Here is a 112492-nt window from a genome sequence, read left to right as displayed (position 1 = left end):
CACGTTGCCGGCCAACCGGCCGAGCACCCATGGTCCAATAGCTGCAAGGCGTTGGTGGAAACTGGATTGTTGGCCTTTGATGGCGCGGCATCATCATCCTGACACGATTTGTCACCTGCGGAGCGCCCGCCGCTGGTAGGCGCGCAATCAGTCCCTACCTTGATGTCTGGTCCAAACTGGGAGGAAATCATGACCACTGCCGAAATTGCCAAAGATTTCACCGAGCTCCTCAAGCGGGGCGACAGCCACGGCGCTGCCGCGAAATACAATGCCGATGACATCGTCAGCTACGAGGCGATGGAAGGGCCGATGGCCGTCTGCAACGGCAAGGAGGCCGTCAAGGAAAAGGGCGCCTGGTGGGAAGCCAACCACGAGGTTCATGGCGGCTCGATCGAAGGGCCATATGTCAATGGCGACCAGTTCGCCTTGCGCTTCAGCTTCGACGTGACACCCAAATCCACCGGCGAGCGCGTCAAGATGGAGGAGGTCGGCCTCTACACGGTCAAGAACGGCAAGATCAGCGAAGAGCGGTTCTACTACTGAGCCTTGCTGGGCTCTGAATGCCCTTCGCGCCGCGATTTAAAGAATCAGGCATGGCGGCCTCGGATGATGCCCTGGCCGCCATGCCAGCTTCTCAAATCGTCTTCACATAGGCCGCCAACTGGTCGGCTACCGTGCCCCAGCCGTCGAAGAAACCCATCTCCTCGTGGCTGTTGCGGGTCGCCTCGTCGCGATGGATGGCGGTGGCGGTGTAGCGCGTGCCCTTGCCCTCGGGCGTCAGCGTGATGATCGCGGTGATGAAGGGCTCGCCGGACGGCCGGTAGCCCGGCAGCAGCGCGTCGGTCCACACCAGCCGCTCGTTCGGCACGATCTCGAGATAGCAGCAATGGCGGTCGTTGACCTCCTTGCCGTCGGGCGATTGCATGCGCGTGCGGAACAGGCCTCCGGGCCTGAGGTCGATCTCGCAATCGGTGATGACCCACGGCTTCGGCGTGAACCACTGCTTGACATGCTCCGGCCGCGTCCAGGCGCGCCACAGCAACTCGCGCGGCGCGTCGAGGAAGCGCTCCAGCGTCAGGTCCAGTTTCGGGTTCGGCTTGATCGGATAGCTCACGTTTCACTCTCCTTGAGGCTCATCACATAGGCGTCGAACTGGTCGAGGCGGCGCTCCCACAGCGCGCGCTGTTCGGCGAGCCAGTTTTCGGCAAGCCTCAGCGGCTCGGGCGAAAGGCTGTAAGTCCTGACGCGTCCGGCCTTTTGCGACTGCACCAGCCCGCAACCTTCCAGCACCTTCAGGTGCTCGACGAAGGAGGGCAGCGCCATGCCGAAGGGCTCGGCCAGCTCGCTGACCGAGGCAGGGCTCCTGTTCAGCCGCTCCACCACGCGCCGGCGTGTCGGATCGGCCAGCGCGCGAAAGATGCCGTCAATGGGCGGCGGGTTCTGGCTTGTTGTGTGCAGGCTCATAGCTGTTCCTTCCGCGACCGTCGGCGGTCGGGCAATCTTTACGAGAAAATACTTAGGAAAAAACCTTAGTATTGGCAAGAGCCAAAATCGCACCGGAGCAAGGCGCTGGCAAAGCTTGTGGGGCCGGCCTAGGCTTCCGCCGGATTCGAATGTCCATCCGAGAGAGGCCCGCCTTGACCATCACCATGTACGGCATCACCACCTGCGACACGATCAAGAAGGCGCGTGTCTGGCTGGAGAGCCATGACGTGCCCTATCGCTTTCATGATTACCGGGCCGAGGGGATCGAGGCTGGCAAGCTGAACGGCTGGGTCGGCAAGGTCGGTTGGGAAAAGCTGCTCAACAAGAGCAGCACCACCTTTCGCGAGCTGCCGGAGGCGGACAAGGAAGGGCTGGACGAGAAGAAGGCCAAGAAGCTGATGCTCGCCAGGCCGACGATGATCAAGCGGCCGGTGCTGGAGGTGGGGGATCGGGTGTTTGTGGGATTCAAGCCGGAGGTTTATGAAGAGGCGGTGAAATAGTGCGCGACCGCGAAGCTGCCAATCTCCCCTTGTGGGCTACGGCATGCATGGCAGCTTGGCGTATGCATCGTCTAATGTAGCGCTGGTCGACCCCCACTCCGTCTCGGCTTCGCCGAGCCACCTCTCCCCCGATCGATGGGGGAGAGGAAAGGCGCCAAGCTTTTTGCCGTCAACGCTCGTCCGCAAGGCTCCCTTCCTTTCCCTCCGGAGGGGGGAAAGGTGGCGCTGCAAAGCAGCGACGGATTGGGGGAACCACGTGGCAATCAAGCCTCGGCCTGATCCGTTACGCCTGTCACACAAGACGTGTGCATAGTCTAGCCATTTCATGGGGAGATGTCAGGCAGGACAGAGAGGGGGCGAAGGAACGCTACGTCTCGATAATTATGCGTGGGCTTCCAAATACCCCGCCAGCGCCACCGCATTGTGCGCCTCGTCATGCGCGCCGTAGAGCAGCGTCACCTTGCCCTCCCGCAACAGGCCACGCAGCTGGGCCACGGCGTCGCCATTGGCGTCGAGTTCGGCCCGGTACCGCTTCTGGAACTCGGCCCAGCGCTCCGGCTCGTGCCCGAACCATTTGCGCAGCGCGTCGCTCGGCGCGATCTCCTTCAGCCAAAGCGTCAGTTCGGCGTCCTTCTTGCTGACGCCGCGCGGCCAGATGCGGTCGACCAGCACCCGCTGGCCGTCGGCTTTCGCCGGCGGCTCATAGACACGCTTCACCGCAATGTCGAAGGCCATCCTATCTCTCGTTGGCGAGAGAGCTGTTACGCCCACTCGCCCTTGCGCATCACCGGCACGCGGCCGCCATCCTTGCTCACGCCGTCAATGTCGATCTTGTCGGAGCCGATCATCCAGTCGATGTGGATGAAGCTCTTGTTGCCCCCGCGCTCCGCGATCTCGTCCTGGCTCAGCGACGCGCCGTTGACGAAGCATTTCGAATAGCACTGCCCGAGCGCGATGTGGCAGGCGGCGTTCTCGTCGAACAGCGTGTTGAAGAACAACAGCCCGCTCTTCGCGATCGGCGAGGAATGCGGCACCAGCGCCACCTCGCCGAGACGCCGCGCGCCTACATCGGTGTCCAGCACCTTCTGCAGCACGTCCTCGCCCTTCGAGGCCTTGGCCTCGACGATCCGCCCACCCTCGAAGCGCACCGAGATCTCGTCGATCAGCGTACCCTGATAGGAGAGCGGCTTGGTCGAGGAGACATGGCCCTCGACACGCCTCGCATGCGGCGTAGTGAACACCTCCTCGGTCGGAATGTTCGGGTTGCAGGTGATGCCGTTCTTCGCCGTCGAAGCGCCGCCCATCCATTCATGGCCATCCGCCAGCCCGACGGTCAGGTCTGTGCCCGGTCCGGTGAAATGCAGCGCGTGGAAACGGTGCTCGTTGAGCCACTTCGTGCGCTCGGCCAAGGCGGCGTTATGCGCCTTCCAGTTGCCGATCGGGTCCTCGACGTCGACCCGCGAGGCCGAGAAGATGGCGTCGGCAAGCTTCACCACCGCGACGTCGTCCGGCTCACCCGGAAACACCTGTTTTGCCCAGGCAAGGTCGGGATAGGCGACGATGTTCCAGTTGATGTCGAAGCCGGTGATCTTCTCCAGCGCCGGCTGGTAGGCCATCGAGTTCGCTTTGTTGGCGCGCGCCACCTTGGCCGGATCCTGGGACGAGAGCAGCGACGGATCCTCGCCGCGCACGGCGAGCCGCGCCGCATTGTTGGAGAACGCCTTCGCCATGCCTTCATAGAGCCAGCCGGCGGCGCGATCGAAGCCGGCGTCCGCCCCATAGCGAAAACGCGCCAGCGTGATCTCGTCGTCGTTGAAGATCGGCGTCACCAGCCCGGCGCCGGCCTTATAGGCGTGCTCGACGATGCGGCGGGTCAGCGGCAGCGCCGCGATCGAGGAGGTCAGCACAAGGTCCTGTCCGGGCTGTAATTGCAGTCCGACCTTGACGGCGACTTCCGCCAGCCTGTCGAGCTTCACCGGGTCGATGCTTGCCGAAACGCCGCGCGAATGTGTGGTCATGATCCTGCCTGCTATTTGTTGGGGTTCTCATCCTTACATAGACCGCTGCGATTGACCTTTCCACCGCGATCGAATGGGCCTGCTTTCAAGCATGACGGACCGCATTATTGGAAAGTGCGGAGCGGTTAAGCGGCGCTGTCCAGCGCCTGGAACTGCGCCACGGTCGCCTCGATCTCCTCGCGGATCCAGGCCTTGAAGTCGCGTACCTTGCGGCTTTCGCTCTTGGTAGCCGAGGTCACCAGCCAGTAACCCAGCCCGCTCTCGGCCCTGATTCCGAAGGGCGCGACCAGCCGGCCGTCGGCCAGCGCGTCGGCGGTCAGCAACTGCCAGGCGAGCATCACGCCATGGCCGGCGATCGCCGATTCCAGGCAAAGCATCGGATCGGTGAAGCGCGCCCCTTTCTGGAAGGTGACCGGCTCGACGCCGGCCGCCTCGAACCAGCCGTCCCAGCTGAACATCGCCCGCTCGTCGGTGATGGCGCAGGTCTGCGCCAGATCGCCGATCGACTTCAGCCTGGCCGCGATCGAGGGCGCGCAGACCGGAAACACTTCCTGGGCAAGCAGGAGCTCGGCGCGCCCGCCCGGCCATTTGCCGTCGCCAAGCCGGATGGCGATATCGATGTCGGACCGGTCGAGATCGGCGACCCTGGCGGAGGCGTCGATGCGCAACAGCACATTCGGGTGGCGCGCGAAATGCCGCGACAGCCGGGGCAGCAGCCATTTCGAGGCGAAAGCCGGCGCCACCGAGACGACCAGCGTGCACTCGTTGGCCTCGTCAGCCAGCGCCACGGCTTGAGCAAGCTCGCGGAAACCGGCGCTGAGCCGCGCCGTGAAGGCGGCGCCGAATTCCGTCGGCACGAGACCGCCCGGCGTGCGTTCGAACAGCGCCTGTCCCAACTGTTTTTCTGTGCGCTTGACCTGCTGGCTGACGGCGCTGACCGAGACATTCAACTCCGCGGCCGCGCCCGCCAGCGATCCCAGGCGGGCGACGGTTTCCACGGCGCGCAGGCCGTTGAGATGGACGCGGTTCAGCATAGCCATCCAGTTTTTCTAAAGTGAACGGACCGAAATTTCAATTGAAGCCCGACAGGAAACGGCAGAATTTACCTGGAACAGCCTTGAGCCATGAGGTGGCCCCATGAAGATTTTATCTTTTCTGAAAGGGTTTGCGGCACCGAGGCGAGGCCGCCCGAGGACGGCGAAATCACGCGCTGGATCATCGATCCGCTGTCGCATCCGACACCATGTCGGAGCGCGAGCTCGGCGACATGCCCTTCCGGCTGACGGCCCGCCGAACAGCTTACGAGACCGGCTGCCGTTGAAGTCACGTTGCCGCAGCGGCGGAAACCAAAGACAAACTAATGTGACCATTGTGCATAGCGTTGCCGGCGTCAGCGCTGCCCCTCATTGCCCTGCCGGGCATTTCTCCCCGTATAGAGACGGGGAGAAAGACGCTGTCATCGCCGCTTTCGCTAATTTTCAACGCTGTAGGATAATCGCCAGGGTTGCGGCCGGTTTCCTTCTCCCCGTCACTATACGGGGAGAAGGTGCCCGAAGCGCGGATGAGGGGCAGCGCTGACGCAGAAAGTTTCGCACCAATCCGATGCGATCGGTCCTTTCTACGATCGTGACACTGGCCCAACGCAAGCGCATTGTTTCACCTGCACATGCAATTATTGTGCGCTGCAATGAACGCCACGCCATCTCCCTTGCAGCTCGCTCTCGCCGGCATGGTCGCGCTCGCGGTCGCCATGGGCATCGGCCGCTTCGTCTACACGCCGATCCTGCCGGGCATGATGGAGGAGCTGCATTTGACGCCGGCCGATGCCGGTTGGATAGCTTCCGCCAATTATGTCGGCTACCTCATCGGCGCGCTTGCCGCGGCCGGTGGCTGGGCGCATGGCCGCGAGCGCATGCTGATGTTCGCCGGCCTCGCCGCCAGCGCCGTGCTCGCGGTCCTCATGGGGTTCAACGAGACGATGGCCGCCTTCCTCGTCATCCGCTTCCTGGCCGGCCTCGCCAGTGCCTTCGTTATGGTGTTCATGGCCTCGATCGTCTTCAGCCATCTGGCAGAGGCCGGCCGCGGCGATTTGCAAGCGCTGCATTTCGGCGGCGTGGGCCTCGGCATTGCCGCGTCCTCGGCGCTGCTGGCGATCCTCGTCTCCGAACACGCGGGCTGGGCCGCCGGCTGGCTCTGGTCCGGAGCGCTTTCGGCGCTTGGCCTGCTTGTCGTCGCGCTGCTCGCCGGCTCGACCATGCCGGCCAATGTCGCCAGCGGGCGCGAGCCGGCGCTGCCGAAGGACGGGTCCCTGGTGAAGTTGATCGTCGCCTATGGGCTGTTCGGCTTCGGCTATGTGGTGACCGCCACTTTCCTGGTCGCCATCGTCCGCCAGGGCGGCGGCGGGCGCGTCTTCGAGGCGACTGTCTGGATGGTCGCCGGTCTCGCTGGCTTTCCCTCGACTTGGGCGTGGCAGAAGCTCGCCGGCCGGCTAGGGCTCTATGCCGCTTATGCCGCGAGTTGCCTGGTCGAGGTGGTCGGCGTCACCGCCAGCGTCGTCGTCAAGGGCGCCGCCGGACCGTTGATCGCCGGCGTCCTGCTCGGCGGCACCTTCATCGCCATCACGGCGCTGGGCCTACAGATGGGCAGGCAGCTCGCGCCGCGGGCGCCGCGCCGCATCTTCGCGGTGATGACAGCGGCCTTCGGCCTTGGCCAGATCGTCGGCCCGATCGCCGCCGGCCTGCTCGCCCAGGCTTCGGGCAATTACGTGCTTGCTTCGATCATGGCAGCGTCGGCGGTGCTCGCCTCCGGCGTCATTGCTTGGTCGGCTGCGCCAAAATCGCCATGATTTGCGGTTTGTTCGATGCCGGGCGTCGGGCACGGGCATTTTCTTTCCCCCTAATGTGTGACTTTATGCCCGCCGAACAGCAATGCCGCTGATTGCGGTCAGACCGAGGAAACCCGCCACAGTGTTCGTATCCTTCTTCCCGCAGCCGAAGCTCTTCTTCACATCGGCGGCCGTCTGGAGCCTTGCCGCGATCCTGTTCTGGTTCTTCGGCGGCGAGCAGTTGGGCGCCGTCTTCGGCCTGCCGCCCGTGGCGGCCGGTTCGCCGCCGATCATCGGCATCGCGGTGCTGTGGTCGAAGCCGTTTCTGTGGTTCTACATGTACTTCGTGGCCTGCGTTGCGATCTTCTACGCCTTCTGGAGCTGGTACGCCCCGCACCCGTGGCAGAACTGGTCGATCCTGATGACCGCCGTCATCCTGTTCTTCATCTACTTCAACGTTCAGGTCTCGGTTGCGGTCAACAACTGGTATGGCCCGTTCTTCGATTATGTTCAGGGCTTGATGTCGGGAACGACGGCCTCGACCGACATCGAATTCTACAAGGGGTTGGCCGATTTCTCCTGGCTCGCGCTGGTCGGCATGAACGTGCAGGTGGTCAACGCCTTCATCGTCAGCCATTGGATCTTCCGCTGGCGCACCGCGATGAACGATTACTTCATGGCCAACTGGGGCCGGCTGCGCCACATCGAGGGCGCCTCGCAGCGTATCCAGGAAGACACGATGCGCTTCTCGCAGATCATGGAAGATCTCGGCTCGACTTTCGTTCAGTCGATCATGACATTGATCGCCTTTCTGCCGGTCTTGATTCAACTGCAGGCCCACATCACCGAATTGCCGATCATCGGCACGGTCCCGCAGCCGCTGGTCGTTGCCGCATTGGGCTGGTGTCTGTTCGGAACGATTTCCGTCATGGTGGCGGGTCTCAAGCTGCCGGGCCTGCAGTTCCGCAATCAGCGTGTCGAGGCAGCCTATCGCAAGGAACTGGTCTACGGCGAGGATCATCCCGATCGGGCGCAGCCGGCGACGACGACACAATTATTCGCCAATGTTCGCCGCAATTATTTCAAGCTATATTTCCACTACATCTATTTCAACGTCGTTCGTTACACCTACCTGCAGGCCGACAACATTTTTTCGTTGCTCATCCTTGGGCCCTCGCTGGTTGCGCATAAGATCACGTTCGGCGCCCTGAATCAGATATCGAACGCATTCGGCAAGGTGACGAATTCGCTGCAGTTCCTGTTGAATTCCTGGTCGACGATTGTTGAACTGCAGTCGGTGCACAAACGTTTGCGAGCCTTCGAAGCGACGTTGCAGGGCGAGCAACTGCCGACTATCGATCAGCACTATCTAGAGCGCGAGCAAGCTGGCATGCGTCCCGAAGATCAGCCGGCAGGCTAGAGCGCGGCCGGTCCAGTTAGCCGCCCACCGCCGCCTGCGCCTGCCCGGGCCGCTGGCGCGCGAGATAGTCGCGGAAACTGATGCACTCGACTTGCGGCATCACGCAGACCTCGCCGGCGAAGCGCTCCAGCGCGTTCCAGTAGGCGCCGTCGTTCATCAGGGTGAAGTGGAAGCCGAGTTCCAGCGGCAGGCGCTTGCCGTTGTACTGAGCCTCGAAAGCGGCGCGGAACGCCTGATAGGCGCGCTCGGTGAATGCGTTCGCCATGGCCGGCTTCTCGGTGCCGCCCGAGTGGCGGACATAAAGATTGTAATCCATGGCGACGACCGGCTTGGCCTTGTCTCCCTCCGGGATAAGCGGCAGGGCGAAGCGGGTTGTGCCATTCAGGGTTGGCGGCACGACCGGGCCGCTCGAGACGCCGCTCGCATCGTATTCAAAGCCGGCCTCGGGCAAGGCTTCGTAAAGCGCCTTATCGGTGGATAGATAGGGCGCGCGAAAACCGGTTACGGTATGGCGGGCGAAATTGCGCCAGCCGGCCGGCTCGGGAGAAATGCCGTTGATCGCATAGGCATTCTCGAAAATGCGCCGCGCGGACGCGAATTCGGCCAGCCAGTCGGCCTTGCTCCAGGCCTTGCCGTCGAAATGGCCGCAGGCATGGCTGCCGATGTCGTGGCCCTCGGCCGCGGCCAGCCGGACCTGCTCCAGCCGGTCGGCGACATCCTGCTTTGAGGCGCCGAAGCCGACATTGGATTTGCCGGCGGCCTTGCCGGGGCCGGCATAGTGCAGCCGCGTCTCGGGAGAGAGCAGGAAGACGCAGGACAGGAAATAGGTGAAATGCGCGCCCGTGCGCTTTGCCAGCGCCCGGCTGCGCTGCCATTGCGAGATATCGCGGGCGGCGTCGAAAGAGATCAGCACGACCTGCTTGGCCGGCGAAACGGTTGGCGATTTCGGCGGATCGGCGAAGGCGGCATTGGCTGAGGCGAGCGAGGCAAGACTGATCGCAAGGACGCGGTACGAACGAAGCATTGACAACCTTCTGGCGGGGACGTCTCCGGCCGATCGGAAGCCGGCTATCGCGCAAATGTGGCGCGGTTGCGTTCAGGTATGGACTGTGGGCGCCCGGCATTCTCAGCCGATTTTCCGGTCCGCCCCCTTCCATGCCGACGAAATTTCGCTAAAACGCGGGCTCAAGAAGCGCCCCCTCCTGGGGCCGCAATGGTTTTGATTGATGTCGGACGACAGTTTTATCCGCGAAGTCAACGAAGAGATTCGTCGCGAGCAGGCGCAGAAGCTATGGGACCGTTTCGGCCCGGCCATTCTCGGCCTTGCCATCCTGATCGTGCTCGGCACCGCCGCTGTCGTCGGCTACCGCTATTGGGACGAAACCCGCGCCAACCGCTCGGGCGACGCCTTCTCGGCGGCCCTCAAGCTCGCCAATGATGGCAAGAACGACGAAGCGATCGCCGCTCTCGACCAGCTGGAGAAGGACGGCTACGGCGCCTATCCGCTGCTCGCCCGCATGCGCGCCGCGACCGTCAAGGCCAACAAGGGCGACGTCGACGGCGCGGTCAAGGATTTCGACGAGGTCGCCGCCGACAACGCCATTCCTGCCGGCATTCGCGATATTGCGCGGCTGAGGGCGGCGCTCCTGCTCGTCGACCACGGCTCCTACGCCGATGTCTCCAGCCGCATCGAGGCGCTCACCGCCGATACCAATCCGCTGCGCCATTCGGCGCGCGAGGCGCTCGGCCTTGCCGCCTGGAAGGACGGCAAGTCGGCGGACGCGCTCAAACTGTTCGACCAGATCTCTTCGGATGAAGCCGCCCCGCGCAATGTGCGCCAGCGCGCGCAGCTGATGTCCGAGTTGATCCGCGGGTCGGGCAACGTGTCGTGATCCTGGATGGGCTTCAAAGTCGCCATCATCGGCCGGCCTAACGTCGGCAAATCGACTCTTTTCAATCGGCTGGTCGGAAAGAAGCTGGCGCTTGTCGACGACACGCCTGGTGTAACGCGCGACCGCCGCGTTCATGCGGCAAAACTTTACGATCTTCATTTCGATGTCATCGACACCGCCGGCTTCGAGGACGCGGCGGCTTCGACGCTGCCCGGCCGCATGCGCCAGCAGACCGAAATCGCCATTCGCGAAGCCGACCTCATCTTCTTCACCGTCGATGCCAGGTCGGGCCTGATGCCCGACGACCGCACCTTCGCCGAAGTGGTGCGCAAATCGGGCAAGCCGGTGGTGCTCGTCGCCAACAAGGCAGAGGCGCGTGGCGCTCAGGGGGGCATGCTGGAAGCCTGGGAGCTCGGCCTCGGCGAGCCGATCCCGATCTCGGCCGAGCACGGCCAGGGCATGCCGGATCTGCGCGATGCGGTGATTGAAGCGCTCGGCCAGGAACGCGCTTTCGGCGAGGATGAGGAAGACGAAGCCGGCGAGATCGCCGCCAGCGAGGTTCTGATCGGCGAGGACATCGCCGACCCGGATGCTGAAGCGCCCTATGACGACACCAAGCCGCTGCGCATCGCCGTCGTCGGCCGCCCGAACGCCGGCAAGTCGACGCTGATCAATGCGCTGATCGGCGAGGAGCGGCTGCTCACCGGTCCGGAAGCCGGCATTACCCGCGATTCGATCTCGGTCGACTGGGACTGGCGTGGCCGCAGGATAAAGCTGTTCGACACGGCCGGCATGCGCCGCAAATCCAGGATCCATGAAAAGCTGGAAGTGCTCTCGGTGCAGGATGGCCTGCGCGCCATCCGCTTCGCCGAGATCGTCATCATCATGCTCGACGCCACCATCCCGTTCGAGAAGCAGGATCTGCAGATCGCCGATCTCATCATCCGCGAGGGCAGGGCGCCGGTGATCGCCTTCAACAAATGGGACCTGATCGACAATCCGCAGGAGCTGCTGGCCGAGCTGCGCGAAAAGACCGAGCGGCTCCTGCCGCAAGTGCGCGGCATCCAGGCGGTGACGGTCTCGGCCGAGACCGGGCGCGGCCTCGACCGGCTGATGGAAAGCGTCATCAAGACGCATAAGGTCTGGAACAGCCGTGTCTCTACCGGCAAGCTCAACCGCTGGCTGGAAGGCATCCTCGCGCATCACCCGCCGCCCGCCGTCGCCGGCCGCCGGCTGAAGATCAAATACGTCACGCAGGCCAAGACCCGCCCGCCGGGCTTCGTCGTCTCCTGCTCCCGCCCGGATGCCATGCCGCAATCCTATGTCCGCTATTTGACCAACAGCCTGCGCGAGGCCTTCGACATGCCAGGCGTGCCGATCCGCATGGCGCTGCGCACCTCGGACAATCCGTTTGCAGGCAGGGCGAAGAAGCGGTGACTTCTGGGAAAGCGCCGACGCTGATCCCTCGTCATCCACGGGCGAAGCAAGGAGCGAAGCGACGCGCGTAGACCCGAGGATCCATTCCGTGACTTAGAAGCGCCGCGACGATTCAGAATTCTGCTCCGCTGCATTCCTCGCGCGAAGTAACGGAATGGATTCTCGGGTCTGCGCTGCGTCGCTCCGCTCCTTGCTTCGCCCTAGAATGACGATGTCGAAAGGCGTCGGCTAAGACGCTAAGCGGCCTCCCGCAGTCCATCGCCGGTTCGCGTCCCCTCCGGCAGCGTCTCCAGCGCCGCCTGCAGCAATATCTCCGCCAGCCGCGCTGCCACCGGGTCGAGCTCGGCGTCCTTCCGGTGCAGGTGCAGCGCCATCGTCGGCAGGGCAGGAAGCCCGAGGACTCCCGGCGCGATCGCCCTGACATTGGCAGGCAGGCCGATATCGGTGCGGATCGTCAGGCCGAGGCCCGCCGCCACCGCCGCCCAGATGCCGCCGAGGGAAGGACTCGAGAAGGACATGCGCCAGGGCATGCCCGCGCGATCGAGTGTCTCGGTCGCCACGGTTCTGAGCAGGCACGGCGCCTCGAACACCACCAGCGGCAGCGGCTCGCCATTGCGCGGACCAGCCTCGATCGGCTTGGCCGGGCCTATCCAGCGCGCCGGCACGTCGGCGACATGGCGGCTATAGGGCAGGGCCATGCCGTCATGCCAGGCAAGCGCGATGTCGAGATTACCTGACAGGACACGCTCGGCAAGGTCGTGGCTGCGGCCGATCCGTGCTTCGATGCGGACCTTGGGATGGGCGCGGGCGAAGCGGCCGAGCACGTCGGGCAGCACGGCCTCGCCGAAATCCTCCTGCAGGCCGAGCCGTACCCAGCCTTCCAGCTCGACGTCGCGGATGGCGGAGGCCGCCTCGTCGTTGAGCTCGATCAGCCGCCGCGCATAGCCGAGCATCGTCTCGCCGGCTTCGGTGAGCGCCAGACCGCGCCCTGCCTTGCGGAAGACCGGCGTGTCCGCCTGCTCCTCCAGCTTCTTCAGTTGCGCGCTGACCGCGGATGTCGAGCGGCCAAGCCGTTCGGCCGCCTTGGCGAAGCTGCCCAGCTCCATGCCGGTGACGAAGGTTCTGAGGACATCGAGGTCGAAAGTGACGCGGCGCATCGGGATAGTCCTGATTTTCAGGATTGTTGGTGAAAAACTTCCTGATTTTATGGATGAAGCTACGGCGCTACATCCGGTCCGTCAAGCCGTCAGCCGGCCATCACAGGAATGGAGCCATGTCCGCCATCGTCACACGAAATGTCTGCCAGCCGCCCGCGGGAGACATTGCCAGCGCCTCAGCCCGCCGCGCCTTCGGCCCCAACCATCGCTGGAAGGTGCTGGGCATCGGCGTCGCCGCCAATGCCGGCTTCTCCGCCACCTTCTCCGGCATTCCGGCAACCGCGGTGGTGATGCGCCAGGGCTACCACCTCGACAATGCCTCGCTGGGCTTGGCATTGGGTCTACTCGGTCTGGGCGTGGCGCTGAGCGAGCTGCCCTGGGGCGTGCTCACGGACCGCTGGGGCGACCGCCGCGTGCTCCTGACCGGGCTCGGGGCGACGGCCGCATGGCTTTTCATCATGGCGCTGCTTGTCGTGCCGACGAAAATGGCCGTTCCCGGCGTCGCGCTGCTGTCGGCAAGCCTGCTCGTCGTCGGCCTGCTCGGCGGCAGCGTCAACGGTTCCAGCGGCCGCGCCATCATGGGCTGGTTCGGCGAGGGCGAGCGCGGCTTCGCCATGAGCATCAGGCAGACGGCGGTGCCGCTCGGCGGCGGGCTGGGCGCGCTTGTCCTGCCGTCGCTGGCGTTGAGTTTGGGCTTTACGGCGGTCTTCGGCCTGCTTGCTGTCGTCTCCGCGCTTTCGGCCTGGTTTGCTTGGCGCTGGCTGCACGAGCCGCCAGTGGAAAGCGGCGCTCACCCCGCCACGGCGACACTTGGCCCGGCGCCGTTGCGCAACATCGAGGTATGGCGCATCTCGACCGCCATCGGCCTGCTCTGCTTCCCGCAGGTCGCGGTGCTGACCTTCGCCTCGGTCTTCCTGCATGACTTCGCCGGCATGGGCACCTTTGTGACCAGCGCCAGCCTTGCCGCTGTGCAGGCCGGCGCCATGGCGATGCGTGTCTGGAGCGGGCGCTTCACCGACCGCCACCGCAACCGTCGCCCGTTCCTGAAACTCTGCAGCGCGCTGAGCGCATTTGCCTTCCTGGCTCTGTGGCTGCTGGTGATCGGCGCTGCCGGCGCGCCGTGGCTGCTGGCGCTGCTTCCACTGATGGTCATCGTCGCCGGCATATCCGTCTCGGCCTGGCACGGCGTCGCCTATACCGAGCTTGCCACCCTTGCCGGCGCCGGCCATGTCGGCACCGCGCTCAGCCTGGCCAACAGTTTTGTGTTCATCGGCTTCTGCCTGGTGCCGATCGCCATTCCATGGCTGCTGGTGGTCTTCGCATGGCCCGGCGTGTGGCTCGCGGCCGCGATCTGCGCGGCGCTCGCGTGGCCCATCTTCCTGCGCCCCGCCTGATTCGCCCAAACTGATGCACCCACCCAGGCCTGATTCTTCATCGGCCCGCTGTGGAAATTGCAAGCCGGCTTGCCTCAAACATGAAAAGAACATGATCGATGTCGTTAACCCCGCATCAAGGTTAATGCTTCATTTTGACTCTCCGGGGTCAGTAGCGTTCTGGAGAGTTCCGTGCATCGACGCGTTTCATTGCGGCTTGCCGCCGCCGCCGTTGCGAAAAAACGTTCCTTTCTTCCTCCTTTGGTACTCGGGCTCGGTATTTGGATCGGCTTCCCGTCGGCCGTCGCCTATCAGGATATGGCAAGCCTGATCTCCGGCCTGGAATCGTCCGACACCCGCTGGAACGCCTATATCGAGAAATCCGCAGCTGGCTCAGTGCACGCGGCCGAAATGCCGTTTGTCGATTCCGTCACCACCGGCTCGCTCTCCGGTTCCGGCGTGAATTTGCCGGGGGTGGGCACCGTCGCCTTCCGCGGCAAGGGCAGCGTCGTGGGCGTGACGCCCGATGAGGATCGTGTCGTGCGCGCCGACAAGAAAGGCCGCATCGTCAAGGTGTCGCCGGTCGCGCCGCCCAAGAATTTCAGCGCCGGCTCGATTTTCGAGCGCACCTCCTCGCTGCTGCGTCCCGCGATGGACAGCGGCCTGAAGCTCACCTTCGCCAAGCCGGGCATCAAGGGCAAGGAAGTCCAGATCGCCCAGGCCTTCCATCTGCGCGAGGACAAGAGGCCTGATCCGGCGCTGCCGGCGGCACTTGTCGCCCTCGTCAACAACGACAAGCCGGACATACTTGCCACGGCCTATGCCCAGTCCGCGCCCGACTACGCCAAGGCTTCGCCCTTCGAGGCGCTGCTGCAGGACGATCCCAACGATGGCCGCTTCATTCCGCCGATGGGCAAGGGCGACCATGCCTGGCTGCAGACTCCCCTGCCGGCGAGTGTCTTTTCCAAGCCCGAGCAGGCCTGCCTTGCCAAGGGCATCTATTTCGAGGCGCGCAGCGAGCCGGTCCGCGGCCAGGCGGCGGTGGCGCAGGTGATCCTCAACCGCGTCCGCAACCCGACCTATCCGAAGACGATCTGCGGCGTCGTCTACCAGAACGACAAGTGGTTCAACCGCTGTCAGTTCTCCTTTGCCTGTGACGGCAGGAAGAAGACAATCACCGACCTGGCCTCGTACAAGACCGCCCAGGAGGTTGCCATGGCGGTGACCGCCGGCAAGATATTCATTCCCGAGGTCGGCTCTTCGACGCATTACTACGCCAATTACGTCCATCCGGGCTGGGCGCGGGCCATGCACAAGATGACCAGGATCGGCCTGCATATCTTCTACCGCACCTATGGTGGCGGCTGGAGCTGAGCTGTTAAAGCATGTCTCCCGAAAGTGGTAAGCGGTTTCGGGAAAAGACATGCGCGAAATCAAAACTTGAAGCGCATGGAGCGAATCTGAAGGATCGCGACGCGCTTTAGGTGGCTCGAGCTGAGCCGCTTAAATACCACCCCGGCCAACCTTCCTCCGACGCCCGGCAATGCCTCGGCGGACGCGCCTTGTCGCGCGGATTCGCGCCGTTACCTCACGCAGGCGTGAAGGGCACGATGTCGCACCTCGATAAGCCGTTGATTTAACTGTTAAAAATACATCGCTTGGAAGTTCGGCCCGTGGCTTGACGGGGGCGGACCCTCTAACTATGTTGCCGGCGACTTTAGAAGCGGACGGACGGCAATCGTCTGCCCGGGCAGGGGGGTTGCGATGGCCGACAAAACCGGGCCAGACGGAACCGGAGAAACCGGCCGCGGCAGGCAGCCAGAAGCCACCATCCGCGACGACGAACTTGAGCGCCGCCGGCGCGACCTCGAAGCATCGCTTGCGACGAGACGCACGGACCGGTCCGAGGGGAAAGACGAAGCGAAAGCTGCGACCGGTTACGGTCAGGCGCTGAAGCTGTCCAGCGAGTTCATCGCCGGAGTGGTGGTCGGTGTCGGCTTGGGCTGGATCATCGACCGTCTGGCGGGAATAGCGCCCTGGGGTCTGATCGTCGGCCTGTTGCTGGGCTTTGGCGCAGGCATACTCAATGTCCTGCGCTCGGCGGGACTGGCATCGGAATTCGGCCAGGGCGGCAAGCCGCGCGAGCCGAAAGAATGAAGTGAGGCGCCGCAGGGCGCTAAAGTGAACTTAAAAGCCGTTTGTGGCTTTGACGGGGATTTAAAGTGGCTGCTGACAAGGTCGATCCGATCCACCAGTTCCAGATCCATCCGATCATCCCGCTGCATATCGGCGGCTACGACGTATCTTTCACCAACTCCTCTTTGTTCATGGTCGTGACGATCGTCCTGGCGTCCGCCTTCCTCTATATGAGCACCGCCAGCCGGGCCTTGATTCCCGGTCGCCTGCAGTCGGTGTCCGAAATGGCCTACGAATTCGTCGGCAACATGCTGCGCGATGCCGCGGGCAAGCAGGGCATGCAGTTCTTTCCGCTGGTGTTCTCGCTGTTCATGTTCGTGCTGGTCGCCAACCTGATCGGCCTGTTCCCTTATTTCTTCACCGTCACCAGCCACATCATCGTCACCTTCACGCTGGCGATCCTGGTCATCGGCACGGTCCTCGTCTACGGCTTCGCCAAGCACGGCTTCGGCTTCCTCAAGCTGTTCGTGCCGCATGGCGTGCCGGGCTACCTTCTGCCGCTGGTGGTGGCGATCGAAATCATCTCCTTCGTCTCGCGGCCCGTCAGCCTCTCGGTTCGTCTTTTCGCCAATATGCTGGCCGGCCACATCACGCTGAAAGTGTTCTCGGGCTTCGTCGTCAGCCTGAGCGCGTTTGGCGCCGTCGGTATCGCCGGCTCGGTGCTGCCGCTTGCCATGGCGGTCGCGCTCTCGGCGCTCGAGCTGCTGGTCGCCTTCCTGCAGGCCTATGTGTTCGCGGTGCTGACCTGCATGTATCTGAACGACGCCCTGCACCCGAGCCACTGATTTTCACCGGCGCCCCGGCGCCAGCTTACCCAACGTACCAACTTCAACGAACAGAGAAACCACAGGAGTTTTGAAATGGACGCAACTGCAGCAGCTGCTATCGGCGCTGGTATCGCCTGCATCGGCATGGGCGGCGCGGGCATCGGCCTCGGCAACATCTTCGGCAGCTACCTCTCGGGTGCGCTCCGCAACCCGTCGGCTGCCGACGGCCAGTTCGGCCGCCTGATCTTCGGCTTCGCCGTGACCGAAGCTCTGGGCATCTTCTCGCTCCTGATCGCTCTGCTCCTGGTCTTCAAGTAAGAGCCGGAGCTGACGAAAGGGGCCGCATGGTGCGGCCCGTTCTAGGGACAGGGGAATGAGATGTTCGTGACATCTGCCTATGCGCAAGAAGCAGCGCCGGCCGCGGCCGAGGGCGATACGCATGCCGGCACTGCCGTGCCTGCCGCGGAGCATGAAGCGTTCCCGCCGTTCGACGCCAAGACCTTCCCGTCGCAGATCCTGTGGCTGGTCATCACCTTCGGGCTCTTCTATCTGTTCCTGAAGCGGGTTGTGATGCCGCGTCTTGGCGGCATCATCGATGTCCGCAACGACCGCATCACCCAGGACCTCGACCATGCCGCAAGGCTGAAGGGCGAGGCGGACGCCGCGGTTGCTGCCTATGAGCAGGAACTGGCGGAAGCCAAGGTCAACGCCAACAAGATCGGCCAGCAGGCGAACGACGCCGCCAAGGCGCAAGCCGAGGGCACGCGCAAGAAGCTCGAGGCCGAGCTTGAGAAGAAACTTGGCGAGGCCGAGGCGAGCATCGCCTCGATCAAGGCCAAGGCGATGAAGGAAGTCGGCACTATCGCCGAGGACACGACCTCGGCCATCGTCGAGGCGCTTGTCGGCGGCAAGGCCGACAAGGCCGAAATCGCGGCCGCGGTCAAATCCGCGAGCCGGTGAGGAGCGGGATCATGGACGCCACATCACTCGCCACGCTCTGGGCCACCATCGCCCTGATCATCTTCCTCGGCGCCGTCGTCTATCTGAGGGTGCCGGGCATGCTTGCCAAGTCGCTCGACGCCCGCGCGGCCAAGATCAGCAGCGAGCTCGAAGAGGCACGGCGCCTGCGCGAGGAGGCCCAGCAGCTGCTGCGCCAGTATCAGCAGAAGCGCAAGGAAGCCGAGAAGGAGGCCGCCGACATCGTCGCTGCCGCCAAACGCGAGGCTGACTTGCTTGCCTCCGAGGCGGCCAAGAAGACCGAGGACTATGTCGCCCGGCGCACAGCGCTTGCCGAGCAGAAGATCAGCCAGGCCGAGCGCGAGGCGGTCAGCGAAGTGCGCGCCACCGCCGTCGACATCGCCGTCGAAGCCGCCCGCACGCTGCTCGCCGCCAAGGTCGACGTAAAGACCGGCGCGGATCTGTTCAAGTCGGCGCTCAATGATGTGAAGGCCAAGCTGAACTGAGCTGACTTCGAAACTTCGAAATCAAAAGCCGCCTGGGCAACCCGGCGGCTTTTTTGTTTGGAAGGAGCGCGGCGCCGAAGCTGCCAATCTTCCCCACAAGGGGCTACGCTATGCACACATTTCCGAGCAGCTGGTCTTGGCGATAGCGTGCATGGCAGCTTGGCGCATGCATTGTTTGATGTAGCGCTGGTCGACCCCCACTCCGTCTCGGCTTCGCCGAGCCACCTCTCCCCCGATCGACGGGGTAGAGGAAAGGCGCCAAGCCTTTTGCCGTCAATGCTCGTCCAGCAACGCTCCCTTCCTTTCCCTCCGGAGGGGGGAAAGGTGGCGCTGCGAAGCAGCGACGGATTGGGGGAACCACCCGGCAATCAAGCCTCAGGTCGATCAGTCACGCCAGTGACAGAGGATGTCCGCAAGCCGTAACCACATTGGGGGAGATCAGCTAATCACTCCAGCCCGGCGAGGCTCTCTTCCTCTTCCGCCATCTCAACCCCACCCAACCGGAACGGCGCGAACGAGGCCCGGTGGAGCCGTGCCACCGGCCCATGCGCCTCGATCGCGGTGCGGTGCCGGACCGTCGCGTAGCCCATATGCACTTCGAAGCCGTAACGCTCGTGATGTCCGCCGCAGCCGCACATCATGCGGTCGCGCATCACCTTGGCGATGATCGAGGCGGCGGCGATCGACTGCGAGCGCTGGTCGCCCTTGATGAGCGCGCGGCCTTCGCAGGCGAGACCTGGCGGTATGTCGCGGCCGTCGGCCAGGGCGAGCTTCGGCCGCAAGGACAGGCCGGCGGCAGCGCGGCGCATCGCTTCGAGACTGGCTTTCAAAATGTTGCTGTTGTCGATGCCTTCGGCACTGATCGAAGCCATCGAGATGCTGAGCGCCGAGCCGAGAATCTTGAGGAACAGCGCCTCGCGCTGCAAATGGGTGAGTCGCTTGGAATCGTCGAGCCCTTCGGGAATGTTGGCGGGGTTGAGCACCACCGCGGCGGCCACCACCGGACCTGCGAGCGGACCGCGGCCGGCCTCGTCCATGCCGGCGACCGGCCACAGCCCGTCTGCTATCGCTTTCGTCTCGATCGAGAAGTCGGGCTTCTCGACCATTTCAAAGAGAAGCGGAGAATCGGAACGCGCGCGAGCCATGGTGCGGCGAGGTTCGCATCGGCTCCGATTCTCCGCAAGTCCTTCCGGGTCGGATGGGGCGTCGGACCGGGAAGGCACCGTCTCACAGCCGGGGGACAGGGGCCGGACGGGATTTCGAAACAAATGGCAATTCCAGACCGAAAATCGCTTTGCCTGGAAGTGCTTAGCGCCGGCCGTCATGGCCGGCGCTGGCGTCAAAGCAGCATCAGCTGCTCGCCGGCACTGGCGCCTGCGACGAATTGGTCGGTGCGAAGCTGCCGCCGCTCGACATTGAGGCCGAGCCGCTTGGCGGCGATCTCGAAGCGCCGGCCGATCTGCCAGGCATAGGGACCGGCGCCCTTCATGCGCTTGCCCCATTCGGAATCGTAATCCTTGCCGTCGCGCATCGAGCGGATAAGCGACATCACATGCCGGTAGCGGTCGGGATAATGGCGCAACAGCCAGTCCTTGAAGATCGGCGCCACTTCGAGCGGCAGGCGCAGGATGACGTAGCCGGCCTCCCGCGCGCCGGCGGCTCTAGCCGAATCGAGGATGCGCTCCATCTCCGGATCGGTAAGCCCCGGAATAATCGGCGCCACCATGACCGACGCCGGGATGCCGGCGTCCGAAAGCTGCCTGATCGCCTCCAGCCGCTTCGTCGGCGTCGAGGCGCGTGGCTCCATCGTTCTCGCCAGCATGCGGTCGAGCGTCGTCACCGACAGCGCCACCTTGGCAAGGCCGCGCTCGGCCATGCGCGACAGGATGTCGATGTCGCGTGTCACCAACGCCGACTTGGTGACAATGCCGACCGGATGGCCGCGCGCTTCCAGCACTTCCAGGATCTCGCGCATGATGCGGTATTGCTTCTCGATCGGCTGGTAGGGATCGGTGTTGGTGCCGATGGCGATCGTGCGCGGCTGGTAGCCCGGTTTTGACAATTCCCTGTCCAGCATGCGCGCGGCATCCGGCTTGGCGAACAGCTTTGATTCGAAATCGAGCCCCGGCGACAGGCCCATGAAGGCATGCGTCGGCCTGGCGAAGCAGTAGACGCAGCCATGCTCGCAGCCGCGATAGGGGTTGATCGAACGGTCGAAGGAGATGTCAGGCGACTCGTTGCGCGTGATGATGGTGCGCGGCTTTTCGACCTGCACTTCCGTCTTGAACGGCGGCAGTTCCTCCAGCGAGTTCCAGCCGTCGTCGAAGACATGACGGCTGACCGGCTCGAACCGGCCGGACGGATTGATGCCGGCCGAGCGGCCGCGATTGCGATCGGGCCGCACGCGCATGCCGCTCTGCTCGATCATCGCGTTTGCCATCTCGGCTCGGCCTGCTCCGAAAGCGGCAATGTCGGCGCGCACGATCTGTTCCATTTTCGCCCTCTCCCAGGGACTGTCGGCAGGCTGTCGAATCGCTCTGTTCATGAAACTATTCCTATTTCGCCGAAGAGAACAAAGCAAGAACTTTTTCGCTTGAAGCGCACAACTGGCGCATCGCCGCACTTTCCGCTATTCGGCTAAAATGCTCAGCGTCCTTATCGAAACCCGCAACGACGAAGAGGGGCTTGCCCGTACGCTCGCCTCGCTGGTCGGCGGCGCGGTCGAAGGCGTCGTGCGCGACGTGATCGTCTGCGATCAAGGCTCGACCGATCAGACGCACCGGGTGGCCGAGCATGCCGGCTGCCACTATGCGACCGGCGGGATCGGCGCCGGTATCGGCCAGGCCAAGGGCGACTGGCTGCTCCTGCTCGAGCCAGGGGCGCGGCTCGCCGAGGGCTGGATCGACGAAGTCGTGGCGCACACGGCGAAACAGACCATGCCGGCGCGCTTTTCACGCGCCCGCGCCAACCGTGCGCCTTTCCTGGCCAGGGTGTTCTCGAGCAATCGTGCACTGGCCGAGGGGCTTGTCATCAGCAAGCGTCAGGCCTCGGCTCTGGCAAAGAGCGCGCGCAGCGCCGAAGCCCTGGCGCGCGGCCTGGCGACCAGAAGGCTGAACGCCGAAATCTGGATCGCGCCGCCGAAATGATGCCCCGCCGTGCCGGCCGGGCGCCTTAACTGAGCTTTACGAGGTGGGCTTGCCGCCGCGCCTGAGATGCTCGTCCAGCCGCGGCATGATCTCGACGAAGTTGCAGGGCATGTGCCGGTAGTCGAGCTGCGCCTTGATGATGCCATCCCAGGCGTCCTTGCAGGCGCCGGGCGAGCCCGGCAGCACGAAGACGAAGGTGGCGTTGACGACGCCGCCTGTTGCCCGGCTCTGGATCGTCGAGGTTCCGATCTTGTCGTAGGAGATGCGGTGGAAGACTTCCGAAAAGCCGTCCATGCGCTTTTCGAAGATCGGCTCCAGCGCCTCCGGCGTCACGTCGCGGCCGGTGAAGCCGGTGCCGCCGGTGGTGATCACGACATCGATGTTTTCGTCCTTCGACCAGCCAAGCACCTTGTCGCGGATCTTGTCGCGGTCGTCGGTCACGATATCGCGCGCGGCAAGGCTGTGGCCGGCTTCCGCGATGCGGTCGGCCAGCGTCTGTCCGGATTTGTCGTCGGCGAGGCCGCGCGTGTCGGAGACGGTAAGCACGGCGATGCGCACCGGAATGAAGGGCCGGCTTTCGTCAAGCTTCGCCATCGCTCACCTCCATGCTGCGCGTCGCGGCAACGAACCAGTCGGGGTGGCGGGCGCGGATCTCGATCGCCGCGCGCTTTGCGACATTGCCGGTCTCGAACAGGCCGAAGCATGTGGCGCCCGAGCCGGACATGCGCGCGAAGGCGGCGTCGGCTTTTTTCAATGCCTTGAGCGCCTCGCCGATCGCAGGTTCGATCGAACGCGCGGCAGGCTCAAGATCGTTGCGCGTCGTCTCCAGCCAGTTGCGGATCGTGTGGAAATCAAGGCGCTTCGGCAGCGGCGGCAGCGCCTCGTTATCGCGGCTGGAGAGCGCCTTGAACACGTCCGGCGTCGAGACTGCGATGCCCGGATTGACCAGCACCAGGCCAAGCGCAGGAAAGGCGGATAGCGGCGAGACTTCATCGCCGATACCGCGTGCGATCAGCGGCTTTGATTTGAGGCACATCGGCAGGTCGGCACCGAGCGAAAGCCCGATCCGGGCCAGCGAATTGTCGTCGATATCGAGCTTCCAGAGCCGCGCCAGGCCATTAAGCGCGGCCGCCGCGTCGCTCGAACCGCCGCCGACTCCGGAGGCGATGGGCAGGTTCTTCTCCAGCCGGATGGCGACCGGCGATCCCTGTTGCATGCCGGCTTCCCGGCGCAAGGCATCGCGCACCTTCACCACCAGATTGTCGCCGTCGAGCGGCAGCCCGGCGGCATAACGGCCGGATACCGAGAATTCATCGAGCTCGGCCCGCTCGATCTCGAGCCGGTCGCCGAAGCGGGTGAAGACGGCAAGGCTGTCGATGAGATGGTAGCCGTCGGCGCGCTGTCCGATGACATGCAGCGCCAGGTTGATCTTGGCAGGCGCAAGCCACGTCCGGACCTCTGTGCCGGGCTCCAGGATGTCGGCTGCTGGCGAGATGGGATCAGTCCTTGGCGAGACGATATTCGCCGGTCTTGGGGTCCTTGACCAGCGTGCCCGTCGTGCCGTTCGCCGCCTGTCTTTCGGTACGCCGGATCTTGGCCGTCACGCGTTCGGCCTCGCGCACGAAAGCGCGGTAGCCAAAGTAAGCGGCGGCGCCGACAACGGCGAAGAAAATGATCTGCGGCATCTCTAAAACTCCTCCCGCGTCCTCGCGGCAAGGCCGGCCGGACAGGCTCGGTCAAGCGGCCATGCTAGCCGCATTCATGGCTTTTTCAAAGCCCGAAGCGCGCCCACAGCGCGCGCTCTTCCGCCGCATCGAGGACGCCGCTGGCGGCGGCCGCCGCGATATCCGGCGCCGAAACGCGCGAGCCGAACAGGCCGAAACGGCCGAACAGACCACGCGGCGCGGTGATCAGCTTGAGCTGCGTCTTTTCGCCGAAACGGGTCTTGAGCACGCTGCGCATATCGCCCAGCGCATCGACAAGGCCGAGCTCGAGGCCGCGCTTGGCGGTCCAGAACAGGCCGGTGAACAGGTCCGGGTCGTCCTTGAGCTTGCTGCCGCGCCGCTCCTTGACGAGGTCGATGAACGTTTCGTGCACTTCGAGCTGCAGCGCCTTCAGCCGTTCGACGTCCTCCTCCTTCTCGGGCTTGAACGGATCGAGCACGGCCTTGTTCTGGCCGGCGGTGTGGACGCGCCGCTCGACGCCGATCTTCTTCATCAGCTCCGGGAAGCCGAACGAGGCCGAGACCACGCCGATCGAGCCGACGATCGAGGACGGGTCGGCGAAGATCTCGTCGCCGGCAACCGCGATCATGTAGCCGCCCGAGGCCGCCACGTCCTCGACGAAGACCAGCACCTTCTTGTTCTTTTCCGCCGCCAGGTCGCGGATGCGCTTGAAGATCAGACGCGACTGCACCGCTGAGCCGCCCGGCGAATTGATCGAGATGGCGACCGCCGGCGCGTCGAAGCCGAACGCCTTTTCGATCAGGCCGGCCGTCGAGGCGAGCGACAGGCTCGGCCGGAACTGGCCTCCGCCGGCCATGATGGGGCCTTGCAGCCGGATGACCGGAATGGTGACGACTGTCGAGCGCCAGGATTTCGGCAGCAGGCGGTTGAAAAGGCGTTTCACGAACGATTGTCTCCGGACAAAAGGCAAAGGAGCAAGATGAGATCAGGTCGGTTGGTCTGTTTCACGGGCGCAGCGTCATCCTGCTTGGGCATGTAAGGAACTCGCCGGCCAACGGCAATGCCGCATCGCCAGCCAGTGCATGTCGCGCAAAAGTGTGCAGCGGTTTTGCGAAAAAGACATACATAAAACAAAAACTTGAAGCGCGTCGCTAGAATCCATTTCAATGCGACGCGCTTCAAGGATCAATCGCCGAACAGCGATGCCAGGCCGTTATTGATCATTTCCGTCCGCTCCGCCGGCCCGTTGCCGGACGGCCCGTGCAAGATGAGCGGCGGGCGGATCGACAATTTTCCGCGCGCGCCGAGCACCGCCCTGACGACGATGCGGATTGCCGCCGCATCCGGCCGCGGATGCACGCACAGCAACTCGGCATCGCCGAAGCGTCCTTCGATCGCATCCAGGATGGCAACCAACTGCTCGGGCCGCGCGATGACGGCCAGCCCGCCGCGCGGCCTGGCGACGGCGGCGGCGCTCCTGATCCAGCGCTCGAACAGGCCGTCCTCCGCCACATGCGCCTCTCTGCGCAACGCGTCGGGCGTCGAGCGATCCTCGGCCGCGTTGAACGGCGGGTTCATGATGACGAAGTCGAAGGAGTTGTCGGCAAGCCCGGCCTCGGTCCGCGCTCGACCGGTCAGCGTCACGTCGGCGGTCAGCACCGAGGCGCGGTCGCCGAGATGGCCATTGCCGGGATGCGAAAGCGTGGCAGTGGCGAACCCGGCCATTTCGGCGGAGCGCTCGACGAGCACGGCCTGCGCCGCCGGACAGCGCGACAACACGGCAAGGGCGGCGGCGCCGGCGCCCGCGCCGAAATCGGCGAGCCGGCCGGAAAAGCCGGATGGCACGGCGGCCGCCAGCATCATGGCGTCCATGCCGGCGCGATGACCGCCGCGGCTCGGCTGCACCAGCCAGAAGCGCCCGCGATGGAAGGCATCGATCGTGTGCGCCGGCGTATCCGGGACGGGGGCGGTGCTGGCTCCCATTATTTTTTGCGGATCTCGTTCTCGATGCCGGCATCCTTGAGGATGCGCCGTGCAGCATCGACCTTTTCGGCATCGACCATCACGCGCCGCGGCAGGATGCCGAGCGAACCGTCGAGCACGCTCATATTCTGGTCGGCGACGAAACAGGCGATGCCGGCATCGCGCATCAGCGATTCGACAAAGGAGATGACGACGGCGTCGTTGGTGCGGACAAGCTCGATCATGAAACGAAAATCGCAGGTTGTGGCGTTCGTGTAAACGTGCGCGTGGACACTCCGTCGGCGGAGCCGCGCTAATTCGCCTCTTGCCGTGCCCGGTTGCGCCGCCCTAGAGTCGGCGAGGGACCAAGGGTGCGTCAGATTGACGGGAGTTGTCGTGGTGGGTGTCGTTCTCAACATCGAAGGCAAGCGGGAACCCGCTTCCATCAAGGATTTGATCGATCTGACAGCCGCCGATATGGGGCGGGTCAACGAGCTGATCCTGTCCAAGGCTGGCTCCGACGTCGAGATGATCCCGGAGATCGCCAATCATCTGATCTCCTCCGGCGGCAAGCGGCTCAGGCCCATGCTCACGCTCGCCGCCGCGCAGATGTTCGGCTATTCCGGCGAAGGCCATGTCAAGCTCGCCACGGCGGTCGAGTTCATGCACACGGCGACGCTGCTGCATGACGACGTGGTCGACGAGAGCGCGCTGCGCCGCGGCAAGAAGACGGCGCGCATGATCTGGGGCAACCAGGCGAGCGTGCTCGTCGGCGATTTCCTGCTCGGCCAGGCTTTCCGCATGATGGTCGAGGTCGGCTCGCTGGAAGCGCTGGACATCCTGTCGGCGGCAGCCTCCATCATCGCCGAGGGCGAGGTCATGCAGCTTGCCGCCGCCAAGAACCTCGAGACCACCGAGGACGAGCATTTCGCCGTCATCAAGGCCAAGACGGCGGCGCTGTTCTCGGCCGCCGCCGAAGTCGGGCCGGTCATCGCCCAGGCCTCGCGCACCGATCGCGCGGCGCTTCGCTCCTACGGCATGAATCTCGGCCTTGCCTTCCAGCTCATTGACGACGCGCTGGACTATGGCGGCTCGAGCAAGGATCTGGGCAAGAATGTCGGCGACGATTTCCGCGAGGGCAAGGTGACGCTGCCGGTGATCCTAGCCTACCGGCGCGGCACCAAGGCCGAGCGCACCTTCTGGAAGCGCGCCATCGAGGACAACGTCGCCGACGATGCCGGGCTTGAAAAGGCCATCGGCCTGATGGCCCGCCACGGCGCCATCGCCGATACGATCGGCCGCGCCCGCCATTTCGGTGAGATCGCCCGCGACGCGCTAGCCCCGCTGGAGGCGACGCCGCAGAAGTCGGCTTTGATCGACGTCATCGATTTCTGCATCAGCCGCGTCAACTGAGCCCGCGGATCCGGCTCATTTGCGTCCGCCGGGCAGGGCGCCTGTGAATCCCGCGCCGGCCGTCTCGACAAGGAGCGGTCCGGCAAATTATCTATAAAATATGGCCAGCAAAGAAGACACGATCGCCGTCCGCATCAGCAAGGAACTGGCGGACCGCATCATTTCGGGCGCCATTGAACCGGGATCGCGGCTGCGCCAGGACCATGTCGCCGAGGAATTCAACACCAGTCATGTCCCGGTGCGCGAGGCCTTCCGGCGCCTGGAGGCGCAAGGGCTGGCGATTAGCGAGCCGCGCCGCGGCGTGCGCGTCGCCTCTTTCGATCTCGGCGAGGTCAGGGAGGTGGCCGAGATGCGGGCGGCGCTCGAAGTGCTGGCGCTGCGCCATGCCGTGCCGCATCTCACGGCGTCGATCCTTGATCAAGCCGAGGAGGCGACCAAGGCCGGCGACAAATCCCGCGACGTGCGCTCCTGGGAAGAGGCCAATCGCACCTTCCATCGGCTGATCCTGGCGCCCTGCAACATGCCGCGCCTGCTCTCCACCATCGACGACCTGCACGCCGCAAGCGCGCGCTTCCTGTTCGCGGCCTGGCGCTCGGAGTGGGAAATCCGCACCGACCAGGATCACCGCGCGATCCTGAGCGCCCTGAGACAAGGCAACACCGAATCGGCCGCCGCGACACTCGGGCGGCACGTGCAATGGATCGGCCAGAAGCCGGTCAAGACCGCTTCCGGCAAGACCCGCGACGCCTTCGCCATCGTGGGGTAGGTTTGGCGATTGGCGATTGGCCGAGGCTTCTCAGCCTCGTCATTCCAGGGCGGAGCAAGGAGCGAAGCGACGTCGCTTCGCTCCTTGCTCCGCCCTGGAATGACGAATTCGAGGGCAGGCGCTTGCCATTCGTTTCAAAATATGGATTCGATAATAGATGAAGTCGAAAAATTATCTATAATTCACACGAGCCAAGGAAGACACCGTGACCAACGCAGCCATTTCGACCCAAAACCCCTCCTTCAGCCCATTGCGGCTGCACAGCCGTTCGCTCGCCTGGCAGATCGGAGCCGTGATCCTCGGTTCGCTGTTCCTGGCGCTGTCGTCCTATATCGAGGTGCCGATGGTGCCGGTTCCGGTCACCATGCAGACCTTCGCCGTCACCCTGGTCGGCGCGCTTTATGGCTGGCGCTTCGGTGCGCTGACCATCGCCGCCTGGCTCGTCGAGGGCGCCGCCGGTTTCCCGGTTCTTGCAGGCGGCGCCGCTGGCATACAGCATTTCGTTGGCCCGACCGGCGGCTATCTTTTCGCCTTTCCGGTCGTCGGCGCTGTCGTCGGCTGGCTGGCCGAACGCGGCTGGAACGGGAACCGCGTCATGCTTGCCTTCGCTGCCATGCTCATCGGCAACCTGCTTTGCCTGGTTCTGGGCACCGCCTGGCTTGCCGTCATGATCGGCGCTGAAAAGGCCATCACCTTCGGCTTCGTGCCTTTCATCGTCGGCGGCCTGCTCAAGTCGGCGCTGGGGGCGGCGACGCTGAAGCTCTTTTCCACCTATCGTGCGGAGCAAGGCGACCGCTCGTCCGGGACGCGATGACCGTCAAGCTGCGCGCCCATCATCTGCTCTGCCTGCTGACCTATGTCGGCAAGGGCTACTCGCCGGCCTTCATCGCCAATTACGACAAGGTGGTGAAGCGGTTGGGTGAGCGCGAGGCGGTGGTGATCGTTGCCGGTCCGGACGACGTCTGCGCCCCGCTGCTCGGTGAGCCGGAGCCGCATTGCCTGCGCGAGAGCGCCGCCGAGCGGGACCGGATGGCGGCGCGCGATGTTGGCGCTCTCCTCGGGCGGCCGATCCAGGCCGGAGACCGGTTGGTGCTGGACGCCCCCAAACTGGCGGAGATGCGCAAGGCTTTTTCCGCCGGCCTGACGCGCCAGGCGTGCTCCGGCTGCGAATGGTCCGGCCTGTGCGATACGGTTGCCGCCAGCGGATTCAGCGATACCTATCTGTAGGCAACCCGATGCCGCATATGGGCGTCCCGGGCCTCCGCGCGGGATTTTCGCTGACGCGGCATCGTTTTTTAAGCCGGATGATTGCATTGTGATTCGCCCGGCAATTGAAGCCTGACCCCAAAAAGGCCATGCTTTGACCGGAAAAGAGCGAGTCTGTGGGCGGTCCGCCAAGGGCGGGATCGCATCTGGCTGAAAGGGATACGATGCGGCAAGGACGTGCGCGCTGGCTGACGAGGCTGGCATTTTTGACCGGTGTGGCGCTTTGGGTGCTGCCGGTCCAGGCCAAGGAAGAGGCCCGACCGCTCCAGATCACGTCTTTCTCGGGCGCCTATCTCGCGGCTCATATCGCCGAAAGCGACAACGATCTCGACGATGCGATCGCCTATTACAAGCAGGCGCTGGCCTTTGCGCCGAACGACAAGGAATTGCAGCAGAGCCTGATGCTGGCTCTGGTCGCGCAAGGCCGCTTCGAGGAATCGCTGGTCTATGCCGACAAGCTGAAGGAAGTGCCGGACGTCGAGCGCTTCTCGCGCCTGGCCCTGGCCATCGATTCCTTCCACAAGAAGGACTACGCCAAGGCGCAGTACTGGCTGAAGCTCTCGCTGGAATCCGATCTCGACCGGCTGCTCTCGGGCGTCATGGACGGCTGGGCCAAGCAGGGTGCCGGCAACGCGTCCGAGGCCATGGACTCCATCGACAAGCTCAAGGGCCCGGACTGGTTCGGCCTGTTCAAATCATTCCACCGCGCGCTGATCGCCGACGCCGCCGGCCTGAAAGACAAGGCCGAGGAACTTTACGCCGCCACCATGGCCGATACCGCGGCCGGCGGCTCCGCGCCCGAAACCTGGATGCGCAATGCGCAGGCCTATGCCTCGTTCCTGGTCCGCAAGGGTGACAAGTCGAAGGCGCTGGCGGTGTTGAACCAGGCCGAGGCCTTCGCGCCGGGCAAGCTCGAGATCACCACGCTGCGCGACCGCATCAGCAAGGGCGACAAGATCGAGCCGCTCGTCACCGGTCCGGCCGACGGCGCATCCGAAATCCTGCTTGACCTTGCCACCGCGCTTAACCGCGGCGGCGGCGAGCCTTTCGTGCGGCTCTATCTGCAATATGCCCTGGCGCTGAAGCCGGACAGCGACGCAGCCCTTGTGCAGCTTGCCGCCGTGGCCGAGCAGCTTAAGGACGGCGAAGGCGCCGTCTCGCTCTACCGCCGCATTCCGGCGTCCTCGCCGCTGAAGGAGCTCTCCGACCTGCAGATCGGCCTCAACCTTGCCGATCTCGACAAGCATGACGAGGCGATTTCGCATCTCAAGGCCTATCTCGACAGGCATCCGGACGACATGCGCGCCTATCTGGCGCTTGGCGGCGTCTATGGCTCGAAGGAAGATTTCCGCTCGGCCGCCAGTCTCTACGACAAGGCTGTCGAGCAGCTGAAGACGCCGACTGCCGCCAACTGGAACATCTTCTACCAGCGCGGCATCGCCTATGAGCGGCTGAAGGAATGGCCGAAGGCGGAACCCAATTTCCGCAAGGCGCTGGAGCTGCAGCCCGACCAGCCGCAGGTCATGAACTATCTCGGCTATTCCTGGGTCGACATGAACATGAACCTCAAGGAAGGCCTGGCGATGATCCAGAAGGCCGTGGATCTGCGGCCGAACGACGGCTACATCGTCGATTCGCTGGGCTGGGCCTATTTCCGCATGGGCCGCTTCGACGACGCCGTGCGCGAGATGGAGCGCGCCGTCTCGCTGAAGCCCGAGGATCCGGTCCTCAACGATCATCTCGGCGATGCCTACTGGCGCGTCGGCCGCAAGCTCGAGGCCACCTATCAGTGGACGCAGGCACGCGACCTGAAGCCCGATCCGGATGTGCTCGCCACTTTGCAGCAGAAGCTGCTCAAGGGCCTGCCGCCGATCGAATCCAACACCGCGCAGGAAACCCCCAAGGTGAAGCCGGAGCCGACGCCCGCGCCGAAAGGCTGAGCCTCTCGCCAGCGTTCAAGAAAACGGGGCCCTTTTCGTTTAGCTCGGCGTCTGCCGAGCTCGGACCTTGGCAGGTGGCATGCTTTGGAGGTTGGTCGAAACGACCCAACCTCGTCATCCACGGGCGGAGCAAGGAGCGAAGCGACGCGCGCAGACCCGAGGATCCATTCCGTGTCGCATGAGCGCTGCTGCGGTGCAGAATTCTGCTCCGCTGCACTCCGCGGCTCAGGTCACGGAATGGATTCCAGGGTCTCCGCGACGCCGCTTCGCGGCTGCTCCGCCCTGGAATGACGAAGTTCGGGCGGCTTCAGCCAATCGCCAGCTTTTTCGCTGATTTCACGGGATGAACGGTCACAATCTTGCGCGCTTGCGCGCCGACAAACAGCGGCCTTTCAGATCCCTGTGTCGAGGAAACTAGAACATTTTTCTATAGACGACGAACCCCGACTTCTCGCCGATCTTGTCGTAGAGCTGCATCGCGGTGTGGTTCGTCTCATGCGTCAGCCAGTAGACGCGGTTCGCGCCCGCTTGCCTGGCGCGTTCATACACACCTTCGATCAGCGCCCGGCCGACGCCCTGGCCGCGCGCGGCCTGTGTGGTGAAGAGGTCCTGCGGATAGCAGCTCGGCGCGATCGATGTGGTCGAGCGATGATAGAGATAGTGCACGAGGCCGAGAAGCTTGCCCTCCTGCTCGGCCACCAGCGCATGCACCGGCTCATAGGCATCGAAGAAACGCGACCATGTCATCTGCGTGATCTCGCCGGCAAGCGCCGTCGGCCCGGAGCGCCCGTAAATGCGTTGTAGCCGTCCCAGAGCGGCAGCCACTGCTCGTAATCCTGCCGTGTGACGGGTCGTATGGTGAGTTGACCGGACATAGCGAAACCTCTGTCGTTGAGCTGGAACGGAGCAAACGGCGGCCGCCGCTCGACGGCAATGGGCCAGCCGCCGCAAAGCTTTCCGCCTTGCCGGGCGCGAGCCACCGCCTTGACGCTCGGCGGCCCGGCAACTAGGGAAGCGTCATCCCGCGCTTTCCGAGGCCGCCGTGACCATCGAAATTCCCGCCCATATGCATCCCAGCCGCTCCTTCCAGGGGCTGATCCTGACCTTGCACAATTACTGGGCGGACTATGGTTGCCTCATCCTGCAGCCCTACGACATGGAGGTCGGCGCCGGCACCTTTCATCCGGCCACCACCTTGCGCGCGCTGGGCCCGCTGCGCTGGAACGCGGCCTATGTGCAGCCCTCGCGCCGCCCGAAGGATGGTCGCTACGGCGAGAACCCGAACCGCCTGCAGCACTATTACCAATACCAGGTGATCCTGAAGCCCAATCCGCCGAACCTGCAGGAGCTCTATCTCGGCTCGCTGGAAGCAATCGGCGTCGATCCGCTGCTGCACGACATCCGCTTCGTCGAGGACGACTGGGAAAGCCCGACGCTGGGCGCCTGGGGGCTCGGCTGGGAGTGCTGGTGCGACGGCATGGAAGTCTCGCAGTTCACCTATTTCCAGCAGGTCTGCGGCATCGAATGCGCGCCGGTGGCCGGCGAGCTGACCTACGGCCTGGAGCGGCTCGCCATGTATGTGCAGGGCGTCGACAATGTCTACGATCTGAACTTCAACGGCCGCGAGGGCGCCGAGAAAGTCACTTACGGCGACGTCTTCCTGCAGGCCGAGCAGGAATATTCGCGCCACAACTTCGAATTCGCCAACACCGCGATGCTGCTGAGACACTTTGAGGACGCCGAGGCCGAGTGCAAAGCGCTGCTTCGTGCCGGCGAGAGCCACGACCAGAAGCATTACAAGGACAATCCGCTTTATGGCGCGTTTGGTTCCGGGCCGCAGCAACCTCATAAGTTGGTCTTCCCGGCCTACGACCAGTGCATCAAGGCAAGCCATGTCTTCAATCTGCTCGACGCGCGCGGCGTGATCTCGGTCACCGAGCGCCAGAGCTACATCCTGCGCGTGCGCAATCTGGCCAAGGCATGCGGCGAAGCGTTCCTCAAGACGCGGGCGGGCGGGCTGGCGGCGGCTTAAGCCGACACGGATTTCACGGTCTCGATGGCGGCGCCGGCCGGCAATACGATCTGCGCCGATGCGCCGTCGATCGTGCGCATGGCCTGCCTGATCCCAGGCATCGTGATGGTGCCATGCGCCTGGGCGGCGAAGCAGGCGCTGAGCGCCAGGATCTGCAGGGTTCTCGATGCTGTCTTCATCGCCGTTCAGCCAATAGGTCTCTGCCTGAGCGTTTGTCGCTTCAGCGCAGCGTTCGGTTCATGGGAAGTTCTGCTCCAAGGACGGGTGGGCCGGCGCCAACCCGACAGCGGGTCGAAAAATTCCGCGAAATCGGTCGAAGAGGCGATCTGCTGGCGGGGTGACAGCGGGCGGCCGAGTTGCTATTTCCCGCCCATTCGTTTCGGCGCTTCGCGCCGACCCTCCCCATCAAGGGGAGGGGAGGGAGCCAATCAATGCCCGACTTGCTGCTCGAACTTCGCTCCGAGGAAATTCCCGCCCGCATGCAGCGCAAGGCGGCCGGCGACCTCAGGAAGATGCTGACCGACGGTCTGGTCGAGACGGGTCTCACCTATGAGGCGGCGCGCGAATACTGGACGCCGCGGCGCCTGGCGCTCGACATCCGTGGCCTGACCGCGCGCTCGAAGGACATCCGCGAGGAGATCAAGGGTCCTTCGACCACGGCGCCCGAGCAGGCGGTGCAGGGCTTCCTTCGCAAGGCCGGCCTTTCGTCGATCGCCGAGGCGCATGTCCATTCCGACCCCAAGAAGGGCGACTTCTACGTCGCCCACATCGCGAAGCCGGGCCGGGCGGCCGAAGAGATCATCGCCGAGCTGGTGCCGGGCATCATCAAAAGCTTTCCCTGGCCAAAATCGATGCGCTGGGGGCCGGCCTCGGCGAAACCCGGCTCGCTGCGCTGGGTACGGCCGCTGCAGTCGATCGTCTGCACCTTCGGCCCAGAGACCGAGGAGCCGGTCGTGGTCGATTTTGAGATCGACGGCATCCGCGCCGGCAACGTCACCTATGGTCATCGCTTCCATGCGCCGGGCCCGATCACCGTGCGCCGCTTCGACGACTTTGTGGCGAAGCTGGAGGCGGCCAGGGTCGTGCTCGATGCCGACCGGCGCAAGGAGATCATCCTGGCCGATGCCCGCAACATCGCCTTCGCCAACGGCCTTGATCTTGTCGAGGACGAGGGCCTGCTGGAGGAGGTCTCCGGCCTGGTCGAATGGCCGGTCGTGCTGATGGGCGAGTTCGAGCAGGATTTCCTCACCATTCCGGGCGAGGTCATCCGCCTCACCATTCGCGCCAACCAGAAGTGTTTCGTGACGTCGCGCCCGATCTCCCCGCTGGAGGGGGAGATGTCGGGGAAGCCGACAGAGGGGACTCAGCGCGAGGCCCCCCTCTCTGCCCTGCCGGGCATCTCCCCCCCAAGGGGGGAGATTGGCCAATCGCCGCTTTCGAACCGCTTCGTGCTGGTCGCCAACATCGAGGCGAGCGACGGCGGCAAGGAGATCGCCTACGGCAACGGCAAGGTGGTGCGCGCCCGCCTGTCCGATGCGCTCTATTTCTGGCGGACCGATCAAGGCGATTTGCCCGACCTCGACCAGCTGAACGAATCGGCGGCGAAGTTCGACCTGGATTTGAAGAAGCCGCTCGACCAGCGCATGGCGCGCCTCGATCATCTCAACGTGACTTTTCACGCGAAGCTGGGCACGCAAGGCGCGCGCGTTGAGCGTATCAAGCGGTTGGCTGAGGAACTGGCGCCGACGGTCGCCTCCGGCGACATCTCCCCCTCGATGGGGGAGATTACCGCGCTCGCAAGCCGTGCCGCCGTGCTTGCCAAGGCGGACCTGCAAACCGAAGTGGTCGGCGAGTTCCCCGAACTGCAAGGCGCCATGGGCCGCAAATATGCGCTGCTGCAGGGCGAGCATCCGTCGATCGCGGCGGCCGCCGAGGAGCACTACAAACCGCAAGGCCCATCCGACCGCGTGCCGACAGATCCGGTCTCGGTTGCCGTCGCGCTCGCCGACAAGCTCGACACGCTCACCGGCTTCTGGGCGATCGATGAAAAGCCCACGGGCAGCAAGGATCCGTTCGCGCTGCGACGTGCGGCTCTTGGCGTGGTCAGAATACTCGTCGAGAACCGGATTCGTCTGGCGCTGACGTCTGTTTTCGCCAAGGCCTTTGCAAACTTCAAAGGCGGCGCGGACCAGTCGTCCGACCTCCTCGCCTTCTTCCACGACCGTCTGAAAGTTTATCTGCGTGAAAGCGGTGCACGGCATGACTTGATCGATGCCGTGCTGTCAGCGGGCTCGCGCCCAATCTCCCCCACAAGGGGGGAGATTGGGCAATCGCCGAACGACGACCTGCTGCAGATCGTCCGCCGCGTCGAGGCGCTCGGCTCCTTGCTCGACACCGAGGAGGGCAAGAACCTGCTTGCCGGAACCAAGCGCGCCGCCAACATCCTGGCCGCCGAGGAGAAGAAGAAAACGGCAATCGCCGAGACCGTTGAGCCGGCGCTGTTCCGCGAGGACGCGGAAAAGAAGCTCTATGCCGCGGTGAATCAGGCCGAGAAGGAAGCCGGCCAAGCAATTCAAAACGAAGATTTTTCTGCCGCCATGCTGGCGCTTAGCGTGTTGCGCGAACCGGTTGATTCATTCTTTGAGCGTGTTCTCGTGAATGATGAGGACCAGGCCGTGCGCGCCAACCGTCTGGCGCTGCTCGCCCGCATCCGCGCCGCCACCGACCAGGTCGCGGATTTTTCAAAAATCGTCGGCTGACGGCTCGGAAAACCGCACATTCGAGCTTGCCCGCGTCGGCTAGGATGCCGGCAGGCTTGAACAATTCGGCGCTCGAAATTTAATGCGCCGGAGCCGGCTTACAGTCATATGACGATGACCTCCGCATGGGACAAAGGTGCATGTCGTCCAGAAGCGCTGAGCGGTCCTGGGGCAACGACATGCATCAACCAAAGACCTAAGGCGCGTTGCCCGAAATCGTTTCGTGGGGCGCGCCGTAAGACATTCCCAAAACACGGAGGCATGCCATGAATTCCGTTGACGATATCGACCTGAATGAAGAGACCCCGGCCGCCGCCGCGGCGATCGAATCCGCTTCCGAAAACCTTCTCGACCACGCTGCAGCCGCGGCGGTCAAATCCGCCGATCCGTCCGAAGACGGCGACGAGGAAACCACTGCCTCGGCCGACGACGAGCCGGACGATGAAGATGAAGGCGACGAAGACGGCGACGACGAAGACGCCGACGAAGAAGCCAAAGCCTCGGGCGACGATGAGTCCGACGACGAGGATGAAGATGGCGACGATGATGAGGACGAAGCCGATGAGGATGAGTCCGACGATGACGACAAGGAAGAAGCGGCCTGAGCCGTCTCCTCTGTCTGAAGTATGAGGGGCGGCGTCGCGCGTCGCCCTTTTTTCGTCGGTGCGGCTCTTGTCGGTCTTCCAGGAAGATTGACCCGTCAATCCTCCACTATGCTGACCCGCACGCTGTCCGGATAGACATCGACCTCGATCAACGGCTCGCCATTGACGATGGCGCGCCGGGTCGAGCTGCTCATGGCGCCGCCGCGTTCCAGCATGCGCTGCAGGTCGGCGCGCGAGCCGTCGCTGCGGAACCAGGCATCACCCTGGTCGTCGCTGTCGCGCCGGTGGAATTTATGCCAGTTGGCGCGGTCCTGCCGCACCATCTGCGCCGCGCTGCCGAGCGGGTGGCCGTCGCTGGCGCGGTGATCGCGGTCAGAAATCCGCGCCGTGTAAGAGCCAAGCATGTCGTCGGCCCGTGCCGTACCCGTGCCCAGTGTCGTCGCCGCCAACATTGCGGCAACGGTCATTGCTTTCGAAACAGTCATGAAACCCCCTTTTGAAATGCCGGCGCAATCGTGCCCGATCCGATCACGGGAATCGGACAGCTTAAGCGCCTAGCATACCAGGGCCGGATCCAGTGTGATCTACATCGCCTTGCCGACGCGCGGCACCGACGGGGCGCCTTGCGGCTGCGCGCCGCCGCCCGACGCATTGGCCGTCGCGGCCGGCTGTCCGCCGGTTCCGCTGTTGCCGTTCGAAGCGGACGCTGTGCCGTTCGCGGGCGTTGCCGGCGTGGTGCCGTTTGCCGGCGCGGCGGCGGTTGTGTTTGCCGGTGCCGTGGGCTCGGCCGCCGCGGGCGTTTCGAAAGCGCCGCCGACAATGCCGCCGCGAATGATCATCGGGGCCTGCTGGCGCCCGGACTTCGCGGGGATTGCCGCGACCTTCTCGTCGGTGACGGCGGGGATAGGATCGCCAAGCGCTATCATCGACGGCGCCGAGGCCGCGGACAGCTTGGTCGGGTCGATCGCATTCAGCCTGATAACCGAAGGCGTCGAGGTCGAGGGTGCCACCACGACGATTGACGAGGCATGTGCCGCGCCGTTCATCGCCAGAAGGCTGATACCGAAAGCTCCGAGCAAACGCATTACAAACTCCCAAGCCGCAACCGCATTGAACCCGCACCCTAGGGCCGTCCGATTGAAGCCGGCTTGCACGGGAACTTAACATTTTAGGGATTGATAAATCGCCAATGCCCGCACTTGCCCGATGCAAGCGGCCGTATTACGGGACCGGCATGTTCAGGACTGGTGGCGGATTTGGCTGAGATACTGGCGGTCGGCGAGGCTATGCAGCAGGCATTGGCGCTGCTCGAAGGGGGCGACGTCGTCGCCATCCCGACAGAGACGGTTTACGGCCTGGCCGGCGATGCCACCAATGGCATTGCCGTGGCGCGCATCTTCGAGGCCAAGGGCCGGCCGCGCTTCAACCCGCTGATCGCCCATGTCGCTGATCGCGCGATGGCGGACCGTATCGCCGGCTTCGACCCGCTGTCGGCAAAACTGGCCGAAGCCTTCTGGCCCGGTCCGCTGACGCTGGTGCTCCCGCAGCGCGCCGGCAACGGCATCCATCCGCTGGTCACAGCGGGGCTGGACACGATCGCGTTGCGCATGCCGCGCGGGTTTGGCGGCGAGCTGATTGCCCGGCTCGGCAGGCCGCTCGCAGCCCCGAGCGCCAATTCCTCCGGGAAAATCAGCGGCACGACAGCGCAGGCGGTCGCCGCCGATCTCGGCGACAGGATCAGGCTGGTCGTCGATGGCGGCGCGACGCCCGTCGGCCTGGAATCGACCATTCTCAAGGTCGAGAACGGCAAGTTGCGGCTGCTGCGGCCCGGCGGCATCGGCGCCGAGGAGATCGAGGCGGTGGCCGGCGCGAAATTGTCGCGCGGCGCCGGCGGCATCGAGGCGCCGGGCATGCTCGCCTCGCATTACGCGCCGGCCGCCGCGATACGGCTCAATGTCCAAGACATCGCCGAGGGTGAGGCGCTGCTTGCGTTCGGCCGCAACCGCGCCGGGGGCTGGGAACAGGCCGTCGCGCTGCGCAACCTCTCCGAGGCGGGCGACCTGCGCGAGGCGGCCAGCAATCTGTTCGCCTTCATGCAGGCGCTCGACCGCGTCGGCGCCGCGACCATCGCCGTTGAGCCGATCCCGTTCGAGGGGCTGGGCGAGGCCATCAACGACCGGCTCGCCCGCGCCGCCGCGCCGCGTGATAAGCCGGCCTGAGTCTATCTCTCTGTTCTGACGCAATTCCGGACGGAAACCGCTTCGCACTTTTCCTGGAATTGCTCTAGTCTCGCCGCCCATGAACGATCAGCCCTTGGACCTCGATCCCGCCCTCATCGACCGCTTCGCGGCAATCGTCGGCGACAAATATGCGTTGCGCGATCAGGCCGACATCGCGCCTTACATCACCGAGCGGCGCGGCCTTTGGCACGGCCGGACATCGCTGGTGCTGCGCCCCGGCAACGTCGAGGAAGTGAGCCGCATCATGCGGCTGGCAACCTCGACCGGAACCCCGATCGTGCCGCAAAGCGGCAACACCGGGCTGGTCGGCGCCCAGGTGCCGGATAAATCCGGCCGCGACATCGTGGTCTCGCTGTCGCGACTGAACCGCATCCGCGAGATCGATGTCCTGTCGAACACGGTGACCGCAGAGGCCGGCGTCATCCTGCAGACGCTGCAGGAAGCGGCCGACGCCGCCGACCGGCTGTTTCCGCTCTCGCTCGCTGCCCAGGGCTCCTGCCAGATCGGCGGCAATCTCTCCTCCAATGCCGGCGGCACCGGCGTGCTTGCCTACGGCAATGCGCGCGAGCTCTGCCTTGGCGTCGAGGTCGTGCTGCCGACCGGCGAGGTGTTCGACGATCTGCGCAAGCTGAAGAAGGACAACACCGGCTACGATCTGAAGAATCTCTTCGTCGGCGCCGAAGGGACGCTCGGCGTCATCACCGCCGCGGTGATGAAATTGTTCCCGAAGCCGAAGGGCAGGGAGGTGGCCTTTGCCGGCCTGCCATCGTCGCCGAAAGATGCGCTTTCGCTGTTCACCCTGGCGATGGATCGCGCCGGCGCATCGCTCACCGCTTTCGAGCTGATCGGCAAAAGGCCATACGATTTCACGCTCAAGCACGGGCAAGGCATCACGCGGCCGCTGGCCGACGACTGGCCGTGGTATGTGCTGATGCAGGTCTCTTCCGGCCGCTCCGAGGAAGACGGCAGGGCGCTGATCGAAGAAGTCCTGGCCGAGGCTCTCGATCAGGGCGTCGTCGGCGACGCGGTAGTATCGGCAAGCCTTGCCCAAGGCGACGCCTTCTGGAATTTCCGCGAGACGCTTCCCGAATGCCAGAAGCCCGAAGGCGCTTCGATCAAGCACGACATTTCGGTGCCGATCGCCTCGATCCCGGAGTTCATTGAAAAGGCGGCCGGCGTGGTGGAGGGAGTCTGCCCCGGCGCGCGCGTCGTCTGCTTCGGCCACATGGGCGACGGCAACCTGCACTACAACATCTCGCGTCCCGTGGATTGGCAGGACGAGGCGTTCCTCGAACTCTACCACCCTATGAACCAGGCCGTGCACGATGTCGTGCGCTCCTTCCATGGCTCGATCTCGGCCGAGCACGGCATCGGCCAATTGAAACGCGACGAGCTGATCGCCACGGCGCCGCCGATGGCGATCGACCTGATGCGCCGCGTGAAGGCCGCCTTCGATCCGGCAGGCATCATGAATCCCGGTAAGGTTATCTGATCCTCACCTCATCCGGCGGTCGGTCGCATTCCGATAACCATCGGCTCAGATCAGCAAAATTTAACCGACTTTCTTAAGCGCGCCGGTAAGAAGCGAGCGCTAATGTTTCTTCCCATAACGAGGCCGGAAAAACCGGCCCTGAGAGAACCGGAAAAACGGCCCTCAGGACTAACAGGGAAGACATCGATGAACACTGGACTGAAGCCAGTCTGGGCCGGGCGCAACATGCGTCTCGACCCATTTCGCCTGCCGCAGATGGTGAGCTATGCCACCCGCGACGACTATGGCGATGTGACCTTCACCATCGACCAGCGCGGCGCCGTCATCCGCCGTGTGCTGGAGATGAGCGGCGTGCCGGCGATCATCGCGCTGCCCCCCAATGCGTTCCGCGGCGTCGCCGCGCGCGCCATGGAGGATCCCGACGGCAACGTGACCGTGACGCTCGAGCTCCTCCACAATGATCCGATGCTGTCGGTGCCGCTCCTGGTCGCCGACGACCTCGACGACGTCGCCGCCGACTGGCGCGCCTGGGCCGATGCCTATCGCCTGCCGATGCTGCTGATCGAGGCCGACGGCATTGCCCGCACCCTGGAAGAATCGCTCGGCGCCGCCATCAAGGCGCTGCCGCCGCAGGAGCGCCGCAAGGGCCGTGTTTCCACCACGCGCCGCCCGCGCTTCCTCGCCCGCCGCAAGGCCGGCAATCTGGGGCTGAGACTCGTCATCGACGGCCAGGAGATTATCGCGAGGGAGTAGCGCGATTTTCCCTTCTCCCCTTGTGGGAGAGGGTGGATCGGCGCGCAGCGCCGAGACGGATGAGGGGTGTTCCAGCGGAGTGAGACGTCGGCTTTCCCTGGAGCACCCCTCATCCGCCCTTCGGGCACCTTCTCCCACAAGGGGAGAAGGGGAAGCCCCCGCTACACCAGCGGCTTCAGCCAAATCCACACCGACCCGCCGACCAGACCGAGGAAGATCAGCCAGCCGACCTGGTTGTTCGACTTGAACAGTTTCAGGCACTGGTCCGGATTGTTGATGTCGAGTCGGATGATCTGGCGCGCCATATGCGCGCCGGCGGCGATCAGCCCGGCCAGCGCCACGATCGGCACCTGGGCGGATGCAAAGGCGATGGCGAAGCAGACCAGCGCGCCGCCATAGAGTCCGGTGAGCCAGGTCTTGGTGTTGTCGCCGAACAGCCGCGCCGTCGAGCGCACACCGACGATGGCGTCGTCTTCCTTGTCCTGATGCGCGTAGATCGTATCGTAGCCGATCACCCACAGGATCGAGCCGATATAGAGCATGATCGCCGGATCATCGAGATCGCCGAATTCGACCGCCCAGCCCATCAGCGCGCCCCAGGAGAAGGCCAGCCCCAGCACCAATTGCGGCCAGTTAGTGATGCGCTTCATGAAAGGATAGACCGCGACGATCGCCAGCGAGGCGATGCCGAGCGGAATGGCGAAGCCGTTGAACTGCAACAGCACGGCCAAGCCCACCAGCGCCTGGATGATGACGAAAGCCCAGGCCTGGCGGCGTGTCACCTTGCCGGCGGGCAGCGGCCGCGAGCGCGTGCGCTCGACCTGGTTGTCAATGTCCTGGTCGGCGAGATCGTTATAGGTGCAGCCGGCGCCGCGCATGGCGACAGCGCCGATGAAGAACAGCAATAGATACCAAGGCGTCGGCAGCAGCGTCAGCAGCGGGTCGGTCGGGCGCGGATAGGCGCCCGCGGCAAGCGCTGCCGACCACCAGCAGGGCCATAAAAGCAGCTGCCAGCCGATCGGCCTGTCCCAGCGCGCAAGCTGCGCATAGGGCCAGAGCCAGCGCGGCAGCACGCGGTAGACCCAATGGCCGCTCGGCGCGTCGGCGACACGGCCCTGGATCGCTTTCGACTGGACGGTTTCCATCACGCTGGAGTGGCAGCAGCAAGCAGCGCCGTCAAGCGGCCGCGTTGTCGCTCAAGCGCTGAAAACCTAGGCGGTGAAAACATCGTGACCGGCAAACCATGCCTTGGCGACCTCGATGAAGGCGACCGCTGCCTTCGACAGGCGCTGGCGCGTGTCGTGGGTCAGGATGATGCGCTGCATGGGCAGCGGATCGGAGAGCGGCTTGCAGACCAGCGGCAGGCCGTCATAGCTGCGGTCGCCATAGGGCCTCGTATAGCTGATCGCGACGCCGAAGCCGTTGGCCACCATGGAGCGCTGCAGCTCGAACGAGTTGGTCGTCGCCCGGGCGACCGGCGAGAGGCCGCGGCTGAGGAAAAGGTCCAGCATATGCTGCCAGCTGTGCGGCTGGTCGGTGGTGATCAGCGGATGCTGCGCGAGCTCGGCCAGGCTGACGGCGTGCTTGTCCGCCAGCTCGTGGCCGGCGGGCAAAAGCGCGTGCGGCTGCAATTGATGCAGCAGAATGCGCTTGAAATGGCCTGGAAGGCCGAGATCGTAGGTGAGGCCGAGATCGACGGCGCTGTCGGCCAGGCGCCGTCCCAGCGTGTCGAAGGTTTCATCGCCGATGACGACGGTGACAGCCGGGCAGCGCTCGGCGAAGGCGCGCATCAGCGCCGGCGCGAAATAGGGCGCCAGATCCTCGAAGCAGCCGAGCGCCAGCTCGCCGCCGACATCGGCGTCACGCGAACCGAGCGCCGCCAGCTCGTCCGCCTCGCCCAGCACCTGCCTTGCCTTGGCCACGGCCCTGCGGCCGAAGGATGTCAGCGAAACGCCGCTGCCGCGCTGGCGCACGAACAGTTTCTGGCCCAGCGCGTCCTCGACATTATCGATCGCAACCGAGATGGACGGCTGCGACACGTTCAGCGTCTGGGCTGCCGCGGTCACGCTGCCATAGCGGGCCACGGCAACGACATAGCGCAATTGCGCGAGGGTCAGTCTCATAGGCTATAACTATAAACCAGATGGCAAGTTATTATTTTACCCGATGTCGGGCGCTTGCGATAGTCGCTTGCCAACTCAAGGAGAGCTCGCCATGGCCAGCCCGAAGATCGATGCCTCGACGATTGCCGATTATCAGCGCGACGGCGCGGTCTGCATTCCCGGCGCCTTCAAGGACTGGGTCGATGTCATCGCCGACGGCATCGAGCGCAATATGCGCAACCGCAGCGCCGCCGCCTCCGACATCGCCGGCGGCCAGGGCAGTTTCTTCGACGATTACTGCAACTGGGAGCGCATCCCGGAATTCGTCAGGATCGTGCGCGAGTCGCCGGCCGCCGAGCTCGCAGCCGCGGTCATGCAGTCGCGCAGCGCCCAGTTCTTCCACGACCACGTCCTGGTCAAGGAGCCCGGCACGCAGAAGCCGACGCCGTGGCACCAGGACATTCCCTACTACTTCGTCGAGGGCAGCCAGACGGTCAGCTTCTGGATCCCGATCGATCCGGTGAAGGAAGCGACGCTGAGGCTGATCGCCGGCTCGCACAAATGGGAAAAGATGGTGCTGCCGGTGCGATGGCTGAACGACGACAACTTCTACGCCGGCGAGGGCGGCTACCTGCCTGTGCCCGACCCCGACAACGACCCGTCGATGAAGGTGCTCGAATGGGAGATGGAACCGGGCGACGCCATCCTGTTCGACTTCCGCACCGCGCACGGTGCGCGCGGCAACCTGACGGCGGCGCGGCGCCGGGCGCTGTCGCTGCGCTGGGTCGGCGACGACGCACATTATGTCGAACGTCCCGGCCGCACCTCGCCGCCCTATCCGGGTCACGACATGAAGCCCGGCCAGAAACTGCGCGAGGATTGGTTCCCCGTCATTTTCCAGAGCTGAGGCATTTTTTCAGACCAAGTTGGGGACACAGCAATTTCTGATGGGTCCGCTATATTTGCGCCGGCAATCGCATGTTGGAGATTGGCCGAACCGGCCCGCCCTCGTCATCCACGGGCGGAGCAAGGAGCGTAGCGACGCGCGCAGACCCGAGGATCCATGCCGTGATGCTGAGGCGTTGCAGGGGTGCAGAATTCTGCTCCGTCGCGGCCCTCGATCAATGTCACGGCATGGATCCTAGGGTCTCCGCGACGGAGCTGCGCTCCTGCTTCGCCCTAGGATGACGACGTTGATGAAACTTCAGCCAATCACCAACGCTTGCGCCGATTTCACGGAAATGAACGGCCAACATCTTGCTCGCCGATAAACGGCAACCTCCCAAATCCCTGTACCGGGGACTGGCCGGCGGCGGGACTTGTCTCATCGGCCTTGATGAGGCCCACGTTCCCGTGCGCAATTGCCGCCAAAATGCCGAGACGCCTTGACCCGTCGCCCTCGGACCAATAGCGGGTTCAGGGAGACGATCAGCAAGAGGTGGCCATGAACGTTCTTCTTCTCGGTTCGGGCGGCCGCGAACATGCGCTTGCCTGGAAGCTCTCCACCTCGCCGCTGTTGACGAAGCTCTATGCCTCGCCCGGCAATCCGGGCATCGGCCGCGTCGCCGAACCGGTCAAGCTCGACGTCGCCGACCATTCCACCGTCGCCGCCTTCTGCCAGGAGAAGAAGATCGACCTCGTCGTGGTCGGCCCGGAAGGTCCGCTGGTGGCCGGCATCGCCGACGATCTGCGCGCCTGGGGCATCCGCGTCTTCGGCCCCTCCAAGGCGGCGGCGCGGCTCGAGGGCTCGAAGGGCTTCACCAAGGATCTTTGCGCCAAGTTCAACATCCCGACCGCCGCCTATGGCCGCTTCAGCGACCTCGCTTCGGCGAAAGCCTATGTCGAGAAGACCGGGGCGCCGATGGTCATCAAGGCCGACGGGCTCGCCGCCGGCAAGGGCGTTACCATCGCCATGACGCTCGATGAGGCGAACGCCGCGCTGGAAGCCTGTTTCGGCGGCGCCTTCGGCGCGGCCGGCGCCGAGGTCGTGGTCGAGGAATATCTGACCGGCGAGGAGGCAAGCTTCTTCTGCCTGTGCGACGGCGCCACGGCGCTCCCCTTCGGCACCGCGCAGGACCACAAGCGCGTCGGCGACGGCGATACCGGACCGAACACCGGCGGCATGGGCGCCTATTCGCCGGCGCCGGTGATGACGCCGGATATGACCGAGCGCACCATGCGCGAGATCATCGAGCCGACCATGCGCGGCATGGCCAATCTCGGCGCGCCCTTCGCCGGCATCCTCTTCGCCGGCCTGATGATCACCGACCAGGGCCCCAAGCTGATCGAGTACAACACCCGCTTCGGCGATCCCGAATGCCAGGTGCTGATGATGCGGCTGAAGGACGATTTGCTCGTCCTGCTCAACGCCGCCGTCGACGGCCAGCTCGCGCATATGTCGGTCCGCTGGAGCGACGAGACGGCGTTGACCGTGGTGATGGCGGCCACGGGCTATCCCGGCACGCCGGAAAAAGGTTCGGTCATCCGCGGCCTCGACGAGGCGGAAGCCGAGGGCGTCCAGGTCTTCCATGCCGGCACCGCCATCAATGGCGGTGCACTGGTCGCCAATGGCGGCCGCGTGCTCAACGTCACCGCGCTCGGCAAGACCGTCGGCGAGGCGCAGGCCAAGGCCTACGCGGCGATCGAGCATATAAACTGGCCGCAGGGCTTTTACCGCCACGACATCGGCTGGCGCGCCGTCGAGCGCGAGAAAGCCGGGGCCTAATTCCGGAATTCAGGCGGCCGCGCTCTTGCGCCGGCCTCGCGCCCAGGCCGGCAGCCAGTCGCCATGCGCGGCAAGCAGGTCGTCGACCAAGGACCAGATCTGATCGAGGTCGAGCTCGGCCGCCGTATGCGGGTCCATCATCGCCGCATGGTAGATGTGCTCGCGGTTCTCGCTCATCAGCGCCCGCACCGTCAGCTCCTGCACATTGATATTGGTGCGGATCAGCGCCGTCAGCTGCGGCGGCAACTCGCCGATGTAAGTGGGCTGGATGCCGGAGGCATCGACCAGGCACGGCACTTCCGCCGCGCAGTCGAAAGGCAGCGAGGTGATGCAGCCATTGTTGCGCACATTGCCGTAGATCACCGACGGCTCGCCGGTCCACACCGAATTCATGATCGAGGAGGCATATTCCTTCGACTGCTCGACCTCGATCCGCTCGGCCGAGCGATAGGCTTCCGCCTGGCCCTTCCAGCGCTCGATCTGCTCGATGCAGCGTTTCGGATATTCGTCGAGCGGAATGCCGTATTTCTCGATCAGGTCGGGTCGGCCGTCCTTGATGAAATAGGGCGTGTATTCGGCGAAATGCTCCGAGCTTTCGGTGACGAAATAGCCGAGCCTGGTCAGCATCTCGTAGCGCACCTTGTTCGGGCAGCGCGGGTTCCAGCCGGGTTTTGGCGCACGACCCTCGCGATAGGCGCGCACGAGGTCGGGATAGAGGTCGCGGTAGGTGCCGTCCGGCTGGCGATGCTCGAACTTGAGATAAAAGGCCATGTGGTTGATGCCGGCCGAGCGGTAGCGGATCTCCTCATAGGGAAGGTCGAGATCATGCGCCAGTTCCATCGCCGTGCCCTGCACCGAGTGGCAGAGCCCGACCTGCTTGATCGTGGGATATTTCTCGGCGATCGCCCAGGTGTTGATCGCCATCGGGTTGACATATTGCAGCATGATCGCCTCGGGGCAGACCGCGAGCATGTCCTCGCAGATCTTCCATAGATGCGGCACGGTCCTGAGGCCCCGCATGATGCCGCCGACGCCGAGCGTGTCGGCGATGGTCTGGCGCAGGCCGTATTTCTTCGGCACCTCGAAGTCGGTGACGGTGCAAGGCTCGTAGCCGCCGATCTGGAAGGCGACGACGACGAAGTCGGCGCCGGAAAGCGCCTTGCGCTGGTCGGAATAGGTCTCGGCCTTCGCCTTGACGCCGAGCGTCGCGATCAGCTTGTTGACGACGACGGCGCTTTCTTCCAGCCGCTGCGGGTTGATGTCCATCAGCGCGATGGTGGCGCCCGACAGCGCCGGCCGCTGCAGCACGTCGCCGACGATGTTCTTCATGAACACCGTCGAGCCTGCGCCGATGAATGTGATCCTGGGATTTCTTGCCACTGTAAAAACCTCCGGCACTTCTAAGCCACGTCGAAAGCGGCCCTGACGAGCCGTTCGGTGTAGGCGGTCTTGGGATTGGAAAGGACCTCGTCGACGGGTCCCTGCTCGACGATCTTGCCGTGCTGCATGACGATGACGCGGTGGCAGAGCGCCCGCACCACCTTGAGGTCGTGCGAGATGAAGAGATAGCTCAGGCCGCGCTCGTCCTGCAGCTTGCGCAACAGGTCTATGATCTGCGCCTGCACCGAAAGGTCGAGCGCCGAAGTCGGCTCGTCGAGCAGGATGAATTCGGGCTCCAGCGCGATGGCGCGCGCGATCGCGATGCGCTGTCGCTGGCCGCCGGAGAACTCGTGCGGGAAGCGCGACAGGATGTTGCCGGGCATGCCGGCGCTGACCAGCGCCTCGCGCACCCGCTCGTTCCGCTCGCGCCGCGTCGCTCCCAGCCTGTTGACGACCAGGCCTTCCTCGATGATCTGGCCGATCGTCATGCGCGGGTTGAGCGAGGAGAACGGATCCTGGAAGACGACCTGCATGCGCGAGCGCAGCGGCCGCATCTCGGTGCGCGATAGCTTCTCGATTGGCTGGCCGTCGAAGCGGATCTCGCCGCGCTTGGCGTCGGCCAGCCTGATCAGTGCCTGGCCGAAGCTGGTCTTGCCGGAGCCGGATTCGCCGACCAGCCCCAGCGTCTCGTGACGGCAAAGCTTCAGGTCAAGATCATCGACCGCGACCAGCTCGCGCCAGTCCGGCTTGAGGAACGAGCCGTGGCGCAGCATGAAGCAGACGCGCACGCCGTTCGCCTCGAGGATGGTGCCGCTGCCCTCCGGCAGCGGCTGCGGACGGCCGCGCGGCTCGGAGGCGAGCAGCCGCTGCGTGTAAGGGTGCCGCGGATCGGCGAACAGCCGCTCGGTGACGTTGTGCTCGCGCATTTCGCCATGCTGCATGACATAGACGTAGTCGGAGAACTTGCGCACCACGGTGAGATCGTGGGTGATCAGGATCACCGCCATCCGCAGTTCCTTCTGCAGGTTGCGGATCAGGTTCAGGATCTGCGCCTGCACGGTGACGTCGAGCGCCGTGGTCGGCTCGTCGGCGATCAGAACGTCGGGCTCGTTGGCCAAGGCCATGGCGATCATCACCCGCTGCCGCTGACCGCCCGACAGCTGATGCGGATACTGCTTGAGCCTTGCTTCCGGCTCAGGGATCTGGACATGCCGTAGAAGCTCGAGCGCGCGCGCCCAGGCTTGCCTGCGGCCGACTTTGCGATGCACCCGGATCGCCTCGACGATCTGGCTGCCCACCGTGTAGATCGGGTTGAGCGAGCTCATCGGCTCCTGGAAGATCATCGAGATGCGGTTGCCGCGCAGCTTGCGCCGGGCGCTCTCGGGGAATTTCAGGATGTTCTGCCCGAGATATTCGACGCTCGATCGCGGCGAGACGGTTGCCCGCCTGGACAGCAGCCCCATGACGGTGCGCGCCGTCACCGACTTGCCGGAGCCGGATTCGCCCACGATCGCGATCGTCTCGCCGCGATAGATCTGGAAGGAGACGTCCTTGACCGCCTCGACGGTGCCGTGCTCGACCTTGAACGCGACCTCGATGTTGCGGGCGTCGATGACGGGTTGGTCGTGGCGTCCGCCATGGTCGAACCGGACGGCCGGCGCGAGGGAGTCTGCGATCGCGATCGTCGTCATCCGGCCACCTCAATAAGGATCGACGGCATCGCGCAGGCCGTCGCCCAGCGCGTTGAAGGCAAAGACGGTGATCAGCACGAAGCCGACCGGCGACAGGATCCACGGATAGGTGCCGATGACCGAATAGGTCGCGGTGTCCTGCAGCATCAGGCCCCAGGAGATCAGCGGCGGCTTCACCGCGAAGCCGAGGAAACCGAGGAAGGATTCGAGCAGCACCACGGTCGGGATCGCCAGCGTCACGGCGACGATCACATGGCTCATCACATTGGGGAAGATGTGCTGCATGATGATGCGCCGATCGGTGGCCCCGACCGCCATGGCGGCGCGCACATAGTCGATCCGCGCCAGCGCCAGCGTCTTGCCGCGCACCTCGCGCGACATCTGCGCCCAGCCCAGCGCCGACATGACGATGATGACGAAGGCGAGGAAGACATTGGTCGGCGCGGTGACCGGGATCAGCGTCGTCAGCGCCAGATAAAGCGGCAATTGCGGGAAGGCGAGCACAAGCTCGACGAAGCGCTGCATCCAGACATCGAACTTGCCGCCGAAATAGCCGGAGATCATGCCGACGCTGGTGCCGATGACCGTGATGATGAAGACCACCGTCAGCGCGATCATCAGCGACACGCGCGAGCCGTGGATGGCGCGCGACAGCACATCGCGGCCGAACTTGTCGGTGCCGAGGAAATGTACCGGCTGGCCGTCCATCGAGGCGAAGAAATGCCGGTTCATCGGGACGAGACCGAGAAGCTTGTAGGGCGCGCCTTCGACGAAGAAGCCGAGCAGCCTTGGATGGTCGTAGTCGGGGCCGACGATCGGCTGGAAGGTGACCGGATCGAGATCGGCTGAATCGGCCAGCGCATAGACCCGCGGCCGCGCGACGAAATTGCCGTCCTTGTCGTGGAAGGCGGGCAGTTGCGGCGGCGCGAAGGCGACGTCGGTCGCCTTGGGGTCCATCGGCGCCAGGAATTCGGCGAACACCGCCATGACAAGCAAGAGCGCGACCAGGCAAAGCCCGGCCATGCCGGTCCACGAACGCTTCAGCCGGCGCCAGACAAGCGCGATGTAGCTCTCATTGCCATGCGCGGCTTCGGCCACCGGGACGCTTTCGGCCGGCAAGGGCGTAAGGGATGGGGGCGGGGGTAAGGGATCGCGGGCCAGCATCTAGCGCTCCCCGAACTGGCGGATGCGCGGGTCGAGCAGGACCAGCAGCATGTCGGCGATGATGTTGCCGACGATCAGCGTCGCCGACAGCACCATCATGAAGGTCGCCGTGACATAGACGTCGCCAACCGCCATCGAGCCGACGATCGCCGGGCCGACAGTGGGCAGCGCGAAGATGATTGCCGTCTCGATCTCGCCGGTGAGCATATAGGGCAGCACCACGCCCTGATACATCACCAGCGGATGCAGCGCGTTGGGCACGGCGTGCCGCATCACCACGGCGCCGCCGGTAAGGCCTTTGGCCTTGGCCGTTTCGACATATTGCGCGTTGAGCGTGTCGAGCAGATTGCCGCGCATCACGCGCATATTGTAGGCGAGGCCGCCGAAGGTCGCGATCGCCACAACCGGCCAGACATGTTTGACCAGGTCGACGAACTTCGCCCACGACCAGGGCGCGCCGCCATATTGCGGCGAGAAGAACGAGCCGATCTCGGAGACGTTGAACTGGAAGACCAAGAGGTAGACGATGATCAGCGCCATCAGGAAGCGCGGCACCGTCATGCCGAGGAACGAGATCGCCGAAAGTGTCGAATCGATCCAGCTGTACTGACGCGTTGCCGCCCATATGCCGAAGGTGATGCCAAGCACCGAGGCGAGCAGATGGCAGACCAGCGCCAGAAGCAAGGTGCGCGGCAGGCGCTCGCCCACCACATCGGCCACGGGCTTGTTGTAGTAGAGGCTGTAGCCGAAATCGCCGCGGGTGACGATGCCGCCGATCCAGTTGAGATACTGGATGGGCAGCGGCCTATCGAGGCCATGCTCGACGCGGTAAGCCTGGGCTTGCGCTTCAGCCTCGGCGTAGGAAGCGCCGCCCTGGTTGATCAGCTGCGAGCGGATGTAATCCGCATAGTCGCCGGGCGGCGCCTGGATGATGGCGAAGGTGACGAGGCTCAAGATGGCGAGGACGGGAAGCGCCGACGCTATGCGCATAAGCAGGAATCGCAGCATGGGCGGTCAGCTTCCTTTCTGGCCGGTCGCTCCCTGAGGTGCGTTCGGAGGTTTCGTTGTCCGGCCGCGCCGCGGCGCGGCCGGACGTCTTTTCGTCAGGGGAGGTAAACCTTACATCGGACCCTTGTCACCCGGTTTGCCGGGAAGCTCCTCCGGATACAATTCGTGCTTCGCCTGCTTGTCGGCGGCGACGAAGACACGTTCGCGGATGATCGAATCCTCGGCCCAGTTGAACATGTAGATCGGCGTGCCTTGCGGAATGTTCGAGAAGCGCTTGTTGATGATGAGCGCGCCCGGATACTCGGTCAGCCCGACATTGTAGACATGCTCGGTCGATATCTTCTGGAACTTTCGCATCAGGTCGGCACGCTGATCGTTGTCCTGCGTCGTCACGAACTTGTTGACGATGTCCACGAGGTCCTTCTCGAAGGGCATCAGGTCGACTTCGCCGCTTTCCGGCGCGCGGTGATTCCAGCTGGTCTTCGGGCCGACGGGAGCAAGTTGCTCGGTGTTTTGCACCACCGAGGTGAGCTCGGTCTCGTTGCGCCGGATCAGCCAATCGAAACGGCCGGAATATTGGATGGCGTCGCGCTGCGTTCCGTTGACCCCGTTGAGGACGACCCTCAATCCGAGCTTTTCCATCTGCGCGACGACGCCTTCGGCGAGGCTCTTGTCGGTGGTGTAGTCGTTGTTGACCAGCATCACGATCTCGACATTCTTGCCGCCCGCGGTGCCGGCCGGGAAGTTCACGATGCCGTCGCCGTCGGTGTCCTTCAGCCCGGCCTTGGCAAGCTCGGCCTTGGCGCCTTTGAGATCGAACGGATAGTAGACGGTCGACTTGCGGTCATAGAAGCTGGTGCCCGACGAGAAGCCGCCCGGATAGATGGCGGTAAACGGACCCTTGACCAGCGAATCGCCCAGCGCCTTGCGGTCGAGCGCCATGGTCACCGCCTTGCGGAAGTCCTCGTTGCGGTTCAATTCGCGCAGCGCCTGGCCGCGTTCATCCGGGTTGCCCCAGCCATTGGCGGAAAAATTCATGCGCAGATTGTAGCCGATGAGGCGCGGGCCGAAGGCAAGCCGGGCCGGCGCGTTCGGGTCGGCCGCGCGCTTCAGCGAGGCGACGAAATTCTCGGGCTGCTCAAGGTTCGAGAAGTCGCCGGAGCCCGCCACCGCCTGGACGTCGCGGTCGGCCCAGGTCGACAGCTTGTATTGCAGCTCGTTGAGATAGGGCAGCTGGTTGCCCTTTTCGTCGACCTTCCAATAGTAGGGGTTGCGCCGCAAGACGATGATATCGTCCGGCCGGTATTCGACCGGTACCCAGGCGCCCATCACCGGCATGTTCATGTAATCCGGCGGGAAGGCGTTCTTGAACTGGTCGTAGGTATTCTTCGAATATTTCGGATGCTGCGGCTTCAGGATATGCGAAGGGCCGGGACAGAAGGTGCCGTAGGCCATCGCATAGAGATATTGCCGCGGGAACGCCTCCTTGAAGGTCCACTCGACGGTGTAGTCGTCGACCTTCTTCAGCGTCGTGCCGACGCCGAAGGTTTCGGGCGTGGCGCCGTTCAGCGGCGAGACGTTGGGATCGACGACCTCGTCATCCCAGTAGAACATGACGTCGTCGGCGTTGAAGGGCGCGCCGTCCGACCATTTGGCGCCTTCGATCAGATGCATGGTGAGCTTGTGGCCGTCACTCGACCAGTCCCAGCTCTTGGCAAGGTTCGGAAGCGGCTCGGTGTCCTTGGCCTCGACCTGGAACAGCGGCGCCGTGCGCGTCAGGCATTCGGACAAGCCGATATCGATGCCGCCCCAGCCTTGCGTCTGGCCGGCGCCGTAGTTCCAGCCTTCCGGCCTGCCGCCGATGACGTGGCGCATCGTGTCGCCATAGACGCCGATGCCGTCGGGCATGTTGCCGGTCTTGAAGACCAGCGGCTCCTTGGGCAGTCTGTCCTTGACCGGCGGCAACTTGCCGGTCTTGACGTATTTCTCCGTTACCCAGTCCGGCTCGTGATATTCGGGCAGCGCCTTGAACTCCAGGATGGAGTCGCGCGCCACATAGTGGATCTTGCCTTCGGCCGGGAATGTCGCCGGCTGCGGCGGCATGGTCGGTTCGGACGCGAAAGCGTTGAGTGCATGGACTGAAACGCTCAGCATCAGCCCGGCGGCGATGCCAATTCTATGCAGGTTCCTCATAGTCTCCTCCCAGATGTTTGGATGTCTGCTGTTGCCCGCCTCTTGTTCGGGACGGCTCATTCCGACGGGACCTGCCTCCTGCAGGTCCGGCTGCTTGTCCCAGTCTCAGCCGGCCTGTTTCAGCGCCGCCTTCTCGGCGCGCAATTCCTCGATCGAGCGCACGCTGCGCCGCGCCGCGCCCGCCCATTCACGCGTCTTGACCTTGGATTTCGAAAGCCGCTCCTTGGCCGCCGGAACGGCATGCGCATATTGCGGCAGCCATTGAGCCTGCGCGACGACCATCTCGTCCACCATCTGCCAGACCTCTTCCGGCGTCGACACGGCTCCGACCAGCGGATCGTGCAGCACGGCGAGCTTCAACAGGTCGATGTCGCCGGCGATGGCGGCATGCACCGACATGCGCTGGACGTTGATCGAAGCCATGCAGGTGGCCGCGCAGGCTTCCGGCAAGGTGATGCCGGCCGCCATGTTGATGCCGAACCGGTCGACGAAGCCGGGCGATTCGATGATGGCATCCTGCGGCAGGTTGGTGATCACGCCGTTGTTCTTGACGTTGAAATGGCCGCGATAGACGCGATTGGTCTCAAGCGCCTCGAGGATGTGGCTGGCGTGTTCGTTCGAGCGTTTTGCCGGGTCGATCGGTTTCGAGGCCGCTTCGAGAAATTGCGGATATTCCGTCTCGAACCAGTTGCGGGTTTCGGTCGAGTAGCGCAGGTAGCCGCCCGTCTCGCCATGGATCCAGTCCGACATGTCGATCCAGCGCGCGATCTCGTCGGGACGCTTGCGATACCAGGGCAGATATTCCGACAGGTGGCCGTTGCTTTCGGTCGAATAGACCCCAAAACGCTTCAGCACGTCGATGCGCAGCTTTTCCTGCTTCGAATAGACCGGATGCGCCTCGAAGGCGGAGATCAATTCGTCCTTGCCGACCGGCCGGCCGTTCAGCTTGAGCTCGATGAACCAGGTCTGGTGGTTGATGCCGGAGCAGACGTAGTCGAGCTCCTTGGGCGACTTTGCGCCGAGCACCTGGGCAATCTGCTCGGCGCCATGCTGAACGCCGTGGCAGAGGCCGACCGTGTCGACCTTGCCGTATTCGATCGCGGCCCAGGTGTTCATCGCCATCGGGTTGGCGTAGTTGAGGAACTTGGCGCCGGTCGCGGCGACCTCGCGGATGTCCCGGCAGAAGTCGAGGTTCACCGGAATGTTGCGCTGGCCGTAGAGGATGCCGCCGGCGCAGATCGTGTCGCCGACGCATTGGTCGATGCCGTATTTCAGCGGGATGCGGATGTCGTCGGCATAGGCTTCGAGCCCGCCGACGCGCACGCAGCTGATGATATAGCGCGCGCCCTCCAGCGCCTCGCGGCGGTTGGTGGTCGCCGTCACCTTGGTCGGCAACTTGTTCGCCTCGACGATCCTGTCGAGGATCGCCTTGATCATCGCCAGATTGTGCTCGCTGACATCAGTCAGCGCGAATTCGATATCCTCGAACTCCGGCACGCATAGAATGTCGGTGAACAGCTTCTTGGTGAATCCGACGCTGCCGGCGCCGATAATAGCGATTTTGAAACTCATCACCTTCACCTCGATCCAATCGAATGCTAGGCAAGGAGCAAAGGAGAGAACATGGCCGCGCGCAACAGCGCGCATGCCATCCAAAGCCGGAAATCCGGCTCTTTCTCCTCCCGCCCGCTCCTCGACCGCGGGTCTTTCGCGTTCTTGAGGGCCGGATTATGCGCTTATTCGCCGAGGGAGCCAGAGAAGGATTATGCTTTCGAGGGTAATTTTGTGCTGCGGGACCTGATCGCCAATGGAAAGCTGATGCGGACGATCTCGCTGCCGCGCGGCCGCCAGCGCCTGCATGCCATGCCGACCAGCACGGGCTATGAACTGCGCGAGGACGAGGCATATGACTGGGACGGCAGGAAGCGCGGCCAGACCCCGTTCACCGTGCTCCAGCATACGATCAGCGGCACCGGCCAATTGCGCTACGAGAGCCGCAATTACCGCCTGCAGGCGAACGACACGCTGCTGGTTCTGGTGCCGCACAATCATCGCTACTGGTTGGCCAAGGGCGACCGCTGGGAATATTTCTGGATCTCGATGAACGGCGAGGAGGCGCTGCGCATCCACAAGTCCATCCTCAGCGTCTCGGGCCCGGTGCTGCGGCTGCAGCCGGCCACCATCGATCACCTTGCCGATTGCAGCCTGCGGCTGATCAAGGGCGCCGCTTCGCCAGGCGCGGCCTCGGCGATCGCCTACGAGGCGGCAATGGCGCTTTATGACGACGTCTTCGGCTCGCACGCCTTCGCCGAGAAGCAAAGCGCCATGCAACCGGTCATCGACCACATCAACGCCAATCTCGACAAGCCGCTGCCGGTGGCAGAGCTGGTTCAGATCAGTGGCTTGAGCCGCGCCCATTTCTCGCGCTGCTTCGCCGAGAGCGAAGGATTGCCGCCGGCCGAATTCGTGCTGCAGCAGCGCCTGCAACGCGCGGCGAAACTCCTGACCAAGGCCGATTTCCTGCCGGTTAAGGAAGTCGCGGTGCTGTGCGGCTTCGAGGACGCGAACTACTTCTCCAAGGTCTTTCGCCGCTGTTATGGCATCAATCCGACGCAGTTTCGCACCACCGGCATGTATGCCAGCCTGGGCAGCCATCGTTGATGTCCTCGGCTCCTGGAAGAAGTCGGCTCTTGGAAGAAGTCAGCGCTTGGCGCTGTCGAGCGCCGTCGAGGCGGTGCTGACCGGATCGGCGGCAGCGGCGAAGGCCGCGTCGATCTGCTCGGGCGTGCGCTGTCCGGAGCGTTTCCAGGCGACATATTGCGCGATGCCGAAGCCGGCGCGCCGCGGCACCGTCTTCACCACCGGCATGCGGAATCCGTCGCGGAATGTCTCCCAGCGCGCACCGAGCACCGCCACCATCTCCTCGAAGGTCGGCGGCGCCGCCACGTCGGCATAGGTGATCGTCACCTTGCCGGCGAGCGCCGCTTCGCGCGAGAGCGGCACCGGGATCGAGGCGAGGTAGTCGGCCGGCACGTCGAGCAGGCCGCCGAAGGCCCATTGCCGGCGCAACTCGTCGGCGCTCATCGGCGCGACGCTGACGTCGATGTCGTTGGGCGTGCCGGGTACACGATATGGACAACGGAAACGTCCGCAATTGGTGTGCGCCGAGAATTGCCAGAGCGCGTAGCCCTGCCAGTTGCCCATCGGAAAATGCACGTCGATGTCGGGCTTGTAGCGTGCATACCAGAGCGGCAGCCGCGACAGGAGCCGATATTGGTAGCGGTTGTCGGCGATATACTGGGCGGTCTTGCCGTTGACATAGAGCACCGGGAAGCGGCCGAGGCGGCGATGCACCTGGCGCACGAATTCTTCCGCGTCCTCCAGCGACATCCATTGCGTTGCATCGATGCCTTCGATGTCGAGGGCCATCAGCTCGTCGGGCGCCGGCTCGGCGAAATCGATGAAATTATTGGCCTGCTCGACCGGGTTGCCGGGCCGCGCCAGGTGATAGGCGCCCCATTTCAGGCCAAGCGCCTTGGCCACCACCTTGCGCGTCTGGAACAATTCGCGCGTCACCGCATAGCGCTTCCACTGCGCCTTGCAGAGTTTGACGTCGGCTTCGTCGCCGAAGCAGAAATAGGGCGGCGGCAACCCGTCGGACGCCTTGTTGATGAAGCCGGCGACACGCTTGTCGGTGACGAGCTGCTGCCAGTCGATCGAATTGTATTCGTAGGCGTCGATCACCAGCGGGCGGTCGGCATTCTTCCAGGGCTCGGAGAAATCCGAGGCCTTTGCCGCCGTGCCCAGCGCAATCGCCGCCGCGAGAAGCGCCAGGCGGCGAAGAGGGCGCGCCGGCTTTTTCAATCAGGGTGTCCCCACTGACCAGAGAACGATCCTGAACCGCTATGGTTAAGGAAGTGCTTTCAAAACATCGGCTGCTTCGACCTGCTCCGAAACGTCAAAAAAGTATCGGTCGGGTGGACAAGCCGTGGTGGCAGGCGTTTCAATTGCCGCCTAAGCTTCAATCACGGCGGCCAGTGGGAATACACAGGCCTGCCTGACGAAGCGCAGCAACCGGTCCCAAGACCGGACCCGCGCGGGGAGGAAATGAAGATGAATCCGGACCTGGAAGTCGTCCAGATCAGACAGGGAGAGTCGTTCAAGGCCTGGGCCCACGGCTATCCTTTCCGCACCGTGCGCTGGCACTTCCATCCCGAATACGAGCTGCATCTGGTCGTCGCCACCACCGGCCGCTATTTCGTCGGCGATTTCATCGGCGAGTTCGAGCCGGGCAATCTGGTGCTCACCGGGCCCAATTTGCCGCACAACTGGGTCAGCGACGTGCCGCCGGGCGAGACCGTGCCGCTGCGTGGCCGCGTCGTTCAATTCTCGGAAGAATTCATCGCTGGTGCCTCCGCCGCGCTGCCCGAACTTGCCGCCTGCGCCGGCATCCTCGAAACCAGCCGCCGCGGCGCGCTGTTCTCGCCGGCGACGGCTGAGCTCGTGGCGCCCCTGCTGGCGGAACTGACCGAGGCGCAGGGCGTGCGCCGCCTGTCGCTGTTCATGGCTGTGCTCGACATTTTGAACCGTGCCGGGGATGTCCGCACGCTGGCCAGCGCCGGCTATCTCCCTGATCCCTCCGGCTTCATGTCGGCCGGCATCAACCAGGCGCTCGCTTACATCAATTGTCACCTGACCGAGCCTTTCAGCGAAGGGACGCTTGCCGAGATCGCCGGGCGCAGCCCGAGCGCCTTCTCGCGCAGCTTCCGCCGCCACACCGGAATGGCACTGGTGCAGTATGTCAACCGCCTGCGCATCAACCTTGCCTGCCAGCTGCTGATGAGCGAGGACCAGATGTCGATCACCGAAATCTGCTACGCCGCCGGCTACAACAACATCTCGAATTTCAACCGTCAGTTCCTGGCGCAGAAAGGCATGTCGCCTTCGCGCTTCAGGGCCTTGTTGGCTGAGAATATCAACGCGGAGATAGCCGCCTAACAGGGAGGAAGCGGGAGGAGCCTAGAGCAATTGCGAAGCGGTTGAACGCGGCGAGCTTGCCGTAGCCTCCGTCCGTAATTGGTCAAACAATAAGAGATTCAGGGAAGGAAGGACGCGGGGTGCGGAGCACCCTGTGCTGGAGATCGTTTGTTCCGAATCCAGCACGTTCAGGAGGATGCTTGTAGAGTTTACCGGGGTCAGATCGATCCTCGGCCGCTGACAATACTCCTCCCAACAGTTCGACATGCAGTCAAGGCCTGGCGCGTCGTCCACCGCGCAGGTCCTCGTGAAACCATTTCTCGAAACGGAGACATTCGAATGACCAGACATGCTTGGAAATCGCCGTTTGCCTTTAAATCGACGATCGCGGCCGTTTTCGCGGTCTCGCTGCTCGGCAGCACCGCGGCCTTCGCCGACACGGTAACCGATGCTACGGTTGCCTTCCTGATGCCCGACCAGGCGTCGACCCGCTACGAGCAGCACGACTATCCCGGCTTCGTCGCCGAGATGAAGAAGCTCTGCCCGGGGTGCAAGGTGATCTATCAGAACGCCGACGCCGATGCGGCCCGTCAGCAGCAGCAGTTCAATTCGGTGATCTCGCAGGGCGCCAAGGCGATCGTCCTCGACCCGGTCGATTCGACCGCCGCCGCCTCGCTGGTGAAGCTCGCCCAGAGCCAGGGCGTCAAGGTGATCGCCTATGACCGGCCCATCCCGACGGCGCCCGCCGATTTCTACGTCTCCTTCAACAATGAAGGCATCGGCAAGGCTATCGCCGACTCCCTGGTCGAGCACCTCAAGGCTCTGAAGGTCGACCCCGCCGGCGGCGGCCTGCTGCAGATCAACGGCTCGCCGACCGACGCTGCCGCCGGCCTGATCAAGAAGGGCATCCACGAAGGCCTCGACAACAGCGGCTATCCGATCCTGGCCGAGTTCGACACGCCTGAATGGGCGCCGCCGAAGGCACAGCAATGGGCGAGCGGCCAGATCACCCGCTTCGGCACCAAGATCCTCGGCGTCGTCGCGGCCAATGACGGCACCGGCGGCGGCGCGATCGCCGCTTTCAAGGCAGCAGGCGTCGATCCGGTTCCACCGGTGACCGGCAATGACGCGACCATCGCGGCGCTGCAGCTGATCATCGCCGGCGACCAGTACAACACCATCTCCAAGCCGAGCGAGATTGTTGCGGCCGCCGCGGCCAACGTGACCGTCAAGCTGTTGTCGGGCGAAAAGCCGAAGGCAGAGATGACGCTCTACGACACGCCCTCGCAGCTGTTCACGCCGGCGGTGGTGACGCAGGAGAACCTCAAGGCCGAGATCATCGACAAGAAGATCAACACGGCGGCCGAACTCTGCGTCGATCGCTATGCCGAGGGCTGCAAGAAGCTCGGTATCACGAAGTGATCCATATGGCATCCGGCCGCTCCTTGGCGGCCGGATTCCCAGGGAACGGCAGTCAGAAAGGCGGCGCATGAGTGAGAGTCTTGAAGAGTCGGCTTCCGTCGGCGAGCTGGTGCTCAGCCTGCGCGGCATATCGAAGAATTTCGGCGCCGTTTCGGCGCTGACCGATATCGATTTCGATGTCCATGCCGGCGAAGTTGTAGCCCTGGTCGGCGACAACGGCGCGGGCAAGTCGACGCTTGTCAAGATCCTCGCCGGCGTGCACCAGCCGAGCGCGGGAACGATCAATTTCCGCGGCAAGCCCGTCACGCTGCCAGACCCGCGCGCGGCGCTGACGCTCGGCATCGCCACAGTGTTCCAGGACCTGGCGCTCTGCGAAAACCTCGATGTGGTCGCGAACATTTTCCTGGGCAACGAGCTCAGTCCGCTGCGGCTGGACGAGGTGGCGATGGAGATGCGGGCCTGGACGCTGCTCAACGAATTGTCGGCGCGCATCCCGAGCGTGCGCGAGGCGGTCGCCTCGCTGTCCGGCGGCCAGCGCCAGACGGTCGCCATCGCGCGCTCGCTGCTGCTCGAGCCGAAACTCATCCTGCTCGACGAGCCGACCGCGGCGCTTGGCGTCGCCCAGACGGCGGAGGTGCTCAACCTTATCGACCGCGTCCGCGCGCGCGGCCTCGGCGTCGTGATGATCAGCCACAACATGGAAGATGTCCGCGCCGTCGCCGACCGCATCGTGGTGCTGCGGCTGGGGCGCAACAACGGCGTCTTCGAGCCCGACGCCTCGAACCAGGATCTGGTGAGCGCCATCACCGGCGCGTCCAACAACGCGGTGTCGCGCCGCGTCGAGCGCCTGCGCATGGAGCGCGATCACAGCGGCAGCGCACAGGCGGGGGAGCAACGCCCATGACGGCAGAGAAAAGCACCTCCGCCCCGATAGCCCTCGACCGCGCCGATGCGCGAGTGAAGCATGAAGCCGGCTTCGGCGGCGCGCTCCGCGCCTTCCTCGACCGCGTGCGTAGCGGCGATCTCGGCTCCCTGCCGGTCATCGTCGGCCTGGTGGTCATCTGGACCGTATTCACCAGCCTCAATCCCGTGTTCGTTTCCAGCAGCAATCTGGTCAATCTTCTCTTCGACTGCTCGACGGTCGGCGTCATCGCGCTCGGCATCGTCTGCGTGCTGATGGTCGGCGAGATCGACCTTTCCGTCGGCTCGATCAGCGGCTTCGCCTCCGCGATAGTCGGCACGCTCTGGGTCAACCAGGGATGGCCGGTCGCGCTCGCCATCCTGGCGGCGTTGGCCTTCGGCGCCCTGATCGGCTCGCTCTATGCCATTTTGTTCAACCGTCTGGGCATGCCGAGCTTCGTTTCGACGCTGGCCGGCTTGCTCGCGGTGCTGGGCATGCAGCTCTACATTCTCGGCTCCACCGGCTCGATCAACCTGCCATACGGCTCCGCTTTGGTGGATTTCGGCCAGCTGATGGTGATGCCGAAATGGGTATCGTACACGCTGGCAGCGATCCCGGGCCTGGCGCTGCTGATCTCCGGGCTTCGCACCTTCGCGCGCCGCCGGGCGGCCAACCTGTCGGCACCGTCCGTGACCGGGCTCATCGTGCGCGTCGCCGTCATTACCGTCGGCCTCGAGCTGATCGTCGCCTATCTCAACCAGTCACGTGGCATCCCGTGGATGTTCGGCCTGTTCGTCGGTCTCGTCGTGGCGATGAACTATGCGCTGACCCGGACCAAATGGGGGCGCTCGATGACCGCCGTCGGCGGCAACCGCGAGGCGGCGCGCCGTGCCGGCATCAAGGTGCGCGCCATCTATCTCAGCGCCTTCGCGCTGTGCTCGCTCTTTGCCGCGCTCGGCGGTGTGCTTGCGGCCGCCAGGCTTGCTTCCGCCAGCCAGCAGGCCGGCACCGGCGACGTCAACCTAAACGCCATCGCGGCCGCGGTCATCGGCGGGACCAGCTTGTTCGGTGGCCGCGGCAGCGCCTATTCCGCGCTGCTCGGCATCATCGTCATCCAGTCGATCGCCAGCGGCCTGACGCTGCTCGATCTGTCCTCGTCGCTTCGTTACATGATCACCGGTGCCGTTCTGGCCATCGCCGTGATCGTCGATTCCCTCGCGCGCCGTTCCCGTGCTTCGCACGGCCGCGCCTGAACAGTTCAAACGAGAAGGGTACACATGGCTCACAATCTTTCTGGAAAAGTCGCCGCGGTCACCGGCGCGGCATCGGGCATCGGCCTCGAATGCGCCAGGGCTATGCTTGCGGCCGGCGCCCGCGTCGTTCTGGTCGACCGCGCGGAGGACAGGCTGAAGGAGGTGGTCGCCGAGCTCGGCGACGGCGCGATCCCCCTGGTGGTCGACCTCACCAGCCCCGCTAGCGTGGCGACCATGATGCCCGGCATCCTCGACAAGGCCGGCCAGCTCGACATCTTCCACGCCAATGCCGGCTCCTATGTGGGCGGCGAGATCCTCAACGGCGATCCGGATGCCTGGGACCGCATGCTGAACCTCAACATCAACTCGGTGTTCCGCTCGGTGCACGCGGTGCTGCCGCATATGGTCGAACGCAAGACCGGCGACATCATCGTCACAAGTTCGATTGCGGGCCTCGTCCCTGTCGTCTGGGAACCGGTCTACACGGCCTCCAAGCACGCCATCCAGGCCTTCGTCCATACGCTGCGCCGGCAGGTCGCCAAGCATGGCCTGCGCGTCGGCGCGGTGGCGCCCGGACCGGTGGTGACGGCGCTGATCAGCGATTGGCCGAAGCAGAAGCTCGAGGACGAGCTGGCGGCCGGCGGACTGATGCAGCCCACGGAGGTCGCGGACGCCGTCCTGTTCATGCTGACGCGGCCGAGAAACGTCACCATTCGGGATCTGGTGATCCTGCCGCAGAGCAATGATTTGTAGGCAATAGGAATTAGGCAGTAGGGAATAAGGAAAGAGGCGGTTGCCTCCGGCCATCCAACACGGACCATCTCCTACTGCCTACTGCCTACTGCCTACTGCCTACTGCCTACTGCCCTACCTTTGAGGTTCTCATGCCTTCCCACTTTCTCGGCATCGATGTCGGCACCGGCAGCGCGCGCGCCGGCGTCTTTGACGAGCGCGGCGAGCTGCTCGCTTCCGCCAAACGGGACATTGCGCTCTTCGTCGAGCCCGGTGAGATCGCCGAGCAGTCGAGCCGGGACATCTGGGAGGCCGTGTGCGCCAGCGTGCGCGAGGCGGTCGGGAAGGCGGGCGTCGATCCCCGGGAAATCGGTGGCATCGGCTTCGACGCGACCTGTTCGCTGGTGGTGGTCGGCGACGAGGGCGAACCTTTGCCGGTCGGCCGCTCGGGAGATAGCGACAGGAACATAATCGTCTGGATGGACCACCGAGCCCTCGACCAGACCAGGCGCATCAACGCCCTGCGGCATCCGGTCCTCGACTATGTTGGCGGCGTCATATCGCCGGAAATGGAGACGCCGAAGCTTTTGTGGCTCAAGGAGAACCTGCCGGGGACCTTTGCCCAAGCGCGGCATTTCTTCGACCTGGCCGACTATTTGACCTGGCGCGCCACGGGCAGCCTTGCCCGCTCGGTCTGCACGCTCGCCTGCAAATGGACCTATCTCGGCCACGAGCGGCGCTGGGACGAAAGCTATTTCCATGCCGTGGGGCTCGGCGAGCTTGCCGACGAGGGTTTTATCCGCATCGGCACCGACGTGGTCGATCCCGGCACGGCGCTGGGCGCCGGCCTGACGGAAGCGGCCGCCGGTGAATTGGGACTGGTTCCAGGCACCGTCGTCGCTGCCGGGCTGATCGACGCCCATGCTGGCGGCATCGGCACCGTGGGGGCTGCGGGCGAAGCCGGCACCATCGCCTCGCGCATGGCCTATGTGCTCGGCACCTCTGCCTGCACCATGGCAAGCAGCGAAGGCCCGGCCTTCGTCCCGGGAGTCTGGGGACCCTACTATTCCGCCATGGTGCCCGGGCTCTGGCTGAGCGAAGGCGGCCAGTCGGCGGCCGGAGCGGCCATCGATCTCCTGGTGCATTTCCACCCGGCCGAAGCCGAGGCCTCCGCGCGCGCCGCGGCCGAAGGCAAATCCCTGGTCGACTGGCTGGCCGCGGCCGCCACGGCGGGTTCGCCCGACCTGTCGGCCGCGGCCAGGCTCGCGGGAAGCATCCATGTCGTCCCCGAATTTCTCGGCAATCGCTCGCCCTTGGCCGATCCCGATGCGCGCGGCCTGATCGCCGGGCTTGGCACCGACCGTTCCGTCGAAAGTCTCGTCGGCCTCTACGTGGCCGGGCTTTGCGGCCTCGGCTACGGCGTGCGTCAGATCGTGGCGGCGATGGCGTCATCCGGTCTTGTCGTCGACACCATCGTCATCAGCGGCGGCGCCGGGCAGTCGCCACTGGTGCGGCAACTGCTTGCCGACGCCGCCGGCTTGGCGGTCGCCGCGTCGCAATCGCCCGAACCGGTGCTGCTGGGTGCTGCGATGCTCGGAGCTGTCGCGGCTGGCCGGTATGCGGACCTTTCGACCGCCATGCCTGCCATGTCCCGGCTTGGCGATGTTTTCACCCCGGCGACCGGTGAAATGCGGGCTTGGCATGACAGGCGCTACGAAGCCTTTCTGGCCCTGCAGGCAGTGGGCCGCAGCGTACGCTGAGGGAGTCGCTTTATCCTTGCGCAATTCCGGACGGAAAACCGCGCTCCACTTTTCCAGGAACTACCAGCCGGATGTAACTCGTCGTAGATTCTGAGTGGTAATTGCAGCCTTGAGATAGGCCGTGGCCTTCGCGATTCCGTCATTCTATGGCGGAGTAAGGAGCGAAGCGACGCGCGCAGACCATAGAATCCATTCCGTTACGTTGAGGCCCTTCTGCGGTCCAGAATTCTGCTCCGCTGCACTCCACGGCTAAGGTCACGGAATGGATCACCGGCTCTGCGCGTCCGCTGGGCTCCCGCTCCGCCCGGGGATGACGAGTCTCCGCAAAATCTGCGTGACAAAGTTTGACGTTTACGTAAAAAGAAGGCGCGGAATCGACGCGTGGTTTCGCTTCGGCCATGCACTAGGATTGGCTGAAACGGAGGAGGAGCAGACATGTATCGCGCGCCGGTCGAGGACATCGCCTTCACGCTGAAGCAGGTAGCGGGACTGAAGCCGGCACTTGATGCCGGCATTTTCGGCGATCTCGGCGAGGACCTTGTCGACGCGATCCTGGCCGAGGCCGGCCATTTCGCCAGCGAGGAAGTGGCTCCCCTCTACAAGATCGGCGACGAGCAAGGCGCTGTGCTGAAGGACGCCGCCGTCACCACGCCGCCCGGCTGGAAGGAGCTCTACCGGCGCTGGATCGAGGGTGGCTGGAACGCGCTGTCCGGTCCTGAGGAATTCGGCGGTCAGGGCCTGCCGACCATGCTCGGCGTCGCCGCGCTCGAAATGTGGAACTCCGCCGCCATGGCCTTTGGCATCGGCCCAACGCTGACCATGGGCGCGGTCGAGGCGCTCGACACACACGCCTCGGAGGACCTCAAGGCCAAATACCTGGCAAAACTCGTCTCCGGCGAGTGGATGGGGACGATGAACCTGACCGAGCCGCAGGCGGGCTCCGACCTCGCGGCCTTGCGCAGCCGCGCCGAGCCCGTCGGCGACGGCACTTACCGCATCTTCGGGCAGAAGATATTCATCACCTATGGCGAGCACGATTTCACCGACAACATCGTGCATCTGGTGCTGGCCAGGCTGCCCGACGCGCCGGCCGGCACGCGCGGCATCTCGCTGTTTTTGGTGCCGAAGTTTTTCGTCAACGACGACGGTTCGCTCGGCGCCCGCAACGACGTCTTCTGTTCCGGCCTCGAGCACAAGCTCGGCATCCATGCCTCGCCGACCTGCACCATGATCTACGGCGACGCTTTTCAAGGCTCCACACCCGGCGCCATCGGTTGGCTGATCGGCGAGGAGAACAAGGGTCTGGCCTGCATGTTCACCATGATGAACAACGCCCGCCTTGCCGTCGGCATGCAGGGTGTGGCGGTGGCCGAGACCGCCACGCAGAAGGCGATCGCCTATGCCAACGAGCGCCGCCAAGGCAAGGCTTCCGCTTATACGGGCGCTGGCATGGCGCCGATCGTCCATCACCCCGATGTACAGCGCAATCTGCTCACCATGAAGGCGCTGACCCAGATCGCCCGCTCGATCGCCTATTCCTGCGCCCACGCCATCGACCGCGCGCGCGTCGGCGAGGGCGAGGCCGCCGCCAATTGGCGCGACCGCGCCAACCTGCTGACGCCGCTTGCCAAAGCCTTCTCGACTGACATCGGCGTCGAGGTTGCTTCTCTCGGTGTCCAGGTGCATGGCGGCATGGGCTTCATTGAGGAGACAGGTGCCGCAGCGCTTTATCGCGACGCGCGCATCGCGCCGATCTATGAAGGCACTAACGGCATCCAGGCGATCGACCTTGTGGCGCGAAAGCTGCCGCTCGGCGGCGGCGAGCATGTGCATTCCTATATCGGCGAATTGAAAGCGGTGGCCGATGCGGTGCGCATCTCCAACATTGAGGGTTTCGGCCGCACCGCCGACAATCTCGACCGTGCGCTGGCCGATCTCGAAGAGGCGACGCGTTTCCTGCAGAAGCTCGTGGCCGATGGCAAGACCGACGCCGCGATGGCCGGTGCCACGCCCTATCTGCGCCTGATCTCGCTCGCTGCCGGCGGCGCCTATCTGGCGCAGGCCGGGCTGGCCGACCGCGGCCGCGTCGCGCTCTGCCGCTTCTTTGCCGAGAACCTGCTCGGCGAGACGCGCGCCCTGAAGGAGCGTGTCGTCAATGGCGCCGAGAGCCTCGCCGCCGCCGGCAAGCAACTGATTTCCGCTTGACGTTCACAAGGAAAAAATCGTGACAGACCATATCCTCGTCGAGCGCCAGGGCGCCGTGCAGATCATCCGCATCAACCGCCCGGACAAGAAGAACGCGCTGACGCGCGCCATGTATGCGAAGATGTCGGCGGCGCTGGCCGAAGGCGATGCCGATCCGGCGGTCCGCGTCCATGTCTTCCTCGGCGTTCCAGGCGCCTTTTCCGCCGGCAACGACCTGGCCGATTTCCTGGTCATCGCCACAGGCGGCGAGGGCGGCAACGAGGTCTGGGATTTCCTGATGGCGCTGGCCAAGGCCGAAAAGCCGATGGTGTCGGGCGTCGACGGCATCGCCGTCGGCATCGGCACCACGCTCAACCTGCATTGCGACCTGACCTTCGCCACGCCGCGTACGCTGTTCCGCACGCCCTTCGTCGATCTCGGCCTGGTGCCTGAAGCCGGCTCCAGCCTGATCGCGCCGCGGCTGCTTGGCCGGCAGGGTGCCTTCGCGTTGCTCAGCCTGGGCGAAGGCTTTTCGGCCGAGCGCGCCAAGGCCGCGGGTATGATTTACGATGTCGTCGCGGAAGACTCCCTCGAAAGCGCGGTGTTGGCCGCCGCCAACGACATCGCGGCCAAGCCGCCTGAGGCGCTGAAGATCGCGCGCGACCTGATGCGCGCGCCGCGTGAGGAATTGATCGCCCGCATCGAGGTCGAAAGTGAGCATTTCCGCGAGCGGCTCAAATCGGACGAGGCGCGCGGGGCGCTCACCGCCTTCATGACGCGCAAGAAGGGCTGAGCCCTTCGCCTGCGGCACCGTTCAAGGATAAAGCCGCGTCTTGTCCCAGCCGGCGGCGTTGCGCGAGAAAAGGATGCGGTCGTGCAGGCGGAACGGCCTGTCCTGCCAGAACTCGATCGTCTGCGGCAGGATGCGGAAACCCGACCAATGTTTCGGTCGCGGGATCTCGCCGATGGCGTAGCGCGCCGTGTATTCGGCTACCGCCTTTTCCAGCGCGAACCGGCTTTCCAGCGGCCGCGACTGTTTCGAGGCCCAGGCGCCGATGCGGCTGCCGCGCGGGCGTGTCGCGTAATAGGCGTCGGCCTCGGCGTCGCTGACGATCTCCACCGGCCCGCGTATCCGCACCTGGCGGCGCAGCGATTTCCAGTGGAAGCACATCGCCGCCTTCATGCTGCCAAGAATCTCGCGGCCCTTGGCGCTCTCGAAATTCGTGTAGAAGACAAATCCCTTTTCGTCGAACCCCTTGAGCAGCACCATTCTCACATCCGGCATGCCGTCGGCGTCGACGGTTGCCAGCGCTACGCCGTTGGGATCGTTGGGCTCGCTTTTGGTGGCGTCCTCCAGCCATGCGGCAAAGAGCCTGAACGGCTCCGCGGCCTCGGTGAAGTCACTGCTTGTTAACTCAGTTTCGTTCATAGTTTTCCGAATTTTTACCGTTGCGGGAGGAGTTGGCCGATTGTCGCGTATCGCGCAAGCTTTTGACAGCAGGCAATGGGGCGTTATCGCTTCTGCCAGCGTCAAGGCTGTGGTCGTGACGTTGGCGCTACCGCTTGCCGGCTGCGGTGCCGGCGGCTTCAGTCTCGAAAAGGCCGACGTCGACCGCTCGATCATCACCTCCAGCGCGCCGTCGTCGCCGGCTGCCCCGGCGGCTGATAAGGACTCCGACCAGACCACCATCGGCAACGCCGTTTCCTCCGCCGACTTGAAGGAGCTTGCCGGCCAAGCGGTGCCATGGGCCAATGCCGGGACCGGGTCCCGCGGCGCGATCACCGAACTGGTGGAACTGAAGGATGGCGGCCTGACCTGCCGCCGCTTCAGCGCCACGCGCGAGAGCTTCGACGGCGTCGCCCTCTACAAGGGCGAGCTGTGCCTAGCCGAGGCCGGCGGCTGGCGCATGCAGGAATTCAAGGCGCTCTGATTATCCGGCACTCCGATTTTCGGGCGCCATTGCCCTTGCGCCACTGGAATTTCTTCCTATGCGAGCGCATATAGGAGGCGACTCATAAATCCATTCTCTCATGCAGGCAGGAAGCATGCGCGACCCCTATGAGGTGCTGGGCGTTGCCAAGAACGCATCGGCCAAGGACATAAAATCGGCTTACCGCAAGCTCGCCAAGAAGTATCATCCGGACCAGAATCCGAATGATCCGAAGGCGAAGGACCGTTTTGCCGCCGCCAACCAGGCTTACGAGATCGTCGGCGATGAGAAGACGCGCGCCGCCTACGATCGCGGCGAGATCGACGCCGACGGCAAGCCTAAATTCCAGGGCTTTGAAGGCGCAGCCGGCGGCGATCCGTTTGCCGGATTCCGCCGTCAGCAAGGCCCCGGCGGCGCGCATTTCGAATTTCGCAGCGGGCGCCCGGGCGGCGATCCGTTCGACGGCAACAGCGACATCTTCAGCCAGATTTTTGGCGATGCCTTCTCCGGCGCCCGCGGCGCCGGCCGGGCCGACCGCCGTCAGCCGGTCCAGGCCGCGGACCTCAACGTCACCATGGATATCAGCGTCGAGGAGGCAGCCACCGCCGATAAGGTGACGGCGATGTTCCCCGACGGCCGCAAGGTGGCGGTCAAGCTGCCGGCCTATGTCGAGGATGGCCAGACGATCCGCTTGAAGGGCCAGGGCGAGCAGGGTCCGGGCCAGCCTGGCGACGCGCTGGTCAAGATCCACATCCGCCGCCATTCGCGCTATCGCATCGAAGGCCGCGACCTGCATGTCGATCTTCCCGTCGATCTGTCCGATGCGGTGCTCGGCGCCAAAGTGGCGGTCGAGACGCCGACCGGCAAGCTCGCGGTCAACGTGCCCGCATGGTCGAGCTCGGACAAGGTGCTGCGCCTCAAGGGCAGGGGCCTGCCGGAAAAGGCAGGCGGCCATGGCGATCTCTATGCCCATGTGCGGCTGATGCTGCCGGAAGGCGGCGATGCCGAACTCGAGGCCCTGATGCGCCGCAGAAAAGGCTGATTGAGGGAATTTTGTTCCTGTTGCAGTGTCTTTTGAGCGCTTGAAGGGGCTTTGTGCCTGTGCGATAGGCTCTCCACAAAGCAGATATTCTTGCGGAGAGCTTGCACATGGCGGGTGGACAGGGCCTGATGGCCGGTAAGCGGGGCCTGATCCTGGGCGTCGCCAACAATCGGTCGATCGCTTTCGGCATCGCCAAGGCTTGCGTCGATCACGGCGCCGAAATCGCTCTGACCTATCAGGGCGAGGCCTTCAGGAAGCGCGTCGAGCCGCTCGCGGCCGAACTCAACGCGCATGTCGCAGGCCATTGCGACGTCACCGACCCGGAAAGCCTCGACGCGGTCTTCGCCGACATCGCCAAGCACTGGGGCAAGCTCGACTTCCTCGTCCACGCCATCGCCTTTTCCGACAAGGACGAGCTCACCGGCCGTTATGTCGAGACGACGCGCGACAATTTCCTGCGGACCATGGACATTTCGGTCTATTCCTTCACCACCATCGCCAAGCGCGCCGAGCCGCTGATGACCGATGGCGGCTCGCTTTTGACGCTGACCTATTACGGCGCCGAGAAGGTGATGCCGCATTACAACGTCATGGGCGTCGCCAAGGCGGCGCTGGAAGCAAGCGTGCGCTACCTCGCGGTCGATCTCGGCGCCAAGAAGATCCGCGTCAACGCGATCTCCGCCGGTCCGATCAAGACGCTGGCCGCCTCCGGCATCGGTGATTTCCGCTATATCCTGAAGTGGAACGAGTACAATTCGCCGCTGAAGCAGACGGTCACCCAGGAAGAGGTCGGCGATTCCGGCGTCTATTTCCTGTCGGACCTGTCGCGCGGCGTGACCGGCGAGGTCCATCATGTCGATTCCGGCTACCATGTCGTTGGCATGAAGGCGGTCGACGCGCCGGATATCTCGACTGTCAAGGACTGATCCTTACCTCCGCCCATCCTTCGTCCCAGGCCCTGGCCCGACCTTGGAAGACCTGATGTATCCGCTCGTCTACATCGCGCGCCACGGCCAGACTGAGTGGAATGCCGAGCGCCGCCTGCAGGGCCAGGCCGATACCGATATCAACGAACTTGGCCGCGAGCAGGCGACGCAAAACGGCCGACGGTTGGCGGAACTCATCGGAAATCCTGCGGATTTCGATTTTGTCGCCAGCCCGATGCGGCGCACGCGCGAGACGATGGAGCTGATGCGCGCCGCGATGGGGCTCGATCCTTCCGCCTACCGCACCGATCCACGCCTGGTTGAGCTAAGTTTTGGCGACTGGCAAGGCTTCACCTTCGCCGAACTGGAGAAGCGTGCCCCCGGTTCAACCGATGGCCGCCGCCACGCCAAATGGGATTTCCAGCCGCCCGGCGAGGGCGCGGAAAGCTACGAAATGCTGCTCGAGCGGATAAAGCCGTGGCTGGACGCGCTGCGCCGGCCGACGGTCTGCGTCACCCATGGCGGCGTCATGCGCTGCTTTTTCCGCTTGGTCACTGGCATTTCCAAGCAGGAGGCCGCCAGCCTCGATGTCCCGCAGGACCGCCTGCTCCGGCTGGAGGGCCGCAGCCTGGAGTGGCTTTGAAGGTTAGCATCGTCATTCTAGGGCGAAGCAGGAGCGAAGCTCCGTCGCGGAGACCCTAGAATCCATGCCGTGACCTGGATCAAATGGTAAAAACGGTGCAGAAGAGAACTCGTTCTGCACCGCTGCAAAGCGTCGACGTAACGGAATGGATTCTAGGGTCTGCGCGCGTCGCTACGCTCCTTGCTTCGCCCTAGAATGACGAAACACGGACGCTCCAGCCTCTAACTCGAAAGATTAGTTCTGGTCGCTGTCGGGCAACTGCATGTCCGTCACGACATTCTCGCCATTGGTCACGTCATAGGCGATGACGATGTCCATGCCGGGCTTCAGCGAGTCGATGTCGGTCTCGGCGTTGAGCTTGTAGGCCTTGCCGTCGTCGAGCGTCAGCGTCAGCGTGTCCTTGTCGACCTTCTTGATCAGGCCTTCGGTTTGGCCGGCGAACGCGGCGGCGGTGGAAATCATCAACATGGCGCAGACCGCGCCAATCAGGGTACGCATCGTCGTCCTCTTTAGGTCATTGCGCCAGCTTGTCAGCGGCGGGTCCTCAACGGCGGATGGGAAGAGAGCAGAAACCAACCGAATGTGTCAAAACTAAATCCGCCACATCACAGTTTGATGCACACCCGATCACCGTTTGACCACTGTGGAAAACGCCAATAGAAGCAGCCTTAACCGGGTTCCCTCACCGGGGCAGGGCGTATTCTCATGTCTCACAACACATTCGGCCATCTCTTCCGCGTCACCACCTGGGGTGAAAGCCATGGCGCCGCGCTCGGCTGCGTTGTCGACGGCTGCCCGCCCGGCATCCGCTTCAAGCGCGAGGACATCCAGGCCGAGCTCGACCGCCGGCGGCCCGGACAGTCGCGCTTCGTCACCCAGCGCCGCGAGCCGGACGAGGTCAAGATCCTGTCCGGCTTCATCCTAGACGAGGACGGCGAGACGATGATCACCACCGGCACGCCGGTGTCGATGCTGATCGAGAATGTCGACCAGCGCTCCAAGGACTATGGCGAGATCGCCCGCCAGTATCGGCCAGGCCATGCCGACTACACCTACGACGTCAAATACGGCCTGCGCGATCACCGCGGCGGCGGCCGCTCCTCGGCGCGTGAGACGGCAGCGCGGGTGGCGGCGGGCGCCCTGGCGCGCAGGATAGTGCCCGGCATGGTGGTGCGCGGCGCGCTGGTCTCGATGGGCGAAAAGTCGATCGACCGCGCCAACTGGAACTGGAATTTCGTCGGCGACGCCGAGAACCCGTTCTTCACCCCGGATCCGGCCTCGGTCCCGGTCTTTACCGCCTATCTCGACGGCATCCGCAAGGCCGGCTCTTCGGTCGGCGCGGTGATCGAGATCGTCGCCGACGGCGTGCCGCCCGGCCTCGGCGCGCCGATCTATGCCAAGCTCGACCAGGATATCGCCTCCGGCCTGATGTCGATCAACGCCGTCAAGGGCGTCGAGATCGGCAATGGTTTCGAGGCGGCCCGCATCACCGGCGAACAGAACGCCGATGAGATGCGCATGGGCAATGACGGCAAGCCGGTGTTCCTGTCCAACAATGCCGGCGGCATACTGGGCGGCATCTCGACCGGCCAGGCGATCGTCGCCCGCTTCGCCGTCAAGCCGACCTCGTCGATCCTGACCCCGCGCCAGTCGATCGACAAGGATGGCAAGGATGTCGAGGTGATGACCAAGGGCCGCCACGACCCGTGCGTCGGCATCCGCGCCGTGCCGATCGGCGAGGCCATGGTTGCCTGCGCGATCGCGGATCATTATCTGCGGCACAGAGGACAGACAGGGAAGGGAGTAGGCAGTAGGGATTAGGCAGTAGACCGCCCGACACAGCCGTTTTCTTTCTTCTACTGCCTACTGCCTACTGCCTACTGCCTAATTCCTGCGAGTGAAGCGAGCGCCGATGCCTTACGACCAGAAGAAGATCGTCGAAGCGATCCGTGCCTTCGAGCGCGGCGAGATCGTCGTCGTCATGGACGATGACGGGCGCGAGAACGAGGGCGACCTGATCGTCGCCGCCGTCCATTGCACGCCGGAGAAGATGGCCTTCATCGTCCGCAACACCTCCGGCATCGTCTGCACCCCGATGCTGCGCGAGGACGCGAGGCGGCTGAACCTCGCGCCGATGGTGGCGGATAATGATTCCGCCCACACCACCGCCTTCACCGTCAGCGTCGATTTCAAGCACGGCACCACGACCGGCATTTCCGCCGACGACCGCACGCTCACCGTGCGCAACCTTGCCAACGGCAATGTCGGCCCATCGGATTTCGTGCGCCCCGGCCACATCTTCCCGCTGATCGCGCGCGAAGGCGGCGTCTTGATGCGCTCCGGCCATACGGAAGCCGCGGTCGATCTCTGCAAGCTCGCCGGCCTGCCGCCGGTCGGCGTCATCTCTGAGCTGGTCAATGATGACGGCACGGTCAAGCGCGGGCCGCAAGTGCAGGCCTTTGCCGAGGAACATGGGCTGAAGCAGGTCTCGGTCGCCGACCTCATCGCCTATCGGCAGCGCAAGGAGACGCTGGTCGAACGCGTCGCCTGCTCCGACATCGACACGCCCGGTGGCAAGGCGCAGGCCTTTACCTACACGCTGCCCTGGGATTCCATGCACCATCTCGCGGTCGTCTTCGGCGACATCCGCGATGGCGAGGAGGTGCCGGTACGGCTGCACTCGGAAGATGTCGTTACCGACGTCTTCGGCACCAGCCACCGGCTCGACGGCATCATGAAGGCGATGGGCGAGCGCAGGCGCGGCGTCATCGTCTATCTGCGTGAAGGCTCGGTCGGCGTCGCCCATCAGGAGCGCAAGCGGCCCGCGAGTGGCGACCGCGAGGACCATGAGGAAGCCCGCCGCCGCGAGAACGAATGGCGCGAGATCGGCCTTGGCGCCCAGATTCTCAGGGACCTGGGCATCTCCTCGATCAACCTGATCGCCTCGCGCGAGCGCCACTATGTCGGCCTCGAGGGATTTGGCATTCACATCGCCAAGACCGAGATTCTGTAGTCCGTCGAAGGACCTGACGCGCCAGAGGTCCTAGCGGCAGTCTGATTGATGGAGCCTCCGCGACGCAGGCGATTGGCGGAAGCCTCCGCGACGTCGTCATCCACGGGCGGAGCAAGGAGCGAAGCGACGCGCGCAGACCCGAGGATCCATTCCGTGACCTCGAAGCGCCGCGACGGTTCAGAATTCTGCTCCGCTGCGCTCTATGATCAAGGTCACGGAATGGATCCTCGGGTCTGCGCTTCGCTTCGCGTCGCTCCGCCCGTGGATGACGAAGTCGCGAGGGTCTCGGCCAATTCCGAACGCTGGCGAAACGAGTGCTGGACGCTTCGTTCGATCACTCCGCCGGAACCACCGCCTCGCCCCTGTCCACATCGCAATCGTCCGTCGCCAACCGGCATTGACCGGCGAGCACGGTGACCAGCGCGGTGGCGCCGGCCGCGACCGAAACCCAGAACCCGTTCTGCGGGCCGAAAGTGTCGACCGTCCAGCCGGCGGCAAAGGAGCCCAGCGCCATGCCGATGCCGATGCCGGTCGTCACCCAGGTAACGCCTTCGGTCAGCATCGCCGCCGGCACGTGGCGCTCGATCAGGCCGAAGGCGGTGATAAAGGTGGGCGAGATCGCGACGCCGCTGACGAACACCGCGAGCGCCAGAGTCGGCACAGTGTCGGCAAAGAGCAGCGGCAAGGTGGTGAGCGCGATCACGGTGACCGCGACCGCCAATTGCCGCTGCAGCGGCACCTTGAGGCTGAGCGCGCCGACGATGATGCCCAGCACGAAGGATCCCAGTGCATAGACGCCGATGACGAGGCTCGCCGCCTCAGGCTGGCCAAGCTCCTTGGTGATCGCCACCGTCGTCACTTCCGTCGTGGCGAAGGTCGCGCCGACGAATATCAGTGCGAAGGTGATGATCTGCACCGGCCGCAGGCGGATCGCCGAGCCGGCCGCGCCATGTTCGGCCGGGCGGACCGGCGGCTCGGACGAGCGCTGCAGCAGGAATGCCGCCGAGCCGAGCGCAAGCAGCAATGTGCTGACCACCATGCCGGCTTCCGGGAACAGCGCGGCGCTCAAGCCCACCGACAGCGAGGCGCCGGCGACATAGACCAGTTCGTCGGCGGCCGATTCGAAGGCGAACGCCGTGTTGAGCTCCGGCCGGTCGCGGAAGATCTCGGTCCAGCGCGCCCGGACCAGCGCCGGGATGCTGGGCATGGCGGCGGCAAGTAGCGCCGAGCTGAACAACGTCCAGATAGGCCAGTGCTGGTTGGCCGCGACGATCAATGTCGCGAAGGAAAGCACCGAGACGAGCGTCATGGGTGCTGCGATCGCCGTCTGGCCACGTCGGTCCACCAGCCGCGACACTTGCGGCGACAGGAAAGCATTGACCAGCGCATAGGTCGCCGAGACGGCGCCGGCCAGCCAGTATTCGCCATGTGTCTGCGACAGCATCGCCACGATGCCGATCGGGGCCATGGCGATCGGCAAGCGCGCGATGAAAGCCGCCGCGGCGAAGCCTTTCGTGCCGGGAGCCCGAAAGATGTCGCAATAAGGATTTCGCATGATCCTGCTCCTCGACAACGGTGCATACTAAAATTACATACGCTGCGTATGACTGTGAGATAGTTCATACGCCACGTATGTCAATTGGCATACGAGGCGTATGTGAGTAGGGCCAGAACCATGCACAGACCGCGCAAGGAGATGATCGCCGAGACGCGCGCCAAGCTGATCGCGGCCGCTCGCCATGCTTTCGGCACGATCGGCTATGCCGAGGCCTCGATGGACGATTTCACCGCGTCGGCCGGCCTCACGCGCGGCGCGCTCTACCATCATTTCGGCGACAAGAAGGGACTGCTGCAGGCGGTGATCGCGGAGATCGACGGCGAAATGGCTGTGCGGGTGAACGAGGTGGCTTCGAAAGCGCCCACCCGCTGGCAGCATTTCGTCGACGAATGCACCACCTATATCGAGATGGCGCTCGAGCCGGAAATCCAGCGCATCATGTTCCGCGATGGCCCGGCGGTGCTCGGCGATCCGGCGCAGTGGCCGAATGCCAGCGCCTGCACCGCCTCGATGACCAACCATCTGACCAGGCTGCAGGAAGAGGGCGAGGTCGTTCCGGAGCTTGATCCCGAGACGACCTCACGGCTGATCAATGGCGCCAGCAGCCAGGCCGCGCAGCGCATCGCCAATTCGACGGACCCCGAGGCGACCTCGAAAAAAGCGATCACGGCCTTCAAGCAGTTGCTCGAAGGCTTGCGAAAGAAGCCTTGACGGCACGCTCGGGTAATCAAGCCACCGGCTTATGCACCGGTTTCGGGCCGGCGCAACCCTGCCGCGATTGACAATCGCCGGGGCGAGCGCATCCTCCACCGCCAACTCTGAAGGTGAGGGGAGTCGGGGCCATGTGGGACTTCAGCATCGCCAGATCCGTGTCGATCATGATGCGGACATGGCCGTTCATCGTCTTTCGCATGATCGTCTATTTTGGCATCACGGTCGCCTACATCATGGCGACCGGTACGGGCGCCAGCGTCGGCTACGGCGTCGGCCACATCTCCACCGATCCCGACGGCCCGATGTCCTTCGCGCTGTGGGGTGGCGTGGTCGGCTTCGGCGTCGTCTCGATCGCCGTCTACTGGATACGCGAATACATCCTCTATGTGTTGAAAGCGGGCCATATCGCCGTCATGGTGCATCTGATCGACGGTCATGATGTCCCCGACGGCCAGGGCCAGATCGCCTACGCGAAGGAAGTGGTCACCCAGCGTTTTGCCGAGGCCAACATCCTTTTCGTCGTCGACCAGCTGGTCAAGGGCGCCATCCGAGCCATCACCGGCCTGATCGGCGGCATCGCCGCCTTCCTGCCCATTCCGGGCCTGAGCGGTATCGTCAGCTTCATCAACACGGTGATCCGCCTGTCGCTGACCTATGTCGACGAGATCATCCTCGGCTACAACATCCGCATCAGTTCGAACTCGCCATTCGAGACGGCGAGGCAAGGCGTCGTGCTCTACGCGCAGAACGGCAAGCACATGGTCAAGAACGCCGTCTGGCTGGCGGCGATCATGTGGGGCGTGTCCTTCGTCATCTTCCTGTTGATGCTGGCGCCCGCGGCCGCCATTCTGTGGGTCATGCCGGGCCAGCTTGCCGGCTGGGCCTTCGTGCTGGCCATCGTCTTTGCCTGGGCCTTCAAGGCAGCTTTCATCGAGCCATTCGCCATCGCCTCGCTGATGCAGGTCTATTTCGAAGCCATCGAAGGCCAGGCGCCCAATCCCGAATGGGACCGGCGGCTCGCCGAGACCTCGTCCAAATTCAGGGAACTGCGCGACAAGGCGCTGGGCTCTTTCGGCGGCGGCTCGCGCTGGGATACGCCGAGGGCCGCCTGATCATGGCTTTGATGCGCCGTCGAGCTTTGCGATTGCCGATTTAAGCGGCGCCTCGCCGGCGCCGCGAAACGTCTCGCTCATGACCAGTTCGGGCAGCGGCAGGCGCTTGCCCCAGCCATGCGCCTCGAGGTCCGGCTTCGGCGCGAAGGCCGAGACGCGGCCGACGCACAGATAGGCGATCGGCGTGACATGCTCCGGGATCGCGAGAAGCCGCTTCAGTGCCTCGGTCTCGATGATGCTTACCCAACCGACGCCGACACCCTCCGCCCGCGCCGCCAGCCAGAAATTCTGCACCGCGCAGACGGTGCTGTAGAGATCCATCTCCGGATTATGCCAACGCCCGAGAGGCGAGTCCTTCGAGCGCTGCCGGTCGCAGGTGATGCACAGGTTGAGCGCGCTTTCGCAAATGCCCTCGAGTTTCAGCTTGCGGTAGAGCGCCTGCCGTTCCGCCTCGATCGCCGGCAACTCCTGCTCGCGCGCGGCGAGGAACAGGTCGCGCACTTGTCTGCGCCGCTCGGCGTCGCGGATGACGATGAAATTCCACGGCTGCATATAGCCGACCGACGGGGCGTGATGCGCGGCGGTGATGAGCCGCGCCAGCACATTGTCATCGAGATCGTCGGGGACGAAATGGCTGCGCACGTCGCGCCTGGTGAACATGGCCCGGTAGACCGCGTCGCGCGCCAATTGGTCAAAGTCGTCGCCGCTCGCGGCGATCGCTGCTGCTGTCATCGCTTTCCCCTTGCGACAAGCAGTCCCCCGCCTGACCAAGCGGAAAACCATGTCTGCCGGGCCGGTCTTCTGGCTCGGGATCGTCCCGCATCCGGCGCCTTCCCGTCTTCGACAGTGGCGTGTGCCGGCGCGGTCCCCCTTACAGTGTTGGGCACGCCACGGAGTTCAACCGTGTTCCCGATTCTCCCGCGTCGCGGGCACCTGGCAGCGATGCGACCTTACAGCGAAGCTTGGGCCGCGCCAATGGCGTTAGCGACACGGCAAGACGCGATTTCCCCAGCCATTCGGCCTGCCAAACATGGTCATTCGGCCGCCAGGTCCCTAGATTAGGCGCCATGGCCACCCGTCTCTATACGCACCCGATCTTCCTCGAACACCTCACGCCGCCCGGCCATCCCGAGCGGCCCGACCGCCTGCGTGCCATCGAGCGCGTGCTCGACGACGAGGCGTTTTCGGCGCTCGACCGCGTCAAGGCGCCGGAAGGCGACGAGAAAACGATCTTCTATGCGCACCCGGAGGATTTCGTCGAGCGCGTGCGCGGGGCGATCCCTGAGAGCGGGATCGTGTCGATCGACGCCGACACTAGCGCCAGCCCGAAAAGCTGGCAGGCCGTGGTGACGGCGATCGGCGGTGCCAACGCGGCGGTGGACGACGTCTTCGAGGGCCGTGCGGCAAACGTCTTCGTCGCCGCGCGTCCGCCTGGACATCATGCCGAAAAGACCACGGCAAGGGGTTTTTGCCTGTTCAACACGGCGGCGATTGCCGCCCGTTACGCGCAGAAGAAGCACCAGGCCGAGCGCGTCGCCATCGTCGACTGGGATGTCCACCACGGCAACGGCACGCAGGACATCTTCTGGGACGACCCTTCGGTGCTCTATTGCTCGACGCACCAGATGCCGCTTTACCCGGGCACCGGCGCGAAGAACGAGACCGGCGCCGGCAACATCGTCAACGCGCCGCTGGCGCCGCAGACGGGGAGCGATCTCTTCCGCGACGCCTTCCTGTCGCGCGTGCTGCCCTCGATCGACGCGTTCGCGCCGGACCTGATCATCATTTCCGCCGGTTTCGATGCGCACCATCGCGACCCGTTGGCCGAGATCAACCTGACCGAGGACGATTTCGACTGGGCGACCGGGCAATTGATGGAACGCGCCGGGCGCCATAGCTCCAACAGGCTCGTCAGCCTGTTGGAAGGCGGCTACGATCTGCAGGGACTGGCATTTTCAGTCGCCGCCCATGTCGGGCGGCTGATGAAGGGATAGGGTATGGCATTGGAAGGCAATGAGGACGTCAAGGCGATGAGCTTCGAACAGGCGCTCGACGCGCTGGAGAAGATCGTCGATGATCTTGAGCGCGGCGACGTTCCGCTCGACCAGTCGATCAAGATCTATGAGCGCGGCGAGGCGCTGAAGGCGCATTGCGACCGGCTGCTGAAAGCGGCCGAGGACAAGGTCGAGAAGATCAGGCTGTCGCGCGACGGCAAGCCGGTGGGAACTGAACCGCTGGACGCCGACTGAGGTGTTGATATTCAGGTGAGGCCGGCCTGCAAATGGCAACTTCCTGCGCTTCCGGTGCTCACGTACTTCAAGTACGCTCCGCTCCGGTTCTCGGAAACCACCATTTTCGGCTCGGCCTGACCTGAATCTCAACACCTCAGCGGATGATCTCAGACCGGGTAAGGGCAAAGAAAGCAGGTAAGGAGTTCAAGCCATGTGCCGCAACATCAAGACCTTGGCCAATTTCGAGCCGCCGGCGACCAATGACGAAGTGCATGACGCAGCGCTGCAATTCGTGCGCAAGCTGAGCGGCTCGACCAAGCCGTCCAAGCGCAACGAGCATGCCTTCTACCATGCCGTCGAGGCGATCGCCGCTGTCGCGCGCGAATTGATCGATTCGCTCGAAACCAACCAGGAACCGCGCAACCGCGAGGAAGAGGCCGCCAAGGCGAAGGCAAGGTCGGCGCTGCGTTTCGCCTGAGGGAACCGACATGAGCTTCTTTCCGGGAAACGACCCCGAACCCGGCGATGCCTTCGCCTGCGACCAGATCGAGCTGATGGTCGTTCCAAACGCCAAGGACATCGGCGGCTTCGAGGTGCGCCGCGCTCTCCCGACGGCAAAACGCCGGCTGGTCGGGCCGTTCATCTTCTTCGACCGCATGGGCCCGGCGATCCTGCGCGCCGGCCATGCGCTCGACGTGCGTCCGCATCCACATATCGGGCTTTCCACCGTCACCTACCTGTTCGACGGCAGGATCAGGCATCGCGATTCGCTCGGCACCGAAATGGTGATCGCGCCGGGCGACGTAAATTTGATGACTGCCGGGCGCGGCATCGTTCATTCCGAGCGCACGCCGCAGGAATTGCGCGGCGCGCCGATGTCGGTTTCCGGCCTGCAGACCTGGCTGGCGCTGCCCGACGGCAAGGAGGAGATTGCTCCGGTGTTCGCGAACACGTCGGTGGCCCGCTTGCCGCAGATCGATGCCGAGGGTGTCAGCGGCCGCGTCGTCATTGGCGCGTTCTCAGGCCTGCGCTCGCCCGTGGCGACCGCCTCGGACACGCTTTATGCCGATCTCAGGCTGGCCGCCGGCGCCAGCGTGAGGATTCCAGCCGATGCCGAGGAGCGCGCCATCTACACGCTGGAAGGCGACGTCTCGATCGCCGGCGATGTTTTCCCGGCCGAGCGGCTCCTGGTGTTCAAGCCGGGCGAGGAGATCGTGGTCTCTTCCGAGCGCGGTGCGCATTTCATGCTGTTCGGCGGCGCTTCGCTGGGCTCCAAGCGCTACATCTGGTGGAATTTCGTCTCGTCCTCCAAGGAACGCATCGAGCAGGCCAAGCAGGAATGGAAGACGGGCCGCTTCGATATCGTTCCCGGCGATGAGGAGGAGTTCATTCCGCTGCCCGAGAACTAAGGTGTGTTGATATTCAGGTGAGGCCGGCCTGCAAATGCCGGTTTCCTGCGCTTCCGGTGCTCACGTACTTTGAGTACGCTCCGCTCCGGTTCTCGGAATCCATCATTTTCGGCGCGGCCTAACCTGAATCTCAATACACCTTGCAGCGTAGCACGCGTCACTGACGCACATTTACATTCGCCCGCCGGCGGACTATTGCCGCGCATGATTATGGCGCAATCTGCTGATAGCGCCGTGTTCGATCGATAAGGCAGGACGCGCCCGAGTGAAGCCAGACACGCCGCTGCTCGACAAGGTCCGCATTCCGGCGGATTTGCGGACGCTTGATGAGAGCGCGCTGCCGCAGCTTGCCGCGGAGCTCCGCGCCGAGTTGATTGATGCCGTGTCGCAGACCGGCGGTCATCTCGGCGCCGGCCTCGGCGTCGTCGAACTGACCGTCGCGCTGCACTACGTTTTCAACACGCCGCAGGATCGGCTGATCTGGGACGTCGGCCACCAGGCCTATCCGCACAAGATCCTGACCGGCCGCCGCGACCGCATCCGCACGCTGCGCCAGGAAGGCGGCCTCTCTGGTTTCACCCGGCGGGCCGAGAGCGAATACGACCCGTTCGGCGCCGCGCATTCCTCGACCTCGATTTCGGCCGGTCTCGGCATGGCCATGGCCCGCGACTTCTCGGGCGGCCGCAACAATGTCATTTCCGTCATCGGCGACGGCTCGATGTCGGCCGGCATGGCTTTCGAGGCGCTGAACAATGCCGGCGCGCTCGACGCCCGGCTGATTGTCATCCTCAACGACAACGACATGTCGATCGCGCCGCCGACCGGCGCCATGAGCGCCTATCTGGCCAGGCTCGCCTCCGGCAAGGCCTATCTGGGCCTTCGCGATTTCGGCAAGAAGCTGACATCCTATCTCGGCAAGCGCGCCGACCGCGCCATCACCCGTGCGGTCGAGCATGCGCGTGGTTACGTCACCGGCGGCACCTTGTTCGAGGAGCTCGGCTTCTACCATATCGGCCCCATCGACGGTCACAATCTCGAACATCTGATCCCGGTGCTGAGGAACGTCCGTGACAATGGCAAAGGCCCGGTGCTGATCCATGTCGTGACCCAGAAGGGCAAGGGCTACGCGCCGGCGGAAGCCGCGGCCGACAAATATCACGGCGTCAACAAGTTCGACGTCATCACCGGCGCGCAGGCCAAGGCGCCGGCCAACGCGCCCGCCTACACCAAGGTCTTCGCCGAAAGCCTGATCCAGGAAGCGCGCGAGGACGACCGCATCGTCGCCATCACCGCCGCCATGCCGAGCGGCACCGGTCTCGATCTCTTCGGCGAGGTGTTTCCGAAGCGAACCTTCGATGTCGGCATTGCCGAGCAGCATGCGGTGACCTTCGCCGCGGGGCTCGCCACCGAAGGCTACAAGCCTTTTGCCGCCATCTATTCTACCTTCCTGCAACGCGCCTACGACCAGGTCGTCCATGATGTGGCGATCCAGAAACTGCCGGTGCGCTTCCCGATCGACCGCGCCGGTTTTGTCGGTGCCGACGGCGCCACCCACTGCGGCGCTTTCGATACGACCTTCCTGGCCACGCTGCCGGGCTTCGTTGTCATGGCCGCCGCCGATGAGGCGGAGCTGCGTCATATGGTGCGCACCGCGGCGGCCTATGATGACGGCCCGATCGCCTTCCGCTATCCGCGCGGCAATGGTGTCGGCGTCGACATGCCGGAGCGCGGCTCGCTGCTGGAGATCGGCAGGGGCCGCATCCTCAAGGAAGGGACCAAGGTCGCGCTGCTTTCCTTCGGCACGCGGTTGCAGGATTGCCTCTTGGCGGCCGAGGAACTTGGCGCTGCCGGCCTTTCCACCACCGTCGCCGACGCCCGCTTCGCCAAGCCGCTCGACGAGGATCTGATCCGGCTACTCGCCCGTTCGCATGAGGTGCTGGTGACTGTCGAAGAGGGCGCCATCGGCGGCTTCGCCAGCCAGGTGCTGCACTTCCTTGCCCATGAAGGCCTGCTGGAAAGCGGCCTCAAGGTGCGGCCGCTGGTGCTGCCGGACGCGTTCACCGACCATGCCAAGCCGGAGAAGATGTATGCCGATGCCAGGCTGGATTCGGCAGGCATCGTCCGCACGGTCTTCGCCGCGCTCGGTCGCGGCGTGCAGGCGCAGCGCGCCTGAATCAGGGCTTCAAGCGGTGAATCGTTTTTCCGGATGCCAGATGTAGGTATCTGTTAACGCTCCCGTTTGGCGGTTCGCTTACCCTGTCTCTTGGCCGATTTTCAACGGCGCCCTGCTAGAAGCTCGGGCCAGGCAGGGAGACAACCAAAAATGAGAACGCTTCTGTGCGGAGTGGCCCTTTTGGCGGCCGTGACGGCCCCGGCGGCAGCCCAAACACGTTACGACCGCAATCTCGAAAAGGCGGTGCTGGATATCATTGCCGGCAAGATGGGCAATATCCGCGGCGGCTTCTCCTATAAGCAGGTTCCTCAACTCGTCGTGCTGCCGGATGCAGGTCCCGTCGCGCCCACTCCGGTTGAGCCGCCGCGCAAGCAAGCCTCCGGCAATGACGGCCTGATGCCCGCCGTCGAGCGCCAGGTTTCGCGCACCATTTTTTAGAACCACATATCGCGCACGCAGCGGCCGTCGCGCGGCAGGTCGTCAAAAGTGTCGAGGCCGTCGAAATGGTCGATCGGCAGGTCGGCGACCTCCTCGGGCGGCGCAAGCCTGACATTGACAGCGATGCGCGTGCGGCCGCTTTCGCCGGAGCGCAGGCCACGCCAGGCGACCACGCAGGCGCAGGTCGGACAGAACAGGATTTCCAGCGCAGGCTCCGCCACCTCGGCGCGTGTGTACGATTTCAGCGGTCCGGCGACGCGGATGCGCTCATCGACATAGTCATAGGCCCAGAGCGCTCCGTAGCGGCGGCAAAGCGTGCAATTGCATGCGGTGATTGCGCCGGGATCGCCCTCCAACGTCCAATGAACCGCGCCGCAATGACAGGTACCCTTCAGCATGCCACCTCCACCGGCTGACGAACCGCCTGCTGTCGGCATTTTGCAGCCTCTTGCGCCATATTCAACCATTGCGTTCGCGCCCGGCTTTCGCCAATGAAGGCCGATGAGTTCCCCTTTGCCAGCCAGCCGGCGCCAGCGGCTCGATGAATTGCTCGTCGGGCGCGGTCTGTTTGCCAGCCGCTCGCGCGCCCGCGACGCGATCGAGCGCGGCACGGTGACGGTTGACGGCGCCGTCGCCCGCAAGCCCGGCCAGCCTGTCGCGCCGGACTGCCTGGTCGCCATCGACGATCCGGCGCGGGCCTATGTGTCGCGCGCGGCGCTGAAGCTGATCGCCGGCCTCGACCGTTTCGGCCTCGATCCTTCCGGCAGCGAAGCGCTCGATGTCGGCGCCTCGACGGGCGGCTTCACCCAGGTGCTGCTCGAGCGCCGCGCGGCCCATGTCACGGCGATCGATGTCGGTCACGGCCAGATCCATCCCGACATTGCCGGCGACCCGCGTGTGACGGTGATCGAAGGACTGAACGCCCGCGATCTGACGGCCGCCGATCTCGGCGGCCGCGTTCCCGGTTTCCTTGTCTGCGACGTCAGCTTCATCTCGCTGAAGCTGGCGCTGCCGCCGGCGCTGGAATTGGCGGGCGAGGGCGCCAAGGCAATTCTGCTGGTCAAGCCGCAATTCGAGGGCGGCCGCGAGGCCATCGGCAAGGGCGGCCTGCTCAAGGATCCGGGCGATGCCGACCGGATTGCTGCAAATTTGCGCGACTGGCTGGCCGGCATTCCCGGCTGGCGCGTGCTGGGACTCGAGCCGTCGCCGATCGAAGGCGGCGACGGAAACCGCGAGTTCCTGCTCGCCGCCATGAAGGACGAGCGATGAGCACACGCTTCACCATCGCAAGGCTCGGTTCGCAGGGCGACGGTATCGCCAATGCCGAAGGCGGGGAGGTCTTCATCCCGTTCACGCTGCCGGGCGAGACGGTCACGGCCGCGCGCCAGAAGGACCGCGCCGCGCTGATGTCGGTATTGGAAGCCTCGCCGCTCAGGATCGATCCCGCCTGCCGCCATTTCACCGAATGCGGCGGCTGCGCGCTGCAGCATTACGAGGCTGGAGCCTACCGGCAATGGAAGCGCGAGAGGGTCGTGCAGGCGCTGAAGCTCAAGGGCATCGCTTGCGACATCGCTGCGCTGGTGCCTTGCGCGCCGCACACCCGCCGCCGGGTCACGTTCAGTGCCAGGCGCACGGATGCCGGCATGCTGCTGGGCTTCGTGCGCGCGCTGTCTTCCGAGATTATCCCGATCGAGGAATGCCCGATCTCGCTGCCCGCGATCGTCTCGGCGCTCGATAAATTGCGCGCCCTAGCCGGCTTGGTCTGCGCGACCCCGAAGGCATTTCATATGACGGTGACCGTCACCGCTTCAGGCCTCGACGTGGCTGTGCACGATGCCGGCAAGCTTGGCGACCATCAGCGCCGTATCGCGTCCAATTTCGTCTTGGCCGAAGGCCTGGCAAGGCTTTCCGTCGACGGCGAGATCGTCGTCGAGCCGAAGAAGCCGGTGGTGCAGTTCGGGCCCGTCGCGGTCGCCGTGCCCCCGGGCGCCTTCCTGCAGGCGACAGAGGCCGCCGAGCAGGTGATGGCAAGCCTCGTCGGCCAGCATCTGTCGCGCGCCAGGAAGATCGCCGACCTGTTTGCCGGCTGCGGCAGCTTCGCGCTCAGGCTCGGCGCGCAATCCGAGGTCCATGCCGTCGAGGGCGATGCGCCGGCGCTCGCCGCGCTCGACCGCGCCTTCCGCTTCGCCGGCGGCCTGAAGCGGGTGACCAGCGAACGCCGCGACCTGTTCCGCCGGCCGCTGACCTTCAAGGAGTTGAACGCCTTCGACGGACTGGTCTTCGATCCGCCACGCGCCGGCGCCGAGGACCAGTCGAAGCAGATCGCCCGTTCCGACGTGCCGCTGGTCGCCGCGGTGTCCTGCAATCCGGTGACGCTGGCACGGGACCTGCGCATCTTGATCGATGGCGGCTACATGCTGAAGAGCGTCACGCCGATCGACCAGTTCCTGTGGTCGCCGCATGTCGAAGCCGTCGCGCTTTTGGAGAAGCCGAAGCGGCGGCGGTAGCTCGCGGCCGGAACTCGCGTGAAAACTGTGAAGCCTCTGTTCTTTCGACGAAATTGCGCCCTAAAGCCGCCTTTTTGCAGGGTCTTAATTCTGCGGTTAGGGAAACATTCCTGCCTCTCCGGCGTTGTCGCGTTGGACGAAATGGCGGACAAGGATGGCGGATTGCAATGCGCTCGCTTCGGAAAGTCATCGGCCTTGTCGTCGTTCTCATCGCGTTCGCCGTCGCGTCCACGACGGGCGCGCTCGCCCAACAGCAGAAGCGTCTCGCATTCGTCATCGGCAACGCCGCCTATCCGTCGGATGCGCTGGTCACCTCCGCGAATGACGCCGGTCTGATCGCCCAGACCCTGCAGGCAGCAGGGTTCGATGTGGTCGGCGCACGCGATGTCGACCAGGGCTCGTTGCGTGGCGCGCTGCGCGATTTTCTTGGAAAGGTTTCTGCCGCCGGCCCGGACGCGACCGTTTTCGTATACCTCGCCGGCCGCGGCGTGCAGTTCGAAGGCGAGAACTATTTCTTGCCGGTCGACGCCCGGATCGCCAATCCGGCCGACGTGCCGCTGCAGGCCATGCGGCTCTCCGATATCACCAAGTCGCTGGCGGGACTGCCGGCGAAGGTCAATATCGTTGTCCTCGACGCGGCTCGGCCCAATGCCCTTCCGAAAATGAGCCAGCCGCTGGCTAGCGGTCTCGCGCTGGTCGACCCCGACCCCAACATGCTGATTGCCTTCAACGCGGCGCCCGGAACGGTTGCGCCGGAAGGCAAGGGCCCATACGGCGCCTATGCTCAGGCGCTCGCCGAGATGATGCGCGAAGGCGGCTTGTCGCTTGACGATGTTTTCGACCGCACGCGGCTACGCGTCAACGAGGTGACGCAAGGTGCCGAAATTCCGTGGGACGCCTCGAAGATCAGCGCGCCTTTCGTCTTCTTCGAACGCGCTCCGGACGCGCCGCCGCCGAAGGTTTCGGAGGCCGAAGAACGGGCCAACCGGACCAGGCCGATCCGCGACTTCAATGCGCATGACGCCTATGTTGCGGCACTCGATCGCGATACGATGCGCGGCTACGAGGAATTCCTCGTCGCCTATCCGCACGATCCGATGGCCAAGCGTGTGCGCGCCATCATCGCTGCGCGGCGCGAGGCGATCACCTGGCGCGAAACATGGCTGCGGGATACGCCGGAGGCTTATTGGTCCTACCTCGAGCGCTATCCGCACGGGCTGCATGCCTGGGACGCGCGCCGCCGGCTGGGGCATTTCGACGCCGAGCTCGAGCCACCGACGAGCTTCACCGTCATCGTCTACGACGTGCCGCCGCCGCCGCCGGAGGAAATCATCTATGTCGACAGGCCGGTGCTCTATTTCGACGATCCCGATTTCGACTTCGAGCCGCCGCCGCCGATCGACGTGATATTCCTGCCGCCGCCGCCGCCGGATTTCGTCGTGCTGCCGCCGCCCCCGCCGCCGGTCGATGTTTACGTCCTGCCGACGCCGGTCTTCGTCCCCGTGCCGGTCTGGATCAGGCCGCCGCGTGACATCGTGCCGCCGCCGAACGACATCATCTTCAACAACATTCACAACACAACCGTCATCAACAACAACACGACGATCAACAACGAGCCGGCCAATCAGGCCGGACAGCCAAACGCCAATGCACCGAGCGGTCTCACCACCGGGCAGAAGATGGCGGTTGGCGCGGGCGCGGCCGCGCTAGCGGCCAAGGTGGCGCTGCCGCCGTTGCTGCAGAAAAGGGCGGTGCTGTTCAAGCAAAATCAGGACGGCCAGCCGCTGAAGCCGGGCCAGGCTGCCACGCAGGGCCAGCAGCCTGGTGCGACGCCGCAATCGCTGAAACCAGGCCAGGCTGTCACGCAGGGCCAGCAGCCGGGTGCGACGCCGCAGGCGAAGACGATGGGCAAGCTCTCGACCGATCACGCCTTGCCGGGAGCTGACGGCAAAGCGCTGCCGCTCGTCAACGGCAAACCGGTGCTCAACGGCCAGAACGCGCCCAACAGGAGGGTGCTGGGCAAGCAAGGCCCTGTGAGCCGCAACCAGCAGGCTACCGGGAATGCCGGCGCCCCCGTCACGGGCAACGGCCAGCAGAACGGAGTTGTCGACGATCAGGGCAAGAAGGGCAAGTTCCGCAAGTTGCCGACCGTCAATGGCGCGTCGGGCGAGAACGGGCAGAACGCCCAGCAGAGGTTCGGGAAGAACAATGCGAATACGTTGTCCGGCCAGAACGAAGGCAGACCGAGGAAGCTGACACGCAAGGATCTGTCGGCAGGCCAGACAACTGTCGGCCCGAGCGATCAAGATTTGGCCAACGGAGGCGATAAGGGCAAGAAGTTCCGCAAGCTGCCGGCGGTCAACGGCGCGCCAGGCGAGAACGGGCAGAACGCTCAGCAGAGGTTCGGGAAGAACAATCCGAATGCGTTGTCCGGCCAGAACGAAGGCAGACCGAGGAAGCTGACACGCAAGGATCTGTCGGGAGGCCAGACAGCCCTCAGCCCGAGCGATCAAGGCTCGGTCAACGGAGGCGACAGCGGTAAGAAGTTCCGCAAGCTGCCGACCGTCAACGGCGCGCCGGCCGACAACCGGGCGAGCGTGCAGGAGCGGCTCAGGAGAAACAATCCGAGTGTGTTCTCCGACCAGAATCAGGGTTCGGCCAACGCAAACAGGAAGTTCCGCAGGCTGCCTAACGGCGAAGAGGGTTCCGCCGGCGCAGGCATCAACGTCCAGCGCAACTTCAAGCAGGAAAGGCCGAACGTGCAGGTGCTCAGGCCGCAAAGGCCAGAGTTCCAGGCGCAGCCAAAGCCTCAGATGCAAGAGAGACGCCTGCAGCAGTTGAGGCCTGAGCCTCAGATGCAAGAAAGACGCTTCCAGCAGCAACCGCGGCCTCAGCCTCAGATACAGGAACGGCGCCTGCCGCAGCAGCTCAAAGAGCCGCCGCCGCAGGGAAACAAGAAGCCGACCTGCGGGCGTCCTGGCGAGCCGCCCTGCCAGCAGTAGGCCAGCAAGGCTTGGCCGCGGGCGGCAACGCCTTGCCATGGGCCGGATTTTCCGGCCTATAATTTTGCGAGGTAGAAAATGTGACGGATCAGTCCGTCAAAGCAGACAAGACCGCTCTGGTCACGCCGGGAGCGATTGCGGGAAAAGGTGAAAGGTTCGGGCTCGGCGACTTCGCATAGCCTTCCGTGCGGAATTGCATCCCAGGAAAATAGAGCGGCTCGCCGTTTCCGCGAAACGGTGAAACGCTCTGGCCCTTACGAGCTCGGAGACAGCCGTTTCGCTGTGCCGCCGCGCTGGTTGATCGACACCCAGGTGTTCGGGTTCTGCTGCGATTGGCGTTTCAGGAAATAATAGCCGGTGGCGTTCCAGGGGCGGATTTCGTCGACCAGATTGTCCAGCACGAGATCGCCCTTGTCGGTCTTCACCGTCAGAATGGTGTGGCCCTCATTGTGGAGATCGCGCACCACCGTCATCAGCAGCGCCTGCCGGGGGAAGCCCGCTTCCAGGAGCAGCTTGCGCTTGTAGAGCGCGTAGATCTTGCAGTCGCCCTTGCCGTCCGTCGGATAGTCCCAGTGGTCCATCGTCGTGCCCCAGTGGTCATAGTTGCTGACGGGCTTGATGGAGCGGTTCGCCTTCTGGTTTACCCGCTTGAGGATGCCCATGTTCTGCGCTGTCAGCCTGACGCTTGTGGCAGGCAGGGCAGGCACTTTGCATTCCTTCGGCCGGCGATGACAGAAATCGAGCCAGCCATATGGGACGCTGGTGCTGCCACCGACTGCGGCGGAGCTCGCAGCCGTTAGCTTGAACAGCGACGACTGCGCCGCTGCGGGGTCGATTTGCAGCGATGATGCGCCAACCAGGGAAACGAGGCCAATGAGGAAAGAAGAAGTCAGGACGCCAGGAGAACGCTGCATTGCCGACACCACCGCAACGAGAAGACTGGCGACAAGCTAATGCGCAAACGCCCGCCCCGCCAATTGAACAATTAATAATGTCCTAACACGATTGTGTTCACTTCAAGGTGGAGCCGGAATCAACCCGCCTGGCGCGCGGAGACTGATCCGGATGGTCGTTCGTCAGGCAGTGGACGATAGACCTCAAACCCTGGTGCCGCCCACCGTCATCTGGTTCATCCGCAGATGCGGCTGGCCGACGCCGACGGGCACGCCCTGTCCGGCCTTGCCGCACATGCCGATCCCGGTGTCGAGCTTCATGTCGTTGCCGATCATGCTGACGCGGTGCATGGCGTCCGGCCCGTTGCCGATCAGCATCGCGCCCTTGATCGGCTGCGTCACCTTGCCGTTCTCGATCATGTAGGCTTCGGTGCAGCCGAACACGAACTTGCCGGAGGTGATGTCGACCTGGCCGCCGCCGAAGGAAACGGCATAGATGCCGTTCTTGACCGAGGCGATGATCTCTTCCGGCTCCATGTCGCCCGAGGTCATGTAGGTGTTGGTCATGCGCGGCATCGGCTGGTGCGCATAGCCTTCGCGGCGGCCGTTGCCCGTCGCCTTCATGCCCATCAGCCGGGCGTTCTGGCGGTCCTGCATATAGCCGACCAGTATGCCGTCATCGATCAGCACATTGCGCGCCGAGGGCGTTCCTTCGTCGTCGACAGTGAGCGAGCCGCGCCGCTCGGGGATGGTGCCGTCATCGACTACGGTGACACCCTTCGCCGCCACCTGTTGGCCCATCAGGCCGGCGAAAGCCGATGTCTTCTTGCGGTTGAAATCGCCTTCGAGCCCGTGCCCGACCGCCTCGTGCAGCATCACACCCGGCCAGCCGCTGGACAGCACGATGTCGAATGTGCCGGCGGGCGCCGGAACCGCTTCCAGATTGACCAGCGCCTGCCGCAGCGCCTCGCTGGCGGCATGCTTCCAGCTTTCCTCGCCGACGAACTCGCCAAAGCTCTTGCGGCCGCCCATGCCGTAGGAGCCGCTCTCCTGCCGGTCGCCATCGCCGACCACCACGGAAACGTTGATCCGCACCAGCGGGCGGATGTCGCGCACAATCTGGCCGTCGCCGCGCACGATCTCGACATGCTGCCACGAAGCGGCAAGCGACGCCGTCACCTGGCGCACGCGCGGATCCTTGGCGCGCAGCCAGCCGTCGATCTCCTGCAACAGCTTGGCCTTGGCCTCGAAGGAAGGCGAGGGGATAGGGTTCTCGTCGCCATAGAGATGGCGGTTGGTGCGGGCGGGCGCTCCGGCCAATGTCCCGGAATAGCCGCCTTTGACAGCCGAGACTGCGTCCGCCGCGCGCAACAGCGAGGCTTCGGAGAGGTCGCTCGAATGCGCATAACCGCTGGCCTCGCCGGCCACGGCACGCAGGCCGAACCCCTGGTCGGTGTTGAAATTGGCCGTCTTCAGTCGGCCATTATCGAACATCAGCGCTTCGTTCTCGCTGTATTCGAGGAACAGCTCGCCGTCGTCGGCGCCCTTGATGGTCTCGGTGACGATCTCCTTGACGCGATCGTCGGAAATGTCGAATTGGCCGATCAGGCTGTTCATGGCAAATCCATTCATGGAAACAAATCGTTCCTCGGCATGTAGGCGCGAAGCCTCCGTCGCACAATCGCCAACTGGGTCAAGGCGACGATCGCGCCGCCATCACTTGCCGCTGACGAAGTCCTTGATGTTGCCGGCCATCGCGTTCCAATTGGAAAACTGCTCCTCGAGATTGGCCCTGGTGATGCCGCCGGCAAAGCTGACATCCATCCTGAAATTCGAGCCGTCGCCCGAATAGGCCTTCACCCAGCGGTATTTTGCGTTCCAGGCGTTGGCTTGGTCAGCGGTAAGCGGGTCGGCGTAGCCGGTCGCGAATTGCAGCGACTTGCAGTTCTCGTGGTCTTCGCAGCCGTAGAAATAGATCAGGTATTTAACGCCGTCGATCCGCCCCGAAATCATCGGATCGCCGTTGTCGTCCTTGCCCATCCTGGCGGAACCGAAGCCCTTGGCGATATCGAGGATCGCCGCCGGATCGGGCCTCTGGAGGATTTCGGCGTCCTCGGCCCGGGCGGCCGAAACCGCACCGGCCAGCGCCAGCCCAGCGATGAAAGCGGACAATGACGTGCGCATGGAGCCTCCTGCCGCCAAATCCGCATTCGCCATCCGACCTCAGCGTCGGAAATGGCCGCGGTGCATGGGCAAGAAGATCAAGGTAGGGCGGCGAAGCCGTCTGCAAAGCCCTTGAGATCGACGGGAATGCCAATGCCTTCCTCGGGGGTCTGGAAGACGATGAAGGTGGCCGACGTGCCGCTCTTCAGCGTGTCGAGCAGCGGTTTTTCAAGGATCACCTCGGCGTAGCAGCCGTCCTGGAAGCAGCGCACGAAATAGGCGCGGCCGATATCCTTGCCGTCGACATTGAGGCCAAGCCCGTTGGGCAGGAGCACGCCGAGCGGCGCCAGCACGCGCAGGATCTCTGCCTTGTTGTCGGCTGTGCGCAGCACCACGACCGAAAGCCCCATTTCAGGGCGGTCCTCGGCGACGACGTTCTGCATCATCACGCATTGCTCTGAGGTAGCACCTGCAGGCGTATCGCAGATGATCGACCACGCGCCATGCGTCGACTTCACCGTGCCGCTCGGCGGCTTGGCGTCGTTAGGCGAGGCGGGGGCGCCGCCGGCTACGCCGACACCGAGCAAGGCGACGGCAAGGACGACCTTCGCCAGGGTTCTCGAAAGCCTGGAAGTCATAACGGCTCCATTGCGAATCACGGCACTTTAAGCCGCGCCGGGGCCAAGTAAAGGACGAGACCTCCGCCGGTCCGCCCCGATACCGGCAATTGCATGCTTTTCCAAAGCAAATTTGCCCGAATTGCGACCGTCGCGCATATAGCATGGCTCGCGCCGAACGCGGCCTTCGGCCTGCGCGCAAAAATGCCGCACGGTTTCCTCCGCTCCTTTCTTGCGGAGGGAAATAGAGTATGGTTTGAACCAGCCTCGGGACAGCCCGGGATTCCCAATTCCGGTGTCGTCCGTTATTGGTGCGACCAGATCGCGGGAAGTGGGAGACGAGAGGGCGATGAGGAAATTCCTGGCAAGCGCTGAATTCTTGGCAGGTACGGCAGCTTCGGCCGTGCTCTTCTCCGGTGCGGCGGCTCGCGCCGACCAGCCGCGGGAATGGGAGATGACCTTCCAGGCGCCCGCGACCGACATGATGCGGCAGATCGAGCGGTTTGGGAACTACACCATGTGGTTCATCGTCCCGATCACCATCCTCGTGCTGGTACTTCTGCTGGTCTGCATCGTCAGGTTCCGCGCCAGCGCCAATCCGGTGCCGTCCAGGACCAGCCACAACACGCTGATCGAGGTGATCTGGACCGTCGGGCCGGTGATCGTGCTTCTGCTCATCGCCATTCCCTCCTTCCAACTGCTCACCGCTCAATACACCCCGCCTGAAGAAGCCAAGCTCACCGTCAAGGCGACCGGCAACCAGTGGAACTGGGATTACGAGTACCAGGTAGACAAGACCTTCTCCTTCAACTCGGCGGTTCTTCAGGATGCCGACCGCGCCAAGGCTGGCAAGGAAGATCGCGCCCGCTATCCGCGTCTGCTGGCGGTCGACAACGAGCTGGTCGTGCCGGTCAACACCATGACCCGCGTGCTGATCACCGCCACCGACGTCATCCACTCCTTCGCCGTGCCGTCCTTCGGCATCAAGATGGATGCCGTCCCCGGCCGCACCAACGAGACCTGGTTCAAGGCGGAGAAGGAAGGCCTCTACTACGGCCAGTGCTCGCAGCTCTGCGGCAAGGACCATGCCTTCATGCCGATCGCCGTGCGCGTGGTGTCCGATGCGCAGTTCAAGACCTGGCTGGATACGGCCAAGACCGACGTGCCCGCCGCCAACAAGGCGCTGATGGCCGAGATCGATGGTACCAACAAGGTAGCGGCCGCCGGCAACTGATGCTGCGGGTTAGCAAGATTTAGGGAACGGAGCGGAACATGGCAGAGGCTGCAGCTCACGATCACGGCGACCACAGGCCGCATGGCTGGGTCCGCTGGGTCTACTCGACCAACCACAAGGACATCGGCACGCTCTACCTGATCTTCGCGATCATGGCCGGCATCATCGGCGCCGCGCTCTCGGTCGCCATCCGCATGGAGCTGCAGGAGCCGGGCATCCAGATCTTCAGCGGCCTGGCGCAGATGGTCTACGGCATGCAGGGCGACGCCGCCATCGACGGCGGCAAGAGCATGTACAACGCCTTCGGCGCCGCGCACGGCCTGATCATGATCTTCTTCATGGTCATGCCGGCGCTCATCGGCGGCTTCGCCAACTGGATGGTGCCGATCATGATCGGCGCGCCGGACATGGCCTTCCCGCGCATGAACAACATCTCGTTCTGGCTGCTGCCGCCTGCCTTCATCCTGCTGCTCTCCTCGATGTTCGTGCCGAGCGCGCCGGGCGCCTTCGGCGTCGGCGGCGGCTGGACCATCTATCCGCCGCTCTCGACGTCCGGCCAGCCAGGCCCGGCGATGGACCTGGCGATCCTCTCGATCCATATCGCCGGCGCGTCGTCGATCCTCGGCGCCATCAACTTCATCACCACCATCTTCAACATGCGCGCTCCCGGCATGACGCTGCACAAGATGCCGCTGTTTGCCTGGGCGGTGCTGATTACCGCCTTCCTGCTGCTTCTGTCGCTGCCGGTCCTGGCGGGCGCCATCACCATGCTGCTCACTGACCGCAATTTCGGCACCGCTTTCTTCGTGCCGGACCAGGGCGGTGACCCGATCCTCTTCCAGCATCTGTTCTGGTTCTTCGGCCATCCCGAGGTGTACATCCTGATCCTGCCGGGCTTCGGCATCATCAGCCATATCGTCTCGACCTTCTCGAAGAAGCCGGTGTTCGGCTATCTCGGCATGGCCTACGCCATGGTCGCGATCGGCGCCGTCGGCTTCATCGTCTGGGCGCACCACATGTACACGACCGGCCTGTCGCTCGACACGCAGCGTTACTTCGTGTTTGCCACCATGGTCATCGCGGTGCCGACCGGCGTGAAGATCTTCTCCTGGATCGCCACCATGTGGGGCGGCTCGATCTCCTTCAAGCCGCCGATGCTGTGGGCGCTGGGCTTCATCTTCCTGTTCACCATCGGTGGCGTCACCGGCGTCCAGCTGGCCAATGCCGGCCTCGACCGCTCGCTGCACGACACCTATTTCGTGATCGCCCACTTCCACTACGTGCTGTCGCTGGGCGCGGTGTTCGCCATCTTCGCCGGCTGGTACTACTGGTTCCCGAAGATGACCGGCTACATGTACTCGCCGGTTATCGCCAACACCCACTTCTGGGTCACGTTCGTCGGCGTCAACCTGATCTTCTTCCCGCAGCACTTCCTCGGCCTCGCCGGCATGCCGCGCCGTACCGTCGACTATCCGGACGCGTTCGCCGGCTGGAACATGGTTTCGTCCTACGGCTCCTACATCGCGGCCGTCGGCGTCGCGATCTTCCTCTACGGCGTGTTCGAGGCCTTCCAGAAGAAGCGCGTCGCCGGCGCCAACCCGTGGGGCGAGGGCGCCACCACGCTCGAATGGCAGCTGCCCTCGCCGCCGCCGTTCCACCAGTGGGAACAGCTGCCGAAGATCAGGTAGGCAGCGTCCCGACGCATACGAGACCGCCGGCTTGCCCGGCGGTCTTGGCCAACGGAATGATGGACTTTAAGTACGCATGGCCCTTGCCGAAGACAGATTGATGGAGGAAGCGGGTTTTCGCATGTCGGAAGCGACCGCAGGCGATTTCTTCGCCCTCCTGAAGCCGCGTGTCATGTCGCTGGTCGTCTTCACGGCGTTTGTCGGCATGATCGCGGCGCCCGTGGCCATCAATCCGCTCATGGCGGTGATCGCCATCCTCGCAATCGCCATTGGCGCCGGTGCTTCCGGCGCGCTCAACATGTGGTACGACGCCGACATCGACGCCGTGATGACGAGGACCGCCGGCCGCCCGGTGCCGTCCGGTCGCGTCACCCCAGGCGAGGCGTTGAGCTTTGGCCTTGTGCTGTCAGTGCTGTCGGTGATGACGCTCGGCGTGCTGGTCAACTGGCTGTCGGCATCGCTTCTCGCCTTCACCATCTTCTTCTACGCCGTCATCTACACGATGTGGCTGAAGCGCTGGACGCCGCAGAACATTGTCATCGGCGGCGCCGCCGGCGCCATCCCGCCGGTAATCGGCTGGGCCGCCGTGACCGGCTCGGTCAGCCTCGAAAGCGTGATCCTGTTCCTGATCATCTTCCTGTGGACGCCGCCGCATTTCTGGGCGCTGGCTCTCTTCAAATCCGACGACTACGCCCGCGCCGGCATCCCGATGATGCCGAATGTCGCCGGCCATGCTTCGACCCGTAGGCAGATCTTTGCCTATGCGCTGATCCTGGCGCCGGTCGGGGTGCTGCCCTGGGCGCTCGGCTACACCACGGCCGGCTACGGCGTCGTCTCGGCGGCCCTCGGCGCGGGCTTCGTCTGGTATGCCTGGAAAGTGCTTGCCATGGCCGACGACGATCGCGCGATGAAGCCGGCCAAGGCCCTGTTCGGCTACTCGCTGCTCTATCTCTTCGCTATCTTTGCCGCCTATCTCGTCGATTGCGTGGTCGGGCGCGCCCTCATGATGGGGGGAGCATGATCGTGGCTGACAAGAAACTCGAACTGGTCACGCTGACCGAACGCCAGCAGAAGGCCCGTCGCAACCGCTCCATCGCCATCGGTCTTGCGCTGGCAGCGCTGGTCGTCGTCTTCTATGCCGCCACCATCGTGCGCTTCGGTCACAGCGGAGCCAGCATCACCGGCTCCGGCCTGCTGGGAGGCGGCTGATGGGCGGCGAGGCCAGCAGCAAGCCCCGCAAGGTGAACAACGGCATCGTCGCCGCCGTCTGCCTCGCCTTCTTCACCGGCATGGTCGGCATGGCCTATGCGGCGGTGCCGCTCTACAAGATGTTCTGCCAGGTCACCGGCTATGGCGGGACCACGCAGCGCGCCGAGAAGCAATATGCCGGCCGCGTGCTCGACCGTGATATCACCATCCGCTTCGATGCCAACACCAACGGCATTCCATGGCAGTTCGAGCCTGTCGGCCGCTCGGTGACGATCAAGATCGGCGCGACGGCGCAGGCGCATTACAGCGCCACCAACAAGTTCGACCGCACCATTACCGGCCGCGCCTCGTTCAACGTGCAGCCGGAAATGGCCGGTGCCTATTTCAACAAGGTGGAGTGCTTCTGCTTCACCGACACGACGCTGAAGCCCGGCGAGACGCTGGACATGCCGGTCGTGTTCTATGTCGATCCAGACATCGTCAACGTGCCGGAACTCAAGGACTTGAAGACCATCACCCTGTCCTACACGATGTTCCCGGTCGAAAACAAACAGCCGGTCGCCTCCTCGGCGCCGGCCGCTGGCAGCAGCAACAAAGTTCCAGAGTCCGACGCAAGCCTCGGGGGTTGATATGGCAGACGCGCACGCAAAACCACAACACGACTACCATCTCGTCAACCCCAGCCCCTGGCCTTTCCTGGGTTCCGTCGGCGCGCTGGTCACCGCCATCGGCGGCGTCTGCCTGATGCAGTATCTGAAGGGCGGCAACTTCCCGGTCTTCGGCCATAACATCGCCAATCCGTGGCTGTTCTTCATCGGCATGATCATCGTGCTCTACACGATGTTCGCCTGGTGGTCGGATACCATCAAGGAAGCGCATGAGGGTCACCACACGCGCGTCGTGTCGCTGCATCTGCGCTACGGCATGATCATGTTCATCGCCTCCGAGGTGATGTTCTTCGTCGCCTGGTTCTGGGCCTTCTTCGACGCCAGCCTGTTCCCGGGCGAAGCCTCGCAATATGCCCGCACCGCCTTCACCGGCGGCGTGTGGCCGCCGAAGGGGCTTGAAGTCCTCGATCCCTTCCACTTGCCGCTCTACAACACCATCATCCTGCTTCTGTCGGGCACGACGGTGACCTGGGCGCACCACGCGCTTCTGCATGGCGACCGCAAGGGCCTGATCAACGGCCTGGTGCTGACCGTCGGCCTCGGCATGCTGTTCACCATGGTGCAGGCCTACGAGTATATGCACGCTCCGTTCGGCTTCAGGGATTCGATCTACGGCGCCACCTTCTTCATGGCCACCGGCTTCCACGGCTTCCACGTCATCATCGGCACCATCTTCCTGCTGGTCTGCCTGATCCGCGCGTGGCGCGGCGACTTCACCCCGAAGCAGCATTTCGGCTTCGAGGCGGCCGCCTGGTACTGGCACTTCGTCGACGTGGTCTGGCTGTTCCTGTTCAGCGCCATCTATGTCTGGGCCTCGAACGGCGCACTGATCGAAGGCCATTAAACCGACGGGCTTCGGAATCCCAAAGGGCGGCTGCGGCGACGTGGCCGCCTTATTCTTTGGGACAAAAAGGTCTACGGTGAGAACATGAGCGAAGACAAGGCGATCTGGCCACCTATCGATCCGGTCTCGGCCGGTCTGCATGGCCGCTGTCCGCGCTGCGGCGAAGGCAAGCTGTTCTCGGGTTTCCTCACCATCGGCAAGCGCTGCTATAATTGCGGGCTCGACTATTCCTTCGCCGATGCGGGCGACGGGCCGGCCGTGTTCGTCATCCTGATCATCGGCTTCGTCGTCGTCGGCCTCGCATTGTGGGTGGAGGTGACGTTCAGTCCGCCGCTCTGGCTGCACTTCATTTTGTGGATACCGCTGGCGCTGGTGCTCTGCCTGACGGCACTGCGCCTCATCAAGGGCGTGCTGATCACCTTGCAATATTCCAAGAAGGCCGCTGAAGGCAGGCTGGAATCCCAAGAATGAATGAGACTACAGGCTCGGTTGCCGACCGTTCGCGGCCGCGCTTAGCGTTGCTCATCGGTCTCGGCCTCATCCTGTTCGCCGTCCTGATCGGGCTCGGCACCTGGCAGGTCCAGCGCTTGCACTGGAAGGAGGACCTGCTCGCGACCATCGATAAGCGCACGCATTCCGCGCCGTTGCCGCTGACCGACGTCGAGAAGCAATTCGCCGCTTCCCACGATGTCGACTACACCCCGGTGACGGTGACCGGCACGTTCCTGCACCAGGGCGAGCGGCACTTCTTTTCCACCTGGCAAGGCGACAGCGGCTTCAACGTCTACACGCCCCTGCAGCTCGAGGACGGCCGCTTCGTGCTCGTCAACCGCGGCTTCGTTCCCTATGACTTCAAGGATCCCTCCAAGCGCCGGCAGGGCGAAGTCGCCGGCAAGGTGACGGTGACCGGACTCGCCCGCAATCCGCTGCCTGCAAAGCCGTCGATGATGCTTCCCGACAATGACGTCGCCAAGAACATCTTCTATTGGAAGGACCGCGACGTCATGGCGGCGACCGCCGGTCTGCCTGCCGGGTTCGTGCTGGTGCCGTTCTTCGTCGATGCCGACAAGACGCCGAATCCTGGCGGCCTGCCGGTCGGTGGCGTCACCATCATCGACCTGCCGAACAACCATTTGCAATATGCCGTCACGTGGTACGGGCTGGCCGCCGCCCTTGCAGCCGTGCTGATCCTGAGGTTGCGCCGCCCGGCGAAGGAGCAGTGAGCGTGCTCGCTCTTGACAGGGCAGGGGTGCGCACCTCATTTCGCCTAATCAAACAGATAGAGCATGATGTCGTCCGAAAACCGCTTCACACTTTTCGGCATTATATTCTTGGTTCCGACTGAATCGGCCTTGCATTCATGACCCAGAAAAAGCCACCGCTGACGATCAGGCTCTGCCAGCCGCGCGGCTTCTGCGCCGGTGTCGACCGCGCCATCCAGATCGTCGTGCTGGCGCTGAAGAAATACGGCGCGCCGGTCTATGTCCGCCACGAGATCGTCCACAACCGCTACGTCGTCGAAGGGCTGCAGAGCCTGGGCGCCGTCTTCATCGAGGAACTGTCCGAGATTCCGCCGGAGCATCGTCAGTCGCCCGTCGTCTTTTCCGCGCATGGAGTGCCGAAATCGGTGCCGGCGGACGCCCAGGCGCGCAATCTCTTCTATCTCGACGCCACGTGCCCGCTCGTCTCCAAGGTGCACAAGCAGGCGATGCGCCACCAGCGGCTTGGTCGCCATGTGCTTTTGATCGGCCATGCCGGCCACCCGGAGGTGATCGGCACGATGGGCCAATTGCCGGAAGGCGCGGTGACACTGATCGAGACGGAGGCTGACGCCGCGCGCTTCGTGCCCGTCGACGCTTCGGCGCTGGGCTTCGTCACCCAGACGACCTTGTCGGTCGAGGACACGGCGGGCATCATTCGCGCGCTCCAGGAGCGGTTTCCCGAACTGCATGCGGCCGCGGCCGAATCGATCTGCTACGCCACTACCAACCGCCAGGAAGCGGTGAAGGAGACAGCGGCCGGCGCCGATCTTTTCCTTATCGTCGGCGCTCCCAATTCGTCCAATTCGCGTCGTCTTGTCGAAGTGGCGGAGCGCGCGGGCGCCACAATGTCGCTTCTCGTGCAGCGCGCCGCCGAAATTCCGTGGGATGAGATCGCCGGGATCAGGACGCTCGGCCTGTCGGCCGGCGCCTCGGCGCCGGAAATCATCGTCGACGAGATCATCGACGCGTTCCGGCAACGCTTCGACGTCACCATCGATCTGGCGGTCACAGCCACGGAAACGGAGGATTTTCCGGTGATGCGGGTTTTGCGCGATGTCGAACTGACGGCGGCCGACATGGCCTTCGTCAACGGAGCGGCGTGAAACCGGATGGCCGTCTACACCGACGTCAACGAAGGCGAGCTGACCGCATTCCTCAAGGCCTATCCGGTGGGTGAGCTGCTCTCCTACAAGGGCATCGCCGAAGGCACCGAGAATTCCAATTTCCTGGTCCACGCCTCGACCGGCTCCTATATCCTGACGCTCTACGAGAAGCGGGTCGACAAGGCCGACCTGCCGTTCTTTCTCGGCCTGATGGGCCATCTTGCCAGGAAAGGCATTTCCTGCCCGCTGCCGGTCACCGCGCATGACGGCACCGTCATCGGCACGCTGGCCGGCCGGCCCGCCGTCATCATCACCTTCCTCGAAGGCCTGTCGCTCAGGCGGCCGACGGCCGCGCATTGCGGCGAAGTCGGCAAGGCGCTCGCCGGCCTGCATCTTGCCGGCCAGGATTTTCAGATGCGAAGACCGAACGCGCTGGCGATCGACGGCTGGCGCAAGCTCTGGGCTGCCTCGCGCGAGCGCGCCGACGAGGTCGAGCCCGGCTTGGCGGCCGAGGTCGACGCCGACTTCAGCGATTTCGAGCGCAACTGGCCCACCGGCCTGCCGAAGGGCATCATCCATGCCGATCTGTTCCCGGACAATGTCTTCTTCCTCGGCGAGAAGCTTTCGGGACTGATCGACTTCTATTTCGCCTGCGACGACCTCTACGCCTATGATGTCGCCACCTGCCTCAACGCCTGGTGCTTCGAGAAGGATTTTTCCTTCAACCTGACCAAGGGGACGGCGCTGCTGGCCGGCTACCAGTCGGTGCGGCCGCTTCAGGGCGACGAGAAGGCGGCGCTGCCGATGCTGGCGCGCGGCTCGGCGCTGCGCTTCATGCTGACCCGCCTCTATGACTGGCTGACCATTCCGGATGGCGGGCTGGTGATGAAGCGCGATCCGACCGAATATATCCGCCGCATGCGCTTCCACCGCGCCATCAAGTCGCCATCCGAATACGGGCTGACATGAACAAGCAGATCGAGATCTTCACCGACGGCGCCTGCTCGGGCAATCCCGGGCCGGGCGGCTGGGGCGCCGTGCTGCGCTACAACGGCGTCACCAAGGAGCTGTCCGGCGGCGAGGCCGAGACCACCAACAACCGCATGGAGTTGCTGGCCGCCATCACCGCGCTCAACGCGCTGAAGGAGCCTTGCGCGGTCGACCTCTACACCGACAGCAAATACGTCATGGACGGCATCTCGAAGTGGATCCACGGCTGGAAAAAGAACGGCTGGAAGACCGGCGACAGGAAGCCGGTCAAGAATGGCGAGCTCTGGCAGGCGCTCGACGAGGCCAACCGGCGCCACAAGGTCGTCTGGCACTGGGTTAAAGGCCATGCCGGCCACCCGGAGAACGAGCGCGCCGACGAACTGGCCCGGCAGGGCATGGCGCCGTTCAAGAAGGGGCCGGTGAAGCCTGTTTTGGCGGCGCAGCCCGCAGCGCAGCCGAAGCGGCCGGCGGTTGCGAAGGCGCGACGCTCGACCCAGAGTTATTAGGCCTGCCGGCAGGCCGGCCGATGGCGGGAGGTTCACCGTGCCCTTAGCCTATTACATCACCCATCCCCAGGTTCGGATCGACGCCAACATTCCGGTGCCGGAATGGGGGCTGTCTGACATCGGCCGGGCAAGGGCTGTTGCGATGCTCGACCAGCCCTGGGTTGGCTCGATAGGGCGCCTCGTATCGTCCGCTGAACGCAAGGCGGTCGAAACTGCGCAAATCCTGGCGAAGCACCTTCATCTCGAGGTCGAGGTGCGGGAGCGGATGCACGAGAACGACCGGTCGGCGACGGGCTTCCTGCCGCCGCCGGAATTCGAAGCGGTTGCCGACGAGTTCTTCGCCAGGCCGCACGACAGTATCCGCGGATGGGAAAGGGCGATAGACGCACAGCAGCGCATCATGGACGAAGTCGACGCCGTGCTTGGCACCGGCCTCACCGGCAACGTGGCTTTCGTTGGCCACGGAGGCGTGGGGACACTTCTGCTGCTTTCGCTCGATGGCCGCGAGATCAGCCGTATCGCGGATCAGCCGGCGGGCGGCGGCAATTACTTCGCCTATGATATCGGCGCGCGCCGCATCCTCCACGCCTGGCGGCCGATCGACGATCGGGCGCCAGATCACGTCATTTGATCGCCTCCTGATGAGCAGTGCCATTGATTGCAGCCCTGCAAAGGGAGTATTATTTACTACCATAGAGCAAGGACGGCTGCCGATGGCAAACGTGGAAAAAATCAGCGTGGCGGTCACGACGCAGCAGGCGGCTGTCATGCGTGAGGCCGTGGAAACCGGCGAATACGCGACCACGAGCGAAATCGTGCGCGAAGCGGTGCGGGATTGGTTGGCCAAGCGAGAACTGCGCCAAGAGGACTTACATCGTTTGCAGCGGCTCTGGGACGAGGGCAAGGCGAGCGGGAGACCGGAGCCCTTGGACTTTGACATTCTCAGAAAGGAAGCTCGGCAGAGGCTAAAGGACGCCGCGCCGAATGGCCGTTAAGGTAGTCTGGTCACCAGCGGCCAGAGCCGATTTAATCGACATCTATGTGGCCATTGGCAGTGAAAGCTTGAGGGCCGCCGATCGCTACTACGACTGGATAGAGGATCGGGCGCTGCAGTTGGCGGACCAGCCACGCATGGGCGTAAGGCGGCCTGATATTCGGGCCTCGACGCGCATGTTGGTGGCGGCACCGTTTGTACTGCTCTACGAAACGGCACCGGATGCGGACGATGGCCCGGTAGAGTTGGTCGAGATCGTTCGTGTCGTGGACGGGCGCAGGGATTTGAACCGTCTATTCTGATCTCAGCTCATCACCGCTAGTGACGGGAAACATCACCGTATCAGCAGCGCCGTCGAGAACATGCCGAGCGCGAACACCGTGTGCGCCAGGAGGTTGAGCGCGCGCACCTTCATCGGATTGGGAAGCTTGGAGGCCGCCCAGCCGGCGCCCATGCCCGGCGCCAGGAGGAACCAGCCGGCCCCAACCGTGACGATGCCGAGGATGAAGGCAGGCAGGAATGTCGGCGCCGCCAGCCAGCCCGCGCCGGCGAGCACGACAAGGATCACGCCGTAGAGAATGCCAACGAGGTAGTGGAATGCCCAGCCGAGCGCCTTTTCATGCGCATAAGGTGCCGCCTTGCCGATATCGTCGTGAAAAACCCTCTTCGGCAGATGCCGCACCCAGCGTCCGACCATGCCCCAGTTGGGCAATGGCAGGCCGAACGCCTTGTTGAGGACGATCGCCCAGACATCCATGAATACTGTGGCGCCGATGCCGATCGCCACTGCGCGCCAGACGGTGTCAAACATCACAGCATGATCCTGAACCGAAGGTCAGCGAACGCAAAAAGTGGGAACTGGTTTTCGGACAAGATCATGGGGGTCAACGAAACCTGACCTGATCTAGAGCTGCTCGAGGATTTTTGCCGCGCCACTCTCGTCGACGCCCGGCTTGGTCTCGACATTGAACGCCACGACCTTGCCGTCGTCGACGATCATTGAGAAGCGCTTCGAGCGCAGGCCCATGCCGGCCCCGGAAAGATCGTTGTCGAGTCCCACCGATTTGGCGAAATCGCCGCTGCCGTCGGCGAGATAGAGGATCTTGCCTTCGCCGCCGGTGAACCGCGCCCAAGCGCCCATGACATGCACGTCGTTGACCGAGACGACGGCGATCGTGTCGACGCCGCGGGCCAGGATGGCATCATGATTCTCCAGATAGCCAGGCAGGTGGTTGTTGCTGCAGGTCGGCGTGAAGGCGCCGGGAACGCCGAACAGCACGACTTTCTTGCCGGCGAAGATCTCATCGCCGGTGATCGACTTTGCGCCGTCCGCGGTCATGGTCTTGAAGGTCGCTTCGGGCAGTTTTTCGCCAACCGCAATGGTCATGGGTGCCTCGCTTGGGGGATGGGAAGGATCGATGCCTTCGATATCGGACTGCGCGGGCTCCGGCAACTCTTCAGAGCAATTCCAGGAAAGTGTGCAGCGGTTTTCCGTCCGGAATTGCGGCTCAGAAAGACCCTGGATCAAGGGAAAGGCAGCAGCCCGTCCACCGAACCCTCGGCGCTGGTCAGCGTGTAATACAGCCCGCCATCGGTCGGCGTCGCCGATGGCCGGTCGAGGATCGGCACGGTGAAGACGAGCTTGCCATCCTTCTGACTGCGCACCGGCGCGCCGAACATGTAGTCGCGCTCGCCGGCGATGAACAGATCGACGGATTGCGGATCGCCGGGCGACTGCGCCTGGACGACAAGGGTCTCATGGTCGCTGGACAGCACGCTGATGCCAAAATCGGACCGGGCCGGGGAGGGCAGCGTCGCAAGTGCGGTTTTCACCAGGGCCGCGTCGGTCGCGTTATCGGGGTCGGACCCGGGATCGACGCTGAGCCGGGTCTGCACTGGAATGCAGATCGTCTCGCAGATGCCGAGGAAGATGTTGGCATCGATGGTCGCCGGCTGGTCGGGCGAAGACAGCGTGAACGTCACCGGCAGCGACACCGGACGATCGTAGCCGGCCCATTTGCCGTAGCCGTCGTCATGCCGCTGCGGCGGCGGGAACGACAATTGCGCGTCGGCGACATTGGTGCTGCCCGATATGTCGAGTTGCGGCGGCACGCCGGCATCGCCTGGATCGCGCCAATAGGTTTTCCAGCCGGGCCTCAACGCGATATCGAGCACGCCGTGGATCTTGCCGACCTGGTCGGGCTTGCCGGTGGTCACCAGCCGAACCTTGCCGCCTTCACTGTTGTACCAGTTCGAGGAGGAGGCCTCGGCCGGTAGGCTTGTAGCCCACCCGAAAACGACGCCGAGAACCAGTAATTTCATGTATCGCATGCGGTGATTTGACCGTCCGTTCTTGGCCGCGCAATGACTTCATCGCTCTCTCGGTATCATATTTGCGTGACATCTGGGACTGGCACCATCTTTTCGGCGCAGCCGAAACGCGTTACGCTGAGGCCATGGACTTGCTGCGCCACAAGAAGTCGGCCGCCGGACGCGGTTTCCTCGACGATCAGTTCCTGATTGCCATGCCTGGCATGAAGGACGACCGTTTCGCGCGCTCCGTCATCTACATCTGCGCCCATAGCGACGAGGGCGCGATGGGGCTGATCATCAATCAGACGCAGCAGATGCTGTTTCCGGACCTGCTTGTGCAACTCGGCATCATGAACGAGCAGGAAGCGATCCGCTTGCCGGCGCATACGCGCGATTTCGTCGTGCGCAACGGCGGGCCCGTCGATCGCAGCCGCGGCTTCGTGCTGCATTCGGGCGACTATCGCGTGGAATCCTCGCTCAACGTCTCCGACGATATCTGCCTGACGGCAACCGTCGATATCCTGCGCGCCATCTCGACCGGCCGCGGCCCGCGCCATGCCCTCATGGCGCTCGGCTATTCCGGCTGGGGCGCCGGCCAGCTCGAAACGGAGATCTCCGAGAATGGCTGGCTCACCTGTCCGGCGACGCCGGAACTTCTCTTCGACACCGATATCGAGCGCAAATACGACCGTATCCTTGCCTCGATCGGCATCGACCTTGCCCATCTGAGCGCCGCCGCCGGGCACGCTTAGCACGTTCGTCATCCTAAGGCGGAGCAAGGAGCGAAGCGACGCGCGCAGACCCTAGGATCTATGCCGTTACATCGAGCATAGAGTGCAGCGGTGCAGAACTCTGCAACGCTTTTCAATGCGTTAACGTCACGGAATGGATTCTCGGGTCAAGCCCGAGAATGACGATGTGATGGACGTAACGGCCAATCGCAGAGTGTCTCGCTACTCCATTGGAACGACCGGCCGCATCAAGCGCGCCAACCTAAGCCTGGGTCAGCGGATACTGCTCCCTCAGCGTCTTCAGCACCTGGTCGCCGGGCATCGGCGCGCCGAACATGAAGCTCTGCACATATTCGCAGCCCATCTGGCGCAGCTCCAGCGCGTCGCTTTCATCCGAAATTCCTTCCGCCACGACCGAAAGCCCCAGCTCATGCGCCATGTTGACCATCGATTTGAGCAGCACGGCACGCTTCGGCGTGGCGTCGTCGACGAAGCTCTTGTCGATCTTGATGGTGTCGAAGGGGAAGCGCGTCAGATAGGAGAGCGAGGAATAGCCGGTGCCGAAATCGTCGAGCGACAGTCCGATGCCGAGCTGCTTCAGCTTGGTCAGCACATGCGCGGTCTGCTCAGGATTGTCCATCACCAGGGACTCGGTGAGCTCGAGCCGGAAGCAGCGCGGTTTCAGATTGGCGCGCGCGATGACCGAGCGGACGTCGCTGACCAGGTCGCGGCGGATGAGCTGGCGGCTGGACAGGTTGACCGACACCGACAGCGGCGCGTCGCCGATCTGCTTCTGCCAGGTGGCAAGGTCCTCGGCCGCCTGCTGCATGGCGAACAGGCCGAGCTGCACGATCAGCCCGCAATTCTCGGCGACCGGAATGAAGTCCCCCGGCGGGATCATGCCGCGGCGCGGATGATCCCAGCGCAGCAGCGCCTCGAAGCCGGCGACGCTGCCGTCCTCCAGCCGCACGATCGGCTGATAGGCAAGCGTGAACTCGCGCCGCTCGATGGCGCGGCGAAGGTCGGATTCGAACTGCAGCCGGTCGGTACCGACGGTGCGGAAGGCGGGACGGAAGGGCTCGATTCTGTCGCCGCCGAAACGCTTGGCCTGGTGCATGGCAAGCTCGGCGTCCTTGACCATGTCCTCGGCCGAAGTCTGCGCCGTCGTCCAGGTGATCAGGCCGATCGATGCGGTGAGCACGATTTCTCGCTTGGCGAAGGTGATCGGATTGTTGATCGCGTGCTTGATGGCGTCCGCCATGGCAGCGATGCGGGCCGGATCCTGTTCCGAAAGCAGCATCAGCGCGAACTGGTCGCCGGCAAAGCGCGACAGCGAATCCTTCGGCTTGAGCAGCCGGTGCAGCCGGCGCGCGACAGTGAGCAGAATGGTGTCGCCGGCGGAGATGCCAAGGCCGTCATTGACCTGCTTGAAGCGATCGATGTCGATGATGAAGACCGTCGGGCGCACCTTCTCCTCGGTGCGGGCGATCGAGATGATCGCTTCCAGCCGGTTCATGAACAATTCGCGGTTCGGCAGGCCGGTCAAATTGTCATGCACGGCGTCGTGCAGCAGCCTTTCCTCGGATTTCTTCTGCTCGGTGACGTCGATCATGGTGCCGACGCAGCGGATCACCTCGCCGTCGGAGCCGATCACCGGGCGGGCGCGCAGCGAGAACCAATGGTAATGGCCGTCGGCGCCGCGCAGGCGGAAGTTCTGCGCTACCTTGCCGCGCCTATGCTCCAGCACCACGTCGAGCGTGGTGCGGAATGTGTCGCGGTCGTCGGCATGCAGCACCGGCAGCCAGTTGCGGGCCGCACCACCAAGGCTGTTGGGCGCAAGGCCGAGCTGCAGGCTGATGTCCGGCTTGGTCACCACCCGGTCGCGCAGCACGTCCCAATCCCAGACGATGTCGCCCGAGCCGGCGACGGCGAGCGCCTGCCGCTCCAGGTCGGAGAACAGGCCCTGATGCAGCGCGCCGCCGGCAAAGGCGTGCTGCATGACGGTGAAGCCGATCAAGAGGATGATCAGGATCAGCCCGCCGCCCAGCGCCGGCTGGGCGATGTCGTTGTCCAGCATGCCGGTGATCGCCATCCACGATCCGCATAGCCATAGCAACACCATCACCCAGCTCGGCACCAGCATGATCGCGCGGTCATAGCCGCGGATGCCGAGGAAGATGATGAGGCCAAGGCCCGTTAGCGCGGTGGCGGCGAACGAGATGCGGGCAACGCCGGCGGCGACCGCCGGATCGACGATGGCCACCCCCGCGATCAACAAGAGCCCGAGGATCCAGACCAGCGCGCCGTAGCTGAAATGACCATGCCACCGGTTGAGGTTGAGATAGGCGAACAGGAACACCACGAAGGTTCCGGCCAAGGCCACCTCCGTGCCGGCCCGCCAGATCTGCTCGTTGCCGGGCGATATCTCGATGATCTTGTTGAGGAAGCCGAAGTCGACGCAGATATAGGCCAGCACCGCCCAGGCGAGCGCCGCGGTCGCCGGGAACATCGAGGTTCCCTTGACCACGAACAGGATCGTCAGGAACAGCGCAAGAAGTCCCGAAATGCCGATGACGATGCCGCGAAACAGCGTGTAGGAATTGACTGAGTCCTTGTAGGAATCCGGCTCCCAGAGATAGACCTGCGGCAGTTTCGGCGAGGCGAGCTCGGCGATGAAGGTCACCACCGTTCCGGGGTTCAGCGTCACCCGGAACACGTCGGCGTCGGGGCTTGTCTGGCGGTCGAGCGCGAAGCCCTCGCTGGGCGTGATGGCGGCGATGCGCGTGGAGCCGAGATCCGGCCAGAAGATGCCGGAATTCACCAGCCTGAAATGCGGCGCGACGATCAGCCGGTCGAGCTGCTGGTCGGTGGTGTTGGCGAGCGCGAAGACGGCCCAGTCGCCGCTCGAGCGCGCGTCATTAGCTTCCACTTCGATGCGCCGCACTATGCCGTCGGGGCCGGGCGCCGTCGAGACCTGGAAATTCTCACCCTGGTTCCGGTAGATTTCCACGGCGCGCGACAGGTCCAGCGCCTTGTCGTCGCGCGCGATCTTGATCGGCTCGACGGCAAAAGCCGGCATGGCCGAAAAAAGCGTGACGACGACCGTCATGATGAGGGCGAATAGCGACGCTAATCGCGGAAAATTCGTCACAATCAGCCCTTCGTTCCATCGCCCGGCGGATCGTCCGCGATCCGGGCGTAGAGGTAGTGATCCTGCCAGATGCCGTTGATCCTGAGATAGGATCGCAGAAGTCCTTCGCGCCGGAATCCGGCTTTTTCAAGCACACGGATCGACCGGGCATTTTCGGGAATACAGGCAGCTTCGATCCGGTGCAACCGCAGCGTATCGAAGGCGAAGCGCGACACCAGCTTGACCGCCTCGGTCATCATGCCGCGGCCGCCGAAGCGTTCACCGATCCAGTAGCCGATATGGCCGCTCTGTGCGACGCCGTGGCGGATGTTGCCGAGCGTGATGCCGCCGGCGAGCTTACCGCTCGATTTTTCGAAGATGAAGAAGGCGATGGCCGTGCCTTGGGCATAATCCTCGCGGTAGCGGCTGATGCGCAGGCGCCAGGCATTGCGGTCGAGCTCGTCCGGCTGCCAGCGCGGCTCCCAGGGTTCGAGGAAGGCGCGGCTTTCGCCGCGCACCGCCGACCATTCGCGATAGTCGTTGGTCAAGGGCACGCGCAGCGTGACCTTGTCGCCCTTCAGTGCCGGCAGGTCGCGGCGAAAGAAAGGGAGCGCGAACACGGTTTTGGTCGAAGATCAGACGGCGAGCCGGCGGGCCGTCGTCTGCGGGCCCGCAAGCGATTCGAGGATCGCCTCGTAGGGCGCCAGCGTGCCCACGGGACCGACCGCGGTAAGCGTCGGCTTGGTCGAGAACAGCCGCGAGGAGAGATCGATCAGCCGCTCGACGGTCAGCGCCGAAAGCCGCTCCATCAATTCCTCTTTGGCGATCGGCCGCCCGAACAACAGCAGTTGCCGGGCAATCTGCGAGGCGCGGCTCGCTGGGCTTTCGGCCGACATGATCAGGCCGGCGCGATATTGCGCCCGCGCCCGGTCGAGCTCGTCCTGCTGGATGCTCTCGCCGGCCTTCTGCAATTCACCGATGATCACCGGCACCAGCTTGGCGATGTCGCTCTGCCCGGTGGCGGCATGCACGCCGAAGATGCCGGTGTCGGAAAAACCCCAGTGGAAGGCATAGACCGAGTAGCAGAGGCCGCGCTTCTCGCGCACCTCCTGGAACAGCCGCGACGACATGCCGCCGCCCAGGATCATCGACAGCACCTGCGAGGCGTAGAAATCGCGCACATGGTAGGCGCGGCCCTCGAAGCCGAGCACGATCTGCGCATCCATCAGGTCGCGGTCCTCGCGGAAGTCGCCGCCGACATATTGCGCATATTGCGGGATATTGCCCGCCGCCTTGGCGCGGAAGCCGCCAAGCCGCTTCTCGACCTCGCGCACGAAATTGTCGTGCTTGACGTCGCCGGCGGCCACGACGACCATCCGCTCCGCGTCATATTGGCGCTCGATGAAGCTGTGCAGCTGTTTGGAAGTGAAGGATTTGACCGTCTCCGGCGTGCCGAGGATCGAGCGGCCGATGGTCTGATGACGGAAAGCCGTTTCGGTGAAGCGGTCGAAGACGATGTCGTCGGGCGTGTCGTGCGCGGCGCCGATCTCCTGCAGGATCACATGCTGCTCGCGCTCCAGCTCGTCGGGATCGAATTCGGATTCCTGCAGGATGTCGGCCAGGATATCGACCGCCAGCGGCACGTCGTCGGAAAGCACCCTGGCGTAGTAGGAGGTCGTCTCGACGCTGGTGGCGGCGTTGATCTCGCCGCCGACATTCTCGATTTCCGAGGCGATCTCGAAGGCGCTGCGGCGCTTCGTGCCCTTGAACGCCATGTGCTCGAGCAGATGGGCCATGCCATGCTCTTCGTCGCGCTCGTTGCGGGCGCCTGACTTGACCCAGACACCAAGGGCAACCGATTCGATGCTTGGAAGGGTTTCGGTGGCGACTGTCAGGCCGTTCGACAGACGGCTTACCTCAACACCCATATGGCAAGTACTCCCTAACGCGCCGCCCGCGAGTGGCGGTCCACGTAATCTTCCACCATTTTCAAGTCGGATGGAAGTATCGTGTATTTTTCGTCGGCTGTCATCAAGCCGCCTAGCCATGCGGGCAGGGCAGGGGTGATGCCGCTCGCGGCCTCGACCGCCGCCGGGAATTTCGCCGGATGCGCGGTGCCGAGCACCACCATGGGCACCGCGCCGGAGTCCTGGGTGGCGGCGACACGGACGGCTGCGGCCGTATGCGGATCGAGCAGGTAGTTGCTCGCCTCGAGTGTCGCGCGGATGGTGGCGGCGACCTCGTCGACGCTAGCGCGGCCGGCGTCGAATTCGGCGCGGATGCGCTTGAGCTCGCCCTCCTCGATGGTGAAGGCGCCCGACTGCTTCAGGCCGTTCATATAGCGCCGCACGGTCTCGGCATTGCGGCCTGCGGCCTCGAACAGCAGGCGCTCGAAATTAGACGACACCTGGATGTCCATCGACGGCGAGGTCGTGGCGAACACGCCCTTGGTGCGGTATTCGCCGCTCGCCAGCGTGCGCGCCAGGATGTCGTTGTCGTTGGTGGCGATAATCAGCCGCTCGATCGGCAGGCCCATGCGCTTGGCGGCGTAGCCGGCGAAAATATCGCCGAAATTGCCCGTCGGCACGGTGAAGGAGACCGGCCTGTCGGGCGCGCCGAGCGACAGGGCCGACGAGAAGTAATAGACGATTTGGGCCATGATGCGGGCCCAGTTGATCGAATTCACACCCGACAGCGACACCCTGTCGCGAAAGGCGTGGTCGTTGAACATGTCCTTAACCAGGCCTTGACAGTCGTCGAAATTGCCTTCGACCGACAGCGCATGGACGTTTGCCGCGCTCGACGTCGTCATCTGGCGCTGCTGCACCGGCGATACCTTGCCGTGCGGGAACAGGATGAAGATGTCGGTGCGGTCGCGGCCGGCGAACGCATCGATCGCGGCACCCCCGGTGTCGCCCGAGGTCGCGCCGACGATGGTGGCGCGTTTGCCCCGTTCCGAAAGCACATGATCCATCAGCCGCGCCAGCAACTGCATCGCCACGTCCTTGAAGGCCAGCGTCGGGCCGTGGAACAGCTCGAGGATGAAGGTGTTTTTCCCGGTCTGCACCAGCGGGCAGACGGCCTCATGCCGGAAAGTCGCATAGGCCTCGCGCACCAGCCGCTCGAAGACGGGCGCCGCGATCTCGCCGCCGAGGAACGGTGTCAGCACCCGAATGGCAAGGTCCGGATAGGCAAGGCCGCGCATGGCGCGGACGTCGGCGGCCGAAAACTGTGGCCACTCGCGCGGCACGTAGAGCCCGCCGTCGCGCGCCAGGCCGGCCAGCACAGCGTCGGAAAATCCAAGCGCGGGCGCATCCCCGCGGGTACTCACATATTGCATCGTCAAGGCCTGTTGCTGCCGGTCG

General features: G+C 64.3%; 111 protein-coding genes, 1 pseudogene and 1 riboswitch. Of the genes and pseudogenes, 68 read left to right on the top strand and 44 right to left on the bottom strand.

The window, feature by feature from the left end; genetic code table 11:
- The first annotated feature begins 189 nt into the window (after nucleotides 1-189).
- Entirely contained in the window at nucleotides 190-543 is a 354-nt protein-coding gene (locus LB535_RS13190) for a nuclear transport factor 2 family protein (RefSeq protein WP_224632489.1), read from the top strand.
- A gap of 91 nt (nucleotides 544-634) precedes the next feature.
- Here LB535_RS13190 and LB535_RS13185 read toward each other — a convergent pair whose 3' ends face one another.
- Complete coding sequence (locus LB535_RS13185) at nucleotides 635-1114, bottom strand: SRPBCC family protein (RefSeq protein ID WP_224632488.1); 480 nt, start codon at nucleotides 1112-1114, stop codon at nucleotides 635-637.
- Entirely contained in the window at nucleotides 1111-1464 is a 354-nt protein-coding gene (locus tag LB535_RS13180; protein WP_224630463.1) for an ArsR/SmtB family transcription factor, read from the bottom strand. Before LB535_RS13180 ends, LB535_RS13185 begins: the two co-directional genes overlap by 4 nt.
- Before the next feature lie 173 nt (nucleotides 1465-1637).
- Between LB535_RS13180 and LB535_RS13175 the strand changes: the two genes are divergently transcribed.
- Nucleotides 1638-1985, top strand: coding sequence for an ArsC family reductase (locus LB535_RS13175; protein ID WP_224632487.1), 348 nt, complete (start codon nucleotides 1638-1640; stop codon nucleotides 1983-1985).
- A 381-nt stretch (nucleotides 1986-2366) separates the two neighbouring features.
- Here the strand turns inward: LB535_RS13175 and LB535_RS13170 are convergent, their stop codons facing one another.
- The 3 genes from LB535_RS13170 to LB535_RS13160 all read right to left on the bottom strand — a co-directional run bounded on the left by LB535_RS13170 (nucleotide 2367) and on the right by LB535_RS13160 (nucleotide 5043).
- Nucleotides 2367-2720 carry a DUF488 domain-containing protein gene (locus LB535_RS13170; RefSeq protein ID WP_224632486.1) on the bottom strand — a complete coding sequence of 118 codons (354 nt, stop codon included), beginning with the start codon at nucleotides 2718-2720 and terminating at the stop codon, nucleotides 2367-2369.
- A 26-nt stretch (nucleotides 2721-2746) separates the two neighbouring features.
- Nucleotides 2747-4003 carry an aminopeptidase gene (locus LB535_RS13165; RefSeq protein WP_224632485.1) on the bottom strand — a complete coding sequence of 419 codons (1257 nt, stop codon included), beginning with the start codon at nucleotides 4001-4003 and terminating at the stop codon, nucleotides 2747-2749.
- A gap of 125 nt (nucleotides 4004-4128) precedes the next feature.
- Nucleotides 4129-5043 (bottom strand): LysR substrate-binding domain-containing protein, encoded by a 915-nt coding sequence (locus tag LB535_RS13160; protein ID WP_224632484.1) that lies wholly within the window; start codon nucleotides 5041-5043, stop codon nucleotides 4129-4131.
- A 647-nt stretch (nucleotides 5044-5690) separates the two neighbouring features.
- Here LB535_RS13160 and LB535_RS13155 point away from each other — a divergent pair.
- Together LB535_RS13155 and sbmA are read left to right on the top strand one after the other, a co-directional pair.
- The gene (locus LB535_RS13155) at nucleotides 5691-6848 is read left to right on the top strand and encodes a YbfB/YjiJ family MFS transporter (protein ID WP_224632483.1); all 1158 of its coding nucleotides are present in this window, start codon (nucleotides 5691-5693) and stop codon (nucleotides 6846-6848) included.
- Nucleotides 6849-6969: 121 nt separating this feature from the next.
- Nucleotides 6970-8247: a peptide antibiotic transporter SbmA gene (gene sbmA / locus LB535_RS13150; protein ID WP_224632482.1), complete on the top strand. Its 1278-nt coding sequence runs from the start codon at nucleotides 6970-6972 to the stop codon at nucleotides 8245-8247.
- Nucleotides 8248-8263: 16 nt separating this feature from the next.
- On the opposite strand, the gene LB535_RS13145 is transcribed toward sbmA, so the two are convergent.
- Nucleotides 8264-9271, bottom strand: coding sequence for a polysaccharide deacetylase family protein (locus LB535_RS13145; RefSeq protein ID WP_224632481.1), 1008 nt, complete (start codon nucleotides 9269-9271; stop codon nucleotides 8264-8266).
- A gap of 202 nt (nucleotides 9272-9473) precedes the next feature.
- Between LB535_RS13145 and LB535_RS13140 the strand changes: the two genes are divergently transcribed.
- Nucleotides 9474-10139, top strand: coding sequence for a tetratricopeptide repeat protein (locus LB535_RS13140; RefSeq protein WP_095768728.1), 666 nt, complete (start codon nucleotides 9474-9476; stop codon nucleotides 10137-10139).
- A gap of 6 nt (nucleotides 10140-10145) precedes the next feature.
- Nucleotides 10146-11576, top strand: a complete 1431-nt coding sequence (der, locus tag LB535_RS13135; protein WP_224632480.1) for a ribosome biogenesis GTPase Der — start codon at nucleotides 10146-10148, stop codon at nucleotides 11574-11576.
- Between the two features lie 236 nt (nucleotides 11577-11812).
- Here the strand turns inward: der and LB535_RS13130 are convergent, their stop codons facing one another.
- Nucleotides 11813-12733 (bottom strand): LysR substrate-binding domain-containing protein, encoded by a 921-nt coding sequence (locus LB535_RS13130; protein WP_224632479.1) that lies wholly within the window; start codon nucleotides 12731-12733, stop codon nucleotides 11813-11815.
- A gap of 116 nt (nucleotides 12734-12849) precedes the next feature.
- Between LB535_RS13130 and LB535_RS13125 the strand changes: the two genes are divergently transcribed.
- The 7 genes from LB535_RS13125 (at nucleotide 12850) to LB535_RS13095 (ending at nucleotide 18532) form a co-directional block, all read left to right on the top strand.
- Nucleotides 12850-14127: an MFS transporter gene (locus tag LB535_RS13125; protein ID WP_224632478.1), complete on the top strand. Its 1278-nt coding sequence runs from the start codon at nucleotides 12850-12852 to the stop codon at nucleotides 14125-14127.
- 171 nt (nucleotides 14128-14298) lie between these two features.
- On the top strand, nucleotides 14299-15480 hold the full coding sequence (locus tag LB535_RS13120) for a cell wall hydrolase (protein ID WP_224632477.1): 1182 nt from the start codon (nucleotides 14299-14301) through the stop codon (nucleotides 15478-15480).
- 390 nt (nucleotides 15481-15870) lie between these two features.
- Complete coding sequence (locus LB535_RS13115) at nucleotides 15871-16263, top strand: AtpZ/AtpI family protein (RefSeq protein ID WP_224632476.1); 393 nt, start codon at nucleotides 15871-15873, stop codon at nucleotides 16261-16263.
- A gap of 65 nt (nucleotides 16264-16328) precedes the next feature.
- Nucleotides 16329-17087 (top strand): F0F1 ATP synthase subunit A, encoded by a 759-nt coding sequence (locus LB535_RS13110; protein WP_095768723.1) that lies wholly within the window; start codon nucleotides 16329-16331, stop codon nucleotides 17085-17087.
- A 75-nt stretch (nucleotides 17088-17162) separates the two neighbouring features.
- Nucleotides 17163-17387 carry a F0F1 ATP synthase subunit C gene (locus tag LB535_RS13105; RefSeq protein WP_027164582.1) on the top strand — a complete coding sequence of 75 codons (225 nt, stop codon included), beginning with the start codon at nucleotides 17163-17165 and terminating at the stop codon, nucleotides 17385-17387.
- Between the two features lie 60 nt (nucleotides 17388-17447).
- A complete protein-coding gene (locus LB535_RS13100) occupies nucleotides 17448-18029 on the top strand; it encodes a F0F1 ATP synthase subunit B (RefSeq protein ID WP_095768722.1) in 582 nt (193 codons plus the stop codon).
- Nucleotides 18030-18040: 11 nt separating this feature from the next.
- Nucleotides 18041-18532, top strand: coding sequence for a F0F1 ATP synthase subunit B (locus LB535_RS13095; RefSeq protein WP_140845810.1), 492 nt, complete (start codon nucleotides 18041-18043; stop codon nucleotides 18530-18532).
- Between the two features lie 446 nt (nucleotides 18533-18978).
- Here the strand turns inward: LB535_RS13095 and LB535_RS13090 are convergent, their stop codons facing one another.
- Complete coding sequence (locus LB535_RS13090; protein ID WP_224632475.1) at nucleotides 18979-19677, bottom strand: ribonuclease HII; 699 nt, start codon at nucleotides 19675-19677, stop codon at nucleotides 18979-18981.
- A 194-nt stretch (nucleotides 19678-19871) separates the two neighbouring features.
- A complete protein-coding gene (locus LB535_RS13085) occupies nucleotides 19872-21026 on the bottom strand; it encodes a PA0069 family radical SAM protein (protein WP_224632474.1) in 1155 nt (384 codons plus the stop codon).
- Between the two features lie 148 nt (nucleotides 21027-21174).
- Here LB535_RS13085 and LB535_RS13080 point away from each other — a divergent pair, with 148 nt between their 5' ends.
- A complete protein-coding gene (locus LB535_RS13080; protein WP_095768718.1) occupies nucleotides 21175-21678 on the top strand; it encodes a glycosyltransferase in 504 nt (167 codons plus the stop codon).
- Between the two features lie 36 nt (nucleotides 21679-21714).
- Here the strand turns inward: LB535_RS13080 and moaB are convergent, their stop codons facing one another.
- The 6 genes from moaB to LB535_RS13050 all read right to left on the bottom strand — a co-directional run bounded on the left by moaB (nucleotide 21715) and on the right by LB535_RS13050 (nucleotide 25570).
- Entirely contained in the window at nucleotides 21715-22272 is a 558-nt protein-coding gene (gene moaB, locus LB535_RS13075) for a molybdenum cofactor biosynthesis protein B (RefSeq protein WP_224546921.1), read from the bottom strand.
- Nucleotides 22259-23152, bottom strand: coding sequence for a 4-(cytidine 5'-diphospho)-2-C-methyl-D-erythritol kinase (locus tag LB535_RS13070; protein ID WP_224632667.1), 894 nt, complete (start codon nucleotides 23150-23152; stop codon nucleotides 22259-22261). Before LB535_RS13070 ends, moaB begins: the two co-directional genes overlap by 14 nt.
- 25 nt (nucleotides 23153-23177) lie before the next feature.
- Nucleotides 23178-23363: an NfeD family protein gene (locus tag LB535_RS13065; protein ID WP_095768715.1), complete on the bottom strand. Its 186-nt coding sequence runs from the start codon at nucleotides 23361-23363 to the stop codon at nucleotides 23178-23180.
- Between the two features lie 85 nt (nucleotides 23364-23448).
- Nucleotides 23449-24306: a S49 family peptidase gene (locus tag LB535_RS13060; RefSeq protein WP_095768714.1), complete on the bottom strand. Its 858-nt coding sequence runs from the start codon at nucleotides 24304-24306 to the stop codon at nucleotides 23449-23451.
- A gap of 242 nt (nucleotides 24307-24548) precedes the next feature.
- Nucleotides 24549-25346, bottom strand: coding sequence for a tRNA1(Val) (adenine(37)-N6)-methyltransferase (locus LB535_RS13055; protein ID WP_224605272.1), 798 nt, complete (start codon nucleotides 25344-25346; stop codon nucleotides 24549-24551).
- A complete protein-coding gene (locus LB535_RS13050; RefSeq protein ID WP_027164594.1) occupies nucleotides 25346-25570 on the bottom strand; it encodes a DUF2007 domain-containing protein in 225 nt (74 codons plus the stop codon). The genes LB535_RS13055 and LB535_RS13050 overlap by 1 nt, the downstream gene beginning before the upstream one ends.
- 154 nt (nucleotides 25571-25724) lie before the next feature.
- Here LB535_RS13050 and LB535_RS13045 point away from each other — a divergent pair, with 154 nt between their 5' ends.
- The 5 genes from LB535_RS13045 to LB535_RS13025 all read left to right on the top strand — a co-directional run bounded on the left by LB535_RS13045 (nucleotide 25725) and on the right by LB535_RS13025 (nucleotide 30710).
- On the top strand, nucleotides 25725-26738 hold the full coding sequence (locus LB535_RS13045) for a polyprenyl synthetase family protein (protein WP_112095919.1): 1014 nt from the start codon (nucleotides 25725-25727) through the stop codon (nucleotides 26736-26738).
- Nucleotides 26739-26838: 100 nt separating this feature from the next.
- Complete coding sequence (locus tag LB535_RS13040; protein WP_224632473.1) at nucleotides 26839-27504, top strand: GntR family transcriptional regulator; 666 nt, start codon at nucleotides 26839-26841, stop codon at nucleotides 27502-27504.
- A 205-nt stretch (nucleotides 27505-27709) separates the two neighbouring features.
- Complete coding sequence (locus tag LB535_RS13035; protein WP_224546925.1) at nucleotides 27710-28318, top strand: biotin transporter BioY; 609 nt, start codon at nucleotides 27710-27712, stop codon at nucleotides 28316-28318.
- Entirely contained in the window at nucleotides 28315-28731 is a 417-nt protein-coding gene (locus tag LB535_RS13030; RefSeq protein ID WP_224632472.1) for a DUF1284 domain-containing protein, read from the top strand. The genes LB535_RS13035 and LB535_RS13030 overlap by 4 nt, the downstream gene beginning before the upstream one ends.
- Nucleotides 28732-28934: 203 nt before the next feature.
- Nucleotides 28935-30710: a tetratricopeptide repeat protein gene (locus LB535_RS13025; RefSeq protein ID WP_224632471.1), complete on the top strand. Its 1776-nt coding sequence runs from the start codon at nucleotides 28935-28937 to the stop codon at nucleotides 30708-30710.
- A 414-nt stretch (nucleotides 30711-31124) separates the two neighbouring features.
- On the opposite strand, the pseudogene LB535_RS13020 reads toward LB535_RS13025, so the two are convergent.
- Nucleotides 31125-31585 (bottom strand): annotated as a pseudogene (locus LB535_RS13020) (N-acetyltransferase family protein).
- A 191-nt stretch (nucleotides 31586-31776) separates the two neighbouring features.
- On the opposite strand from LB535_RS13020, the gene LB535_RS13015 reads away from it, so the two are divergent.
- Entirely contained in the window at nucleotides 31777-32742 is a 966-nt protein-coding gene (locus tag LB535_RS13015; RefSeq protein ID WP_224632666.1) for a glycine--tRNA ligase subunit alpha, read from the top strand.
- On the opposite strand, the gene LB535_RS13010 is transcribed toward LB535_RS13015, so the two are convergent.
- Nucleotides 32739-32921, bottom strand: coding sequence for a hypothetical protein (locus tag LB535_RS13010; protein WP_224632470.1), 183 nt, complete (start codon nucleotides 32919-32921; stop codon nucleotides 32739-32741). The two genes, LB535_RS13015 and LB535_RS13010, sit on opposite strands and share 4 nt — an antisense overlap.
- 252 nt (nucleotides 32922-33173) lie before the next feature.
- Between LB535_RS13010 and glyS the strand changes: the two genes are divergently transcribed.
- Together glyS and LB535_RS13000 are read left to right on the top strand one after the other, a co-directional pair.
- Entirely contained in the window at nucleotides 33174-35501 is a 2328-nt protein-coding gene (gene glyS, locus LB535_RS13005) for a glycine--tRNA ligase subunit beta (RefSeq protein WP_224632469.1), read from the top strand.
- A gap of 266 nt (nucleotides 35502-35767) precedes the next feature.
- Nucleotides 35768-36106 (top strand): ATPase, encoded by a 339-nt coding sequence (locus tag LB535_RS13000; protein WP_224632468.1) that lies wholly within the window; start codon nucleotides 35768-35770, stop codon nucleotides 36104-36106.
- 95 nt (nucleotides 36107-36201) lie between these two features.
- On the opposite strand, the gene LB535_RS12995 is transcribed toward LB535_RS13000, so the two are convergent.
- A complete protein-coding gene (locus LB535_RS12995; protein ID WP_224632467.1) occupies nucleotides 36202-36591 on the bottom strand; it encodes a hypothetical protein in 390 nt (129 codons plus the stop codon).
- A gap of 99 nt (nucleotides 36592-36690) precedes the next feature.
- The gene (locus LB535_RS12990; RefSeq protein WP_224632466.1) at nucleotides 36691-37191 is read right to left on the bottom strand and encodes a hypothetical protein; all 501 of its coding nucleotides are present in this window, start codon (nucleotides 37189-37191) and stop codon (nucleotides 36691-36693) included.
- Between the two features lie 171 nt (nucleotides 37192-37362).
- Between LB535_RS12990 and LB535_RS12985 the strand changes: the two genes are divergently transcribed.
- The 3 genes from LB535_RS12985 (at nucleotide 37363) to LB535_RS12975 (ending at nucleotide 40591) form a co-directional block, all read left to right on the top strand.
- Nucleotides 37363-38325, top strand: coding sequence for an L-threonylcarbamoyladenylate synthase (locus LB535_RS12985; RefSeq protein ID WP_224632465.1), 963 nt, complete (start codon nucleotides 37363-37365; stop codon nucleotides 38323-38325).
- 79 nt (nucleotides 38326-38404) lie between these two features.
- Complete coding sequence (locus tag LB535_RS12980; protein WP_224632464.1) at nucleotides 38405-39838, top strand: FAD-binding oxidoreductase; 1434 nt, start codon at nucleotides 38405-38407, stop codon at nucleotides 39836-39838.
- A gap of 186 nt (nucleotides 39839-40024) precedes the next feature.
- A complete protein-coding gene (locus tag LB535_RS12975) occupies nucleotides 40025-40591 on the top strand; it encodes a DUF6101 family protein (protein ID WP_071074058.1) in 567 nt (188 codons plus the stop codon).
- 161 nt (nucleotides 40592-40752) lie between these two features.
- Here LB535_RS12975 and ubiA read toward each other — a convergent pair whose 3' ends face one another.
- Together ubiA and LB535_RS12965 are read right to left on the bottom strand one after the other, a co-directional pair.
- Nucleotides 40753-41736 (bottom strand): 4-hydroxybenzoate octaprenyltransferase, encoded by a 984-nt coding sequence (ubiA, locus tag LB535_RS12970; protein WP_224632665.1) that lies wholly within the window; start codon nucleotides 41734-41736, stop codon nucleotides 40753-40755.
- A gap of 66 nt (nucleotides 41737-41802) precedes the next feature.
- Complete coding sequence (locus LB535_RS12965; RefSeq protein WP_224632463.1) at nucleotides 41803-42714, bottom strand: LysR family transcriptional regulator; 912 nt, start codon at nucleotides 42712-42714, stop codon at nucleotides 41803-41805.
- Nucleotides 42715-42805: 91 nt separating this feature from the next.
- Here LB535_RS12965 and LB535_RS12960 point away from each other — a divergent pair, with 91 nt between their 5' ends.
- Complete coding sequence (locus LB535_RS12960) at nucleotides 42806-43600, top strand: phytanoyl-CoA dioxygenase family protein (RefSeq protein ID WP_224632462.1); 795 nt, start codon at nucleotides 42806-42808, stop codon at nucleotides 43598-43600.
- Between the two features lie 537 nt (nucleotides 43601-44137).
- On the top strand, nucleotides 44138-45418 hold the full coding sequence (gene purD / locus LB535_RS12955) for a phosphoribosylamine--glycine ligase (RefSeq protein WP_224632461.1): 1281 nt from the start codon (nucleotides 44138-44140) through the stop codon (nucleotides 45416-45418).
- Between the two features lie 9 nt (nucleotides 45419-45427).
- On the opposite strand, the gene LB535_RS12950 is transcribed toward purD, so the two are convergent.
- The 6 genes from LB535_RS12950 to LB535_RS12925 form a co-directional block, all read right to left on the bottom strand.
- Nucleotides 45428-46798, bottom strand: coding sequence for an alpha-glucosidase/alpha-galactosidase (locus tag LB535_RS12950; RefSeq protein ID WP_224632460.1), 1371 nt, complete (start codon nucleotides 46796-46798; stop codon nucleotides 45428-45430).
- Nucleotides 46799-46818: 20 nt separating this feature from the next.
- A complete protein-coding gene (locus LB535_RS12945) occupies nucleotides 46819-48489 on the bottom strand; it encodes an ABC transporter ATP-binding protein (protein WP_224632459.1) in 1671 nt (556 codons plus the stop codon).
- Between the two features lie 9 nt (nucleotides 48490-48498).
- The gene (locus LB535_RS12940; protein WP_224632458.1) at nucleotides 48499-49653 is read right to left on the bottom strand and encodes an ABC transporter permease; all 1155 of its coding nucleotides are present in this window, start codon (nucleotides 49651-49653) and stop codon (nucleotides 48499-48501) included.
- Complete coding sequence (locus LB535_RS12935; RefSeq protein ID WP_224632457.1) at nucleotides 49654-50661, bottom strand: ABC transporter permease; 1008 nt, start codon at nucleotides 50659-50661, stop codon at nucleotides 49654-49656.
- Nucleotides 50662-50772: 111 nt separating this feature from the next.
- Nucleotides 50773-52854 carry an ABC transporter substrate-binding protein gene (locus tag LB535_RS12930; protein ID WP_224632456.1) on the bottom strand — a complete coding sequence of 694 codons (2082 nt, stop codon included), beginning with the start codon at nucleotides 52852-52854 and terminating at the stop codon, nucleotides 50773-50775.
- Nucleotides 52855-52959: 105 nt separating this feature from the next.
- Nucleotides 52960-54426, bottom strand: a complete 1467-nt coding sequence (locus LB535_RS12925; RefSeq protein ID WP_224632455.1) for an alpha-glucosidase/alpha-galactosidase — start codon at nucleotides 54424-54426, stop codon at nucleotides 52960-52962.
- Nucleotides 54427-54672: 246 nt separating this feature from the next.
- On the opposite strand from LB535_RS12925, the gene LB535_RS12920 reads away from it, so the two are divergent.
- Complete coding sequence (locus LB535_RS12920) at nucleotides 54673-55515, top strand: AraC family transcriptional regulator (protein ID WP_263482280.1); 843 nt, start codon at nucleotides 54673-54675, stop codon at nucleotides 55513-55515.
- Nucleotides 55516-55554: 39 nt separating this feature from the next.
- On the opposite strand, the gene LB535_RS12915 is transcribed toward LB535_RS12920, so the two are convergent.
- The gene (locus LB535_RS12915; RefSeq protein ID WP_224632454.1) at nucleotides 55555-56718 is read right to left on the bottom strand and encodes a glycoside hydrolase family 25 protein; all 1164 of its coding nucleotides are present in this window, start codon (nucleotides 56716-56718) and stop codon (nucleotides 55555-55557) included.
- Between the two features lie 249 nt (nucleotides 56719-56967).
- On the opposite strand from LB535_RS12915, the gene LB535_RS12910 reads away from it, so the two are divergent.
- The 8 genes from LB535_RS12910 (at nucleotide 56968) to LB535_RS12875 (ending at nucleotide 66876) form a co-directional block, all read left to right on the top strand.
- Complete coding sequence (locus LB535_RS12910; RefSeq protein ID WP_224526442.1) at nucleotides 56968-57852, top strand: AraC family transcriptional regulator; 885 nt, start codon at nucleotides 56968-56970, stop codon at nucleotides 57850-57852.
- A 318-nt stretch (nucleotides 57853-58170) separates the two neighbouring features.
- Complete coding sequence (locus LB535_RS12905) at nucleotides 58171-59253, top strand: sugar ABC transporter substrate-binding protein (RefSeq protein ID WP_224632453.1); 1083 nt, start codon at nucleotides 58171-58173, stop codon at nucleotides 59251-59253.
- Nucleotides 59254-59320: 67 nt separating this feature from the next.
- Nucleotides 59321-60157, top strand: coding sequence for an ATP-binding cassette domain-containing protein (locus tag LB535_RS12900; RefSeq protein ID WP_224632452.1), 837 nt, complete (start codon nucleotides 59321-59323; stop codon nucleotides 60155-60157).
- A complete protein-coding gene (locus LB535_RS12895; RefSeq protein WP_224632451.1) occupies nucleotides 60154-61407 on the top strand; it encodes a sugar ABC transporter permease in 1254 nt (417 codons plus the stop codon). Before LB535_RS12900 ends, LB535_RS12895 begins: the two co-directional genes overlap by 4 nt.
- Nucleotides 61408-61431: 24 nt before the next feature.
- Nucleotides 61432-62160: an SDR family oxidoreductase gene (locus LB535_RS12890; protein WP_224632450.1), complete on the top strand. Its 729-nt coding sequence runs from the start codon at nucleotides 61432-61434 to the stop codon at nucleotides 62158-62160.
- A gap of 131 nt (nucleotides 62161-62291) precedes the next feature.
- On the top strand, nucleotides 62292-63899 hold the full coding sequence (locus tag LB535_RS12885) for an FGGY-family carbohydrate kinase (protein ID WP_224632449.1): 1608 nt from the start codon (nucleotides 62292-62294) through the stop codon (nucleotides 63897-63899).
- Nucleotides 63900-64334: 435 nt separating this feature from the next.
- Nucleotides 64335-66104: an acyl-CoA dehydrogenase family protein gene (locus LB535_RS12880; protein ID WP_224632448.1), complete on the top strand. Its 1770-nt coding sequence runs from the start codon at nucleotides 64335-64337 to the stop codon at nucleotides 66102-66104.
- Between the two features lie 19 nt (nucleotides 66105-66123).
- On the top strand, nucleotides 66124-66876 hold the full coding sequence (locus tag LB535_RS12875; RefSeq protein ID WP_224632447.1) for a crotonase/enoyl-CoA hydratase family protein: 753 nt from the start codon (nucleotides 66124-66126) through the stop codon (nucleotides 66874-66876).
- 21 nt (nucleotides 66877-66897) lie between these two features.
- On the opposite strand, the gene pdxH is transcribed toward LB535_RS12875, so the two are convergent.
- The gene (gene pdxH, locus LB535_RS12870; protein WP_411962463.1) at nucleotides 66898-67617 is read right to left on the bottom strand and encodes a pyridoxamine 5'-phosphate oxidase; all 720 of its coding nucleotides are present in this window, start codon (nucleotides 67615-67617) and stop codon (nucleotides 66898-66900) included.
- Here pdxH and LB535_RS12865 point away from each other — a divergent pair.
- From LB535_RS12865 to LB535_RS12850, 4 genes are all read left to right on the top strand, one after another.
- Nucleotides 67553-68014, top strand: a complete 462-nt coding sequence (locus LB535_RS12865; protein ID WP_224605157.1) for an RT0821/Lpp0805 family surface protein — start codon at nucleotides 67553-67555, stop codon at nucleotides 68012-68014. The two genes, pdxH and LB535_RS12865, sit on opposite strands and share 65 nt — an antisense overlap.
- A gap of 115 nt (nucleotides 68015-68129) precedes the next feature.
- On the top strand, nucleotides 68130-69056 hold the full coding sequence (locus LB535_RS12860) for a DnaJ C-terminal domain-containing protein (RefSeq protein ID WP_140845846.1): 927 nt from the start codon (nucleotides 68130-68132) through the stop codon (nucleotides 69054-69056).
- A 107-nt stretch (nucleotides 69057-69163) separates the two neighbouring features.
- The gene (fabI, locus tag LB535_RS12855; protein WP_095766743.1) at nucleotides 69164-69982 is read left to right on the top strand and encodes an enoyl-ACP reductase FabI; all 819 of its coding nucleotides are present in this window, start codon (nucleotides 69164-69166) and stop codon (nucleotides 69980-69982) included.
- A gap of 55 nt (nucleotides 69983-70037) precedes the next feature.
- A complete protein-coding gene (locus LB535_RS12850; protein WP_224632446.1) occupies nucleotides 70038-70625 on the top strand; it encodes a histidine phosphatase family protein in 588 nt (195 codons plus the stop codon).
- A 234-nt stretch (nucleotides 70626-70859) separates the two neighbouring features.
- Here LB535_RS12850 and LB535_RS12845 read toward each other — a convergent pair whose 3' ends face one another.
- Entirely contained in the window at nucleotides 70860-71123 is a 264-nt protein-coding gene (locus tag LB535_RS12845) for a DUF1344 domain-containing protein (protein ID WP_224632445.1), read from the bottom strand.
- A gap of 207 nt (nucleotides 71124-71330) precedes the next feature.
- Between LB535_RS12845 and aroC the strand changes: the two genes are divergently transcribed.
- Both aroC and ribB read left to right on the top strand, forming a co-directional pair.
- Entirely contained in the window at nucleotides 71331-72446 is a 1116-nt protein-coding gene (gene aroC / locus LB535_RS12840; protein WP_140845848.1) for a chorismate synthase, read from the top strand.
- Nucleotides 72447-72537: 91 nt separating this feature from the next.
- A complete protein-coding gene (ribB, locus tag LB535_RS12835) occupies nucleotides 72538-73638 on the top strand; it encodes a 3,4-dihydroxy-2-butanone-4-phosphate synthase (RefSeq protein WP_224605146.1) in 1101 nt (366 codons plus the stop codon).
- 334 nt (nucleotides 73639-73972) lie between these two features.
- On the opposite strand, the gene LB535_RS12830 is transcribed toward ribB, so the two are convergent.
- On the bottom strand, nucleotides 73973-75193 hold the full coding sequence (locus LB535_RS12830) for an MFS transporter (protein WP_224632444.1): 1221 nt from the start codon (nucleotides 75191-75193) through the stop codon (nucleotides 73973-73975).
- A gap of 120 nt (nucleotides 75194-75313) precedes the next feature.
- Here LB535_RS12830 and LB535_RS12825 point away from each other — a divergent pair, with 120 nt between their 5' ends.
- Nucleotides 75314-75907 (top strand): TetR/AcrR family transcriptional regulator, encoded by a 594-nt coding sequence (locus tag LB535_RS12825; RefSeq protein ID WP_095766748.1) that lies wholly within the window; start codon nucleotides 75314-75316, stop codon nucleotides 75905-75907.
- A 131-nt stretch (nucleotides 75908-76038) separates the two neighbouring features.
- On the top strand, nucleotides 76039-77022 hold the full coding sequence (locus LB535_RS12820) for a hypothetical protein (protein WP_224632443.1): 984 nt from the start codon (nucleotides 76039-76041) through the stop codon (nucleotides 77020-77022).
- On the opposite strand, the gene bluB is transcribed toward LB535_RS12820, so the two are convergent.
- A complete protein-coding gene (gene bluB / locus LB535_RS12815) occupies nucleotides 77023-77754 on the bottom strand; it encodes a 5,6-dimethylbenzimidazole synthase (RefSeq protein WP_224632442.1) in 732 nt (243 codons plus the stop codon).
- A gap of 41 nt (nucleotides 77755-77795) precedes the next feature.
- Nucleotides 77796-77974: riboswitch (cobalamin riboswitch) on the bottom strand.
- 115 nt (nucleotides 77975-78089) lie between these two features.
- On the opposite strand from bluB, the gene LB535_RS12810 reads away from it, so the two are divergent.
- From LB535_RS12810 to LB535_RS12785, 6 genes are all read left to right on the top strand, one after another.
- Entirely contained in the window at nucleotides 78090-79016 is a 927-nt protein-coding gene (locus tag LB535_RS12810) for a histone deacetylase family protein (protein ID WP_224632441.1), read from the top strand.
- A 3-nt stretch (nucleotides 79017-79019) separates the two neighbouring features.
- A complete protein-coding gene (locus LB535_RS12805) occupies nucleotides 79020-79271 on the top strand; it encodes an exodeoxyribonuclease VII small subunit (RefSeq protein ID WP_095766752.1) in 252 nt (83 codons plus the stop codon).
- Nucleotides 79272-79464: 193 nt separating this feature from the next.
- Entirely contained in the window at nucleotides 79465-79731 is a 267-nt protein-coding gene (locus LB535_RS12800) for a DUF2277 domain-containing protein (protein ID WP_095766753.1), read from the top strand.
- Between the two features lie 10 nt (nucleotides 79732-79741).
- The gene (locus tag LB535_RS12795; protein ID WP_224632440.1) at nucleotides 79742-80662 is read left to right on the top strand and encodes a pirin family protein; all 921 of its coding nucleotides are present in this window, start codon (nucleotides 79742-79744) and stop codon (nucleotides 80660-80662) included.
- A 265-nt stretch (nucleotides 80663-80927) separates the two neighbouring features.
- Nucleotides 80928-82835 carry a 1-deoxy-D-xylulose-5-phosphate synthase gene (dxs, locus tag LB535_RS12790; RefSeq protein WP_224632439.1) on the top strand — a complete coding sequence of 636 codons (1908 nt, stop codon included), beginning with the start codon at nucleotides 80928-80930 and terminating at the stop codon, nucleotides 82833-82835.
- A 171-nt stretch (nucleotides 82836-83006) separates the two neighbouring features.
- The gene (locus LB535_RS12785) at nucleotides 83007-83273 is read left to right on the top strand and encodes a hypothetical protein (RefSeq protein WP_224632664.1); all 267 of its coding nucleotides are present in this window, start codon (nucleotides 83007-83009) and stop codon (nucleotides 83271-83273) included.
- Here the strand turns inward: LB535_RS12785 and LB535_RS12780 are convergent.
- On the bottom strand, nucleotides 83270-83671 hold the full coding sequence (locus tag LB535_RS12780; protein WP_224632438.1) for a GFA family protein: 402 nt from the start codon (nucleotides 83669-83671) through the stop codon (nucleotides 83270-83272). The genes LB535_RS12785 and LB535_RS12780 overlap by 4 nt on opposite strands.
- Before the next feature lie 103 nt (nucleotides 83672-83774).
- Between LB535_RS12780 and LB535_RS12775 the strand changes: the two genes are divergently transcribed.
- The 3 genes from LB535_RS12775 to LB535_RS12765 all read left to right on the top strand — a co-directional run bounded on the left by LB535_RS12775 (nucleotide 83775) and on the right by LB535_RS12765 (nucleotide 88782).
- Nucleotides 83775-84542, top strand: coding sequence for a TlyA family RNA methyltransferase (locus tag LB535_RS12775; RefSeq protein WP_224632437.1), 768 nt, complete (start codon nucleotides 83775-83777; stop codon nucleotides 84540-84542).
- Nucleotides 84539-85780: a class I SAM-dependent RNA methyltransferase gene (locus tag LB535_RS12770; RefSeq protein WP_224632436.1), complete on the top strand. Its 1242-nt coding sequence runs from the start codon at nucleotides 84539-84541 to the stop codon at nucleotides 85778-85780. Before LB535_RS12775 ends, LB535_RS12770 begins: the two co-directional genes overlap by 4 nt.
- A 167-nt stretch (nucleotides 85781-85947) precedes the next feature.
- Nucleotides 85948-88782, top strand: a complete 2835-nt coding sequence (locus LB535_RS12765; protein ID WP_224632435.1) for a caspase domain-containing protein — start codon at nucleotides 85948-85950, stop codon at nucleotides 88780-88782.
- A gap of 254 nt (nucleotides 88783-89036) precedes the next feature.
- Here LB535_RS12765 and LB535_RS12760 read toward each other — a convergent pair whose 3' ends face one another.
- The 4 genes from LB535_RS12760 to LB535_RS12745 form a co-directional block, all read right to left on the bottom strand.
- Complete coding sequence (locus LB535_RS12760) at nucleotides 89037-89696, bottom strand: transglutaminase-like cysteine peptidase (RefSeq protein ID WP_224632434.1); 660 nt, start codon at nucleotides 89694-89696, stop codon at nucleotides 89037-89039.
- Nucleotides 89697-89879: 183 nt separating this feature from the next.
- The gene (gene tldD / locus LB535_RS12755) at nucleotides 89880-91292 is read right to left on the bottom strand and encodes a metalloprotease TldD (RefSeq protein WP_224607569.1); all 1413 of its coding nucleotides are present in this window, start codon (nucleotides 91290-91292) and stop codon (nucleotides 89880-89882) included.
- A gap of 99 nt (nucleotides 91293-91391) precedes the next feature.
- Nucleotides 91392-91859, bottom strand: a complete 468-nt coding sequence (locus tag LB535_RS12750) for a YbjN domain-containing protein (RefSeq protein WP_224632433.1) — start codon at nucleotides 91857-91859, stop codon at nucleotides 91392-91394.
- 77 nt (nucleotides 91860-91936) lie between these two features.
- The gene (locus LB535_RS12745; RefSeq protein ID WP_224632432.1) at nucleotides 91937-92476 is read right to left on the bottom strand and encodes an invasion associated locus B family protein; all 540 of its coding nucleotides are present in this window, start codon (nucleotides 92474-92476) and stop codon (nucleotides 91937-91939) included.
- Between the two features lie 211 nt (nucleotides 92477-92687).
- Between LB535_RS12745 and coxB the strand changes: the two genes are divergently transcribed.
- The 14 genes from coxB (at nucleotide 92688) to LB535_RS12675 (ending at nucleotide 103255) form a co-directional block, all read left to right on the top strand.
- Nucleotides 92688-93689, top strand: a complete 1002-nt coding sequence (coxB, locus tag LB535_RS12740) for a cytochrome c oxidase subunit II (protein WP_411965842.1) — start codon at nucleotides 92688-92690, stop codon at nucleotides 93687-93689.
- Between the two features lie 38 nt (nucleotides 93690-93727).
- Entirely contained in the window at nucleotides 93728-95377 is a 1650-nt protein-coding gene (gene ctaD, locus LB535_RS12735) for a cytochrome c oxidase subunit I (RefSeq protein ID WP_095766763.1), read from the top strand.
- Nucleotides 95378-95453: 76 nt separating this feature from the next.
- On the top strand, nucleotides 95454-96398 hold the full coding sequence (locus LB535_RS12730; protein ID WP_224605091.1) for a heme o synthase: 945 nt from the start codon (nucleotides 95454-95456) through the stop codon (nucleotides 96396-96398).
- Nucleotides 96395-96586, top strand: a complete 192-nt coding sequence (locus LB535_RS12725) for a hypothetical protein (protein WP_140541531.1) — start codon at nucleotides 96395-96397, stop codon at nucleotides 96584-96586. The genes LB535_RS12730 and LB535_RS12725 overlap by 4 nt, the downstream gene beginning before the upstream one ends.
- Nucleotides 96586-97215, top strand: a complete 630-nt coding sequence (locus LB535_RS12720; protein ID WP_224632431.1) for a cytochrome c oxidase assembly protein — start codon at nucleotides 96586-96588, stop codon at nucleotides 97213-97215. Before LB535_RS12725 ends, LB535_RS12720 begins: the two co-directional genes overlap by 1 nt.
- Nucleotide 97216: 1 nt before the next feature.
- Nucleotides 97217-98098, top strand: a complete 882-nt coding sequence (locus tag LB535_RS12715; protein ID WP_095766767.1) for a cytochrome c oxidase subunit 3 — start codon at nucleotides 97217-97219, stop codon at nucleotides 98096-98098.
- A gap of 84 nt (nucleotides 98099-98182) precedes the next feature.
- Complete coding sequence (locus LB535_RS12710) at nucleotides 98183-98569, top strand: DUF983 domain-containing protein (RefSeq protein WP_224632430.1); 387 nt, start codon at nucleotides 98183-98185, stop codon at nucleotides 98567-98569.
- Entirely contained in the window at nucleotides 98566-99321 is a 756-nt protein-coding gene (locus LB535_RS12705) for an SURF1 family protein (RefSeq protein WP_224632429.1), read from the top strand. Before LB535_RS12710 ends, LB535_RS12705 begins: the two co-directional genes overlap by 4 nt.
- 137 nt (nucleotides 99322-99458) lie before the next feature.
- Nucleotides 99459-100463, top strand: a complete 1005-nt coding sequence (gene ispH / locus LB535_RS12700; protein ID WP_140541535.1) for a 4-hydroxy-3-methylbut-2-enyl diphosphate reductase — start codon at nucleotides 99459-99461, stop codon at nucleotides 100461-100463.
- A 6-nt stretch (nucleotides 100464-100469) separates the two neighbouring features.
- Entirely contained in the window at nucleotides 100470-101432 is a 963-nt protein-coding gene (locus tag LB535_RS12695) for a homoserine kinase (protein WP_224632428.1), read from the top strand.
- Complete coding sequence (gene rnhA, locus LB535_RS12690) at nucleotides 101429-101959, top strand: ribonuclease HI (protein WP_095766771.1); 531 nt, start codon at nucleotides 101429-101431, stop codon at nucleotides 101957-101959. Before LB535_RS12695 ends, rnhA begins: the two co-directional genes overlap by 4 nt.
- A 37-nt stretch (nucleotides 101960-101996) precedes the next feature.
- Nucleotides 101997-102590, top strand: a complete 594-nt coding sequence (locus LB535_RS12685) for a histidine phosphatase family protein (protein ID WP_224632427.1) — start codon at nucleotides 101997-101999, stop codon at nucleotides 102588-102590.
- 82 nt (nucleotides 102591-102672) lie between these two features.
- A complete protein-coding gene (locus tag LB535_RS12680) occupies nucleotides 102673-102954 on the top strand; it encodes a type II toxin-antitoxin system ParD family antitoxin (protein WP_224632426.1) in 282 nt (93 codons plus the stop codon).
- Nucleotides 102944-103255 (top strand): type II toxin-antitoxin system RelE/ParE family toxin, encoded by a 312-nt coding sequence (locus tag LB535_RS12675; RefSeq protein ID WP_224632425.1) that lies wholly within the window; start codon nucleotides 102944-102946, stop codon nucleotides 103253-103255. Before LB535_RS12680 ends, LB535_RS12675 begins: the two co-directional genes overlap by 11 nt.
- A gap of 32 nt (nucleotides 103256-103287) precedes the next feature.
- Here the strand turns inward: LB535_RS12675 and LB535_RS12670 are convergent, their stop codons facing one another.
- From LB535_RS12670 to LB535_RS12660, 3 genes are all read right to left on the bottom strand, one after another.
- Nucleotides 103288-103764 carry a DUF2938 domain-containing protein gene (locus tag LB535_RS12670; RefSeq protein WP_095766774.1) on the bottom strand — a complete coding sequence of 159 codons (477 nt, stop codon included), beginning with the start codon at nucleotides 103762-103764 and terminating at the stop codon, nucleotides 103288-103290.
- Between the two features lie 93 nt (nucleotides 103765-103857).
- Nucleotides 103858-104340 (bottom strand): peroxiredoxin, encoded by a 483-nt coding sequence (locus tag LB535_RS12665; protein ID WP_224632424.1) that lies wholly within the window; start codon nucleotides 104338-104340, stop codon nucleotides 103858-103860.
- A 137-nt stretch (nucleotides 104341-104477) separates the two neighbouring features.
- Nucleotides 104478-105284 (bottom strand): protein-disulfide reductase DsbD domain-containing protein, encoded by an 807-nt coding sequence (locus tag LB535_RS12660; protein WP_318012294.1) that lies wholly within the window; start codon nucleotides 105282-105284, stop codon nucleotides 104478-104480.
- A gap of 125 nt (nucleotides 105285-105409) precedes the next feature.
- Between LB535_RS12660 and LB535_RS12655 the strand changes: the two genes are divergently transcribed.
- Nucleotides 105410-106018: a YqgE/AlgH family protein gene (locus LB535_RS12655; protein ID WP_095767156.1), complete on the top strand. Its 609-nt coding sequence runs from the start codon at nucleotides 105410-105412 to the stop codon at nucleotides 106016-106018.
- Nucleotides 106019-106259: 241 nt separating this feature from the next.
- On the opposite strand, the gene LB535_RS12650 is transcribed toward LB535_RS12655, so the two are convergent.
- Genes LB535_RS12650 through thrC form a run of 4 tightly spaced genes read right to left on the bottom strand, consistent with a single transcriptional unit; the run spans nucleotide 106260 to nucleotide 112467 of the window.
- Nucleotides 106260-109148 (bottom strand): EAL domain-containing protein, encoded by a 2889-nt coding sequence (locus LB535_RS12650; protein WP_176476983.1) that lies wholly within the window; start codon nucleotides 109146-109148, stop codon nucleotides 106260-106262.
- A 2-nt stretch (nucleotides 109149-109150) separates the two neighbouring features.
- On the bottom strand, nucleotides 109151-109747 hold the full coding sequence (locus LB535_RS12645) for a GNAT family N-acetyltransferase (RefSeq protein ID WP_140541542.1): 597 nt from the start codon (nucleotides 109745-109747) through the stop codon (nucleotides 109151-109153).
- 15 nt (nucleotides 109748-109762) lie between these two features.
- On the bottom strand, nucleotides 109763-111055 hold the full coding sequence (locus LB535_RS12640) for a M16 family metallopeptidase (protein ID WP_224632422.1): 1293 nt from the start codon (nucleotides 111053-111055) through the stop codon (nucleotides 109763-109765).
- Between the two features lie 14 nt (nucleotides 111056-111069).
- A complete protein-coding gene (gene thrC / locus LB535_RS12635) occupies nucleotides 111070-112467 on the bottom strand; it encodes a threonine synthase (RefSeq protein WP_224632421.1) in 1398 nt (465 codons plus the stop codon).
- Nucleotides 112468-112492 lie beyond the last annotated feature (25 nt).

Source organism: Mesorhizobium sp. CA10, assembly GCF_020165285.1.
Taxonomy (GTDB): domain Bacteria; phylum Pseudomonadota; class Alphaproteobacteria; order Rhizobiales; family Rhizobiaceae; genus Mesorhizobium.
The sequence above is the reverse complement of the archived record's forward strand: the minus strand, read 5'-3'. Positions and strand labels throughout refer to the sequence as shown.

What these genes read in the sequence shown, in the direction of transcription:
- LB535_RS13190 (WP_224632489.1), top strand. Translation starts at nt 190, where the DNA reads ATGACCACTGCCGAAATTGCCAAAGATTTCACCGAGCTCCTCAAGCGG.
- LB535_RS13180 (WP_224630463.1), bottom strand. Translation starts at nt 1,464, where the DNA reads ATGAGCCTGCACACAACAAGCCAGAACCCGCCGCCCATTGACGGCATC.
- LB535_RS13170 (WP_224632486.1), bottom strand. Translation starts at nt 2,720, where the DNA reads ATGGCCTTCGACATTGCGGTGAAGCGTGTCTATGAGCCGCCGGCGAAA.
- LB535_RS13165 (WP_224632485.1), bottom strand. Translation starts at nt 4,003, where the DNA reads ATGACCACACATTCGCGCGGCGTTTCGGCAAGCATCGACCCGGTGAAG.
- LB535_RS13160 (WP_224632484.1), bottom strand. Translation starts at nt 5,043, where the DNA reads ATGGCTATGCTGAACCGCGTCCATCTCAACGGCCTGCGCGCCGTGGAA.
- LB535_RS13155 (WP_224632483.1), top strand. Translation starts at nt 5,691, where the DNA reads ATGAACGCCACGCCATCTCCCTTGCAGCTCGCTCTCGCCGGCATGGTC.
- LB535_RS13145 (WP_224632481.1), bottom strand. Translation starts at nt 9,271, where the DNA reads ATGCTTCGTTCGTACCGCGTCCTTGCGATCAGTCTTGCCTCGCTCGCC.
- LB535_RS13140 (WP_095768728.1), top strand. Translation starts at nt 9,474, where the DNA reads ATGTCGGACGACAGTTTTATCCGCGAAGTCAACGAAGAGATTCGTCGC.
- der (WP_224632480.1), top strand. Translation starts at nt 10,146, where the DNA reads ATGGGCTTCAAAGTCGCCATCATCGGCCGGCCTAACGTCGGCAAATCG.
- LB535_RS13130 (WP_224632479.1), bottom strand. Translation starts at nt 12,733, where the DNA reads ATGCGCCGCGTCACTTTCGACCTCGATGTCCTCAGAACCTTCGTCACC.
- LB535_RS13125 (WP_224632478.1), top strand. Translation starts at nt 12,850, where the DNA reads ATGTCCGCCATCGTCACACGAAATGTCTGCCAGCCGCCCGCGGGAGAC.
- LB535_RS13115 (WP_224632476.1), top strand. Translation starts at nt 15,871, where the DNA reads ATGGCCGACAAAACCGGGCCAGACGGAACCGGAGAAACCGGCCGCGGC.
- LB535_RS13105 (WP_027164582.1), top strand. Translation starts at nt 17,163, where the DNA reads ATGGACGCAACTGCAGCAGCTGCTATCGGCGCTGGTATCGCCTGCATC.
- LB535_RS13100 (WP_095768722.1), top strand. Translation starts at nt 17,448, where the DNA reads ATGTTCGTGACATCTGCCTATGCGCAAGAAGCAGCGCCGGCCGCGGCC.
- LB535_RS13095 (WP_140845810.1), top strand. Translation starts at nt 18,041, where the DNA reads ATGGACGCCACATCACTCGCCACGCTCTGGGCCACCATCGCCCTGATC.
- LB535_RS13090 (WP_224632475.1), bottom strand. Translation starts at nt 19,677, where the DNA reads ATGGCTCGCGCGCGTTCCGATTCTCCGCTTCTCTTTGAAATGGTCGAG.
- LB535_RS13085 (WP_224632474.1), bottom strand. Translation starts at nt 21,026, where the DNA reads ATGGAACAGATCGTGCGCGCCGACATTGCCGCTTTCGGAGCAGGCCGA.
- LB535_RS13080 (WP_095768718.1), top strand. Translation starts at nt 21,175, where the DNA reads ATGCTCAGCGTCCTTATCGAAACCCGCAACGACGAAGAGGGGCTTGCC.
- moaB (WP_224546921.1), bottom strand. Translation starts at nt 22,272, where the DNA reads ATGGCGAAGCTTGACGAAAGCCGGCCCTTCATTCCGGTGCGCATCGCC.
- LB535_RS13065 (WP_095768715.1), bottom strand. Translation starts at nt 23,363, where the DNA reads ATGCCGCAGATCATTTTCTTCGCCGTTGTCGGCGCCGCCGCTTACTTT.
- LB535_RS13055 (WP_224605272.1), bottom strand. Translation starts at nt 25,346, where the DNA reads ATGGGAGCCAGCACCGCCCCCGTCCCGGATACGCCGGCGCACACGATC.
- LB535_RS13050 (WP_027164594.1), bottom strand. Translation starts at nt 25,570, where the DNA reads ATGATCGAGCTTGTCCGCACCAACGACGCCGTCGTCATCTCCTTTGTC.
- LB535_RS13040 (WP_224632473.1), top strand. Translation starts at nt 26,839, where the DNA reads ATGGCCAGCAAAGAAGACACGATCGCCGTCCGCATCAGCAAGGAACTG.
- LB535_RS13030 (WP_224632472.1), top strand. Translation starts at nt 28,315, where the DNA reads ATGACCGTCAAGCTGCGCGCCCATCATCTGCTCTGCCTGCTGACCTAT.
- LB535_RS13025 (WP_224632471.1), top strand. Translation starts at nt 28,935, where the DNA reads ATGCGGCAAGGACGTGCGCGCTGGCTGACGAGGCTGGCATTTTTGACC.
- LB535_RS13015 (WP_224632666.1), top strand. Translation starts at nt 31,777, where the DNA reads ATGCATCCCAGCCGCTCCTTCCAGGGGCTGATCCTGACCTTGCACAAT.
- LB535_RS13010 (WP_224632470.1), bottom strand. Translation starts at nt 32,921, where the DNA reads ATGAAGACAGCATCGAGAACCCTGCAGATCCTGGCGCTCAGCGCCTGC.
- glyS (WP_224632469.1), top strand. Translation starts at nt 33,174, where the DNA reads ATGCCCGACTTGCTGCTCGAACTTCGCTCCGAGGAAATTCCCGCCCGC.
- LB535_RS13000 (WP_224632468.1), top strand. Translation starts at nt 35,768, where the DNA reads ATGAATTCCGTTGACGATATCGACCTGAATGAAGAGACCCCGGCCGCC.
- LB535_RS12995 (WP_224632467.1), bottom strand. Translation starts at nt 36,591, where the DNA reads ATGACTGTTTCGAAAGCAATGACCGTTGCCGCAATGTTGGCGGCGACG.
- LB535_RS12990 (WP_224632466.1), bottom strand. Translation starts at nt 37,191, where the DNA reads ATGCGTTTGCTCGGAGCTTTCGGTATCAGCCTTCTGGCGATGAACGGC.
- LB535_RS12980 (WP_224632464.1), top strand. Translation starts at nt 38,405, where the DNA reads ATGAACGATCAGCCCTTGGACCTCGATCCCGCCCTCATCGACCGCTTC.
- LB535_RS12975 (WP_071074058.1), top strand. Translation starts at nt 40,025, where the DNA reads ATGAACACTGGACTGAAGCCAGTCTGGGCCGGGCGCAACATGCGTCTC.
- ubiA (WP_224632665.1), bottom strand. Translation starts at nt 41,736, where the DNA reads ATGGAAACCGTCCAGTCGAAAGCGATCCAGGGCCGTGTCGCCGACGCG.
- LB535_RS12965 (WP_224632463.1), bottom strand. Translation starts at nt 42,714, where the DNA reads ATGAGACTGACCCTCGCGCAATTGCGCTATGTCGTTGCCGTGGCCCGC.
- LB535_RS12960 (WP_224632462.1), top strand. Translation starts at nt 42,806, where the DNA reads ATGGCCAGCCCGAAGATCGATGCCTCGACGATTGCCGATTATCAGCGC.
- purD (WP_224632461.1), top strand. Translation starts at nt 44,138, where the DNA reads ATGAACGTTCTTCTTCTCGGTTCGGGCGGCCGCGAACATGCGCTTGCC.
- LB535_RS12945 (WP_224632459.1), bottom strand. Translation starts at nt 48,489, where the DNA reads ATGACGACGATCGCGATCGCAGACTCCCTCGCGCCGGCCGTCCGGTTC.
- LB535_RS12940 (WP_224632458.1), bottom strand. Translation starts at nt 49,653, where the DNA reads ATGCTGGCCCGCGATCCCTTACCCCCGCCCCCATCCCTTACGCCCTTG.
- LB535_RS12935 (WP_224632457.1), bottom strand. Translation starts at nt 50,661, where the DNA reads ATGCTGCGATTCCTGCTTATGCGCATAGCGTCGGCGCTTCCCGTCCTC.
- LB535_RS12930 (WP_224632456.1), bottom strand. Translation starts at nt 52,854, where the DNA reads ATGAGGAACCTGCATAGAATTGGCATCGCCGCCGGGCTGATGCTGAGC.
- LB535_RS12925 (WP_224632455.1), bottom strand. Translation starts at nt 54,426, where the DNA reads ATGAGTTTCAAAATCGCTATTATCGGCGCCGGCAGCGTCGGATTCACC.
- LB535_RS12920 (WP_263482280.1), top strand. Translation starts at nt 54,673, where the DNA reads ATGCGGACGATCTCGCTGCCGCGCGGCCGCCAGCGCCTGCATGCCATG.
- LB535_RS12910 (WP_224526442.1), top strand. Translation starts at nt 56,968, where the DNA reads ATGAATCCGGACCTGGAAGTCGTCCAGATCAGACAGGGAGAGTCGTTC.
- LB535_RS12905 (WP_224632453.1), top strand. Translation starts at nt 58,171, where the DNA reads ATGACCAGACATGCTTGGAAATCGCCGTTTGCCTTTAAATCGACGATC.
- LB535_RS12900 (WP_224632452.1), top strand. Translation starts at nt 59,321, where the DNA reads ATGAGTGAGAGTCTTGAAGAGTCGGCTTCCGTCGGCGAGCTGGTGCTC.
- LB535_RS12895 (WP_224632451.1), top strand. Translation starts at nt 60,154, where the DNA reads ATGACGGCAGAGAAAAGCACCTCCGCCCCGATAGCCCTCGACCGCGCC.
- LB535_RS12890 (WP_224632450.1), top strand. Translation starts at nt 61,432, where the DNA reads ATGGCTCACAATCTTTCTGGAAAAGTCGCCGCGGTCACCGGCGCGGCA.
- LB535_RS12885 (WP_224632449.1), top strand. Translation starts at nt 62,292, where the DNA reads ATGCCTTCCCACTTTCTCGGCATCGATGTCGGCACCGGCAGCGCGCGC.
- LB535_RS12880 (WP_224632448.1), top strand. Translation starts at nt 64,335, where the DNA reads ATGTATCGCGCGCCGGTCGAGGACATCGCCTTCACGCTGAAGCAGGTA.
- LB535_RS12860 (WP_140845846.1), top strand. Translation starts at nt 68,130, where the DNA reads ATGCGCGACCCCTATGAGGTGCTGGGCGTTGCCAAGAACGCATCGGCC.
- fabI (WP_095766743.1), top strand. Translation starts at nt 69,164, where the DNA reads ATGGCGGGTGGACAGGGCCTGATGGCCGGTAAGCGGGGCCTGATCCTG.
- LB535_RS12850 (WP_224632446.1), top strand. Translation starts at nt 70,038, where the DNA reads ATGTATCCGCTCGTCTACATCGCGCGCCACGGCCAGACTGAGTGGAAT.
- LB535_RS12845 (WP_224632445.1), bottom strand. Translation starts at nt 71,123, where the DNA reads ATGCGTACCCTGATTGGCGCGGTCTGCGCCATGTTGATGATTTCCACC.
- aroC (WP_140845848.1), top strand. Translation starts at nt 71,331, where the DNA reads ATGTCTCACAACACATTCGGCCATCTCTTCCGCGTCACCACCTGGGGT.
- ribB (WP_224605146.1), top strand. Translation starts at nt 72,538, where the DNA reads ATGCCTTACGACCAGAAGAAGATCGTCGAAGCGATCCGTGCCTTCGAG.
- LB535_RS12830 (WP_224632444.1), bottom strand. Translation starts at nt 75,193, where the DNA reads ATGCGAAATCCTTATTGCGACATCTTTCGGGCTCCCGGCACGAAAGGC.
- LB535_RS12825 (WP_095766748.1), top strand. Translation starts at nt 75,314, where the DNA reads ATGCACAGACCGCGCAAGGAGATGATCGCCGAGACGCGCGCCAAGCTG.
- LB535_RS12820 (WP_224632443.1), top strand. Translation starts at nt 76,039, where the DNA reads ATGTGGGACTTCAGCATCGCCAGATCCGTGTCGATCATGATGCGGACA.
- bluB (WP_224632442.1), bottom strand. Translation starts at nt 77,754, where the DNA reads ATGACAGCAGCAGCGATCGCCGCGAGCGGCGACGACTTTGACCAATTG.
- LB535_RS12810 (WP_224632441.1), top strand. Translation starts at nt 78,090, where the DNA reads ATGGCCACCCGTCTCTATACGCACCCGATCTTCCTCGAACACCTCACG.
- LB535_RS12805 (WP_095766752.1), top strand. Translation starts at nt 79,020, where the DNA reads ATGGCATTGGAAGGCAATGAGGACGTCAAGGCGATGAGCTTCGAACAG.
- LB535_RS12800 (WP_095766753.1), top strand. Translation starts at nt 79,465, where the DNA reads ATGTGCCGCAACATCAAGACCTTGGCCAATTTCGAGCCGCCGGCGACC.
- LB535_RS12795 (WP_224632440.1), top strand. Translation starts at nt 79,742, where the DNA reads ATGAGCTTCTTTCCGGGAAACGACCCCGAACCCGGCGATGCCTTCGCC.
- LB535_RS12780 (WP_224632438.1), bottom strand. Translation starts at nt 83,671, where the DNA reads ATGCTGAAGGGTACCTGTCATTGCGGCGCGGTTCATTGGACGTTGGAG.
- LB535_RS12775 (WP_224632437.1), top strand. Translation starts at nt 83,775, where the DNA reads ATGAGTTCCCCTTTGCCAGCCAGCCGGCGCCAGCGGCTCGATGAATTG.
- LB535_RS12770 (WP_224632436.1), top strand. Translation starts at nt 84,539, where the DNA reads ATGAGCACACGCTTCACCATCGCAAGGCTCGGTTCGCAGGGCGACGGT.
- LB535_RS12765 (WP_224632435.1), top strand. Translation starts at nt 85,948, where the DNA reads ATGCGCTCGCTTCGGAAAGTCATCGGCCTTGTCGTCGTTCTCATCGCG.
- LB535_RS12760 (WP_224632434.1), bottom strand. Translation starts at nt 89,696, where the DNA reads ATGCAGCGTTCTCCTGGCGTCCTGACTTCTTCTTTCCTCATTGGCCTC.
- tldD (WP_224607569.1), bottom strand. Translation starts at nt 91,292, where the DNA reads ATGAACAGCCTGATCGGCCAATTCGACATTTCCGACGATCGCGTCAAG.
- LB535_RS12750 (WP_224632433.1), bottom strand. Translation starts at nt 91,859, where the DNA reads ATGCGCACGTCATTGTCCGCTTTCATCGCTGGGCTGGCGCTGGCCGGT.
- LB535_RS12745 (WP_224632432.1), bottom strand. Translation starts at nt 92,476, where the DNA reads ATGACTTCCAGGCTTTCGAGAACCCTGGCGAAGGTCGTCCTTGCCGTC.
- ctaD (WP_095766763.1), top strand. Translation starts at nt 93,728, where the DNA reads ATGGCAGAGGCTGCAGCTCACGATCACGGCGACCACAGGCCGCATGGC.
- LB535_RS12730 (WP_224605091.1), top strand. Translation starts at nt 95,454, where the DNA reads ATGGCCCTTGCCGAAGACAGATTGATGGAGGAAGCGGGTTTTCGCATG.
- LB535_RS12725 (WP_140541531.1), top strand. Translation starts at nt 96,395, where the DNA reads ATGATCGTGGCTGACAAGAAACTCGAACTGGTCACGCTGACCGAACGC.
- LB535_RS12720 (WP_224632431.1), top strand. Translation starts at nt 96,586, where the DNA reads ATGGGCGGCGAGGCCAGCAGCAAGCCCCGCAAGGTGAACAACGGCATC.
- LB535_RS12715 (WP_095766767.1), top strand. Translation starts at nt 97,217, where the DNA reads ATGGCAGACGCGCACGCAAAACCACAACACGACTACCATCTCGTCAAC.
- LB535_RS12710 (WP_224632430.1), top strand. Translation starts at nt 98,183, where the DNA reads ATGAGCGAAGACAAGGCGATCTGGCCACCTATCGATCCGGTCTCGGCC.
- LB535_RS12705 (WP_224632429.1), top strand. Translation starts at nt 98,566, where the DNA reads ATGAATGAGACTACAGGCTCGGTTGCCGACCGTTCGCGGCCGCGCTTA.
- ispH (WP_140541535.1), top strand. Translation starts at nt 99,459, where the DNA reads ATGACCCAGAAAAAGCCACCGCTGACGATCAGGCTCTGCCAGCCGCGC.
- LB535_RS12695 (WP_224632428.1), top strand. Translation starts at nt 100,470, where the DNA reads ATGGCCGTCTACACCGACGTCAACGAAGGCGAGCTGACCGCATTCCTC.
- rnhA (WP_095766771.1), top strand. Translation starts at nt 101,429, where the DNA reads ATGAACAAGCAGATCGAGATCTTCACCGACGGCGCCTGCTCGGGCAAT.
- LB535_RS12680 (WP_224632426.1), top strand. Translation starts at nt 102,673, where the DNA reads ATGGCAAACGTGGAAAAAATCAGCGTGGCGGTCACGACGCAGCAGGCG.
- LB535_RS12675 (WP_224632425.1), top strand. Translation starts at nt 102,944, where the DNA reads ATGGCCGTTAAGGTAGTCTGGTCACCAGCGGCCAGAGCCGATTTAATC.
- LB535_RS12670 (WP_095766774.1), bottom strand. Translation starts at nt 103,764, where the DNA reads ATGTTTGACACCGTCTGGCGCGCAGTGGCGATCGGCATCGGCGCCACA.
- LB535_RS12665 (WP_224632424.1), bottom strand. Translation starts at nt 104,340, where the DNA reads ATGACCATTGCGGTTGGCGAAAAACTGCCCGAAGCGACCTTCAAGACC.
- LB535_RS12660 (WP_318012294.1), bottom strand. Translation starts at nt 105,284, where the DNA reads ATGCGATACATGAAATTACTGGTTCTCGGCGTCGTTTTCGGGTGGGCT.
- LB535_RS12655 (WP_095767156.1), top strand. Translation starts at nt 105,410, where the DNA reads ATGGACTTGCTGCGCCACAAGAAGTCGGCCGCCGGACGCGGTTTCCTC.
- LB535_RS12640 (WP_224632422.1), bottom strand. Translation starts at nt 111,055, where the DNA reads ATGGGTGTTGAGGTAAGCCGTCTGTCGAACGGCCTGACAGTCGCCACC.
- thrC (WP_224632421.1), bottom strand. Translation starts at nt 112,467, where the DNA reads ATGCAATATGTGAGTACCCGCGGGGATGCGCCCGCGCTTGGATTTTCC.